Annotated in this window: 119 protein-coding genes, 1 tRNA gene, 1 pseudogene and 1 riboswitch; of the genes and pseudogenes, 43 read left to right on the top strand and 78 right to left on the bottom strand. The window is 62.8% G+C overall.

From position 1 onward, the window contains the following. Positions 1 to 96 precede the first annotated feature (96 nt). The 4 genes from DPM35_RS14200 to DPM35_RS14185 all read right to left on the bottom strand — a co-directional run bounded on the left by DPM35_RS14200 (position 97) and on the right by DPM35_RS14185 (position 7,459). Positions 97 to 1,353: an Hsp70 family protein gene (locus DPM35_RS14200; RefSeq protein ID WP_112127920.1), complete on the bottom strand. Its 1,257-nt coding sequence runs from the start codon at positions 1,351 to 1,353 to the stop codon at positions 97 to 99. A 163-nt stretch (positions 1,354 to 1,516) separates the two neighbouring features. Further along, positions 1,517 to 2,308, bottom strand: a complete 792-nt coding sequence (locus tag DPM35_RS14195) for a TIGR02186 family protein (RefSeq protein WP_112127919.1) — start codon at positions 2,306 to 2,308, stop codon at positions 1,517 to 1,519. After that, positions 2,308 to 3,231, bottom strand: a complete 924-nt coding sequence (locus DPM35_RS14190) for a sulfite exporter TauE/SafE family protein (RefSeq protein WP_112127918.1) — start codon at positions 3,229 to 3,231, stop codon at positions 2,308 to 2,310. The genes DPM35_RS14195 and DPM35_RS14190 overlap by 1 nt, the downstream gene beginning before the upstream one ends. 190 nt (positions 3,232 to 3,421) lie before the next feature. After that, positions 3,422 to 7,459 carry a peptidoglycan-binding protein gene (locus DPM35_RS14185; protein WP_112127917.1) on the bottom strand — a complete coding sequence of 1,346 codons (4,038 nt, stop codon included), beginning with the start codon at positions 7,457 to 7,459 and terminating at the stop codon, positions 3,422 to 3,424. Positions 7,460 to 7,920: 461 nt separating this feature from the next. On the opposite strand from DPM35_RS14185, the gene DPM35_RS14180 reads away from it, so the two are divergent. The 9 genes from DPM35_RS14180 (at position 7,921) to DPM35_RS14140 (ending at position 17,766) form a co-directional block, all read left to right on the top strand. After that, the gene (locus tag DPM35_RS14180) at positions 7,921 to 8,385 is read left to right on the top strand and encodes a MerR family transcriptional regulator (RefSeq protein ID WP_112128465.1); all 465 of its coding nucleotides are present in this window, start codon (positions 7,921 to 7,923) and stop codon (positions 8,383 to 8,385) included. A gap of 227 nt (positions 8,386 to 8,612) precedes the next feature. Further along, positions 8,613 to 10,409 carry an acyl-CoA dehydrogenase gene (locus DPM35_RS14175; RefSeq protein WP_112128464.1) on the top strand — a complete coding sequence of 599 codons (1,797 nt, stop codon included), beginning with the start codon at positions 8,613 to 8,615 and terminating at the stop codon, positions 10,407 to 10,409. 52 nt (positions 10,410 to 10,461) lie between these two features. Beyond that, a complete protein-coding gene (locus DPM35_RS14170; RefSeq protein ID WP_112127916.1) occupies positions 10,462 to 11,634 on the top strand; it encodes an acyl-CoA dehydrogenase family protein in 1,173 nt (390 codons plus the stop codon). 32 nt (positions 11,635 to 11,666) lie between these two features. Continuing rightward, positions 11,667 to 12,875 (top strand): acetyl-CoA C-acetyltransferase, encoded by a 1,209-nt coding sequence (locus DPM35_RS14165; protein ID WP_112127915.1) that lies wholly within the window; start codon positions 11,667 to 11,669, stop codon positions 12,873 to 12,875. A 12-nt stretch (positions 12,876 to 12,887) separates the two neighbouring features. After that, positions 12,888 to 15,107 (top strand): 3-hydroxyacyl-CoA dehydrogenase NAD-binding domain-containing protein, encoded by a 2,220-nt coding sequence (locus DPM35_RS14160; protein ID WP_112127914.1) that lies wholly within the window; start codon positions 12,888 to 12,890, stop codon positions 15,105 to 15,107. A gap of 9 nt (positions 15,108 to 15,116) precedes the next feature. Then, complete coding sequence (locus DPM35_RS14155) at positions 15,117 to 15,659, top strand: thioesterase family protein (RefSeq protein ID WP_112127913.1); 543 nt, start codon at positions 15,117 to 15,119, stop codon at positions 15,657 to 15,659. Between the two features lie 130 nt (positions 15,660 to 15,789). Then, a complete protein-coding gene (locus DPM35_RS14150) occupies positions 15,790 to 16,092 on the top strand; it encodes a hypothetical protein (protein ID WP_112127912.1) in 303 nt (100 codons plus the stop codon). Between the two features lie 126 nt (positions 16,093 to 16,218). Then, positions 16,219 to 16,860, top strand: coding sequence for a S24 family peptidase (locus DPM35_RS14145; protein ID WP_112127911.1), 642 nt, complete (start codon positions 16,219 to 16,221; stop codon positions 16,858 to 16,860). A 9-nt stretch (positions 16,861 to 16,869) separates the two neighbouring features. Continuing rightward, positions 16,870 to 17,766: a thermonuclease family protein gene (locus tag DPM35_RS14140; protein WP_245431538.1), complete on the top strand. Its 897-nt coding sequence runs from the start codon at positions 16,870 to 16,872 to the stop codon at positions 17,764 to 17,766. Here the strand turns inward: DPM35_RS14140 and DPM35_RS14135 are convergent. Continuing rightward, entirely contained in the window at positions 17,729 to 19,378 is a 1,650-nt protein-coding gene (locus tag DPM35_RS14135) for a lysine--tRNA ligase (RefSeq protein ID WP_112127910.1), read from the bottom strand. The two genes, DPM35_RS14140 and DPM35_RS14135, sit on opposite strands and share 38 nt — an antisense overlap. A gap of 207 nt (positions 19,379 to 19,585) precedes the next feature. Here DPM35_RS14135 and DPM35_RS14130 point away from each other — a divergent pair, with 207 nt between their 5' ends. Then, complete coding sequence (locus tag DPM35_RS14130) at positions 19,586 to 19,999, top strand: tellurite resistance TerB family protein (protein ID WP_112127909.1); 414 nt, start codon at positions 19,586 to 19,588, stop codon at positions 19,997 to 19,999. Between the two features lie 14 nt (positions 20,000 to 20,013). Here DPM35_RS14130 and DPM35_RS14125 read toward each other — a convergent pair whose 3' ends face one another. Then, a complete protein-coding gene (locus DPM35_RS14125) occupies positions 20,014 to 20,835 on the bottom strand; it encodes an ABC transporter substrate-binding protein (RefSeq protein ID WP_425373382.1) in 822 nt (273 codons plus the stop codon). 278 nt (positions 20,836 to 21,113) lie between these two features. Between DPM35_RS14125 and DPM35_RS14120 the strand changes: the two genes are divergently transcribed. The 3 genes from DPM35_RS14120 (at position 21,114) to DPM35_RS14110 (ending at position 23,521) form a co-directional block, all read left to right on the top strand. Continuing rightward, positions 21,114 to 21,845 (top strand): helix-turn-helix transcriptional regulator, encoded by a 732-nt coding sequence (locus DPM35_RS14120; RefSeq protein ID WP_112127908.1) that lies wholly within the window; start codon positions 21,114 to 21,116, stop codon positions 21,843 to 21,845. Between the two features lie 273 nt (positions 21,846 to 22,118). After that, on the top strand, positions 22,119 to 22,757 hold the full coding sequence (locus DPM35_RS14115) for an acyl-homoserine-lactone synthase (protein ID WP_112127907.1): 639 nt from the start codon (positions 22,119 to 22,121) through the stop codon (positions 22,755 to 22,757). 14 nt (positions 22,758 to 22,771) lie between these two features. After that, complete coding sequence (locus DPM35_RS14110; RefSeq protein ID WP_112128461.1) at positions 22,772 to 23,521, top strand: enoyl-CoA hydratase-related protein; 750 nt, start codon at positions 22,772 to 22,774, stop codon at positions 23,519 to 23,521. A gap of 121 nt (positions 23,522 to 23,642) precedes the next feature. On the opposite strand, the gene ppk2 is transcribed toward DPM35_RS14110, so the two are convergent. After that, on the bottom strand, positions 23,643 to 24,548 hold the full coding sequence (gene ppk2, locus DPM35_RS14105) for a polyphosphate kinase 2 (protein WP_112127906.1): 906 nt from the start codon (positions 24,546 to 24,548) through the stop codon (positions 23,643 to 23,645). A gap of 202 nt (positions 24,549 to 24,750) precedes the next feature. Here ppk2 and DPM35_RS14100 point away from each other — a divergent pair, with 202 nt between their 5' ends. From DPM35_RS14100 to DPM35_RS14090, 3 genes are all read left to right on the top strand, one after another. Next, positions 24,751 to 26,016: an ATP-binding protein gene (locus tag DPM35_RS14100; protein ID WP_112127905.1), complete on the top strand. Its 1,266-nt coding sequence runs from the start codon at positions 24,751 to 24,753 to the stop codon at positions 26,014 to 26,016. 108 nt (positions 26,017 to 26,124) lie between these two features. Further along, positions 26,125 to 26,847, top strand: coding sequence for a phosphate signaling complex protein PhoU (gene phoU, locus DPM35_RS14095; protein ID WP_112127904.1), 723 nt, complete (start codon positions 26,125 to 26,127; stop codon positions 26,845 to 26,847). Positions 26,848 to 26,933: 86 nt separating this feature from the next. Beyond that, positions 26,934 to 27,944: a magnesium and cobalt transport protein CorA gene (locus DPM35_RS14090; RefSeq protein ID WP_112127903.1), complete on the top strand. Its 1,011-nt coding sequence runs from the start codon at positions 26,934 to 26,936 to the stop codon at positions 27,942 to 27,944. A gap of 122 nt (positions 27,945 to 28,066) precedes the next feature. On the opposite strand, the gene DPM35_RS14085 is transcribed toward DPM35_RS14090, so the two are convergent. Then, a complete protein-coding gene (locus DPM35_RS14085; protein WP_095819596.1) occupies positions 28,067 to 28,585 on the bottom strand; it encodes a GcrA family cell cycle regulator in 519 nt (172 codons plus the stop codon). Between the two features lie 357 nt (positions 28,586 to 28,942). Here DPM35_RS14085 and DPM35_RS14080 point away from each other — a divergent pair, with 357 nt between their 5' ends. The 3 genes from DPM35_RS14080 (at position 28,943) to DPM35_RS14070 (ending at position 32,225) form a co-directional block, all read left to right on the top strand. Then, positions 28,943 to 30,142, top strand: a complete 1,200-nt coding sequence (locus tag DPM35_RS14080; RefSeq protein ID WP_112127902.1) for an aspartate aminotransferase family protein — start codon at positions 28,943 to 28,945, stop codon at positions 30,140 to 30,142. A 16-nt stretch (positions 30,143 to 30,158) separates the two neighbouring features. After that, positions 30,159 to 31,070: an ornithine carbamoyltransferase gene (gene argF, locus DPM35_RS14075; protein WP_112127901.1), complete on the top strand. Its 912-nt coding sequence runs from the start codon at positions 30,159 to 30,161 to the stop codon at positions 31,068 to 31,070. A 123-nt stretch (positions 31,071 to 31,193) separates the two neighbouring features. Further along, positions 31,194 to 32,225 carry an Hsp33 family molecular chaperone gene (locus DPM35_RS14070; RefSeq protein WP_112127900.1) on the top strand — a complete coding sequence of 344 codons (1,032 nt, stop codon included), beginning with the start codon at positions 31,194 to 31,196 and terminating at the stop codon, positions 32,223 to 32,225. A gap of 204 nt (positions 32,226 to 32,429) precedes the next feature. Here the strand turns inward: DPM35_RS14070 and apaG are convergent, their stop codons facing one another. Then, complete coding sequence (gene apaG, locus DPM35_RS14065) at positions 32,430 to 32,822, bottom strand: Co2+/Mg2+ efflux protein ApaG (protein ID WP_112127899.1); 393 nt, start codon at positions 32,820 to 32,822, stop codon at positions 32,430 to 32,432. Positions 32,823 to 33,098: 276 nt separating this feature from the next. Here apaG and DPM35_RS14060 point away from each other — a divergent pair, with 276 nt between their 5' ends. Further along, positions 33,099 to 34,241 (top strand): ceramide glucosyltransferase, encoded by a 1,143-nt coding sequence (locus tag DPM35_RS14060; RefSeq protein ID WP_112127898.1) that lies wholly within the window; start codon positions 33,099 to 33,101, stop codon positions 34,239 to 34,241. Positions 34,242 to 34,267: 26 nt separating this feature from the next. On the opposite strand, the gene DPM35_RS14055 is transcribed toward DPM35_RS14060, so the two are convergent. Beyond that, positions 34,268 to 35,458: an O-succinylhomoserine sulfhydrylase gene (locus DPM35_RS14055; RefSeq protein ID WP_112127897.1), complete on the bottom strand. Its 1,191-nt coding sequence runs from the start codon at positions 35,456 to 35,458 to the stop codon at positions 34,268 to 34,270. Between the two features lie 57 nt (positions 35,459 to 35,515). Beyond that, a riboswitch (SAM riboswitch) is annotated at positions 35,516 to 35,593 on the bottom strand. A 116-nt stretch (positions 35,594 to 35,709) separates the two neighbouring features. On the opposite strand from DPM35_RS14055, the gene DPM35_RS14050 reads away from it, so the two are divergent. Continuing rightward, positions 35,710 to 36,804 carry a 2'-deoxycytidine 5'-triphosphate deaminase gene (locus DPM35_RS14050; RefSeq protein WP_112127896.1) on the top strand — a complete coding sequence of 365 codons (1,095 nt, stop codon included), beginning with the start codon at positions 35,710 to 35,712 and terminating at the stop codon, positions 36,802 to 36,804. Positions 36,805 to 36,847: 43 nt separating this feature from the next. Here the strand turns inward: DPM35_RS14050 and araD1 are convergent, their stop codons facing one another. From araD1 to chvE, 4 genes are all read right to left on the bottom strand, one after another. Beyond that, positions 36,848 to 37,843, bottom strand: coding sequence for an AraD1 family protein (gene araD1 / locus DPM35_RS14045; protein ID WP_112127895.1), 996 nt, complete (start codon positions 37,841 to 37,843; stop codon positions 36,848 to 36,850). Positions 37,844 to 38,043: 200 nt separating this feature from the next. After that, positions 38,044 to 39,336, bottom strand: a complete 1,293-nt coding sequence (gene mmsB, locus DPM35_RS14040) for a multiple monosaccharide ABC transporter permease (protein WP_112127894.1) — start codon at positions 39,334 to 39,336, stop codon at positions 38,044 to 38,046. Beyond that, complete coding sequence (gene mmsA / locus DPM35_RS14035; protein ID WP_112127893.1) at positions 39,333 to 40,868, bottom strand: multiple monosaccharide ABC transporter ATP-binding protein; 1,536 nt, start codon at positions 40,866 to 40,868, stop codon at positions 39,333 to 39,335. Before mmsA ends, mmsB begins: the two co-directional genes overlap by 4 nt. A 172-nt stretch (positions 40,869 to 41,040) precedes the next feature. Continuing rightward, the gene (gene chvE / locus DPM35_RS14030) at positions 41,041 to 42,111 is read right to left on the bottom strand and encodes a multiple monosaccharide ABC transporter substrate-binding protein (protein WP_112127892.1); all 1,071 of its coding nucleotides are present in this window, start codon (positions 42,109 to 42,111) and stop codon (positions 41,041 to 41,043) included. Positions 42,112 to 42,404: 293 nt separating this feature from the next. Between chvE and DPM35_RS14020 the strand changes: the two genes are divergently transcribed. Together DPM35_RS14020 and DPM35_RS14015 are read left to right on the top strand one after the other, a co-directional pair. After that, the gene (locus DPM35_RS14020; RefSeq protein WP_112127890.1) at positions 42,405 to 43,394 is read left to right on the top strand and encodes a LysR family transcriptional regulator; all 990 of its coding nucleotides are present in this window, start codon (positions 42,405 to 42,407) and stop codon (positions 43,392 to 43,394) included. 105 nt (positions 43,395 to 43,499) lie between these two features. Then, a complete protein-coding gene (locus DPM35_RS14015) occupies positions 43,500 to 43,838 on the top strand; it encodes a protamine-2 (modular protein) (protein ID WP_112127889.1) in 339 nt (112 codons plus the stop codon). Between the two features lie 146 nt (positions 43,839 to 43,984). Here DPM35_RS14015 and DPM35_RS14010 read toward each other — a convergent pair whose 3' ends face one another. The 4 genes from DPM35_RS14010 to DPM35_RS13995 form a co-directional block, all read right to left on the bottom strand. Beyond that, entirely contained in the window at positions 43,985 to 45,190 is a 1,206-nt protein-coding gene (locus tag DPM35_RS14010) for a hypothetical protein (protein ID WP_146767954.1), read from the bottom strand. 42 nt (positions 45,191 to 45,232) lie between these two features. Further along, the gene (locus DPM35_RS14005; protein WP_146767953.1) at positions 45,233 to 46,099 is read right to left on the bottom strand and encodes a hypothetical protein; all 867 of its coding nucleotides are present in this window, start codon (positions 46,097 to 46,099) and stop codon (positions 45,233 to 45,235) included. Positions 46,100 to 46,494: 395 nt separating this feature from the next. Beyond that, on the bottom strand, positions 46,495 to 46,815 hold the full coding sequence (locus DPM35_RS14000) for a YMGG-like glycine zipper-containing protein (RefSeq protein WP_112127886.1): 321 nt from the start codon (positions 46,813 to 46,815) through the stop codon (positions 46,495 to 46,497). A gap of 166 nt (positions 46,816 to 46,981) precedes the next feature. After that, the gene (locus tag DPM35_RS13995) at positions 46,982 to 47,242 is read right to left on the bottom strand and encodes a type II toxin-antitoxin system HicB family antitoxin (RefSeq protein WP_112127885.1); all 261 of its coding nucleotides are present in this window, start codon (positions 47,240 to 47,242) and stop codon (positions 46,982 to 46,984) included. Between the two features lie 65 nt (positions 47,243 to 47,307). Here DPM35_RS13995 and DPM35_RS13990 point away from each other — a divergent pair, with 65 nt between their 5' ends. Continuing rightward, a complete protein-coding gene (locus DPM35_RS13990) occupies positions 47,308 to 49,656 on the top strand; it encodes a plasmid partitioning protein RepB C-terminal domain-containing protein (protein ID WP_281004603.1) in 2,349 nt (782 codons plus the stop codon). A gap of 36 nt (positions 49,657 to 49,692) precedes the next feature. Here DPM35_RS13990 and DPM35_RS32430 read toward each other — a convergent pair whose 3' ends face one another. Further along, a complete protein-coding gene (locus DPM35_RS32430) occupies positions 49,693 to 49,962 on the bottom strand; it encodes a hypothetical protein (RefSeq protein WP_181592021.1) in 270 nt (89 codons plus the stop codon). Positions 49,963 to 50,237: 275 nt separating this feature from the next. Between DPM35_RS32430 and DPM35_RS13980 the strand changes: the two genes are divergently transcribed. Continuing rightward, positions 50,238 to 50,501 carry a hypothetical protein gene (locus tag DPM35_RS13980; protein ID WP_112127882.1) on the top strand — a complete coding sequence of 88 codons (264 nt, stop codon included), beginning with the start codon at positions 50,238 to 50,240 and terminating at the stop codon, positions 50,499 to 50,501. Between the two features lie 36 nt (positions 50,502 to 50,537). Here DPM35_RS13980 and DPM35_RS13975 read toward each other — a convergent pair whose 3' ends face one another. Both DPM35_RS13975 and DPM35_RS13970 read right to left on the bottom strand, forming a co-directional pair. Next, positions 50,538 to 50,759, bottom strand: coding sequence for a hypothetical protein (locus tag DPM35_RS13975; protein WP_112127881.1), 222 nt, complete (start codon positions 50,757 to 50,759; stop codon positions 50,538 to 50,540). Further along, complete coding sequence (locus DPM35_RS13970) at positions 50,746 to 51,630, bottom strand: ATP-dependent DNA ligase (RefSeq protein WP_112127880.1); 885 nt, start codon at positions 51,628 to 51,630, stop codon at positions 50,746 to 50,748. Before DPM35_RS13970 ends, DPM35_RS13975 begins: the two co-directional genes overlap by 14 nt. Between DPM35_RS13970 and DPM35_RS13965 the strand changes: the two genes are divergently transcribed. After that, a complete protein-coding gene (locus tag DPM35_RS13965) occupies positions 51,610 to 51,966 on the top strand; it encodes a hypothetical protein (protein ID WP_146767952.1) in 357 nt (118 codons plus the stop codon). The two genes, DPM35_RS13970 and DPM35_RS13965, sit on opposite strands and share 21 nt — an antisense overlap. 28 nt (positions 51,967 to 51,994) lie before the next feature. On the opposite strand, the gene DPM35_RS13960 is transcribed toward DPM35_RS13965, so the two are convergent. The 5 genes from DPM35_RS13960 to DPM35_RS32425 are packed head-to-tail and all read right to left on the bottom strand — an operon-like array spanning position 51,995 to position 54,121. Continuing rightward, a complete protein-coding gene (locus DPM35_RS13960; RefSeq protein ID WP_112127878.1) occupies positions 51,995 to 52,336 on the bottom strand; it encodes a DUF1515 family protein in 342 nt (113 codons plus the stop codon). 19 nt (positions 52,337 to 52,355) lie between these two features. After that, positions 52,356 to 52,523: a hypothetical protein gene (locus DPM35_RS32840; protein ID WP_245431536.1), complete on the bottom strand. Its 168-nt coding sequence runs from the start codon at positions 52,521 to 52,523 to the stop codon at positions 52,356 to 52,358. Next, entirely contained in the window at positions 52,510 to 52,803 is a 294-nt protein-coding gene (locus tag DPM35_RS13950) for a hypothetical protein (protein ID WP_146767951.1), read from the bottom strand. The genes DPM35_RS32840 and DPM35_RS13950 overlap by 14 nt, the downstream gene beginning before the upstream one ends. Continuing rightward, entirely contained in the window at positions 52,800 to 52,934 is a 135-nt protein-coding gene (locus tag DPM35_RS33110) for a hypothetical protein (RefSeq protein ID WP_281004602.1), read from the bottom strand. Before DPM35_RS33110 ends, DPM35_RS13950 begins: the two co-directional genes overlap by 4 nt. Next, a complete protein-coding gene (locus DPM35_RS32425) occupies positions 52,934 to 54,121 on the bottom strand; it encodes an N-acetylmuramidase domain-containing protein (protein ID WP_181592020.1) in 1,188 nt (395 codons plus the stop codon). Before DPM35_RS32425 ends, DPM35_RS33110 begins: the two co-directional genes overlap by 1 nt. Between DPM35_RS32425 and DPM35_RS13940 the strand changes: the two genes are divergently transcribed. Further along, a complete protein-coding gene (locus DPM35_RS13940; RefSeq protein ID WP_181592019.1) occupies positions 54,120 to 55,019 on the top strand; it encodes a glycosyltransferase family 32 protein in 900 nt (299 codons plus the stop codon). The two genes, DPM35_RS32425 and DPM35_RS13940, sit on opposite strands and share 2 nt — an antisense overlap. Before the next feature lie 97 nt (positions 55,020 to 55,116). Next, on the top strand, positions 55,117 to 55,401 hold the full coding sequence (locus tag DPM35_RS13935) for a hypothetical protein (RefSeq protein WP_112127877.1): 285 nt from the start codon (positions 55,117 to 55,119) through the stop codon (positions 55,399 to 55,401). Between the two features lie 12 nt (positions 55,402 to 55,413). On the opposite strand, the gene DPM35_RS13930 is transcribed toward DPM35_RS13935, so the two are convergent. From DPM35_RS13930 to DPM35_RS13800, 29 genes and pseudogenes are all read right to left on the bottom strand, one after another. After that, a complete protein-coding gene (locus tag DPM35_RS13930; RefSeq protein WP_112127876.1) occupies positions 55,414 to 56,181 on the bottom strand; it encodes a hypothetical protein in 768 nt (255 codons plus the stop codon). Next, on the bottom strand, positions 56,178 to 56,609 hold the full coding sequence (locus tag DPM35_RS13925; protein WP_112127875.1) for a hypothetical protein: 432 nt from the start codon (positions 56,607 to 56,609) through the stop codon (positions 56,178 to 56,180). Before DPM35_RS13925 ends, DPM35_RS13930 begins: the two co-directional genes overlap by 4 nt. 15 nt (positions 56,610 to 56,624) lie before the next feature. Next, complete coding sequence (locus DPM35_RS13920; protein WP_112127874.1) at positions 56,625 to 58,994, bottom strand: hypothetical protein; 2,370 nt, start codon at positions 58,992 to 58,994, stop codon at positions 56,625 to 56,627. 77 nt (positions 58,995 to 59,071) lie between these two features. Continuing rightward, entirely contained in the window at positions 59,072 to 59,518 is a 447-nt protein-coding gene (locus DPM35_RS13915; protein WP_112127873.1) for a hypothetical protein, read from the bottom strand. Next, the gene (locus DPM35_RS13910) at positions 59,515 to 59,979 is read right to left on the bottom strand and encodes a hypothetical protein (RefSeq protein WP_112127872.1); all 465 of its coding nucleotides are present in this window, start codon (positions 59,977 to 59,979) and stop codon (positions 59,515 to 59,517) included. The genes DPM35_RS13915 and DPM35_RS13910 overlap by 4 nt, the downstream gene beginning before the upstream one ends. A 1-nt stretch (position 59,980) precedes the next feature. After that, complete coding sequence (locus DPM35_RS13905; protein WP_112127871.1) at positions 59,981 to 60,421, bottom strand: hypothetical protein; 441 nt, start codon at positions 60,419 to 60,421, stop codon at positions 59,981 to 59,983. Continuing rightward, positions 60,421 to 63,135 carry a phage tail protein gene (locus tag DPM35_RS13900; protein WP_112127870.1) on the bottom strand — a complete coding sequence of 905 codons (2,715 nt, stop codon included), beginning with the start codon at positions 63,133 to 63,135 and terminating at the stop codon, positions 60,421 to 60,423. Before DPM35_RS13900 ends, DPM35_RS13905 begins: the two co-directional genes overlap by 1 nt. A gap of 3 nt (positions 63,136 to 63,138) precedes the next feature. Then, positions 63,139 to 63,561 carry a DUF6950 family protein gene (locus tag DPM35_RS13895; RefSeq protein WP_146767950.1) on the bottom strand — a complete coding sequence of 141 codons (423 nt, stop codon included), beginning with the start codon at positions 63,559 to 63,561 and terminating at the stop codon, positions 63,139 to 63,141. Between the two features lie 8 nt (positions 63,562 to 63,569). Continuing rightward, positions 63,570 to 64,136, bottom strand: coding sequence for a DUF2163 domain-containing protein (locus DPM35_RS13890; protein ID WP_112127868.1), 567 nt, complete (start codon positions 64,134 to 64,136; stop codon positions 63,570 to 63,572). Continuing rightward, positions 64,133 to 64,741 (bottom strand): hypothetical protein, encoded by a 609-nt coding sequence (locus tag DPM35_RS13885; RefSeq protein ID WP_112127867.1) that lies wholly within the window; start codon positions 64,739 to 64,741, stop codon positions 64,133 to 64,135. Before DPM35_RS13885 ends, DPM35_RS13890 begins: the two co-directional genes overlap by 4 nt. Then, positions 64,741 to 66,729, bottom strand: coding sequence for a phage tail length tape measure family protein (locus tag DPM35_RS13880; RefSeq protein WP_112127866.1), 1,989 nt, complete (start codon positions 66,727 to 66,729; stop codon positions 64,741 to 64,743). Before DPM35_RS13880 ends, DPM35_RS13885 begins: the two co-directional genes overlap by 1 nt. An 18-nt stretch (positions 66,730 to 66,747) precedes the next feature. After that, a complete protein-coding gene (locus DPM35_RS32420) occupies positions 66,748 to 66,903 on the bottom strand; it encodes a hypothetical protein (RefSeq protein WP_181592018.1) in 156 nt (51 codons plus the stop codon). Then, on the bottom strand, positions 66,903 to 67,310 hold the full coding sequence (locus DPM35_RS13875; protein WP_181592017.1) for a gene transfer agent family protein: 408 nt from the start codon (positions 67,308 to 67,310) through the stop codon (positions 66,903 to 66,905). The genes DPM35_RS32420 and DPM35_RS13875 overlap by 1 nt, the downstream gene beginning before the upstream one ends. Continuing rightward, positions 67,310 to 67,747, bottom strand: coding sequence for a phage tail tube protein (locus tag DPM35_RS32415; protein ID WP_181592016.1), 438 nt, complete (start codon positions 67,745 to 67,747; stop codon positions 67,310 to 67,312). Before DPM35_RS32415 ends, DPM35_RS13875 begins: the two co-directional genes overlap by 1 nt. Positions 67,748 to 67,783: 36 nt before the next feature. Beyond that, complete coding sequence (locus DPM35_RS13870; RefSeq protein WP_112127864.1) at positions 67,784 to 68,173, bottom strand: DUF3168 domain-containing protein; 390 nt, start codon at positions 68,171 to 68,173, stop codon at positions 67,784 to 67,786. Beyond that, positions 68,170 to 68,688, bottom strand: a complete 519-nt coding sequence (locus DPM35_RS13865; RefSeq protein WP_112127863.1) for an HK97-gp10 family putative phage morphogenesis protein — start codon at positions 68,686 to 68,688, stop codon at positions 68,170 to 68,172. Before DPM35_RS13865 ends, DPM35_RS13870 begins: the two co-directional genes overlap by 4 nt. After that, positions 68,685 to 69,029 carry a phage head closure protein gene (locus DPM35_RS13860; protein ID WP_112127862.1) on the bottom strand — a complete coding sequence of 115 codons (345 nt, stop codon included), beginning with the start codon at positions 69,027 to 69,029 and terminating at the stop codon, positions 68,685 to 68,687. The genes DPM35_RS13865 and DPM35_RS13860 overlap by 4 nt, the downstream gene beginning before the upstream one ends. Beyond that, a complete protein-coding gene (locus tag DPM35_RS13855) occupies positions 69,007 to 69,216 on the bottom strand; it encodes a hypothetical protein (RefSeq protein WP_112127861.1) in 210 nt (69 codons plus the stop codon). Before DPM35_RS13855 ends, DPM35_RS13860 begins: the two co-directional genes overlap by 23 nt. Continuing rightward, positions 69,216 to 69,785 (bottom strand): head-tail connector protein, encoded by a 570-nt coding sequence (locus DPM35_RS13850; RefSeq protein WP_112127860.1) that lies wholly within the window; start codon positions 69,783 to 69,785, stop codon positions 69,216 to 69,218. Before DPM35_RS13850 ends, DPM35_RS13855 begins: the two co-directional genes overlap by 1 nt. A 2-nt stretch (positions 69,786 to 69,787) precedes the next feature. Next, a complete protein-coding gene (locus tag DPM35_RS13845) occupies positions 69,788 to 70,150 on the bottom strand; it encodes a hypothetical protein (protein WP_112127859.1) in 363 nt (120 codons plus the stop codon). Between the two features lie 57 nt (positions 70,151 to 70,207). Next, entirely contained in the window at positions 70,208 to 70,429 is a 222-nt protein-coding gene (locus DPM35_RS13840; RefSeq protein WP_112127858.1) for a hypothetical protein, read from the bottom strand. A gap of 70 nt (positions 70,430 to 70,499) precedes the next feature. After that, a pseudogene (locus DPM35_RS13835) lies at positions 70,500 to 71,799 on the bottom strand (phage major capsid protein). A gap of 30 nt (positions 71,800 to 71,829) precedes the next feature. Next, the gene (locus DPM35_RS13830) at positions 71,830 to 72,495 is read right to left on the bottom strand and encodes an HK97 family phage prohead protease (protein ID WP_073984744.1); all 666 of its coding nucleotides are present in this window, start codon (positions 72,493 to 72,495) and stop codon (positions 71,830 to 71,832) included. Continuing rightward, positions 72,492 to 73,718: a phage portal protein gene (locus DPM35_RS13825; protein WP_112127857.1), complete on the bottom strand. Its 1,227-nt coding sequence runs from the start codon at positions 73,716 to 73,718 to the stop codon at positions 72,492 to 72,494. Before DPM35_RS13825 ends, DPM35_RS13830 begins: the two co-directional genes overlap by 4 nt. Continuing rightward, positions 73,715 to 75,424: a terminase TerL endonuclease subunit gene (locus tag DPM35_RS13820; RefSeq protein WP_112127856.1), complete on the bottom strand. Its 1,710-nt coding sequence runs from the start codon at positions 75,422 to 75,424 to the stop codon at positions 73,715 to 73,717. The genes DPM35_RS13825 and DPM35_RS13820 overlap by 4 nt, the downstream gene beginning before the upstream one ends. After that, entirely contained in the window at positions 75,411 to 75,890 is a 480-nt protein-coding gene (locus DPM35_RS13815) for a helix-turn-helix domain-containing protein (protein WP_112127855.1), read from the bottom strand. Before DPM35_RS13815 ends, DPM35_RS13820 begins: the two co-directional genes overlap by 14 nt. Before the next feature lie 84 nt (positions 75,891 to 75,974). Beyond that, positions 75,975 to 76,268, bottom strand: a complete 294-nt coding sequence (locus DPM35_RS13810) for an HNH endonuclease (protein ID WP_112127854.1) — start codon at positions 76,266 to 76,268, stop codon at positions 75,975 to 75,977. A 111-nt stretch (positions 76,269 to 76,379) separates the two neighbouring features. Beyond that, a complete protein-coding gene (nusG, locus tag DPM35_RS13805; RefSeq protein WP_245431535.1) occupies positions 76,380 to 77,066 on the bottom strand; it encodes a transcription termination/antitermination protein NusG in 687 nt (228 codons plus the stop codon). Continuing rightward, the gene (locus DPM35_RS13800) at positions 77,035 to 78,159 is read right to left on the bottom strand and encodes a helix-turn-helix domain-containing protein (RefSeq protein WP_112127853.1); all 1,125 of its coding nucleotides are present in this window, start codon (positions 78,157 to 78,159) and stop codon (positions 77,035 to 77,037) included. Before DPM35_RS13800 ends, nusG begins: the two co-directional genes overlap by 32 nt. A gap of 89 nt (positions 78,160 to 78,248) precedes the next feature. Here DPM35_RS13800 and DPM35_RS13795 point away from each other — a divergent pair, with 89 nt between their 5' ends. Further along, positions 78,249 to 79,271 (top strand): pentapeptide repeat-containing protein, encoded by a 1,023-nt coding sequence (locus DPM35_RS13795; RefSeq protein ID WP_112127852.1) that lies wholly within the window; start codon positions 78,249 to 78,251, stop codon positions 79,269 to 79,271. A 2-nt stretch (positions 79,272 to 79,273) separates the two neighbouring features. Here the strand turns inward: DPM35_RS13795 and DPM35_RS13790 are convergent, their stop codons facing one another. Genes DPM35_RS13790 through DPM35_RS13765 form a run of 6 tightly spaced genes read right to left on the bottom strand, consistent with a single transcriptional unit; the run spans position 79,274 to position 81,889 of the window. Beyond that, a complete protein-coding gene (locus tag DPM35_RS13790) occupies positions 79,274 to 79,825 on the bottom strand; it encodes a hypothetical protein (protein ID WP_112127851.1) in 552 nt (183 codons plus the stop codon). After that, the gene (locus tag DPM35_RS13785; RefSeq protein WP_112127850.1) at positions 79,822 to 80,121 is read right to left on the bottom strand and encodes a hypothetical protein; all 300 of its coding nucleotides are present in this window, start codon (positions 80,119 to 80,121) and stop codon (positions 79,822 to 79,824) included. Before DPM35_RS13785 ends, DPM35_RS13790 begins: the two co-directional genes overlap by 4 nt. Next, a complete protein-coding gene (locus DPM35_RS13780) occupies positions 80,118 to 80,411 on the bottom strand; it encodes a hypothetical protein (RefSeq protein ID WP_112127849.1) in 294 nt (97 codons plus the stop codon). The genes DPM35_RS13785 and DPM35_RS13780 overlap by 4 nt, the downstream gene beginning before the upstream one ends. Then, positions 80,408 to 80,728: a hypothetical protein gene (locus DPM35_RS13775; protein ID WP_112127848.1), complete on the bottom strand. Its 321-nt coding sequence runs from the start codon at positions 80,726 to 80,728 to the stop codon at positions 80,408 to 80,410. The genes DPM35_RS13780 and DPM35_RS13775 overlap by 4 nt, the downstream gene beginning before the upstream one ends. Beyond that, complete coding sequence (locus tag DPM35_RS13770) at positions 80,721 to 81,002, bottom strand: hypothetical protein (RefSeq protein WP_112127847.1); 282 nt, start codon at positions 81,000 to 81,002, stop codon at positions 80,721 to 80,723. The genes DPM35_RS13775 and DPM35_RS13770 overlap by 8 nt, the downstream gene beginning before the upstream one ends. Beyond that, complete coding sequence (locus DPM35_RS13765; RefSeq protein WP_112127846.1) at positions 80,999 to 81,889, bottom strand: DNA adenine methylase; 891 nt, start codon at positions 81,887 to 81,889, stop codon at positions 80,999 to 81,001. The genes DPM35_RS13770 and DPM35_RS13765 overlap by 4 nt, the downstream gene beginning before the upstream one ends. Positions 81,890 to 81,948: 59 nt before the next feature. Between DPM35_RS13765 and DPM35_RS13760 the strand changes: the two genes are divergently transcribed. Next, complete coding sequence (locus DPM35_RS13760; protein WP_146767949.1) at positions 81,949 to 82,953, top strand: hypothetical protein; 1,005 nt, start codon at positions 81,949 to 81,951, stop codon at positions 82,951 to 82,953. Between the two features lie 2 nt (positions 82,954 to 82,955). Here DPM35_RS13760 and DPM35_RS13755 read toward each other — a convergent pair whose 3' ends face one another. The 5 genes from DPM35_RS13755 to DPM35_RS13735 form a co-directional block, all read right to left on the bottom strand. Then, on the bottom strand, positions 82,956 to 84,131 hold the full coding sequence (locus tag DPM35_RS13755; protein WP_425373381.1) for an MT-A70 family methyltransferase: 1,176 nt from the start codon (positions 84,129 to 84,131) through the stop codon (positions 82,956 to 82,958). Positions 84,132 to 84,169: 38 nt separating this feature from the next. Then, positions 84,170 to 84,538 (bottom strand): HNH endonuclease signature motif containing protein, encoded by a 369-nt coding sequence (locus tag DPM35_RS13750; RefSeq protein ID WP_112127843.1) that lies wholly within the window; start codon positions 84,536 to 84,538, stop codon positions 84,170 to 84,172. Continuing rightward, positions 84,538 to 85,020 (bottom strand): phage regulatory CII family protein, encoded by a 483-nt coding sequence (locus tag DPM35_RS13745; protein ID WP_112127842.1) that lies wholly within the window; start codon positions 85,018 to 85,020, stop codon positions 84,538 to 84,540. The genes DPM35_RS13750 and DPM35_RS13745 overlap by 1 nt, the downstream gene beginning before the upstream one ends. A gap of 127 nt (positions 85,021 to 85,147) precedes the next feature. Continuing rightward, positions 85,148 to 85,519: a hypothetical protein gene (locus DPM35_RS13740; protein ID WP_112127841.1), complete on the bottom strand. Its 372-nt coding sequence runs from the start codon at positions 85,517 to 85,519 to the stop codon at positions 85,148 to 85,150. After that, positions 85,516 to 85,740, bottom strand: coding sequence for a helix-turn-helix transcriptional regulator (locus DPM35_RS13735; RefSeq protein WP_112127840.1), 225 nt, complete (start codon positions 85,738 to 85,740; stop codon positions 85,516 to 85,518). Before DPM35_RS13735 ends, DPM35_RS13740 begins: the two co-directional genes overlap by 4 nt. A 1-nt stretch (position 85,741) precedes the next feature. Between DPM35_RS13735 and DPM35_RS13730 the strand changes: the two genes are divergently transcribed. From DPM35_RS13730 to DPM35_RS13715, 4 genes are all read left to right on the top strand, one after another. Next, the gene (locus tag DPM35_RS13730) at positions 85,742 to 86,395 is read left to right on the top strand and encodes an XRE family transcriptional regulator (RefSeq protein WP_245431534.1); all 654 of its coding nucleotides are present in this window, start codon (positions 85,742 to 85,744) and stop codon (positions 86,393 to 86,395) included. Between the two features lie 82 nt (positions 86,396 to 86,477). Then, positions 86,478 to 86,711, top strand: a complete 234-nt coding sequence (locus DPM35_RS13725; protein ID WP_112127838.1) for a hypothetical protein — start codon at positions 86,478 to 86,480, stop codon at positions 86,709 to 86,711. Positions 86,712 to 86,716: 5 nt separating this feature from the next. Next, positions 86,717 to 86,983 carry a hypothetical protein gene (locus DPM35_RS13720; RefSeq protein ID WP_146767948.1) on the top strand — a complete coding sequence of 89 codons (267 nt, stop codon included), beginning with the start codon at positions 86,717 to 86,719 and terminating at the stop codon, positions 86,981 to 86,983. After that, complete coding sequence (locus DPM35_RS13715; protein WP_112127836.1) at positions 86,980 to 87,180, top strand: hypothetical protein; 201 nt, start codon at positions 86,980 to 86,982, stop codon at positions 87,178 to 87,180. The genes DPM35_RS13720 and DPM35_RS13715 overlap by 4 nt, the downstream gene beginning before the upstream one ends. Here DPM35_RS13715 and DPM35_RS13710 read toward each other — a convergent pair. Further along, a complete protein-coding gene (locus tag DPM35_RS13710; RefSeq protein ID WP_146767947.1) occupies positions 87,177 to 88,496 on the bottom strand; it encodes a DUF6161 domain-containing protein in 1,320 nt (439 codons plus the stop codon). The genes DPM35_RS13715 and DPM35_RS13710 overlap by 4 nt on opposite strands. A 77-nt stretch (positions 88,497 to 88,573) precedes the next feature. On the opposite strand from DPM35_RS13710, the gene DPM35_RS32185 reads away from it, so the two are divergent. From DPM35_RS32185 to DPM35_RS13700, 3 genes are all read left to right on the top strand, one after another. Beyond that, a complete protein-coding gene (locus tag DPM35_RS32185; RefSeq protein ID WP_146767946.1) occupies positions 88,574 to 88,774 on the top strand; it encodes a hypothetical protein in 201 nt (66 codons plus the stop codon). Further along, a complete protein-coding gene (locus DPM35_RS13705; RefSeq protein WP_112127834.1) occupies positions 88,761 to 89,780 on the top strand; it encodes a tyrosine-type recombinase/integrase in 1,020 nt (339 codons plus the stop codon). Before DPM35_RS32185 ends, DPM35_RS13705 begins: the two co-directional genes overlap by 14 nt. Positions 89,781 to 89,902: 122 nt before the next feature. After that, the gene (locus tag DPM35_RS13700; protein WP_112127833.1) at positions 89,903 to 90,973 is read left to right on the top strand and encodes an SDH family Clp fold serine proteinase; all 1,071 of its coding nucleotides are present in this window, start codon (positions 89,903 to 89,905) and stop codon (positions 90,971 to 90,973) included. A 508-nt stretch (positions 90,974 to 91,481) separates the two neighbouring features. Here DPM35_RS13700 and DPM35_RS13695 read toward each other — a convergent pair. The 5 genes from DPM35_RS13695 to DPM35_RS13675 form a co-directional block, all read right to left on the bottom strand. After that, positions 91,482 to 91,555 (bottom strand) — tRNA-Gly (locus DPM35_RS13695). 76 nt (positions 91,556 to 91,631) lie between these two features. Beyond that, a complete protein-coding gene (locus tag DPM35_RS13690; RefSeq protein ID WP_112127832.1) occupies positions 91,632 to 93,065 on the bottom strand; it encodes a sensor histidine kinase in 1,434 nt (477 codons plus the stop codon). Beyond that, entirely contained in the window at positions 93,062 to 93,736 is a 675-nt protein-coding gene (locus DPM35_RS13685; protein WP_112127831.1) for a response regulator transcription factor, read from the bottom strand. Before DPM35_RS13685 ends, DPM35_RS13690 begins: the two co-directional genes overlap by 4 nt. A gap of 103 nt (positions 93,737 to 93,839) precedes the next feature. Next, complete coding sequence (locus DPM35_RS13680) at positions 93,840 to 94,229, bottom strand: hypothetical protein (RefSeq protein ID WP_112127830.1); 390 nt, start codon at positions 94,227 to 94,229, stop codon at positions 93,840 to 93,842. A 168-nt stretch (positions 94,230 to 94,397) separates the two neighbouring features. After that, complete coding sequence (locus DPM35_RS13675) at positions 94,398 to 95,033, bottom strand: outer membrane protein (RefSeq protein ID WP_181592046.1); 636 nt, start codon at positions 95,031 to 95,033, stop codon at positions 94,398 to 94,400. Positions 95,034 to 95,401: 368 nt separating this feature from the next. Here DPM35_RS13675 and DPM35_RS13670 point away from each other — a divergent pair, with 368 nt between their 5' ends. Continuing rightward, on the top strand, positions 95,402 to 95,671 hold the full coding sequence (locus DPM35_RS13670) for a DUF6460 domain-containing protein (protein ID WP_181166832.1): 270 nt from the start codon (positions 95,402 to 95,404) through the stop codon (positions 95,669 to 95,671). A 12-nt stretch (positions 95,672 to 95,683) separates the two neighbouring features. Here the strand turns inward: DPM35_RS13670 and DPM35_RS13665 are convergent, their stop codons facing one another. Next, on the bottom strand, positions 95,684 to 96,586 hold the full coding sequence (locus tag DPM35_RS13665) for a histone deacetylase family protein (RefSeq protein WP_112127829.1): 903 nt from the start codon (positions 96,584 to 96,586) through the stop codon (positions 95,684 to 95,686). Between the two features lie 125 nt (positions 96,587 to 96,711). Between DPM35_RS13665 and DPM35_RS13660 the strand changes: the two genes are divergently transcribed. Beyond that, positions 96,712 to 98,043 carry an MATE family efflux transporter gene (locus DPM35_RS13660; protein WP_425373357.1) on the top strand — a complete coding sequence of 444 codons (1,332 nt, stop codon included), beginning with the start codon at positions 96,712 to 96,714 and terminating at the stop codon, positions 98,041 to 98,043. 38 nt (positions 98,044 to 98,081) lie between these two features. Here DPM35_RS13660 and DPM35_RS13655 read toward each other — a convergent pair whose 3' ends face one another. The 3 genes from DPM35_RS13655 to DPM35_RS13645 are packed head-to-tail and all read right to left on the bottom strand — an operon-like array spanning position 98,082 to position 100,486. Further along, complete coding sequence (locus DPM35_RS13655) at positions 98,082 to 99,044, bottom strand: PLP-dependent cysteine synthase family protein (RefSeq protein WP_112127828.1); 963 nt, start codon at positions 99,042 to 99,044, stop codon at positions 98,082 to 98,084. A gap of 24 nt (positions 99,045 to 99,068) precedes the next feature. Beyond that, positions 99,069 to 100,142, bottom strand: coding sequence for a quinone-dependent dihydroorotate dehydrogenase (locus tag DPM35_RS13650; RefSeq protein ID WP_112127827.1), 1,074 nt, complete (start codon positions 100,140 to 100,142; stop codon positions 99,069 to 99,071). Beyond that, a complete protein-coding gene (locus tag DPM35_RS13645; RefSeq protein ID WP_181592014.1) occupies positions 100,139 to 100,486 on the bottom strand; it encodes a DUF952 domain-containing protein in 348 nt (115 codons plus the stop codon). Before DPM35_RS13645 ends, DPM35_RS13650 begins: the two co-directional genes overlap by 4 nt. A gap of 111 nt (positions 100,487 to 100,597) precedes the next feature. Here DPM35_RS13645 and DPM35_RS13640 point away from each other — a divergent pair, with 111 nt between their 5' ends. Next, positions 100,598 to 101,035: a hypothetical protein gene (locus tag DPM35_RS13640; protein ID WP_112128454.1), complete on the top strand. Its 438-nt coding sequence runs from the start codon at positions 100,598 to 100,600 to the stop codon at positions 101,033 to 101,035. Positions 101,036 to 101,223: 188 nt separating this feature from the next. Continuing rightward, the gene (locus tag DPM35_RS13635) at positions 101,224 to 101,883 is read left to right on the top strand and encodes a response regulator transcription factor (RefSeq protein ID WP_112128453.1); all 660 of its coding nucleotides are present in this window, start codon (positions 101,224 to 101,226) and stop codon (positions 101,881 to 101,883) included. A 12-nt stretch (positions 101,884 to 101,895) separates the two neighbouring features. Here the strand turns inward: DPM35_RS13635 and DPM35_RS13630 are convergent, their stop codons facing one another. Further along, the gene (locus tag DPM35_RS13630) at positions 101,896 to 105,381 is read right to left on the bottom strand and encodes a PAS domain-containing hybrid sensor histidine kinase/response regulator (RefSeq protein WP_181592013.1); all 3,486 of its coding nucleotides are present in this window, start codon (positions 105,379 to 105,381) and stop codon (positions 101,896 to 101,898) included. Between the two features lie 343 nt (positions 105,382 to 105,724). Here DPM35_RS13630 and mscL point away from each other — a divergent pair, with 343 nt between their 5' ends. Next, entirely contained in the window at positions 105,725 to 106,144 is a 420-nt protein-coding gene (gene mscL / locus DPM35_RS13625; RefSeq protein WP_112127825.1) for a large conductance mechanosensitive channel protein MscL, read from the top strand. Between the two features lie 101 nt (positions 106,145 to 106,245). Beyond that, positions 106,246 to 107,412, top strand: a complete 1,167-nt coding sequence (locus DPM35_RS13620; protein ID WP_112127824.1) for a pyridoxal phosphate-dependent aminotransferase — start codon at positions 106,246 to 106,248, stop codon at positions 107,410 to 107,412. Between the two features lie 248 nt (positions 107,413 to 107,660). Here the strand turns inward: DPM35_RS13620 and DPM35_RS13615 are convergent. Next, positions 107,661 to 107,986 (bottom strand): aminotransferase class I/II-fold pyridoxal phosphate-dependent enzyme (locus tag DPM35_RS13615; protein WP_146767945.1); only part of this gene is annotated, 326 nt, incomplete at its 5' end.

Here is a 107,986-nt window from a genome sequence, read left to right as displayed (position 1 = left end):
GTCACGGAATGGATCCTCGGGTCTGCGCGCGTCGCTTCGCTCCTTGCTCCGCCCGTGGATGACGAAGTGGCTGGCGTCGTCGCCAATCTCCAGCTGTCACGCGTACTTGCGCTGCGCGTCGAGCGCCAGCCCGAGCCCGACCGAGCCGAACATGTCGCCTTCGATGACAGCCGCCTGCGGCACCAGCGACAGGATTTCCCGCTTGGCAAGCGGGATCGCGGTCGAACCTCCGGTGAGGAACACGGCGGTGATGGCGGAGGCTGGAACGCCGGCGTCGGCGATCGTCTGCTTGACCGTCGCGGCCACGCGTTCGATGTCGCCGGCGATGGTCTCCTCGAGGCCCGCGCGCGTGATCTCGCCCGCGAAGCGGGCGCCGGGCAGCGACACCTTCACTTCGGCCGAAGGCTGGTCGGTGAGCGCGATCTTCGCCCTTTCGACCAGGCCCGCCATCGCATGGCCGTAGCGATGCTCGACGACATGGATGAAGCGGTCGACGAGGTCGGCCCGCTCGGCCTCGTAGCGGATCTGCCGCAGGTCCGTCATCGCCTTGGAGGTGTAGACGAGGTTGATGCGCTGCCAGGTCGCGAGGTCGATGAAATAGGCCGCCGGCAGGTTGCGTTTGTGGTCCTTGGTCCGCGTCAGGTAGCCGAGCTCGGGCATGACATGGGCGATGCTGAGCAGCCGGTCGAAATCGGTGCCGCCGATATGGATGCCGCGATTGGCGAGGATATCCGCCTTGCGGTCGGTCGAGCGGGCGCGTTCCGGCGAGACCCGCACGATCGAGAAGTCGGATGTGCCGCCGCCCATGTCGACGATCAGCGCCAGCTCTTCGCGGGTGACCTTCTGCTCGTAGTCGAGCGCCGCCGCGATAGGCTCGAACTGGAAGGCGATGTGCTTGAAGCCTTGTGCGCGGGCGGCCTTCTCCAACTCGCCTTGCGCCTTCGCATCGGCGGCCGCGTCGTCGTCGACGAATTGCACGGGCCGGCCCAGCACCACGTTCTCGACCGCCTCTCCGGCGTCTTCTTCGAGGCGCTTCTTCAAATGGCCGACGAACATGCCGACAATGTCGATAAAGCCGATCTGGCGCGCCTTGATGCGCGTCTTCTCGTTGGCGAGCGTGCTGCCGAGCACGCTCTTCAGCGAGCGCATCAGCCGGCCTTCGATGCTGTCGGTATAGTCGCTGATCGCGCGGCGGCCGAAATAGGTGTAGCCGTCCTCGAAGTTGAAGAAGACGGCGCTGGGCAAGGTGGGTTGCTCGCCTTCCAACGCCACCAGTCGCGCCCGGCCGTCGCGGATCACGCCCACGGTGGAATTGGACGTGCCGAAATCGATGCCGCCGAATGCCGATTGCATCGCAGCCTCCTGTCGTTGCCTTGTGGCAGGGTTGCCGAAGACGCCAAGCGCGCCGTCGTCCGGATGGCCGGACCGCTCTGCCGAACAGATTGTGCTTGTTTACCCTTGGGTTGGGAGGCGGCGGTTTATCGCATGATCGCCCGCAGGGAAACCCTTTGCGGCTCTAATCTTTGCGGAAGATGATCCGGCCCAGCCAGCCGGTCAGCATGGCGAGCGATATGGCGAACACGCCGTAGAGGAAGGAATAGTCATGCGCGACGCGAAAGACCGATTGCTCGAAACCGGACTTGCGGATTTCGAGCTGGGCCGAGCTTTCCTTGACGAACATGCCGCTCTTGAACAGGAAGGCGCGGGCCTTGTGGGTTCCGACAGGCACGTTGGGCGCGAGCCGCACCGTGGCGCGAAACAGGTTCTGCGACAGGAACTGCACGCCGCCGACATTTTCGCTGTAGAGGCCCGTCGCCGCCTTGCGCTCGCGAAGCGCGGCGGTGAATTCCTCGATGGTCGCTGGGCTGTCGGTCTCGTCGGCGGGTTTCAGGTAGAGGTTCTGCGCGCCGAGCGAGAGCTGCTTGTATTTGGCGGGCTCGGCGATGTCCTGCAGCGGCCGCGTCGTCGCGACGGAATAGGAGACCGGCACGTTCTCGAACGTCTCCGAGTCCAAGTTGATCCAGACGCCCAGCACGCGGTCCTTGCGCCGGACGACCACGGGTCGTGGCGGTCCTTCGAGCACGACGACCACGTCGTAGCGTCCCTGGCGCGCGACCAGCGGATCGGGGTTTTCCAGCGATCCGAAGATCGTCAGGTCGGCGCCGGAGAAGCCCGCCGTAATGGAAATGGCGTCGGTCGAAAGGCCGATCTGGATGCTTTCGGCGGGCGGCGTCTGCGCCGTCGCCGGGGAAAGGGCGAAGAGCATCGACAACGGGACGGCGGCTGCAAACGCTCTCAATCCCGCCATCAGTTGAGGCCCGCGGCGGACAGCGAATAGAGATTGGGCGGCGTCACGAAGAGATCGACGGCGAGGCGGATGGCAACGGCCAGCACCAGCATCGCCAGCAGCGCGCGCAACTGCTCGCCGCGCAGCCGCTGGCCGGCCTTGGCGCCGTATTGCGCGCCGGCGACGCCGCCGGCCATCAGCAGGAAGGCCAGGATCACGTCGACAGTCTGGTTGGTCGTGGCGTGCACCAGGGTGGTGTAGGCCGAAGTGAAGATGATCTGGAACAGCGAGGTGCCGATGACGACATTGGTCGGCACCTTGAGCAGGTAGATCAGCGCCGGCACCATGATGAAGCCGCCGCCGACGCCCATGATCGACGACAGGAAGCCGATCCCGGCGCCCAGCCCGAGCACCGGGATGACGCTGACGAACAGCTTCGAGGCGCGGAAGCGCATCTTGAACGGCAGCCGGTGGATCCAGTTGTGCTGGCCGGATTTCTTAAGCACCGGCGCTGCGCCGCTGCGGCTGGCGCGCAGCGCATTGACGCTTTCCACCAGCATCAGTCCGCCGACGGTGCCGAGCAACACCACGTAGAGCAGCGAGATGAAAAGGTCCAACTGGCCGAGCCGGCGCAACAGCGCAAAGACGTAGATGCCGGCCGTCGAGCCGACGATGCCGCCGGCCAGCAGCACGCCGCCCAGCTTGAAGTCGAGCGTGCCGCGCTTGAAATGCGAAAGCGCGCCGGAGAAGGAGGAGGCGATGACCTGGTTTGCGCCGGTGGCCACCGCGATCGCCGGCGGGATGTTGTAGAAGATCAAAAGCGGCGTGATCAGAAAGCCGCCGCCAACCCCGAACATGCCCGACAGGAAACCCACCGCCGCGCCCATCGCCAGCAGCACGAAGACGTTGACGGAAATTTCCGCGATCGGGAGATAGATGCCCACCCGTCTGTCTCGATCAGTTTGCTTGTCGGCGAACGCCGACGTCCCCGGCAGTTTCGCACCGAAAAGCCAATTTTTTCTTGCGCCGATGCGGCGGCAGGGGCAAACCCCGCCGCCGCGTCGAAACAAAAACCATCTCAATCAGTTAACAGGCAAATGTGTGGCAGGGCGTCGCGTATGCGACGCGCTGCCGTTATTTCTTCGCCAACAGCGCCTTGACCAGCGGCGCGTCGATCTCGCCGGTCGGCGTCATCTTGTTGTCGGTCTGGAACGCCATGATGGCGTTCTTGGTCTTGCCGCCCATCACGCCGTCGGCGCCGCCGGCATCGTAGCCGTTCTTGTTGAGGATCAGCTGGATGTTCTTCACCGCCTTCTTCATGTCGATGCCGGCGGTGGTCTGTGGCGTGCTGTCCTGCCAGGATTCCGGAATGTCGGCCGAGTTGGCTGCGGCGTTGAGCGGCTTGGCCTTCCACAGTTCCGCGGCGGCCCGCGCCCGCTCGAGCTGCTCGGGCCGCAGCGCATTGGCGATCTCGTCGCGCTTGGCGGCGGCGTCCTTGTCGCCGGTCTTGGCGACCAGCGCGAACCACTTGTAGGACTCTTCCAGGTTCTGCTTCATGCCGACGCCCTTGGCCGCCAGGATGCCGAGGTTGAACTGGCTGTCCTTGACGCCGAGGTCGGCGGCTTCCTGGAACCAGTGCGCCGCCGATTCATTGTCGGTCACCCCGTCCGCCGCCATGGCGAACAGCACCGCCAGATTGTGCATGGCGCTGGCGTTGCCCTGTTCGGCGGCGAGCTGGTAGTAGGTCTTGGCCTTCTTGATGTCGCGCGCGACGCCGATGCCCTTTTCGTAGAAATTGCCGATGCGGTATTCGGCCGGCGCGAAGCCGAGCTCGGCCGACTGCTCGTACCATTTGGCGGCGGCCTTCATGTCTTCCTTCACGCCGCGCGATTCCGCGTAGCGCGAGCCGACCTCGAACAGCGCCTTGGCGTCGCCGCCGGCGGCGGCGTCATGCAGCGCCACCGGGCCGATTTCGGAAGGAATGTCGAATTTGGCCGCTGCCGTCTGGCTTGCTGCCGGCGGCACGGCGCCTGTCGTGTCGGCGGAGGTTGCCGCCGGCGCGCTGGACGCGGCGCCGTCGGCTGCCGGAGTGACCGTCGCCTGTTCCTTGGCCATCGGCTGCGTGTGGCCATCCGTGTCCGTCGCGGTGGCAGCCGCGGCGGCGGGTTCCGACGGCGTTGCCGAAGCCATCGGCGTCGGCTCGGCAGGCGTCGCAAGCGCTGCCGGCGCGGGTCCGGCCGGCATGGCGGCGGCATTTTCGGGACTCGAGGCGATGGAAGCGGCCGGTGCCGCGTCTTGGACGGGCTCGGCCTGCCGGACGGGCCGGGCCGGAGCGCTTTCAGCATGCGCGGCGCCCGTGTCGATCTTCGAGGCGTCGGCTTTCGGCGCGGCTGCTGCATTGAGCGAAGCCGTATCGACCGTCTGCGTCGAGACGATCGGCGCGGGCTGGTTGTTGGCCACTTCGACCGGATCGGACAGGAACGCCTTGCCCAACTGCAGGCCGGCCAGCGCCATCATGATCGCCGCCGCCGCCATCAGGATCGGCTTGCGCCGCGCCTTGAGCAGGTCGCCGATCCTCAGCGCCTTCACTGGACCGGTCATCGTCGATTGCCGCTTCAGCGTATCGGCTTCCGCCGCCGCCGCCTGGGCGGCACGCCGGGCCGCCGCGATGAAATCCGACTTCGCGGCATCGCTGTCGGTGCGCCGGGCCGGCTGACCGCCGCGCTCGTCGCGCACGCGCTTCATGATGGCGTTGAGGTCCGGCGCGCCGGAGCCGGGTTCCAAGGGCCGGTTTGCGGCCTTGGGGTCGAGCGGTTCGTCGATGTCGACGCTTGGCACGTCGCCGACCGGTGCCGAGCCGGCAAGCGGCTGCGTGTCCGCATCCTTCTTGCCTTTGAAAGCGCGCGCCAGGCCGCCGAATATGGATTTCCTGCGGCCGGCCGCCTCGCTCTTGTCGCCGATCGCATCCGGTCCGAGCGCTGCCATGGCCGCCGCCGCTGCTGCCTCGGCAGGCGTGAGTGGCGCGCTCGGCTCGTCGCGCATGATCGCCGCGGCGCGGCCTTCAAGGCTGCCCATGTCTCCGGTGAGCGGCAGCGGCTGATCGATATCCATTGAAGGCGCGTCTTGCACCGCGATCTTGCCGCCGCGGCCGCCACGCTTGCCGGCCGGTTGCGGATCGATCAGCTCGCTGACCGCTTCGCTGGTCTCGGTCGCCTCCAGCGAGCCAAGCCTGTCGACGATCTTGAGCAGCGTGTCGTGGATTGCCTCGAAAGTCCGCGAATTGCGTTCGTCGGAGCGGCGGGTGAGCGCTTCGAGCGTCTTCAGGTCCTGGGCGAGGCCGGCAACGGCGGTCGCGTTGGTCTGGGCCGTGCTGGACGTCGACTCGGCGAGCGACTTGACGGCGCTCTCGGCCGCCTCGCGCGCCACGCTCAGGATCGAGTCGCGCGTGCCGGCCAGTGACTTCTCGATCTCGTTAAGGCGCGGGCTGATGTCTTCGAATTCGGGCAGCGGCGTGCCGGGCTTGGAAAGATGCGCCGACAGGCCGGCGACCTGCGCTTCCAGGCTGCGGATCAGGGCCGGATCGATGCCGGCGACCTGCTGCGCGGACGATTCCAGCCGGCTGGAAATGTCCTCGAGCCGGCTTTCCAGCCCGCGGATCGCCATGTCGTTGGCGGGATCCGGCGCACGCGTTTCGATGCGCTTGGCCAAAGCGGTGAAGCGGGCGTCGATCGCTTCCATGATGCCGGCGCTGTCGTCCTGGCGCATGCGCTGGTCTAGCCTGTTCGCAACCTCGTCCAGTCGACGCTCGAGATCGTGGAACAATGCATTGCTTTGTTCGATTGCGTCTCCCTGGCGGCGCTCGAGCAGGCTCGACAGCGCGTCGAAGCGCTGCTCAAGGCCCTGAAATATCTGGTCCGCGTCGGGCATGGCCGGCGCGCGGTCCATCTTGTCGGTGATGGAAGCGATCTGCTTGCCCAGCCGCTCCATGGCCTGTTCCGGCAGGTCGGCGCGGCCGGTCAGCTGGTCCACCCGGCTGGTGAGAAGATTGAGGCGATCGATGACCTCGGCGCCGGGCCGCGACTGCGCGACCTCTTCGATCTGCACCGCCAGCGAGGCAATGCGCTTCTCGATCCGGCCGAAGGTCTCGGGATCGAAAGCATTCGCCTGCGCGGCCACGGTCGATGCAACGATGGCGCGGGAAATCTCATCCAGCCGCTCGTCGATCATCGCCAGCGTTTCGCCCCCGCGCGCGGTCTGCTGGCCGGCAAAACGGTCGACCGCGCCGGCAAGCGTGCGCACCTTTTCTTCCAGCGAGCGCAGCGAAAGCGATTCCGGCAGGCTGTTGACGGCGCTGCTGATCTGCTCGAGCCGGTCGGTCAGCACCGAGAGGCTCGGGCCTTCGGCGCGCTTGCGCTGGTCGGCGTCGACGCGGTCCTCGAAGGCACTCCAGCGGCGGTCGAAATCGTCCCAGCGGCGGTCGACCTTCTGCACGCTTTCCTCGCGCGCCAGCGTGTCCAGCGCGCCCTTCACCTGTTCCAGTTCCAGCCGCAGCAGATTGACGCTGCGGTCGTCGCTTTTTTCGGCGAGCGACTGGATGGCTCCCGAAAGCCGCTCGAATTCGAGGCCGAGCTCGGCGCTGCTCTTGTCGGGCATCGCGTCGCGCTGGCTGTTGGCCTGCAGGGCACGGTCGATATCCTGGCGGAACGCTTCGAACTCGCGCTGCAGGCCGGCCGTCATCTGGTGGCGCAGTTCCTCCCGCAGACCGCGCAGTTCGACCGCGATCTTGCCGACCATCGCGACGCTGTCTTCCTGGCCGCGGACCCGGTCGATGTCGCGCGCGATCGCCTGATAGGCGGGCGCAGGGTTCTGCGGCGCGCGCTCCTGCGGCCGCGGGCTCTGCGGCGCCGGATTCTGCGGCGCACGGTCCAGGGGCCTTTGCGCGGAATAGGGATCCTCATACCAGCGCGGCGCCTGGCCGTAGGGCTGCGCGCTTGGGTAACGCGGCTCGGTGGTCGGTCGCCGCGGGTCGGGGCGGTCGGGCAAGTCGGCGCGCGTCCGCTCCAGCCGCTGCTCCAGCGTTTCGAGCGAGCGGTTCAGTTCTTCGAGCGAGGCGTGCGGCCGGCGCTGCCTGCCGGCGTTGAGTGTATCGAGATAGGACCGCTTGCTGTTCATCGATGCGCCCGTGTTCAGAGTGGCCGGCCAAAGACCGGTTTCCCAGTAGCTTGCCGGGTACGAAGCGAGCCGAGCGGTTTTGCTGCGGAGGAAGGCGAGCTTCCCGGGTTTTACCCGCGCTTCGAAAACCGTGAAAAATTCGCTACAGGATAACCACGGGTGACCGACATGCGCACATTTCGCCCAACGTGGTAAACAAGGCGTTAACCAAGCTTAAGAAGACGCGTATAATCGTGAGCCGCCTGACGAGCCGGCACCTGGGTGCGGCATAAAGGTCGGATCCGACAACGCCCTTGCGTCACCTTGCGGCTGTCGGTATAGGATTGACGTAAACGTAAAAGGTGCGAAGCCGTGCCTCTTGCGATTGATTTGTTGCAACCACGATTGGAAGCACGCCCCCGCTTCCACTCAGGCGACGCTTGGTCCGCGACCGCGACGCCACCAGGGGAAAGCCAGTGACCATGAAACTCGTTTCGCCCGGCGAAGCCGCGGCCAATACCAATGACATACCGGCCGAAGCCGGCGAGGAATTCGTCCGCATCGGCGAGATGGCCAAGAAATACGGCGTGACGCTGCGCACGCTGCGTTTCTATGAAGACAAGGGCCTCCTCAATCCGCATCGCGACGGCTCGACCCGACTCTATACGCGCCGCGACAAGGCTCGGCTGAAGCTGATCCTGCTCGGCCGCAAGGTTGGGTTCTCGCTGCGCGACGTCAAGCAGATGATGGATCTCTACGATCCGACCGGCACCAACACCAAGCAACTGCGGCTGGCGCTGGACAAGTCGGAGAAGCAGCTCGCCCGCCTGCAGAAGCAGCGGGCGCTGATCGACGATGCCATCGGCGAGCTGAGCAAGTCGATGTCCGTCGTGCGTCAGATGCTCGTCGAGCGCACCGCGGCGCCGCAGGCCAGCGCGGCCGGCTGATCGCCAGCTCTGAGGAAATACCCCGGACATACAAAGCCGCGTGGCTATAGCCGCGCGGCTTTTTTGTCGTCACACTGCCGGACGCTCACAAAAATTTTTGGCTGCGACGAAGTTGACGTTTACGCAAACGTCAATATTTGCTATCGGGACGTCGACAATTGGCCCGGCCTCCCTGTCCGAGACAGGCAACTTGCCGGCCGGCCAGGACTGCAAGGGTGGAGGAAGGCATGACGATCTACAGGGCGCCGATCCAGGACACGCTGTTCGTGCTCAACGACGTGCTGGGCTATCAGCGCTATTCCAATCTTCCAGGCTTCTCGGATGCGACGCCCGATGTGGTCGAGGCGATCCTCGCCGAAGGCGCCAAGCTCGCCGAGAACGTCATGCATCCGCTGAACCGGATCGGCGACATGGAAGGTTGCGTGCGCCATGACGATGGCTCAGTAACGACGCCGAAGGGCTTCAAGGACGCTTATGACCAGTATCGCGAGGGCGGCTGGATGGGGCTTGCCGCACCTGCCGAGTTCGGTGGCCAGGGTCTGCCCTATGCGGTCCACACCGCCGTCTCCGAATACATGATCTCGGCCAACATGGCGCTGATGATGTATCCCGGCCTGACGCAGGGCGCGATCGCTGCCATCGTCACCCATGGCACGGACGAGCAGAAGGCCACCTGGCTGCCGAGGCTGATCGAGGGCGGCTGGACCGGCACTATGAACCTCACCGAGCCGCATTGCGGCACCGACCTCGGCCTGCTGCGCACCAAGGCGGCTCCCAACGGCGACGGCACTTACAGGATTTCCGGCCAAAAGATATTCATCTCCGCCGGCGAGCACGACATGTCGGAAAACATCGTCCATTTGGTGCTGGCCCGCGTCGAAGGCGCGCCGGAAGGTGTGAAGGGCATCTCGCTGTTCATCGTGCCGAAGTTCAAGCTCGATGCCGCGGGCAACCCCGGCGAGCGCAACACGCTCTCCTGCGGCTCGATCGAGGAGAAGATGGGCATCCACGGCAACTCGACCTGCGTCATGAACTATGACGAGGCCGAGGGCACGCTGCTCGGCGAATTGAACGGCGGCCTGAAGGCCATGTTCACGATGATGAACGAGGCCCGCCTCGGTGTCGGCCTGCAGGGTCTTTCGGTCTCCGAGATCGCGTACCAGAACGCGGTCTCCTACGCCAAGGATCGGCTGCAGGGGCGCTCGCTGTCGGGCGCCAAGGCGCCGGACAAGAAGGCCGACCCGATCATCGTTCACCCGGACATCCGCCGCTCGCTGATGACCATGAAGGCCTATAACGAGGCCGGTCGCGCGCTGGCGCTCTGGACCGCCATCAAGTCCGACGTCGCGCATCGTTCCGGTGACGACAAGGACCGCCAGGCCGCCGACGACTACACCGGGCTGATGACGCCGGTGGTGAAGGGCGTGCTCACCGACAAGGGATTCGATCATGCCGTGATGGCGCAGCAGGTGTTCGGCGGCCACGGCTATATCGAAGAACATGGCATGAGCCAGTTCGTGCGCGATGCCCGCATCGCCATGATCTATGAAGGCGCCAACGGTATCCAGGCGCTCGACCTCGTCGGCCGCAAGCTGGCGCAGAATGGCGGCCGCGCCGTGCAGGCCTTCTTCAAGGAAGTCGGCGAGTTCTGCGAGGAGAACCGTGCCGATGAGAAGATGGCGCCCTTCACCAAGGCCCTGAAGAAGGGCCTTAACGACCTGCAGGCCGCTACCATGTGGCTGGTGCAGAACGCCATGGCCAAGCCCGACAATGCGGGTGCCGCCTCGACCGACTATATGCATCTCTTCGGCCTTGTGGCGCTGGGCTATATGTGGGCGCAGATGGCGAAATCCGCGCAGACGAAGCTCGCGGAGGGCGCCAATGGCGCCGGCGCGTTCTACGACACCAAGCTCACGACGGCGCGCTTCTTCATGGAGCGCATCATGCCGGAAACGGCGACGCGGCTTGCCCGCATTTCCAGCGGCGCAGACACGCTGATGGCGCTGCCGGCGGAAGCGTTCTAGGTTTGGCGGGCCGGCGGAGCCGGCCCACAATCGTCGGAACGCGGAGGAAATCGTGGCGACAAACCCAGCCGAAATTCTTGGTCTTCCGAAGCCCGCCTGGGCGGCGGACGAGGTTGGCATGCTCTACGACATGGCCTCCCGCTTCATGGCCGAAGAGATCGCGCCGCGCTATGACGAGTTCGAGAAGAACGAGATGTTCGACCGCGAGAGCTGGCTGAAGGCGGGCGCTGCCGGCCTGCTTTGCGCTTCCATGCCGGAGAAATATGGCGGCTCCGGCGGAACCTTCGCGCATGAGAGCGCCATCATCGAGGCGATCGGCCATGTCGGCGTCGACGGTTTCGGCATCGGCCTGCACAATTCGATCGTCGCCCCTTACATCCTCCATTACGGCTCCGAGGAGCAGAAACAGAAATGGCTGCCGAAGCTTGCGACCGGTGAGCTCATCGGCGCCATCGCCATGACCGAGCCGGGCGCCGGCTCCGACCTGCAGGGCGTCAAGACCCGCGCCGAGAAGGACGGCAACCACTACAAGATCAGCGGTTCCAAGACCTTCATCACCAATGGCCAACTCGCCAACCTGATCATCGTCGTCACCAAGACCGATCCGGACAAGGGCGCCAAGGGCACGTCGCTGATCGTCGTCGAGACCGACGAGGTCGAAGGTTTTCAGCGCGGCCGCAACCTCGACAAGATAGGGCTGAAGTCGAACGACACCTCCGAGCTGTTCTTCAACGATGTGCGCGTGCCGACCTCCAACCTGCTCGGCCACGAGGAAGGCAAGGGCTTCGTCCAGCTGATGCAGCAATTGCCGCAGGAACGGCTGCAGATCGGCACCGGCGCCATTGCCATGATCGAGCGGGCGCTGGCGCTCACCATCGACTACGTCAAGGAGCGCAAGGCCTTCGGCAAGGCGGTCATCGATTTCCAGAACACCCAGTTCAAGCTGGCCGAGCTGAAGACCGAGGCCACCATCGGCCGCGTCTTCTACAATGACTGCGTCGCCCGCCACATCGACGGCGGCCTCGACCCGGTGACCGCCTCGATGGCCAAATACTGGCTCAGCGACCTGCAGGGCAAAGTCGTCGACGAATGCCTTCAACTGCATGGCGGCTATGGCTACATGAATGAATATCCGATCGCCCGCATGTACCGCGACGCCCGCGTCCAGCGCATCTACGGCGGCACCAACGAGATCATGAAATTGCTGATCGGGCGCTCTCTCTGAGCGGGCGGCCGGCAAAGCCAAGGAGCACGAAAATGACTGAGGCTTACGTCTATGACGCCGTGCGCACGCCGCGCGGCAAGGGCAAGAAGGATGGCTCGCTGCACGAGGTGCCGGCGGTGCGGCTTGCCGCGAAAACGCTTGAGGCGCTGCGCGACCGCAACGGGCTCGACACCGGCAATGTCGACGACATCATCTTCGGCTGCGTCGATCCGGTCGGCGAGGCGGGCTCGGTCATTCCGCGCGCCGCCGCCTTCGAGGCCGGCTACGACACCAAGGCACCCGGCATGCAGATATCGCGCTTCTGCGCGTCGGGTCTCGACGCCATCAATTTCGGCGCCGCCAAGATCGCGCAAGGCGCGGACGAGATCGTCATTGCCGGCGGCGTGGAATCCATGTCGCGCGTCGGCATGGGCATGTCCGGCGGTTCCTGGTTCATGGATCCGTCCGTCGGCCTGCCCGGCTGGTTCGTGCCGCAGGGCATCTCGGCCGACTTGATCGCCACCAAATACGGTTTTTCCCGCGACGACGTCGACGCCTATGCCGTCGAGAGCCAGAAGCGTGCCGCGAAGGCCTGGGGCGAGGGCCGTTTCAAGAATTCGGTGATCCCGATCAAGGACCAGAACGGCCTCACCATCCTCGACCATGACGAGCACATGCGGCCTTCGACCGACATGCAGTCGCTGGCTTCCCTCAACCCGTCCTTCGTCATGCCCGGCGAAATGGGCGGCTTCGACGCAGTGGCCGTGCAGAAGCATCCGGAAGTCGAGGAGGTCAACCACGTCCATCACGCCGGCAATTCGTCGGGCATCGTCGACGGCGCCGCCGCCGTGCTGCTCGGGTCCAAGAAGGCCGGCAAGGCGATGGGCCTGAAGCCGCGCGCCCGCATCCGTGCTTTCGCCAATATCGGTTCCGAGCCGGTGCTGATGCTGACCGGTCCGGTCGACGTCACCGAGAAGCTGTTGAAGCGCGCCAAGATGAAGCAGTCGGACATCGACCTGTTCGAGCTCAACGAGGCCTTCGCCTCCGTCGTGCTGCGCTACATGCAGGCCTTCGACATTCCGCACGACCAGATCAACGTCAATGGCGGCGCGATCGCCATGGGCCATCCGCTCGGCGCCACCGGCGCCATGATCCTGGGCACGGTGCTGGACGAGCTGGAGCGCCGCGACCTCAACACCGCGCTGGTCACGCTGTGCATCGGCGCCGGCATGGGCACCGCCACCATCATCGAACGCGTCTGAGGGAGAGAGACCATGAGCTACACCAATTTCACCCTCGACGTCGATGCCGACGGCATTGCCTTGATCACCTGGGACATGCCGGACCGCTCGATGAACGTCTTCACCGAAGAGGCGATGCGCGAACTGAACGCCATCGTCGATAAGGTGGCCGGCGATGCCGCCGTCAAGGGCGCGGTCATCACCTCCGGCAAGGATACATTCTCCGGCGGCGCCGACATCACCATGCTGCAGAAGATGCTCGCCACCTTCGCCGCCGACAAGGAGAAGGATCTCGAGAAGGCGACCAGGACGCTGTTCGAGAATGCCGGCTATATGACCGGCCTGTTCCGCAAGATAGAGACTTGCGGCAAGCCGTTTGTGTCGGCGATCAACGGCACCTGCATGGGCGGTGCCTTCGAGATGTCGCTCGCCTGCCACGGCCGCGTCGCCGCCGATTCCGACAAGGTGAAGATGGCGCTCCCCGAAGTGAAGATCGGCATCTTCCCCGGCGCCGGCGGCACCCAGCGCGTGCCGCGGCTGACCGATCAGCAGCAGGCGCTGCAGATGCTGACCACCGGCCAGAACCTTTCGCCGCAGAAGGCGAAGCAGATGGGGCTGATCCACGAGATCGCCGAGCCTGCAAAGCTCGTCGAGACCGCCAAGGCCATGATCAAGAACGGCCTGAAGCCGGTGGCGCCTTGGGACGAGAAGGGCTTCAAGCTACCCGGCGGGCCGATCTATTCGGCGGCCGGTGCCAATCTCTGGCCACCGGCCATCGCCATCCTGCGCCGCGAAACCTATGGCAATTATCCGGCCGCGGCCGCGATCCTGAAATGCGTCTATGAAGGCCTGCTGGTGCCCTTCGATACTGCGCTCAGGATCGAGCAGCGCTATTTCACCGAGATCATGCAGACCAAGGAAGCGGCGGCGATGATCCGCTCGCTGTTCCTGTCGCTGCAGGAACTGAACAAGGGCGCGCGCCGCCCGGCAGGCGTGCCGGACACCAAGTTCAAGAAGATCGGCATTCTCGGCGCCGGCTTTATGGGCGCCGGCATCGCCTATGTCACGGCAAAAGCCGGCATTCCGGTGGTGCTGCTCGACCGCGATCTGCCGTCTGCCGAGAAGGGCAAGGCGCATTCCGACAGCCTCATGACCGATCAGGTCAAGAAGGGCCGCGCCAAGCCGGAAGACAAGGACAAGCTCCTGTCGCTGATCACGCCGACGGCGGACTATGCCGACCTTGCCGGCTGCGATCTGGTCGTCGAGGCGGTCTTCGAGGATTCGGGCGTGAAGAAGGATGCCACCGAGAAGGCCGAGGCGGTGCTGAAATCATCGGCGATCTTCGCATCCAACACGTCGACCATTCCGATCACCGCGCTGGCGAAAAACTCGGCGCGCCCGAAGAACTTCATCGGCATCCACTTCTTCTCGCCGGTCGACAAGATGATGCTGGTCGAGATCATCCTCGGCAAGAAGACGGGCGACAAGGCTTTGGCCGTCGCGTTCGACTTCGTGCGCGCCATCAAGAAGACGCCGATCGTCGTCAACGACACGCGTGGCTTCTACGTCAACCGTTGCGTGCTGCGCTACATGTCGGAAGCCTACAAGATGCTGATCGAGGGCGTTCCGGCGCCGATGATCGAGAATGCCGCCAAGGCCGCCGGCATGCCGGTCGGCCCGCTGGCCCTGACCGACGAGACCGCCGTCGACCTTGCCCAGAAGATCATGAAACAGACCATCAGGGATCTCGGCGAGAAGGCCGTCGATCCCAAGCAGATGGCGCTGATCAACACCATGGTCGACACGCATGGTCGTTTCGGCCGCAAGAACGGCAAAGGCTTTTACGACTATCCGGCGAAGCCCGCGAAGAAGAAGCTGTGGTCGGGCCTGAAGGATCTCTACCCGCAGCTGAAGCCCGAAAATGTCGACTATGAGGAGCTGAAACAGCGCCTGCTGGTCGCCATCGCTCTGGAGGCGGCACGGGTGATGGAAGAAGGCATCGTCACCGATCCGCGAGAGGCGGATGTCGGCTCGATCCTCGCCTTCGGCTTCGCGCCCTTCACCGGTGGCGCCCTGTCCTACATCGACGGCATCGGCGCCAAGCGCTTCGTCAAGATCGCCAAGGGCCTGCAGAAGAAGTATGGCGCCGAGTTCAAAGCGCCGAAGCTGCTGCTCGACATGGCGGAGAAAGGCGAGACCTTCTACCAGCGCTTCGACCCTTACCAGAAGGGTGAGGTCAGAGAAGCAGCCTGACGAACCGGGATGTATGTCTGGGGGCGAATGGCCCGCACCATGGCCACGGCATCCAGCCGTGGCCCTTATGTTGTCGGCGATGAGAGCCGGCTGGCGTTTCGCTGCCTGCCGATCGACATCGACTTCAACCTGCATCTCAACAATGCGCGTTACATGATGCTGGCCGATCTCGGCCGCATCGACATCTTCCTGCGCGTCGGCCTCATCGCGCTGGCCCGCAAGAAGGGCTGGGCGCCGATGATCGGCGGGCTGCAGGTCGCCTATGTGCGCGAGATCAAGCTGTGGCGGCGCTTCGAGGTGGTGTCGTCGATCGAGACCTGGGAAGGCACGTCCGTCATCGGCCGGCACCGTTTCGTTCTCGATGGCGGCGAGACGGCGGCGCTGATCCTGACCACTGGCGGCGTCTATGACCGCGGCAGTCGCCGCTTCCTCGACATCGACGAGGTCGTCGCGGCGCTTGGCCACGCCGCCAGTCCGCGCCCGCCGACCGACGCCGAGCGGGCTTTCATGGTCTCGCACAGGAACCTGCGCGAACAGGCCAAGGCGGCGTGATCGGGCAGGTACAGATCGCGGGATCTGGCCAAATCGGATTCGATCACGCTTTGGGGAACGAGCCGTCGTTCGCTTTTTTGCAGCAGGCGTGCGTGGTAAATTAGTTGTCGCTAACGGAGGGAGCGATCGCATGCGCACGATGCTGAAAATCTCTATTCCGACCGTAGAAGGCAACAAGGCGCTCAAGGACGGCAGCATGGGAAAATTCATCGAACACAGCCTGTCTGAGCTGAAGCCTGAGGCCGCGTATTTCACGGCCGACAAAGGCCAGCGAACCGCCTATCTGTTCGTCGACATCAAGGACAGTTCCGAGATGCCCTTCTATGCCGAGCGGTTCTTCCTGGCTTTCAACGCCGCCGTGGAGTTCGTGCCGGTCATGAATGCCGAGGAACTGAAGAACGGTCTGCCCAAAGCTCTGGCCGGGATCGCTTAGGCGCCGCGCCTGAACGGGAAGGCCATGAGGCATTCTTAACGATCCGCCGGTTGCGCCGGTGGACAATGACGCGACTGCGCGCTAGACAGGCAGAGGCATTTTTTCCTGTTTTGAAGGAGAGCGCGCGTGCTCTCACACGACCGCGTATGGGCCGCAATCGACGCTCTCGCCGAGCGCTATTCGCTGTCGGCTTCCGGCCTTGCGCGGCGCGCGGGCCTCGATTCGACGGCCTTCAACAAGTCGAAGCGCCTGTCGTCCGACGGCCGGCCGCGCTGGCCCTCGACCGAATCGCTGGCCAAGATCATCGAGGCCACCGGCGCGTCGCTCGAGGAATTCACCGGACTTGTCGAAGGTCGCAGCGCCGCGTCGGTGGCCCAACACCGCAGCGCCGTTCCCCTGCTTGGTTTCGCTCAGGCCGGCGCGGGAGGCTTCTTCGATGATGCCGGCTATCCGGCGGGGCAGGGCTGGGATCTGGTCGAGCTTCCCGCGCGGGCGACCGAGACGTCCTACGCGCTGCAGGTGCAGGGCGATTCCATGTTGCCGCTCTACCGCAATGGCGATGTGCTGATCGTCGAACCCGGCGCGCCCACGCGCAAGGGCGATCGCGTGGTCGTCAAGACCACCGCCGGCGAGGTGATGGCCAAGGTGCTCGACCGGCAAACGGTGAAATCGATCGTGCTGGTTTCGCTCAACCCCGCCCACCCGGACCGGGACATCCCGACGCGCGAAATCGAATGGATGGCGCGCATCGTCTGGGCGAGCCAGTAGGTTCGGCTGGTGCGGCTTCTTCAGATCATCCTGACGGTTCTGGCGGTTCCGGCGATGGCCGCGCTCGTCGTGGCAGGCGGCCGCGTGGTCAAGGGGCATGAGAGCGCCATCACGGTCGATCAGATCGATCCCGTCGCCGATGCGCTCCCCACCGCCGGCAACGACACGCTCTCCGCTTCCGGCGCGGGTACGCCCCCGGAAGAGCCGATGACCTCGGCCATTCCCGCGCCAGCCGCTCCGCAGGCACCGAACCCCGTTGTTCACTCGAGGGCCATCGATCCCGACGTCGTGGCGCCGCCCGAACTGTCGGACCAGGAACTCGAACGGGTGGAACCGCGTGCGCCGCTCAGCGATCTGGCGCTGGCCGGGCCGCCCAAGCCGCCCAAAACGAAGATGCCGGGCGACTGGAACGGCACCAAATTGTTCCAGCCGGTCGCCACCGCCGCCGGGCTGATCGAGGCGAAGGGCTATGCGGTCGCCGTGTCCGGCGTGGACGCCGTCAAGGCAGACGAAACCTGCAGCGACGAGGGTCACACCTGGGCCTGCGGCGCGCGCGCCAGGACTGCCTTCCGCGCCTTCCTGCGCGGCCGCGCGGTCGCTTGCGCGCTGCCGCCGGAGGGCGGCCGCGACACCATTTCCGCCGAATGCCATATCGGCAACCAGGACATCGGGCAGTGGCTGGTCGAGAACGGCTGGGCGCGCGCCGCGCAAGGCGGCCCCTATGTCGAGGCCGAGAACAAGGCCCGCACAGCCAGGAAGGGTATTTTCGGCCCGGCGCCGAAGCTTGACGGCCTGCCGGCGGTGCCGGCCGTCTCGGGCCCGGCGCTGGTGGCGCCGGATTCGATCCTGCCGGCCGATGGCGGCGCCGTTACGCCGCCAACTGACCAGCCAGCGCCCGCTCAATGAGCGCGCGCGTCTCGGCAATGCCGTAGAGCGCGGCGAAGGAACCGAAGCGCGGGCCGCGTTCCTGCCCGATCAGCACCTGGTAGATCATTTGGAAGAAGGCGACCGATACGCCTGGTCCGCCTTCCGGGCTCTGCTTGGAATGGTCCTGGTAGCGTTCGATCTTGCGCGCCACATTGAGCGCGGCATTCTGGATCGCTTCGCTGTCGGCGCCTTGCGGCAGCGCGCCGAGCGCTTCGGAAAGCTTCGCCAGTGCTTCGCGTTCCACCTCGTCGGCGGCGCGGTAAACCTTGGTCGGCTTCACGAAGTCGTCGAAATAGCGGATCGCATAGCCGGTCAGCCGGTCGAGCTCCGGATGCGTCTTCGGTGTCACCCCCGGCGCGTGGCGCGAGATGAAGCCCCACAGCACCGCCTTGTCATGCGCGTTGGAGGCGCTCACCAGGTTGAGCAGCAGCGCGAAAGGCACCGGCAGGTCGATGGCCGGCGGGTTGCCGTCATGCATATGCCAGACCGGATTGCCGAGCCGCTCCTTCCAGTCCTGGCGCGGATAGGCGCCAAGGAAGGCGTAATATTCGTCCACCGCCTTCGGGATGACGTCGAAATAGAGCTTCTTCGCCTGCCGCGGCCGCTGGTACATATAGAGGCCGAGGCTCTCCGTCGGCGCGTAGGTCAGCCATTCGTCGATGGTGAGCCCATTACCCTTCGACTTCGAGATCTTCTGGCCCTCCTCGTCGAGGAACAGCTCGTAGACGAAATGCTCGGGCGCGCGCCCGCCGAGGATGTTGCAGATGCGGTCGTAGATCACCGCATTGGTCTGGTGGTCCTTGCCGAACATCTCGAAATCGACGCCAAGCGCTGCCCAGCGCATGCCGAAATCCGGCTTCCACTGCAGCTTCACATGGCCGCCGGTGACAGGCAGCGTCGTCTCGGTGCCTTCGTCGTCGAAGGTGATGGTGCCGGCCTTGGCGTCGACATTGATCATCGGCACGTAGAGCACGCGGCCGCTCTTCGGTGAGATCGGCAGGAACGGGCTGTAGGTCGCCTGGCGCTCCGGCCCGAGCGTCGGCAGCATCACGCCCATGATCTCGTCGTAGCGCTCGGCGGCGCGCAGCAGCACCTCGTCGAAACGGCCGGCCTTGTAGTACTTCGTCGCGCTGGCGAACTCGTAATCGAAACCGAACGTGTCGAGGAAGCGGCACAGCATCGCGTTGTTGTGGTCGGCGAAGCTGGCATAGTCGCCGCCGAACGGATTGGGCACCGAGGTCAGCGGCATGTGCAGATATGGCTCGAGCGCGGCGCGGTCCGGCACGTTGTCCGGAATCTTGCGCATGCCGTCCATATCGTCTGAGAAGCACAGAAGTTTGGTTTTGACCTTGTCTTGCGTCAGCACGCGGAAGGCATGCCGCACCATGGTCGTGCGCGCCACCTCGCCGAAGGTGCCGATATGCGGCAGGCCGGACGGGCCGTAGCCGGTCTCGAACAGCACGGTCTCGGGAAAGTCCTTGCCCTTGTACCGGGCGATGATTTTCTTCGCTTCCTCGAACGGCCAGGCCTTGCTCTCGGCCGCCGCGGCAAGCATCTCGGGATTGAGATCGATGATGTTTGATCCCGTCATGTCGAAGTTCCAGTCATGGCCGTCTTGCGGCGGATAAGATTTGTCGACCGGTCTCTAGGCGCGACGGGCCGGAGCGTCAACGATTTGCGGCGGTTTTCCTTGCGGCGCCACAATCGCGCTCCTACCTTCGAGCCTCACTTTCAAACGCATGTCACTCCAAAGTGTGTCGCGGTTTTGGAATGACATGCACGCTGTCAGGAGTTTTGAATGCCTTTGTTGACGCCGCACGAAGCCTTAATCCACTTGATGGTCATTACCTCGGCTTCCGATCGCGACATGACCGATGTCGAACTGGCGCGGATCGGCGACGTCATCCGTTCCTGGCCGGTCTTCGTCGACTTCAACCAGGACAGGCTGATTCCGGTGGCGCAAGCCTGCCAGAAGGCGCTGCATGAGAAGGGCGGGCTGGAAGGCGTGCTGGCGCGCATTGCCGAAGCGCTGCCCGAGCGGTTGCGCGACACCGCTTACGCCGCCGCTTTCGAGGTCGCCGCCGTCGATCTCGAAATGCGCATGGAGGAGGTGCGCGTGCTGCAGCTCATCCGCCTCAAGCTCGATCTCGACACGCTGACGGTGGCCGCGATCGCGCGTGCCGCGAAAGCGCGCCTGCGCACGCTCACTTAGTGTTGGCGCGACCTTCAGAAGAAGCTGACAGGGAAATAGCGCAGATAGAACTCGGCAAAGGTGCCCTTGATCGAGATTTCCTGCAGCGCATAGTCGAAGGCGGCGGCCAGCGCGGGATCGCCCGCCCTGGTGGCGATCGCCATGCCTGAGCCCAGATACTCCGGTGCCAGATACGGACCGCCGGCAAAGCGGCAACAGCCGGCCGCGTCGGAGCCGCCCAACCAGAAGGCGAAGCGCATGCCGTCGCCGAAGGCGGCGTCGATCTTGCCGGCCTTGAGTTCGGCATAGAGGCCTTCCGGTGTGTCGAAGGTCACCACCTGCACGGTGGCGAAATAGTCGCGCAGCATTTTCTCATGCGCCGAGCCGGCGACGACGCCGACCCGCTTGCTGCGCAGCTTGTCGAGGATCGGCTCGGCGAAAGCTTTCGCCTTCGGCATGATGAAGCGCGCCGGGAACTGCATATAGGAGCGCGAGAAGGCATATTTCTCGCGGCTCTCCTGCGTCGCGGCGATCCCGGCAATGATCGCCTCGCCTTCGCCTTTCTGCAGGGCATCCTCCAACTCGTTCCACGGCAACGCCTGGACCTGGCATTTGTCGACGACGCCCAGTTCCGCGCAGATCGCCCGCGCCAGGTCGATGTGGAAACCGGACAGGCGGCCCGAGCCGTCGAGGAAGTTGAAGGGCGGAAAATCGGTGGTTGTGAGGAATCTCAGTCGCGGCAGCGCGGAGAGATCGGGTTTCGGCAACCGCTCCTTGGCATCCCACAGCACCGGCACCTGCGGCTCCGCGCCTTGAGTCGCGCTGGCAAAGGGCAATATGCCGGCAAGGGCGGATATCAGGACCACAGTTATCCACCGCAAGATCACGATATGGCTCCGACCTCGTTCCCGTTCGGAGGCTTTTCGTATGAAAATGATGCAGGCACAACGGTTTTTGATTTCAAGCGGCTAAATTAAGCGTATGGTTTAGCCCGTTGCAAATGACCCTGCGCGCCGGAAGGGGGAAGCTACCGGTTTTGCGGAGATCATTGCGACCCGTGGTTGATGGCGAAGGAGTGTTCGAGCGTCTACTGTCGGTAACGAAGAAGCAGAAGCAACATGGGGTAGATGTTGCGATGGGCCTGTTTGACAGAACTCTGGAATACATAGACCAGTTGCAGAATGCTGGCACCGCGGCGGCGGTTTGCGAGAGGCTGCTGGGCGTCACTTCGAATTTCGGCCTGACCGCCCTGATGGCGGGAACCGTGCCGCAACCAGGCACGCCGCGCGGCCGGCAAAAACAGCATGTGATGCTTTGCGATTGGCCCGGCGAATGGCTGGAGCGCTACGTGGCGCGCAATTATGTCGACCACGATCCGGTCGTCAGTCACATGAAGCAGCTTCAGGCGCCGTTCCAATGGCGGGACGCGTCCAAGAACGCTGTAATCGACAAGAGCAGCGACGAGGTCATGGGCGACGCGCGCCAGTTTAAGCTGCGCGATGGCCTTGCGTTTCCATTGGTGACGCTTGACGGCCAGATCGTCATGGTCTCGCTCGGCGGCGAATCCGTTGAATTGTCGGATGCCGAATTCGGAATGGTGTCGCTGGCGTCGACCTATGCGATCGGCCGCGCCATGCAACTGCACACCAAGGCCGACAACGTCGTCGATCATATTGAATTGACGGCACGTGAGCGGGAATGCCTGCAATGGGCGGCCGTTGGCAAGTCCGAATGGGAGATCTCTCAAATTTTAGGCATCTCGGAACACACTTCCGAGAAACATCTTCTCAACGCCAAGAGCAAACTCGGCGCAGCCAACCGGGTGCAGGCGGTCGCGGAGGCGATTAGGCGCGGCTATATTAGCTAGGTCGGCCGTGCCGACCGAGAAATTCAGCCTACGTGATCACGTGATATTCTCAGAAAAGCGCAGCCGAATCTCCCTCTTGGGAGAGGACTAATGATTTCTTAACGCCAAATCAAACTGGGCATCCCCAACCGTGTGCGGGCAGTCGCGGAGGCCATTAGGCATGGCTATATTAGCCAGGTCGGCCGTGCTGGCCTAGAATTCTTGCCTACGCGTTCGCGTAATATTTTCGGGAAAGCCCGGCCGTATCATCCTCTTAAGCCCAGGAGACGGCTAATGCTTTTTGCCCTTACCACTCAGGAATTGATGGAACGCCCCGACCTTTGGGAGGCCGTGCATCGCCTGCGCTACAAGATCTTCGTCGAGGAGATGGGATGGACCGATCTCGACCGTCCCGACCAGCTCGAGATAGATCAGTTCGACCATGACGAGGCCGAACACCACCTTGTGATCCGCAACGGCGAACTGGCCGGTTACCAGCGCATGCTGCCAACGACACGGCCGCATCTTCTGACGGACGTGCTCTCCGATCTCTGCGAGGGACCGTCCCCCTCGGGACCAAACGTGTGGGAACTGACCCGCTATGCGGTGGCTCCGGGTTTTCGTGACGGCAAGCGCGGCGTCTCGACGGTCGGCACCGAACTGATCGCCGGCTTCGTTGAATGGGGCCTCAAGCGCAACGTCAACCAGGTCATCATCGAGTTCGAGCCGATGTGGGTGCTCAGGGCGCTGCAACTGCACTTCCTGGCAAAGCCGCTCGGCTACCAGCGCACCTATGGCAACCAGCAGGTCGTGGCGACGCTGCTCACCTTCACCGAGCACACGCTCGAGGTCGTGCGAGCCCGCCGCAACCACCATCTGCCGGTGCTGAACCGGGGCTATCCCGGCCTGCTCGGCCTGAAGCAGGCTTCGTGAGCGAGGAGGTGGTCATGAGTTTCCATCCCGAACCGGAACTGCGCGGCCATACGCTGGTCGTCACCGTATCCTCGCATGACGGCCGGCCGGTGCTCGACAGGCATGCCTATGCGAGCCTTGCCAGGACTTTCCACGAGGCGGCCGTCAACGACGAGGTCCGTGTCGTCATGCTGCGTGGCCTTGCCGGCTGTTTCTGCCTTGGCGGCGATTTCTCGGAATTCCTCGATGCCACCAAGCACCGGGAACTGATCGCCGCCGTCACCGACATGTTCCGCATGCTGGCGACCTTCCCCAAGCCGGTGCTTGCCTGCGTCGACGGCGATGCGGTCGGCGTCGGCTGCACCATTCTGTTCCATTGTGACATGGTGATCGCTTCCAGGGGCAGCACCTTCAGGGTGCCGTTCGTCGATTTCGGCCTGGTGCCGGACGCGGCGACCAGCATCCTGGCGCCGCAGAAGCTCGGCTATGCGGGCGCCTTCCGCTTCTTCTGCCTAGGCGACACGCTCGGCGCCGAAGACGCCAAGGCCCTCGGCCTTGTCGGCGAGATCGTGACGCAAGGCAGCGCCGAGGAAGCAGCGCTGGCGAGGGCGAAACAGCTCGCCAAGAAGCCGGTGGCGGCATTGCTGCAGACACGGAGCCTTCTCAAGGGCGATACGGCGGTGTTGTGCGATCGTATCGACCACGAGATCACGCTGTTCCAGCAGGCGCTGCAGGATGACACCACGCTGAAGCGGCTGCAGCGGATAGCCCGCCTGGCCGCCTGAGCGGCCGGCATGAAAGTCTCAGCGCCGCGCGAGCCGAAAGCCGCGCGGCGCTGTAATTCATGCTCTTGATTGGTGTATCCCGTTTTTCCGGGACCGCCGCGCACCTCCGGGCGACATTGCGTCAGTCCTTCAGGAACCCAGGCCCTTCGCCGATGATCTTCTTGTCCGGCTTCCCGATGGCATCGAGGTCGCGGCCGTCATAGGGCAGCGACAGCAGGATGCGCTGGATCACGGCAAGCCGGGCCCGGCGCTTGTCGTTCGCCCGCACGATGATCCAGGGCGAGAACTCCTTGTGCGTGCGCTCGATCATCTTGTCGCGCGCCTTGGTATAGTCGTCCCATTTGCTGATGCCGGCGATGTCCATCGGGGAGAACTTCCAGTTCTTCAGCGGCGACCAGCGACGGTCGTGGAACCTCTCAAGCTGCGTTTCGCGGCCGATATTCAGCCAGAATTTGAAGAAATGGATGCCTTCGTTGCAGATCATCCGCTCGAAATGCGGCGTCTCGTCGAGGAATTTCTCGTGCTGCTCCGGCGTGCAGAAGCCCATGACCGGCTCGACGCCGGCGCGGTTGTACCAGGAGCGGTCGAAGGTGACGAATTCTCCGGAAGTCGGGAAATGGTCGACATAGCGCTGATAATACCATTGCCCGGCCTCGGTCGGCGTCGGCTTGGTCAGCGCGACATTGCGTGCCGTGCGCGGGTTCATATATTGCCGCAGCACGAAGATCGTGCCGCCCTTGCCGGCCGCGTCTCTGCCCTCGAACAGCGCCATTACCCGCTTGCCGGTCGTCTGCAGCCAGGCCTGCGCCTTGACCAGTTCGATCTGCAACCTTTCGAGCTCCTTTTCGTAGTCCTCGCTTTTCATCTTCTTGTCGTAAGGATAGCCGCCGGCAGTCAGCTTGTTGTCCTCGATCCAGTCGGGCAGCACCGGATTGTCGATGTCGAACTCGCGCTCCTTGCCGCCGATCTTGATCTTGATCGGTGCCGTGGCCGGCACCGCTTCAGCCGTTTGCTTGGCTTTTTTCATCCAGACGAACCTTTCCAGTTTGCGGACTCATGCTATGGAGCCTGTGCAGCAAAGCGCCCTTCCGGGCGCAAAGATGCTGTAGCATTTTGATTTTGCGCATGAACCTTCGCGAAAATCGATCCTGATTTCCAGGGGCCCATGCGTCAGGCCGGTCCAGCGAGCCGGCTGACCAGTCGAACGGGATGCGGGGTGGCGCGGGCCTATGGCAGAGACGGGCGCGGGGCAGGAGAGCAGGGGGCAGGCCCTGGCGGCGCGGCTTAGGCGCAACCGCTGGCTGCTTGCCGCGGGCGTTGTCGCGATCCTTGTGGCTTATTCATTCGCCGGCGCCTCCATCTTGGTTCTTCTGCCGGCTTTGGCCTTGTTGGTGGCTGCTGCGATGCTGCCTGCCGATGCCGAGCGCCAGTCGGCCGACACGGCGGCCGACATCGAGGCCGGCGGACTGCAGCGGCTCTCCGGCGAGTATCTGGCGGCGGCTGTCGCCGACCCGCTGATCATTTTCGACCATTCCGCCGCGATGGTTCACGCCAACGCCGCCGCCTTCGCCGCCTTCGGCGGCCTGGCGCCGGGCATGTCTCTGGCATTGAAGTTTCGCGCGCCGGAAATGCAGGCACTGCTGGACGGCATCCTGTCGGGGCAGCTCGCCGCCGATGTGGTCGACTACACCGAAAAGCTGCCGGTGGAGCGGACATACCGGGTCAGCGCGTCAACGGTCGGCCATGCCACAGGCCTTTATGTGCTGGTGTTCAAGGATCAGAGCGAGACGCGCCGCATCGATCGCATGCGGGCCGACTTCATCGCCAATGCCAGCCATGAATTACGTACGCCGCTCGCCTCGATCGCCGGCTTCATCGAGACGCTGCGCGGGCCGGCCCGCAACGATCCGGCGGCGCGCGACCAGTTCCTGCAGATCATGCAGAACCAGACGGGACGCATGGCCCGCCTGATCGATGATCTGCTCTCGCTCTCGCGGCTGGAGATGAAACCTTATCTGAGGCCAGGCACCGCGGTCGATCTTCGCCAGACGATCGACAGCGTCATCGATTCGCTCGGACCGCTGGCCAGCGAGAGCGGCATCGTCATCGAGCGGGACTTCATCGATGGCCCGGTTTCAGTCCCTGGCGACCGCGACGAGCTCTTCCAGGTTTTCGAGAATCTCCTGGAGAACGCCTGCAAATACGGCCAGTCAGGCGGACGCGTGACCGTCTCGATGGCACGCGTCGACGACGGTCAGGACCCAGGCATCGACGTCACCATAAGAGACAACGGCCCGGGCATCGCCGAAGAACACATCCCGCGCATAACCGAACGCTTCTACCGCGTCGATGTCGAAAACAGCCGCACCCAGAAAGGCACCGGACTTGGCCTTTCGATCGTCAAGCATATATTGACCCGTCATAACGCAAGATTGTCGATCAAGTCGGAAGTCGGCAAGGGTGCGGCGTTCACGGTTCATTTGCCGGCTCGCTGATCATGTACCGGTTGCCAACCGAGATTTTCTTCTTTCTGTCATGCGGTTCGCGTATCAGCGACAGATTGAGGGAACGCACCAGCCGGCACAAACCGGGAAAGCATATCGATGCAGTCCGTCCATACAGTCAGTGCCTATGATGAAGAGCTGAAATTCCTGTCCAAGCGCATTGCGGCGATGGGCGGCCATGCCGAGCGCATGGTCGAGCAGGCTGTCGCGGCCCTTGTCAATGTCGACCATGGCCTTGCCCAGAAGGTCATCCAGGACGACATCGTCCTCGACGAGGGGCAGCGCGAGATCGACGACAAGGCCATCATCATCATCGCCAGGCGCCAGCCGATGGCGACGGATTTGCGTGAGATCGTCGGCGCGATCCGCATCTCGGCCGATATCGAGCGTGTCGGCGATCTTGGCAAGAACGTCGCCAAGCGCGTTGCCTCGGTCGACGGCCGCCAGCCCAACAGCCTTTTCCGCGGTATCGAGGCGCTTGCCGACCTGGCGCTGACGCAGCTCAAGGAAGTGCTCGACGTCTACGCCTCGCGCTCGGTCGAGAGGATCGGCTTCGTGCGCGACAGGGACGACCAGATCGACGCCATGTACACCTCGCTGTTCCGCGAGCTTTTGACCTACATGATGGAAGATCCGCGCAACATCACGCCCTGCACGCATCTTCTGTTCTGCGCCAAGAACATCGAGCGTATCGGCGACCATGCGACCAACATCGCCGAGACCATCTACTACATCGTCACCGGCGATCAGATGCCCGCCGACCGGCCGAAGGGCGACAAGACCGACAAGGTGGTGCTGCCCGGCACGGTGCCGGCTAAGTGAACGGGCGCCTCTCGAACGGTTTTCTGATTTAGGCTAAGCTGTTCCAGGCATGGCGAATTGTCAGTCGCAGTCTCGGGAGGTTTGCGATGGAACAAGTTCGAAACCTGACCCCGGTCTCGCAGCCAACGTCGGGCATCATAGCGTCAAGCGTCTATTTGGGCGGAAAGCGCGTCGCCGACATCGCGATCGAACAGGCGGGTGAATGGGCCGCCAAACCCGGCCATGTCGTCTGGATCGGCCTGCTCGAGCCCGATCGCAATCTTCTGCTCAGGGTGCAGTCGCAGTTCCACCTGCATGATTTGGCAATCGAGGATGCCGAGCATCCGCATCAACGCCCGAAGATCGAGCAATATGGCGATGCCCTGTTCATCGTCGCGCGCACCGCGCAATTAATCGAAGGTCGCGTCACCTTCGGCGAGACGCATCTGTTCGTTGGCACCGGCTACATCGTCAGCGTCCGGCACGGTCCGTCCACCTCCTACGCCGCCGTGCGCCAGCATTGGGAAAGCTGCCCGCACTCGCTGGCCAAAGGCGAGGATTTCGTCCTCTACGCCATCCTGGATTTCATCGTCGACAACTACATGCCGGTGCTGGAGCAGATCGAGGACGAGGTCGAGGCGATCGAGGACAAGGTGCTTCTAAAGCCGATGACCGGCGCCGATATCGAACGGCTTTACATGCTGCGGCGCGACCTGCTGCGGCTTCGCAACGCGGCCTTGCCGCTGGTCGAGGTCTGCCGCCGGCTGACCAGCGCCGAGCTGCCGCAGATCCATGCCGCCATGCATCCGCTGTTTCGCGATGTGACCGACCATATCCGCACAGTGCAGGAAAAGATCGACTCCCTGCGCGAGGTTCTGGCCTTCGCCTTCGAAGCGAGCCTTCTCGTCGGCCAGAGCCAGGAGACGGCGATCTCCAAGAAACTCGCCTCCTGGGCCGCCATCCTGGCCGTGCCCACCGCCTTCGCCGGCATATACGGCATGAATTTTACCGACATGCCGGAACTGAAAATGGAATACGGCTATCCCGTCATTCTGCTGGTGATGGCCTCGATCTGCTCGTTCCTGTACTGGCGGTTCAAGAAAAACGGGTGGCTGTGAGCGGAAGCGAATAGGGAGCAGCGAATAGGGAACAACGAAAAAACGGCTTGCTCCCTGTCACAGAAGCCAAGCCGTGCTATTCGCTATTCGCTATTCGCTATTCGCTATTCGCTATTCGCTATTCAGCGAGCGCGGCGCCGTTCCGCCGCCGGCTGGAACGCCACCCGGGAATGATACTTGCAATACGGTCCCGTCTCGGCGGCGTCGTTGCCGCAGAAGCTGAAGTCTTCCGAGAGCGGGTCGCCGTTCGGCCATTTGCAGGTGCGTTCGGTCAGCTCGACGAGTTGCAGGTTGCGCGAGATCGGCACCACGACGTTCTCGACCGGGCGGATGTAATGGCGAGCGACCGGCTCGGCGTCGAACTGTACTTGCAGCGCGGTGGCGCCGATGGTCGCCGTCACATGGCGCGCCGGGCTCGCGGCGCGAGCCACCGACTTCTGCATCGAGGCGCCTTGCGTCACCTTCTTCTGGCGCGCCGGGGCAGCCGTCGCGCGGCCGCGGCCCGACAGCTTCAGGCGATGCACCTTGCCGATGACGGCATTGCGGCTCACTCCGCCAAGCTGTGCGGCAATCTGGCTTGCGCTCAGACCCTCCGACCACAATTTCCTGAGAAGTTCTACCCGCTCGTCAGTCCAGTTCATGAGACCGCGCTCCTGCTAATGCGTACGGCAGCCAGAATCCTTTCCCGAGCCGGCTCTCGCCGGGCAAACGACACCACATGTACCGGGTGATTTAGGTCCGCCGCACGAAATATAGTTATTTCTCGACTACAATTACCTTATGCGCTGACTCGGTGACAAGAGTCCCAAAGGCAACACCGATTCGGTTTTTACGGTTTTCCCCAACTTGCCTGACTACTGATGAGCCGGCGTGACGTCGGGGCTTGCCACGCGCTTCTGCGTGACGTTTTCGTTGACTTCATGGCCGAAAAACATGATAAGCCGCAAAGGCCGCCGCATTGGCGGCTTTTTTGATTTCCGGTTCCGGAGACGCATATAATGAGCGGTTCGGCGCTTTACGAGACCTTTGCCCGCGCACCCTTGGCTTTCGACCGTGGGGAGGGGACCTGGCTGGTCACCGACAAGGGCGAGCGATATCTCGACTTCGCGGGCGGCATCGCGGTGAATTCGCTGGGCCACAGCCATCCGCATCTGGTCGCGGCGCTCACCGAACAGGCCGCCAAGCTCTGGCACGTTTCCAATCTCTACGAGATCCCGGAACAGCGCCGGCTGGGCGAGCGGCTGGTCGATGCCACCTTTGCCGACAAGGTGTTCTTCACCAATTCGGGCGCCGAGGCGCTGGAATGCGCCATCAAGACGGCCAGGCGCTATCAGTTCGTCAAGGGCCATCCCGAGCGTTTTCGCATCATTACTTTCGAGGGCGCCTTCCACGGCCGCACGCTGGCGACGATCGCCGCCGGCGGCCAGTACAAATATCTCGAAGGCTTCGGGCCCAAGGTCGAAGGCTTCGACCAGGTTGCATTCGACGACATCGACGCGGCGGAGAAGGCGATCACGGCGGAGACCGCGGCCATCCTGATCGAGCCCGTGCAGGGCGAGGGGGGCATACGCCCGGTGCCGACGCAGTCCTTGAAACGGCTGCGGCAGCTCTGCGACCAGCACGGCCTGCTTCTCATCTTCGACGAGGTCCAGTGCGGTATCGGCCGCACCGGCAAGCTGTTCGCGCATGAATGGGCCGGGGTCACGCCCGACCTGATGGCGATCGCCAAGGGCATTGGCGGCGGCTTCCCGATGGGCGCTTGCCTTGCCACGGATGAGGCGGCGACCGGCATGACCGCCGGCGTGCACGGCACCACCTTCGGCGGCAATCCGCTGGCGATGGCGGTCGGCAATGCCGTGCTCGACGTGGTGCTGGCCGACGGCTTCCTCGAGGACGTGCAGCGCAAGGCGCTGCTGTTGAAACAAGGTCTGGCCTCGGTCGCGGATGAATTTCCCGAGGTCATCGAAGGCATCAGGGGAACCGGCCTGATGCTCGGCCTGAAATGCGCCATGCCCAACACCAAGGTGAACATGGCGCTGCGCGACCAGCATCTGCTTGCCGTGCCGGCGGGCGACAACGTGATCCGCCTCCTGCCGCCGCTCACCGTCACCGACGAGGAGATCGGCGAGGCGCTGAAGCGCATACGCGGCGGTGCCAAGGGCCTGACCGACGCGATAGCGGCTGAAGCCGCGAAGTAATTTCTGGAACCTGCCGATGAGCGTCCGCCACTTCACCGACCTATCCGCCGTTTCGGCGGGCGACCTGCGCGTCATGCTGGACGACGCGGTGGCGCGAAAGACCAGGCTCAAGGCGGGCGAGCGCTCCAAACCGCTCGATGGCAAGGTGCTGGCCATGATCTTCGACAAGCCGTCGACGCGCACGCGCGTGTCCTTCGATGTCGGCATGCGCCAGCTCGGCGGCGAGACGATCATGCTGACCGGCACCGAGATGCAGCTCGGGCGCTCCGAGACCATCGCCGACACGGCAAAAGTGCTGTCGCGCTATGTCGACGCCATCATGATCCGCACCACCTCGCATGACCGGCTGATCGAGCTGACCGAGAACGCCACGGTTCCCGTCATCAACGGGCTGACCGACGACACGCATCCTTGCCAGATCATGGCCGACATCATGACCTTCGAGGAGCATCGCGGTCCGGTGGCGGGCAAGACATTTGCCTGGACCGGCGACGGCAACAATGTGCTGCACTCGCTGCTCGAAGCCTCGGCGCGGTTCCGTTTCAACCTCAATGTCGCGGTGCCGGAAGGCAGCGAGCCTTTCGAGAAATATGTCGACTGGTCGAAAGCCAATGGCGGCAAGGTCCGGTTTTCCAGGTCCGCCGAGGAAGCCGTCGACCAGGCCGATTGCGTCGTCACCGACAGCTGGGTCTCGATGGGCCAGGAGCACCGCGCTCGCGGCCACAACGTCTTCCTGCCCTATCAGGTCAATGCGGCGCTTATGGCCAAGGCCAAGCCCGATGCGTTGTTCATGCACTGCCTGCCGGCGCATCGCGGCGAGGAGGTCACCGACGATGTGATCGACGGTGCGCATTCGGTGGTGTTCGACGAGGCCGAGAACCGGCTGCACGCCCAGAAGGCGGTGCTGGCCTGGTGCCTGGGCGCTTGAGAGGGGCGGACCTGACCGCTTCCGGCCCGATTGGGGTCGACTTGATCCGGGGATATGTGATGCCTATCTGCGGGCCATCACGTAAATTGAACGCGCTTCGACGCATGCGGCTCATCGGGTTGCATGGCTGCGCCCCGGAGTTTTGTCATGTTGGAAACCCAGACCTTGGCTGAGCATAAACCCCAACTCGGTGAATTCGGCTTCGCCGGCGACGATCACGTCGTGCCTTACGAGGTCGCCCCGCTCGATGTGCGCGGTCGCACCGTGCAGCTCGGGCCGATGCTCGACGCCATTCTGAGCCGCCACAATTATCCCGAGCCCGTGGCCCGCCTGTTGGCGGAAGCCTGCGTGCTCACGGTGCTGCTCGGCACCTCGCTGAAATTCGAAGGCAAGTTCATCCTGCAGACCCGCACCGACGGGCCGGTCGACATGCTGGTGGCCGATTTCACCACGCCGAATGCGCTGCGCGCCTATGCGCGCTTCGACGCCGACCGGCTGCAGGGCCTGATCGCCGCCGGCGAGACCTCGCAGCAGGCGCTGCTCGGCAACGGCGTGCTGGCTTTGACCATCGACCAGGGCGCGCACACGCAGCGCTATCAGGGCATCGTCCAACTCGACGGCACCTCGCTGGAGGATGCCGCGCGCACCTATTTCCGCCAGTCGGAGCAGATCCCGACCGATATCAAGATGTCGGTCGCCAAGCTGGTCACGCCCGGCCCGGGTGGCGCACGCGAGCAGTGGCGGGCGGGCGGCATCCTGGCGCAGTTCCTGCCGCAGGCGCCGGAGCGCATGCGCATTCCCGATATTTCGGGCGGCGACGGCGACGACCGCGAGTTGACGGACCACCCGGCCGACAATTCCTGGCAGGAATTGTTGGCGCTGCTCGGCACCATCGAGCCGACGGAACTGATCGACCCGACTGTGGGCGCCGAGCGGCTGCTCTACCGGCTGTTCCACGAGCACGGCGTGCGCGTTTTCCGTGGCGTGCCGGTCGACGACCAGTGCTCTTGCTCGCGCGAGAAGATCCACGGCATTCTCCAGGGCTTCTCGGCTGAGGAGATTAAGGACTCGACCGAGGAGGGCGGCATCCACGTCGCCTGCGAGTTCTGCTCGACGCAATACGACTTCGATCCGGCCGAGTTCGCGGTGGAGTGACGCCCGTTCCTTCTCCCCGTTCTACGGGGAGAAGGTGCCCGAAGGGCGGATGAGGGGCGGCGCCAACGTTGGCGAAGATGGCGTCCGCCGTGGCGTCGCTGTCCTTCGCCTCAAGGAAATCTCAGAAGCCCGGTGCTGCCCCTCATAGCCCTGCCGGGCATTTCTCCCCGTAGAACGGGGGAGAAAGACGCCAATCGCCGACGGCTAATTCACCGTCCGTCTTGTCCCCGGCATGTCGAGCGAAAATGCCGGTATGGCGATATCGAACGTCTCGCCGCGGCCGTTGCGCATCGTATAGTGGCCGACCATGATGCCCGACGGTGTCGAGAGTGGGCAGCCTGATGTGTATTGATAGCTGTCGCCGGGATTGAGCTCCGGCTGGTCGCCGACAACACCGGCGCCGCGCACTTCCTCGACACGGCCCTGGCCGTCGGTGATGTGCCAGTAGCGCGACAAAAGCTGCACGAATTCGTCGGAGCGATTGTCGATCGTCACCTGATAGCCCCAGACATAGCGGTTCTCCGACGGATCGGATCTATCCTCCAGATAGAAGGGCCTGACCAGCACTTCGATGTTGCGCGTCACTGCGCGATACATGGGCCACTCCGGTTGCCGCCGCGGAACATTTCGTCGCGCTTCGCTTTTTAAACGCGCAGCGCCGACCATCCTGCCAGCCTTGTAGCGCACCTGCCGAAAAACAATGTCATTTAAGTGACACATGACAATGTTGGTGTGCACAAACCGTGCCGGGCGACTCGGGCGCTCTGTGACTGATGAAACGCCGTATGCGGCCTGAAGTAATTCCAGGAAAAGTGTGAGCGGTTTTCCGTCCGGAATTGCGTGAAAGCAAAGAGATAGAGTGACCAGATCTCGATGGAACTGACTATCGCAGCCGGCCTGGCGTCGTCAGCCCTTCTCCTCTCGAACCTCGCCAGCATCCTGCTCGCCGCGTCGCGACTGAAACGGCGCCATGTTATTGCGCCGCCGGCTGGCGCGCAGCCGGTCTCGATCATCGTGCCTTCGCGCGGCGTCGAGCCGTTCACGGAAGAGACCTTGCAGCGCGCCTTCTCGCTCGACTGGCCGCGCTACGAGCTGATCTTCTGCGTAGCGCACGCCGAGGACCCGGTGGTGAGGCTTATCGAGGCGGCGATCGCGCGCCATCCGAAGGTGGCCGCGCGGCTTTTGATCGGCGACGACCGCGTCAGCGCCAATCCCAAGCTCAACAACTGCGTCAAGGGCTGGCAGGCGGCCAGGCACGATTGGGTGATCCTCGCCGATTCCAACGTGCTGATGCCGAAGGACTATGTCCAGCATCTGATGGCGGCATGGCGGCCGGACACCGGCCTCGTCTGCTCGACGCCGATCGGCTCGCGGCCGGACGGTTTTTGGGCCGAAGTCGAATGCGCCTTCCTCAACACGCTGCAGGCGCGCTGGCAATATGCCGGCGAAACGCTCGGCCTCGGCTTCGCCCAGGGCAAGAGCATGCTGTGGAACAAGCCGATGCTGGACGCCAATGGCGGCATCCAGGCCTTGGCCGCCGAGATCGCCGAGGACGCCGCCGCCACCAAGCTGGTCAACAGCGTGGGCTTGCACGTCAATCTCGTCGCCTCGCCTTTCGAGCAGCCGCTCGGACAGCGCAGCTTCGCCGAGATCTGGTCGCGGCAGACGCGATGGGCGCGGCTGCGCCGGGTCACGTTCCCGCTGTTCTTCGCGCCGGAGATCCTGACGGGCGCCGCGGTGCCGCTGCTGCTGGCGCTGATCGCCGCGGCAAGCGCCGGCGTCAGCCTTTCCACCACGGCTTTGTGCGCGCTGGCGATCGCCTACCTGCCGGAAAGCCTGCTGGCCTTGGCCAAGGGCTGGTACCTGTCGCCGCGCAGCGTCACCGCGATGATCGTGCGCGACGTCATGCTGCCCGCCATCTGGGCGCGCGCCTGGTTCGGCGGCGCTGTCGAATGGCGGGGCAACGCCATGACCATCCACACCCGCGAGCTGACGGAGCTCGAGGAGATCGCCTGAGGCGATCTCCCGCGGTGTTTACAGGCCTATCTGGCCGCCTTCAGCGCCAGCTCGATGTCTTCCAGCAGATCGTCGGTGTCCTCCAGGCCGACGGAGAGCCTGAGCGTGCCGGGCCCAATCCCGAGTTCGGCCCGCGCCTCGTCGCTGAGGTTCTTATGCGTGGTCGTCGCTGGATGGGTGATCAGGCTCTTGGCGTCGCCGAGATTGTTCGAGATCAGCACGATGTCGAGCGCGTTCTGGAAGGCGAAGGCCGCCTGCTTGCCGCCCTTGACGTCCAGGCAGATCAGCGTCGAGCCGCCCGACATCTGCTTCTTGACGACATCGGCCTGCGGGTGGTCGGCCCGGCCCGGGTAGATGACGCGGGCGATCTCCTGCCTGCCGGCCAGGAAATCGGCGATCTTGCCGGCGCTCTCCGTCTGCTGGCGCACGCGCAGCGGCAGCGTCTCCAGGCCTTTCAACAGCGTCCAGGCATTGAACGGCGACAGGCTGGGGCCGGTGTGGCGGAAATAGTCGTGCAGGTTCTCGTCGATCCATTTCTTGTCCGACAGGATGACGCCGCCGAGGCAGCGGCCCTGGCCGTCTATATGCTTGGTCGCCGAATAGACCACGACATGGGCGCCGAGCTGCAGCGGCTTCTGCTGCAGCGGCGTGGCAAAGACGTTGTCGACGACCACGCGCGCGCCGATCGAATTGGCAAGCTTGGCGACCGCGGCGATGTCGACCACTTCCAGCGTCGGATTGGTCGGGCTTTCCAGGAAGAACAGCTTGGTGTTCGGCTGAACCGCCTTTTCCCAGTTGGCGATGTCGGTGCCGTCGATCAGCGTCGACTGGATGCCGTAGCGCGGCGCCAGCGTCTCCACCACCCAACGACAGGAACCGAACAGGGCGCGCGCCGCAACGATGTGGTCTCCTGCCTTGACGCTGCAGAGCAGGGCGGCGGAAACGGCGGCCATGCCGGAGGCCGTGGCGCGGGCATCCTCGGCGCCTTCCAGCGCGCACATGCGCTTTTCGAACATGTCGACGGTCGGGTTGGCGTAGCGCGAATAGATGAAGCCCGGCTCCTCGCCCTTGAAGCGAGCTTCCGCCGCCTGCGCCGTCTCGTAGACATAGCCCTGCGTGAGATACATCGCCTCGGCCGTCTCGCCGAACTGGGAACGCAATGTTCCGCCATGCACGAGTGCCGTCTGAGGTTTCCAGTTGCGCTTCTTGGTGCTCATAGCCCTGCTTCCAGACACAAAAAAACCGGCCGCGAAAGTCGCAACCGGTCCATATAGCCTTGCGGCTCGACGGTCCTTTAGCGACTTGTTTAACGTGGCTGCAAGCCGACCGGCCAAATCACCACGGGATAACGACCCTTTAGACCCACGCCGCGCTTGCGTCAATTGCCGGCTTCATTAAGAGGTTTGTACCAGCCGGGCGGCAAGAGCCTGCTAAGGTCCTCGCCCGGCCTCGTGAACGGAGCCAGCCTTTGCGGCAGACAGGCATTCTTCCGGATCAGGACATCGCGGCGTTGTTCGAGGCGAACGCGCTTAAGTCGCCGCGCGCGCTGGACAGCAACCAGATCCAGCCGGCCAGCCTCGATCTCAGGCTCGGCGACAAGGCCTATCGCGTGCGCGCCTCCTTCCTGCCGGGTCCCGATCATCTGGTCGCCGACAAGCTCCAACGGCTGAAGCTGCACGAGATAGACCTCACCGGGGGTGCGGTGCTGGAAACAGGCTGCGTCTACATCGTGCCTTTGCTGGAGAGCCTGGCATTGCCGGCCGAGGTTTCCGCCTCGGCCAATCCGAAAAGCTCGACCGGCCGCCTCGACATCTTCACGCGGGTGATGACCGATCGCGGTCACGAGTTCGACAAGATCGCCGCCGGCTATCACGGGCCGCTCTATCTCGAAGTCAGCCCGCGCACCTTCCCGATTGTCGTGCGCGCCGGCTCACGGCTGTCGCAGATCCGTTTCCGCATCGGCAATGCCGTGCTTTCGGAAAGCGAGCTGCGTGACCTTCACCGTGCCGAGATGCTGGTCGCCACCGAGCCGCCCAATATTTCCGGCGGCGGCATAGCGCTCTCCATCGATCTCGACGGCGACAAGGACGGGCTTGTCGGCTATCGCGGCAAGCACCACACCGGCCTCGTCGACGTCGACAAGCGCGCCGCGCAGGATGTCGTCGATTTCTGGGAGCCGATCTACAAGAGCGGCGCCGGCGAGATCGTGCTTGATCCTGACGAATTCTACATCCTGGTCAGCCGCGAAGCGGTGCACGTGCCGCCGCTCTATGCCGCCGAGATGACGCCCTTCGATCCGCTGGTCGGCGAGTTCCGCGTGCACTATGCCGGCTTCTTCGATCCAGGCTTCGGCCACTCCGCCGCCGGCGGCAGCGGCAGCCGCGCCGTGCTCGAAGTGCGCAGCCACGAAGTGCCCTTCATCCTCGACCACGGCCAGATCGTCGGCCGCCTCGTCTACGAGCACATGCTGAAACGCCCGCAGGCGCTCTACGGCACCGACCTCGGCTCGAACTATCAGGCACAGGGCCTGAAGCTCTCGAAGCATTTCCGCGCCGCGCGCTGAGACCGAAACTGCCAATCTCCTCCCACAAGGGGACATCGCCCAATCACAGCGCCTTCACCGCCACCTTCACCGGCCTTTCGATCTCCAGCGGATTGCGCAGCGGCAGGCCGAAATCCGGCGCCTCGATCTCGAACGTGTCGCCGGCCTCGGTCCTGATGCCGTCGGCAAAGGAGAGCGTCGCGGTGCCGAACATGTGCACGTGCACGTCGCCCGGCTGGCGGAAAGCGGAATATTTGAAGTGGTGGTGCTCGAGATTGGCGATGGTGTGCGACATGTTGGCTTCGCCCGACAGGAACGGCTTTTCCCAGAGCAGCTTGCCGTCGCGCCAGATGCGCGATGAGCCGCGGACGTCGGCCGGCAGGTCGCCGATCAGGATCTCGGGGCCGAACGAGGCATTGCGCAGCTTGGAATGGGCGAGGAACAGATAGTTCACCCGCTCCGTCACGTGATCGGAAAACTCGTTCGACAGCGTGAAGCCGACACGGAACGGCGCGCCGTCGTCGCCGATCACATAGATGCCGGCGATCTCCGGCTCCTCGCCGCCGTCCTGCGCGAAGGCCGGCGACATCAGCGGCGCGCCGGGCGCCACCGCCATCGTGCCGTTGCCCTTGTAGAACCATTCCGGCTGCACGCCGACCTGGCCCTTGGCCGGCTTGCCGCCTTCGAGACCCATGCGGAACATCTTCATGGAATCGGTGAGTTCCTCCTCACCGCCCTCGCTGAGCTTCTTGTGCATGGAATCGCGTGTCGCCGCTGAGCCGAGATGCGTGAGGCCAGTGCCGGTGAGATGCAGATGCGCCGGGTCCGGATGATTGATCGGCGACACAAGCCGGCCTCTCTTGTAGGCGGCATCGAGATCGACCGTCTCGCCATAACCCTTACGCTCGATCAGCGCTTCGAGGCCGGTGCCGGTGCGCGCGGCCTCCATCGCCAGCGAATACACGCTGCGTGCGCCATTGATGACCCTGGTCTTGCCGCCGCCATTGCGGGCGACGACGCGGATCGTCTCGGCGTCGTCGAGGATCTGGGAGATCAGCATGTTCGAATCCTCTCTCATTTAGCGGCCGCCCGCGGGCAAGCCTTACCCGGCGCGGCGTGGAGCGATCCCCGCCACGGTTGAAACTCTTCGTCCGGATTGCGTTCGCGAGCTCGGTCCTTGTGTGGACTTCTTGGTGCCGACGGGTTGCCGGCAGCTTCGCGATCTGAAACCCGTATGCCTCCTGAACTTTGTTCCGGCCCTTAAGCCTTGTTCTTGTTGTAGACGTCGAAGATGACGGCGCCGAGCAGCACCAGGCCCTTGACCACCTGCTGCCAGTCGACATTGACGCCCATGATCGACATGCCGTTGTTCATCACGCCCATGATGAAGCCGCCGACCACGGCGCCGATCACCTGGCCGACGCCGCCCATTGCCGATGCGCCGCCGATGAACACGGCCGCGATGACGTCGAGCTCGCTGCCGAGACCGGCGGCCGGCACGGCCTGGCCGAGGCGCGCCGCGATGATCAGGCCGCCGAGCGCCGACAGCACGCCCATGTTGATGAAGACGAGCAGCGTCAGCCTTTCGGTGTTGATGCCCGAGAGCTGCGCCGCCTTGGCGTTGCCGCCCATGGCATAGATGCGGCGGCCGATGGTCATGCGCTTGGTGACGAAGACGAACAGCGAGATGAGCACGCCCATCACCAGCAGCACGACCGGCAGGCCCCTGTAGCTGGCGAACTGGAACACCAGGAACAGCGCCAGCGCGCTGCCGACTAGCGTCTTGACGACGAACAGCGGGAAGGGCTCCGCCTCATAGCCGTGACGCTCGCGCTTGCGCCGCGTCCTGAAGCCGAAATAGGCGTAGGCGAGCACGGCGATCAGGCCGAGCACGATCGTCGTCATATGCAGCGTCAAGCCGCTGCCGACGATGGTCTTGCCGGCGGCATTGACCGTCGGCGGGATCAGTGTCAGCGGGCCGATCACGTCAGGAATGAAGCCGGAGCTCAGCGCCTTGAAGCTGTCCGGCAGCGGGCCGACCGACGAGCCGCCGCCAAGCAGCGCCTGGCAGATGCCGCGAAAGATCAGCATGCCCGCAAGCGTCACGATGAAGCTCGGTATGCGGTGATAGGCGATCCAGTAGCCTTGCGCCGCCCCGATCAGCGCGCCGACGATCAGGCAGACGATCGAGACCACCAGCGGATTCGAGAATATGCCCAGCGGCCAGATCACCATCATCATCGCCGCTAGCGCGCCGATGAAGCCTGCCACCGATCCCACGCTGAGGTCGATATAGCCGGCGACGATCACCAGCAGCATGCCGAGCGCCATCACGATGATGAACGAGTTCTGCTGCACCAGGTTCGACAGGTTGACCGGTTTGAACAGCGTGCCCGACGTCGTGTACTGGAAGAACAGCATGATGACGATCAGCGCGATGATCAGGCCGTATTCGCGCAGGTTCGTCGTCAGCGCCGAGACGGCGATGCGCGGACCCTGCTTGACGTCTTCGGCGACGCCGCTCTGCGGCGCGGGAGCGCTTTCTGTGCTCATGATGCTTTTTTTCCTTCTCCCCGAACGATTGCGCGCATGATTTTTTCCTGGCTGGCGTCGCTTGCTGCCATTTCGCCGACGATACGCCCTTCGTTCATCACATAGATGCGGTCGGTGATACCGAGCAATTCGGGCATTTCCGACGAAATGACGATGATCGCTTTGCCCTCGGCGGCGAGGCGGGCGATGATCGTATAGATTTCGTACTTGGCGCCGACGTCAATGCCGCGCGTCGGCTCGTCGAGGATCAGCACTTCCGGGTCGGCGAACAGCCATTTCGAAAGTACGACCTTCTGCTGGTTGCCGCCCGACAGGTTGCCGGTCAGCTGATAGACACTGGAGGCGCGGATGTTGGTCTTCTTGCGGTAGTCGTTGGCGACGCTCATCTCGCGCATGTCGTCGATGACGCCGCGGCTGGAAACGCCCCCAAGATTGGCCAAGGTCACATTGTGCTTGATGTGGTCGATGAGGTTGAGGCCGTAGGTCTTGCGGTCCTCCGTCACATAGGCGATGCGGTTCTCCACCGCCTTGCTCACCGACGAGAGGTCGAGCGGCTTGCCGTGGAGCGACACCTCGCCGGTGATGTGCCGGCCATAGGAGCGGCCGAACAGGCTCATCGCGAATTCGGTGCGGCCGGCGCCCATCAGCCCGGCAATGCCCACCACCTCGCCCTTGCGCACATTGAGGTTGACGTTTTTGATCACCTGCCGCTCGGCATGGATTGGGTGGTAGACCGACCAGTCCTTCACCTCGAAGATGACCTCGCCGATCTGCGGCTCGCGCGGCGGGTAGCGGTCGTCGAGGGAACGGCCGACCATCGAGGTGATGATGCGGTCTTCCGAGATGTCCTTCCTCGGCAAGGTCTCGATGGTGCGTCCGTCGCGGATCACTGTCACATTGTCGGCGACGCGGTTCACCTCGTTGAGCTTGTGCGAGATCAGGATCGAGGTCATGCCCTGGCGCTTGAACTCGAGCAGGAGGTCGAGCAGCGCCTGGCTGTCCTTTTCTGAGAGCGAGGCCGTCGGCTCGTCCAGGATCAGGAGTTTCACTTCCTTGCTGAGCGCCTTGGCGATTTCGACCAGCTGCTGCTTGCCGACGCCGATATTGGTGATCAGCGTCTTGGGATCTTCCTTGAGCCCGACCTTCTTGAGCAGGGCGGCCGTGCGCGTCTCGTTGGCGTCCCAGTCGATGACGCCATAGGTGGCGTGCTCATTGCCGAGAAAGATGTTCTCCGCGATCGACAGCATCGGCACCAGGGCAAGCTCCTGGTGGATGATGACGATGCCGATATGCTCGCTGTCGTGAATGCCCTTGAAATGGCATTCCTGGCCGCGAAATACGATCTGGCCCTCATAGGTGCCGGACGGATAGACGCCTGACAGCACCTTCATCAGCGTCGACTTGCCGGCGCCGTTCTCGCCCACGATGGCGTGGATCTCACCTTCCTCGACGCTGAGATTGACGTTCGACAACGCCTTCACGCCGGGGAACGTCTTGGTGATGTCGCGCATCTCCAAAATCGTCGAGGCCATCGGGTCTGCTCCTTGGGCGCATGGCTCCGGATCGGACTCCGGAAGGGCTCATGCGCGAAATCAACATACTGCGGCGCGTGACGCCACAGAAGCCGGCAAAAACAATACCGGGGTCGTTTTTGAACGAAAAGGGGTCCTGCGGCCGCGCAGGACCCCTTCCTGTAAGGCTGGATTACTTCAGGTCTTCAGCCTTGATGTAGCCGGAGTCGACGACCAGCTTCTGATAGTTCGACTTGTCGACCTCAACCGGCGTCAGGAGGATCGAGGGAACGACCTTGACGTCGTTGTTGTAGGTCTTGGTGTCGAGGCCGTCGGGCTTGCCGCCGGAGAGCACCTTGTCGACCAGCTCCACGGTCGACTTGGCCAGATCGCGGGTGTCCTTGAACACGGTCGAGTACTGCTCGCCCGAGATGATCAGCTTGACCGAGGCGGTCTCGGCGTCCTGGCCGGTCACGATCGGCCAGGGCTGGGCATCCGTGCCGTAGCCGACGGCGCGCAGCGAGGCGGTGATGCCGCGCGACAGGCCGTCATAAGGCGACAGAACGCCATCGACGCGGCTGCCGTCCGAGTAGTTGGCCGAAAGCAGGTTGTCCATGCGCGCCTGGGCGGTGGCGGCGAGCCAGCGCAGCGTGCCGACCTTGTCCATGCCCATCTGGCCGGACTTGATCTTGATCGAGCCGTTGTCGATTAGCGGCTGCAGGACCGACATCGCGCCGTTGTAGAAGAAGAAGGCGTTGTTGTCGTCGGGCGAGCCGCCGAACAGCTCGACGTTCCACGGCTTGGTGTTCGGGAAGCGCTCCTTGAGGCCCTTGACCAGCGAGTTCGCCTGGATCACGCCAACGCCGAAATTGTCGAAGGTGGTGTAGTAGTCGACATTCGGGGTTTTCTTGATCAGGCGGTCATAGGCGACGACGACGACGCCCGCGTCGTTGGCCTTCTGCAGCGCGTCGGCCATGGTGGTGCCGTCGATCGAGGCGATGATCAGCGCCTTCGGGCCCTTGGTGATTTCGTTTTCCAGCTGGCTGAGCTGGTTCGGGATATCGTCCTGCGCATATTGCAGGTCGACCGTGTAGCCGAGCTTCTCGAGCTGGGACTTGACGGCGTCGCCGTCGTTGATCCAGCGCTGCGAGGTCTTGGTCGGCATCAGCACGCCGATGAGGCCCTTGTCGGCGGCGTGCGCCGAATAGCTCATGGCGGCAATGCCAAGGGCCGCCACGGCGGCCAGCGTCTTGATGATCTTCACGATTACTCTCCCTGGTTGATGGACGCGACACCTCGGGGCTTCGCGGGCCGCGCAGTCGAGCAGATGCGCTGGCGCGCCTCTGTCGGCTTTATCGATCTCCGGTATCCTCCCAATCGGCCCCGCGACGCGATTTCAATCGATACGATTTTGCTCGCTATCGACCTTCACGCCTCGGAACGCGCGAAGGGTGTGGCCCTTTGACATAACTGTCAAATGCGATCTTTGGTGGTTGCTATATCGAAACTGATATAGCTTAAACGGCAGGCAGAAACCCGGTGGAGAGGCTTCGATCCATGGCGGCATTGCGCGATCTTGATGCGATTTCAGTGAGTTACGAGAAATTGCCGGGAGACGGCGAGACGCTGCTGCGCAGCGGCCTGAGCCTCCGCCACATGCGCATGATCACCGCACTGGACGATCACGGACGGGTGAGCGCCGCCGCACAGGTCATGAACATCTCGCAGCCGGCCGCCTCGCGCATGATCGCCGAGATGGAGGCGGTGCTCGACGTCAAGTTGTGCGAACGGCTGCCGCGCGGCGTGACGCTGACCCCTTATGGCAAGGCGCTCGCGCGGCGCGCCCGTTCGATCCTGCTCGAGATGCGGGAGGCCGACCGCGAGATTTCCGAGCTCAAGGCCGGCAAGGGCGGCTCCGTGTTCCTCGGCGCGGTGACGGCTCCGGCAATCGAGTTGGCCGTGCCGGCGATTCGCGAAATCCGCCGCATCTATCCGCGCATCGAGATCACCATGCAGGTCGAGACCTCCAACGTGCTTGCCCGCGAGTTGATCGCCTCGCGCCACGACTTCATCATCGCGCGCATTCCCGACGACCTTAACCCGCGGCTCTTCGAATCGCGCGTCATCGGCGTCGAGAAGGCCTGCCTCATCGTGCGCCGAGGCCACCCGCTGGCGAGCGGCAAGATGGTGCGGCTGGAAGAAACGGCGGGTTATGACTGGGTGTTTCAGTCCGGCGGCTCGCCGCTGCGGCAGGCGATGGAAAGCAACTTCCTCAACCGCGACATTGCGCTGCCCGACCGCATCCTCAACACCTCGTCGCTGCTGCTCACCCTGGTGATGGTGGCGCAGTCCGACGCCATCGCGCCGGTCTCGATCCAAGTCGCCAGGTTCATCCAGGGAGCCGACGGGCTGGCCGGCGCCATCGACGTGGTTCAGACCGAGTTCGACATCGAGGTCCGGCCCTACAGCCTGATCACGGTCAAGAATCGCGTGCTCTCGCCCGCCGCGAAAATGCTGCACGACTTCATCTTGCGCGAAGTGGGGTGATGGAACGAGAACGCTACTTGCACGTTCAAACCCATCGGTCGCTCACTGGAGCCCGTTGCGGGTGAGGGAAGAGCGGCCGATGCTCAACAGCTCGGGAGGTTTTTGATGGAACGTCGGTTATTTCTGACTGGAATGCTTGGCGTTGCGGGGGCGGCGGCACTTGCAAGCCTGGCTGGACCCAGCAAGGCTGTTGCCGGTATTCCCGGCGGCAACGGGATCCTGGACGAGCTCGACAAGCCGGACAATGCGGTGTTCGAAGGCGACGATCCGGCCGAGCTGGAGCTGGTCTCCCACCGCCGTCACCATCACGGAGATTGGTACTGGCGGCACCGCAGGCGGCGCCGTCGGCGCGGCTGGAGGCATGTCTGCCGCCGCTACTGGCGTCATGGCCGCTGGCGCCGTCGCTGCTGGCGCGAGCGCTACTGGATCAATATCTGGCTGTAGTTCAGGCCTGCAGTTGCCCTTAAGGGGATGGGTCTTGCACGATCGTGCAAGAGCCATCCTCGTCGGGCGATCCAAATGCCGTCTGATCCGCCGTTCATCTTTTTCGGGTTTTTGGCTCAGCTCGGCTTCTTCATTGCTGGACTGCCTTAATTTCCGTAGTTCGAATGGCGTTGCGTGCGAGCGTAAACTTCCTTTTCGTCCACAGGGACCTGTGTTCGTCCTTCCCACGGCAGGTGGGTGGCCGTGTACCGACCTGCTACTCTCACCGCATCGTAGGGCTTGGAGGGCCGATAGAATTTCTGGTCGATAACGCAAAAAGTCGTATCGATGTGGGCCTCAAAAACCCTATCGCCTTCATCGGTGAAATGGAGTGGCTTTGACCAGAACTGTTCTTCCCATTTCTGAATTGTATTGTCACGGTTGACTAACGTCTTTCCCGTAAACAAGTGGCTTCGTGAGATATCCAGGGCGAAGCCGGCTTTTCCAACAGCATGTCGCCCGGTTAAGTTAATCAGTTCTGTAAGAAAGTTGGCCGGCAGGCGAGCGTTAAAAAGGATATCAGGGTCGGTAACGCAGAAATGCCTTGGAAGATCTTGCTTCAGCCTATTTATCGATTTGTTTGGTCCTATGTTATCGCTCAGTTTTATGATTTTGCGGCGCGCGTCCTCCCTCCGCAACCAATCATGCATTTGAGCGCTGGTTGAAGCGTTGTCCACGAAGCGGATATCTTCAAAGCCTGTACCCCACAGTTGATCCAGCATCAAGCTACAGTATGTAGGGTTATTGAAACATGGTATCAGCACTGGGACCCTTTCCTGCCTATCATAGGAAGGCGTCGGCCATAATTCTCGCGCAACGTCGGTATGGGCAAAAACTACATTGCACTGGGAGTCGCCGAACTCCTGATCTCGAAAGACAGGAATGAGGCCAGCAGATATTAGCCTTTGCAATAGGCCGAAATATATATCCTGATCCTGCGAAAGATTTGAGGCTTTGAATTTGACAAAAGCGACAGCTGTTCGCTCAAGCACCTCCATGGCGTCATCAAAGACTTTTGAAGTGATATCCCCTGCATCTATACACAAGGCAATTTTCTGCCTGGGTGGAGGTGGCGATTTCGCTTGTATTCCCGCCTCATCCCAGTCGGCGCCGATATAGTAAAAGGTGTACAGCGTCATTCTGTCGATAGCTGAACTGAATTCATCGGCCAACGCAACATTGCCGAGCTTTCCCCCTCGGAATGCAGCAACATCCAAATAGCTATGAGTTCGTGGATCGATAATGGATGGATAGTACTTCCAGCGAAATTTCCGACGCCATTTCTCGATTCTTCTACGTATCGCTACTTGCATTTTGTAACCAGATTAAGTGTTTATAAACAATAGAACAATTTATTACGGCGCAAGGTTGGTTGAGTTCGTTTCAAGTTTATCATCGAGGTCTGATTTCGCCAAAATCTCTATCGTGTGGCGGCGCTTGAGCTCGGTCAAGAAACGTCGGCGCGCGGGCTCAATAAGGGCGGACGTTGTACCGCATTCATGGATCCAACCGTCAATTCGCTCAAAATATGCTTCTTCGAATGGGATATTGTCCGAGATCGGCAGCCGATCAGAGTTGGCCTTGCAGAGTTCACCTTCGTTAAGATGATAATAGACCCGGCTCCAGTTCAAGCCGCCAGTGTCGAGGCTATCCAGCCAATCCTTGCCGAAGTTGAGCCGGGTTGTGGTGAGCCTGTCGAGGTTGAACAAGGCGAAACCCGGCCACAGATACCAACGACCATCCGGACGGGTCATTACCGCGCCTGCTACAGTGGCGCTGACTAGCAATCTGAAAGGGTCGGTTTTCTGAATCGGGAAAATGTCGTGGTCGAGAAATGCTACCATCGACGGTTTGTTCGCCAGAGCGATGTTCTCCCATGCCCAATTGAGGGCGTATCCGTGCGATCTACTGCCGTCGGGCTTTCCCTTCGCCCAGGGGTTTCCGGGCACCGCGACGTAGGCTAGGTCGGTCGACGTACAAATGTGCTGGATGGCGGTCCTTGCGGCAAGGTCATCCGAGTTGTCGGCAATGATGTGAATTGCGTGAGGGATATGTCTGGCGATCAACTTGATCTGCCACTCGATCACCTGGGGATCGTTGAAGCTGATCGTAATCAGAACTTTCTGGCTACGGATATGGGGAAGGGCCATAGGGCCGGCGTGCCTTGCCAGCGCAAGCCGTTCGCGAATCTGGTAGCGCGCATGATTCTTGCGGTCGACCAACGGCCGTAACCTCAACCATTCACGGACAGTATATTTCGATAGGGTGCGTGGCATGCTTCGCTTTTTATACGTCCGCGACTGGTGCAACAACCGCAAGCTGTAGCTCATGCGGCTCTGGGTTTTTCGCCGGCGCGCCCAAGATGGCTCCCACGTGAACGGAAGCATGCCGAAATCAGGGCTTGGAGCCTTGCACGAACTGGAGCGGGTAGCGGGAATCGAACCCGCGCGTTCAGCTTGGGAAGCTAGCGCTTTTCGCGGGATTCCAACCGCTTGCCTGTAAAACAGGGCAAAATCGGCTCTAGATAAATCAATAGGTTACAGCGCATTTGTAAAACGGTCGAAAACGGGCGGGAGACCGGCGCTCAAAGCGCCGGTCTCCCCCCGTCGGACCTCGATCAATAATCGCCGTTGTAATAGCGGTCGTCGCAGGGCGCGGTGTAGATGCGGCCGTAGCGGTCCTGGTAACGGCAGAGCTGACGGCCGCGCGGCTCCTGCGGGGTGGTGGCGCTGCCGACGACGGCGCCGAGCAGCGCACCGCTTGCGGCGCCAATCACCGTGCTCTTGGTGTTGCCGCCGATCGCCTGGCCGACGAGGGCGCCGCCAGCGCCGCCAATCAGAGCGCCTGTGGTGGCCCGCTGCTGGCCTTCGGTCTGCGTCTCGCAACCGGCAAGGGCCGCGGTCATAAGCACGGCCAGAATCGCCTTCTTGATGATCATCACTAGAACTCCTCTGAAGCCCCAGGGAAATGACAACAGGTTGAAAACAGGGGCAATTTCGCCCAAGTGCGGGCGCATTGCGGCGGAACGGCGGCGGAGGTCGCTCACGAAGTGAATCACGGTTTCCCGGCAGTTGATCGCCATGGTTGCCAAAGAGGAAAGGCGTTCACAGGGTCCTAAGTGGAATCATGATGGTCGTAAGTTCCTCACCAGCTGCGTCTGCCAGGACCTTCTTGAGGGAAGTGGGGTCAGGAACAGCCTCGCCATCGTAAATCAGCCCCTCTACATGGAAGGCGAGAGCTTGTTCGGCTAACTCGCGCGCCTCGCCGAGACTTGCGCCAGCCGTAACGACCCCGGGGAAGTCAGGAAAGGACACTCCGTAATCGCTGGCGTCCTCTTTGTGGATCAAGCCGACGTACTGGCGCATTCCGTTCCTCTTGCCGGCAGGCTGTCGCCCGCTAGTTTAAAGTGCCGGCACGACGGTGCAAGGCGATGGACAAGTCTGGAACGGCCCACGGCCCTCCAACAGCGAGGCGACGAGGCCGTGCGGCTCAATATCTTCGCATGTCCACCGATCAGCAAATCTACTCACTTGAGAACCAAAAGGATGCGATCCGCAGTTATGCGGACATCATGGGGTATGACATTGTCGCGACATATGAGGACCCGGGCCGTAGCGGGCTCAGTCTTCAAGGGCGCCCGGGCTTACAAAAGCTGCTGTTCGATGTGGAAAACGGGTTCGCAGATTTTGAGACGGTAGTGGTCTACGACGTCAGTCGCTGGGGTCGATTTCAAAACGTCGATGAAAGCGCATCCTACGAATATAGATGCCAGTCGGCTGGAGTGCGGATCGAATTTTGCGCCGAGCAGTTCGCAAATGACGGAACCATCGGCTCTGACGTGCTCAAAGCTATCAAGCGGACGATGGCCGCCGAGTACAGTCGCATGCTTTCGCAGAGGTGCTTCATCGGCCAGAGCCGGATCATTCAAATGGGATTCCGCGGAGGTGCGGCGCCGGGCTATGGCTTCCGGCGTCTGCTAGTGGACCGGTCGGGTGAACCCAAAGGCATCCTGAAGCGAACAGAGTGCAAAAGCCTTGCATCGGACCGCGTGGTCAGGGTGCTCGGTCCGCCAGAGGAGCTTGAGACGGTCCGATGGATTTTCGACCAATTTGTAAACAAGGGAAAGACGAAGAGGGAGATCGCCAACGCGCTCAACGCCCGCGGGATGGTAACGGATCACGACCGGCCCTGGTCGATCCGTTCGGTGAAGACGGTTCTGACGCATGAGAAATACATCGGCAACGTCATCTGGAACCGCTCCAGCAGCAGGCTGACAAGTCAGCGGACCCGCAATCCCGCTAGCGCCTGGATCCGCGTCGAGAATGCATCCGCGCCAATTGTCAGCCCCGAGTTGTTCGATCGTGCCCAGGTCGAGGCAAAGGCGCGTCTGTTCCGTATGACCGACAGTCAGATGCTGGCTCCTTTGGCCAAACTTCTCAAAAGGAAAGGAGCGCTGTCGGGGAGGATAATCAACGCGGCCCGCGGTTGTCCCTCGAGCTCCCGATTGAAACGGCGCTTCCGGACACTCGCCGAAGTATATCGGCGGATCGGGTATCAGCCACTGCACAACTACGATTATATCGAGGTCAATGTTGATCTTCGTGACCGGAGGCAGGAAGTCATCCATGAGCTGGCGGCAGCGATAGAGGACGCGGGCGGTTCGGCTCGATATGACCCGGACAGTAAGCTCGTCACGGTAAACGGCGAATTCACGGTTGCGATCTGGATCGCGCGCTGTCGCCTCTCACGGCACGGATACCCGCGCTGGGCGTTCAGAAGGAGGAGATTGGCGGGGGCTGACTTGTCGGTATTGATCAGGATGCAGCCTGACGATACCGCGATACGCGACTTCCTCATTTTGCCGGGGAATGAGGCGAAGCGTGTCTTCCACGTCCTTAAGGCAGAGAATGGCTGCCCGCTCGATAGCTTCTTGTTTGCCACACTGGATATTCTGGTGGCCATGGCCAGGCGTGCGCCTGACCAAATCAGCCCACCGACGATGCGTCAGCTCCATCGCGGTATCGGCAGCCCTGGTCGCCATTTCGCCGGTCTCAAGCATGCACCTGAGCCGTCGAACCCTCTGCGCGGGTACGTTTTGCTGAGAAACTTTAGCCATGAACGCATGCGAATGCGTCGCTTCGTGACATCAACGAACGAACTGCGAAAGCACTGGGACAGAACAGCCCAGGCTATGCGCCAATTGATGACCGTCAAAGCATTTCGAGAGTTGCTGAAGAGCGAGGGGATCGAGACGATGCCGAGCATGCTGATGGAAACGATCCCGCCGTCCCATCTCGCGCTGATGAGGGCGGAACGCCCGCTTGCAGCGCACCAGATTGAAGGAATTTGCGCCGACGCTCTCGGCTTGCTCGAGAACTGCGTTGTTCCTCCGATCATCTTTTCTTACTTGCGCGAGGTTAGCTCCGACAGGCAGATTGAGATGGCAAAGATCATGCTGGCTTTGGGTAGCGTGAGGGCCGACTTCGCCAAGACCCTTGTCGCACTAACGCCGCGATCCCACCTTGCCGATCCCTCGGCGCGGCGGAAGCGGTTCCACGGCATCAAGGCGGCCCAAGTCATATCGATGGAGGCTGAATTTGGTGAAGTGACCCATGAGTTTCTAAACGCCGTGGCCACCCATGGTGTTCGGGCTCTCGGCCTCGTCGCGGCTCATGGTTATTTGGGCCGGATCCTGGAAAATCCGAAGGTGGTTCGGTATTTTGCCCGCGACTTCCCACTACAGTTTGCGCAATTCCAGTGGCTGCTGCAAATACGCTAAGGCAATGCGCTTTGCCGGGCCAAAGCGAGCTATGTGTCACTCATCCCGCCAGATCACCCGCTTCTCCCATCGGATCTGGACCAGGCGCCGATATCGGATCGTGTGCGCCTGTTCTCCGGTTGGATGGAAGAGCTCGGCGTCCATCCACTCGCGGCTGCCACATTTCTGGCACCGAACCTTTTCCCGAACTTCATCGATCGTGACGTTACCGATGACCTCGCGCAGCTCGTTCGGCTTGTAGAAGCGTCTGATATTGCATTTGCCGCAACGGATGCCGGCCACCTGCCCTGCATCATGGGCATGCATCAGGGTCCACGTGGCACCTCTCGGCCACTTCTCGGGTTGTTCCGGCATATGCTGAAATGAGGAACATATTCCTGCCCGGTCAAGAGGTCTCTTGACTCTTTCGTTCTCTTTTCGTTCACTAAGGCCTGATAGTCGCAGGGAGCCAGTCATGGCCTTTGTGATGGATGCCAGGGGCGCCACCCCTAAGGCTATAGAGCCGAAGCGCCAGGCGGCGCTGGAATTGAACGTCGTGCCTTAAGCGGGATCAGTGCCGCTCAACTGAGAAAGTCCCCTAGATGTCTACCCACATCCTTCCGGAGCAGAGAAAGCCGAAGCTGATTGTTGTGGTCGCATTTGATCGCGGCGAGGATGGTGAACTGTTTCCCATGTACGGCCCGGCCGATCAGCAAAGCGAAGAGCGGGCAATCCGAATTGCGAAGACACTTGCTGGCAAGCACGCTGGCGTGATCGCGTGGAGCCGGAACGCCGATCCGGCTCTCGGTGACTACGGTCCCCCAGAGACGCTGTTTGTGAGCGGCGACGTACCTGACATGGAGTGAGCACGCACAATGTGCGGCCGCTCGGGAATCGCTGAATTAGGGCTTCGACACGGCGCTGTCGTCTAGCTCGGTCTCTAGCTGATCACTCACCGGCTTCGGCTCGCTGCCGAGCGGCACGCCGTCGAAGCCCTGCAGCCACGCTTCCGCGTACTCGGCCCAATAGTCCGGCACGACCCGTTCCTTGCCTTCCTTGCGCGCCTGCTGGCCATACATCCAGGCATAGGTGACGCGCTCCTGGTCTTTCTTAGCCACGGCCATCGTCATCCTCCCAGAAATCGCGCAGCATTGCGTGGCGAAGCGTCTCTTCGCCCTTCAAGAACCGCACTCTGCCTGAAAGGCCCGGCTTCAGCCATTCCGCCTTTTGCTTTTTGAGGCCCTTCGGCGGCGGGGCGCCGACCTTGCCCTGCACCCGATCCCATAGCGCCTGCCGCTTGTCTGCCTTGAAGGTGACGAAGGCGCCGCCCATGTAGCGGCCCTTGTCGGCCATCAACACCATCGCCGGCTTGCCGCGCTCGCGCTGCACGCCGATGATCTCCATCACCTTCTCATCGAAGCATTTGATCTTGCGCCAGATCGTCGTCGGGCCGCTGCGATAGACGCTGTCCAGCCGCTTCGAGACGATGCCTTCGTGGTTTGCCTCGCAGGCGAGATGATAGACGGCGTCGCCCGTGCCAGGCAGCGCCTCGCTGAACTGGATGCGCCCGCCGGCTGGAACAAGCGCCTGCAGCACCTCGCGCCTGTCCTTGAGCGGCATGTCACGCAAATCGTGGCCGTTAAGGTGGAGAAGATCGAAGGCGACGAGATAGAGATCTTGCGGCCGGCGCGTGATGGCCGAGCGGAGCGCATGGAAGTCCGACAGGCCCTTCTCATTGAGCACGATCGTCTCGCCCTCGATGATGAAGCTCTCCGCGTTCAGCTTCCCGGCTTCCGCGGCGAGCGGCCGGTATTTTGCCGTCCAGTCAATGCCGCCCTTGGTGTAGAGACGGATGCCGTCGGCATCCTTGATAACCTGCGTCCGGTAGCCGTCGAATTTGATTTCGTGGCTCCACTCGGCGCCCGCAGGCGGATTGTCGAACCGCTCCGGCTCCATCGGCTTGGTGAACTTCAGATGCTCGACGGCGTTACGCATAAACACATCCCAACAACCGCGACTCAAGCCGCGTGCAGCGGTCCGGTTCCGGGCATTTTAGCAAAATTGTATGTGAGAATGGTTATGGTACGGGATTTCACGGTAGGGCCGCCGATCAGAGGCAAGCGAGCCGGTGGCGACGTCGTCGACGAGCGCAGGTACTTCTACACCTGTCCGACATGCGGAAAGCCGGTCGACATGCGCGATCTTCGCCAGGTCATGCTGCACGAAACACCAGGCCATGCCATGCGCCGGACAGCAAAAAGCCCACGCGCCAGGAGACGCGTGGGCTCGCGCATTGCAAAGGACCGTCAGCCGATCGGCCTGAAATCGTGAGATCCCCGGATCCGCCGGGCGCGGATTGTTATGGCGGCGGCTTGCCGGTCAGGTAGGTGTAAACGCTGATCAGCCAGCCAGCGGCGCCCACCACGCCGATGCCGATCCGGATCAGCCAGCGGCCGAGCGTGCCGGCGCCCTGCGCCTGGCTGCGCAAGGTTACAACGTCATCGGTGACCGACTGGATAGCTTCTGTCTTCGCCTTGACCGAGGACACGTCCGCTTCGAGATGCGTGGTGCGCATTACGACTTCGTCGAGCCGCCTGTGAATGCTGGCCCGGCTCTCGTCGGCTCGCTCAAGCCGATCTTCGATCGCCTCAAGCTTCCCCAATAGAATTCCGAGCGTGCGCTCGACGCTGCTTTGCGACATGTCCCCGCCCTATGCACTGCTAGGATTTCAGTTCGGCGCGCCGATCGGCGCTGGCCTTGGTGTGGCGGTCGCATTCGGCCGGTGTATAGAGGCCGACCGCGCAGCCGGGCGCCATCGTCTTGTCAATCTTGTTCTGATCGGCGAGCGTCTTGCCCTGTGCGCCGGCCAGGCTGCTACCGATGGCCAAGCGCAGGGCCGGAACATCGCTGACGCCGGAAGTCCCACACCCCGCCAGCGGCAAGGCAATCATCAAGAGACCGGCCGGCCTCAATGCCTTTGCGAATCGCATCCTGATTTTCCTTTTCGATCCTGGCGCGCAGCTCGTCGGCGCCGCGTTGCTTGATGAGGTGATAGCCGCCGGCAATCGCGCTGCCGGCGATGAGGGCGATGACAGCCCATGCGATCGCGCCGGCCGCAAATCGGCCGACGCCGAGCCGGCCAGCGATGGGCGTGATGATGAAGCTCATAGCAGTCGTCCCGCGGCAAAGCCGATGAGCAGGCCGAGACCGAAAATCGCTGCCAGGGCGGATTTGCGGCTGCACAGGACGTCGAGCGCGAGATCGGCCCAGAAATCCGGATTGTTGCCGCCGCCGCCCATCAGCGTCGCGCCCCGGTCTGGAACGCTTCGATGCTCTTCTTTTCGCCGTGGCTCGCGACGAGGAAGAGCCCGCCGGCGACGCCGGCGATCGCCAGCATCCAGACCCAGCCGGGCACGTCGCCGGCGGCATCCTTGACCGGCTGGATGTAGCCGCTGGCAGCACCCAGATTGCCGATGACGCCGTCGAAGAAGCTGCCGACCAGGGCGAAGATGCCGGTGAAGAAGGCGCCGATCTTGGTCAGCCAGCTTGTCCTTGCTTCCGGCACCTTGTCGCGCACCACATACGGCGGCGCGTTCTCGCGCTCCGGCGCGATGACGCGCGGCTTGGCCTTCTGCAGCGCAAGCAGCAGTTCGTCGTCGATGCCGTCGCCGGACGGCAGACCGTTTTCGGCGCGGAAGGCGCGGATGGCCGTCGCCGTCATCGTGCCGATCTTGCCGTCGATGCCGCCGACCTCGGTAAAGCCGAGATCCTTGAGCTGCTGCTGCACGCGCTCGATCGTGGCCTTGTCGACGGCCGGTGAGGCCGCGACATCGGCAGCCGGCGTCTGGGCAGCGGCAGCCGCCGGCGCATCCTGCGGCCCAAAGGGCGTATCTCGGATGCCCTGCCACTTGGCAAAGGCAGCCGCCATCTTCGTATCGTAGCCGTTCTGCTTGTACCCAGGACCGTTCCACGTCCTGGCGATCACCGGCCAGCGGTGCGCCCGCAGATCGTCGTCGATCTTCCAGGCGACGAGCACGCGCACCGTCGCCTCGAGGTGATTGTCTTCCGACGCCATGAAGGCCGAAACCATGACTTGCGGCGAGGTGTAGCCGGCGTCGCGGTGATTTTCGCCGAGGATCTGGGTCAGGCCCCAAGAGGCAGACATCAGCGCGATCGTCTCGTCGATCGCCATCGCCCTGATCAGCCTCGGATAGCTGTCCTTCGGATAGGGCTTCGCTCCCCATTTCGGATAGGCGAGACCAGCGCTGACAGCGGCATCGCGCTTCGAGCCCTTGCCGAGCAGCCTGTAGAAGACATGCGGCTCGAACAGCATCTTCGGCCGGCCGACCGCGTCGAACCCGGAGCCTGCCGCCTCGACCTGCATGAAGGCGTGCAACTCATCCTCGCCAACGCCGATCTCGGCGCCGATGCGCGGAATGTCGATGTCCTTCAGGCGCACGGCTGCGCCCTTGAACGAAGTGTCCATGGGTGACCTCTTGGGTTGTTGGATTGATGAAGTTGAAGTGCTAACCCTGCCGCGAATTCAAAACCGGGCGAACAAGATGATAGAAAGCGAACGGCAGAGACCCGCGACTTCCATCGAGCCCGTCGTTAACGCTCTTTGGATTGGAAACGCCCTTGACGACATAAATGCCGCCTGTCTGCGCTCCTTTGCGCTTGCCGGCCACCGCGTGCGGCTTCACTGCTATGGTGCCCCGCGGAACGTGCCGCCGGAAGTTGAGACATTCGACGCTTCAGCGTTGATGCCGAAGGAGCGGGTCGTCTACTACAAATCGAATGGTAGCCCCGCCCTATTCTCGAATTTCTACAGGCTAAAGATATTGGAAGCCGGCTTGGGGGTTTACATCGACTGCGATGTGTTCTGCCTGAAGCCGATCCCGCAGCGCGACTACATATTTGGATACCAAAGCGATGTTGAAATAAACAACGCCGTGCTGAAATTGCCCGCGAATAGCGATGTGCTGCGTGAAGCGCTGACGATGACCAACGATCCCTTCTACATCGCCCCGTGGCTTAGTAAGAAGAAGCAGCGTCAGCACCGTTTACGCAAAGCGATTGGTCTGCCTATCCATATCTCTCACTATCAGTGGGGTAAGCTTGGCCCCGAGGCGATCACATATTTCCTTGGCAAGGCCGGTCTCAACCATCACGCCGCGACGATCGATGTCTTCTACCCAGTCCACTATGGCCAAGTCTCGTTGTTGCTTGACCCTGAACTATCCCTGTCCGATGTCGTTACGCCTCGCACACTCTGTGTTCATCTGTTCGACCGAATGCTGAGGAGAAGGCTGGATGGCGGCGCGATCCCTGAAGGCTCTCCACTTGGCGAGATGATGGGTCTTTGCGGCTACCCAATGAAATGATGCGCTACCGCTGAGCGGGCGCGCGGCGGCGACCGCATCTGGCTTAGCCTCGGTCAATCTGCTATCCCGAACGCGAATCTAGGGAGTTCTTGGGCAGATGGCTGCGCGCCGCGTTTTCGAAGATGGCGACCGTGTCAAGCAGGTCGTTGCCGAGGTTAACCCTCTGCGTTACGTGACGCAGTACGGAACCGTTCAGTGGTACGATGGCCCAAAAATCCGGGTGCTTTGGGATGATGGGGTGTTGTTCGAAGGGGATGACTCGGCAGTGGAGACGTTGGACACCCCTCTGCCCCACCCCGAGCCGATTGCGTACTTGAACCCGGACAGGTCACGATGGGGCAAACGCAACGTTAACCAATGGGCCACCAAGCCGTTCGACTAGGTCGTGCCCTGGCTATCTCAGAGAAACCGCTAGCAAAGTGCCCTGAAAGCCCGAGCCGCCAGACCACGCTATCGAAACTGCCCTGCCGGTCTGAGCCGCGAGGCCCGTCGCGTCTGCTGACGAGAATGTGAAAGTGTTGACGACGGCGCCGTTCTCTTTGTTTGCGCCGCTCCACGTCTGCGTCGGCAAGTTGCCTCTGTTGACCGATCCGGCAAAGATCGCGCCGCCGTTCTTGACGTTGATGGTACAGCTGAGATTGGTGGTGCTGCTGCTTTCAACGTATTGGGTGTCCACAGCGGTAAGCGACGAAAGCCCCGTCAATCTCCAAACCGAAAGCTGCGCACACTGCATGCTGCCGTCAAACGTCACCACGGTAGTTGCCGTGGTGCCAGTCGGGATTGAGATTATGTAGAACCCTTGGCACCCACGCTGAGTGGTTCCGCTGGTGGTGGCCAATGTCGTTGGCGTGCTCCCCCCAACGGTAATGCTCGTGATGTTCCTAGAAACGGCTGATACGGTGCCGCTCACCTGGACCAGTATATATCGATTGGTCGCAGCCGCGCCGATTGCGTGGTTTGAAAAAGTATATGTCGTGGCGGCACTGGAATCGGTTGCATTCGTCACGTAGCTGGCCGCCAAGGGCGCGTTAGACGCCAGTTTCGGCGCAATGCCTGGCAAGATGCCATGTTTTAGGTCCGGAACTTTGATGTCCGGAGCATGACGGATAATCGCCGGCTTTGGCGGAAGCCAAAACTCTGCCGGAGGCGGCAACGTGATCATGCCAGAAGGCCCCGCAGATCTTCCTTGGTCAGACCGTATTCGCCGAGGAGCCGATCGAGCTTCTGCTCTGGTGATGGTTCTGGCGGAGCCGGCGGAACCGCTTCGATTGCGAACATCTGCCGTACAATGCCATCAACGTCAGCATAGGTTGGGTCGCCGACAATCTGCATGCCCTCCGGCACCTCGAACGGCAGGGCTATCTTGGCGCCGACAGCCTCAACCTCTTCGAGCGACCAGATGCCTTGGTCGTAAATCTCCTGAAGACGATCGCCATCGATCTGCACCTCTATCGGGTAAGGATCGCATTGCGTCTCGACTTGGCGACCATCGCCATAGACGGCGGTATAGGTCGAGACCATCTTCTGCACGGTGCGGTAGCCGTGCCACTCCTGCCAAACGTCGTCGATCTTGCAAACGATGATAGACATGTGCGGGGTGCTCCCTTAGGTGCGGATGACGCCGGTGATGACGATCCGGCTTGACGTGTCGACAAAGCCGATGATGAAGACCGTTTCAGTCGTGGCGATGCTGATCGGGAAGCTCTCTACGCCCGCGGCAAGAACGTAGTTTGTCCCTTTGTCCAGAGTCCTGGTCGAGGTCGTGGCGGTGATCTTCCAGACGAAGCCGAAAAGCGGATTGGCATTCGTCGGATTGCCCATGGTGCGGTTGCCGGCGAGCGCGACAGAACCGTTGTTGCCAAGTGACATATCCCACGTGATCGTCGCCGCATCGGTCAATGCCTGGTACGCAACGGTGCTCTTGAGCGCGGCGGCGCTTAGGAGCTTTGACGCGGTGCCAAGCTGGAACTCGCTGTTGCTGGCGATGGCCCCTGACGCGAGCATGGCATAGGTCAGGATGCCAGCCGGAACCATGCCCGCCGTTAACTGCCCGAAGCCGAGCGCTGACGACACGCGCCGCAGCAGGGTATCGTCCGCGCCGGCCGCGATGTCCGCGCGCGGGCCCGACGAGTTGGCCGAGCGGCCGAGCACTGACAGCGCGGCGCTATCGACGAGTCGAGACAGCGCAAGCGCATTGGCCGGGATATCAAACGTGCCGGTAAACGTGGCATTGGCTTTCGGTGCCAAATCCGACACAAGAGCGCCGCCATCTTTGATCAATTTACCGGTGGTGCCGTTGAACACCGCAATACGATCGGCAACCGAAACGCCTGGGCCACTGACATCGCCCGTTCCGGTCCCATCGGCGCCTTTGTCGCCCGTGCGCCAGAATGTGACAACGATGCCCAAACCGTTCGCTAGGGCGCCGGCCGACGCCACGGGCGTTACCGGCACCTTCCGATAGCCAGTACCGTCAACAACCACTCCAGTGACGATGTATTCCTGATAGATCGTGGGATCAGCAGCAGACGAGAGGCGAAGCCGGCCGCGGTTAGCCGTCGTCGTCGAGTCGTCAAAGCTGTCGAGAAACGCGGTGATGGTCGCCCCAGTTGCATCCAGGTTGTCGACAAACAGCTGTGTCACCGACGCGAATGTCGTGTTGTTGGCTTGCACTATGCCATTGCCGGGGTCGGCATCGGTCGTTGTGGTCGAGAACGCCATCCGATAGCCGACCGGATCACCCTTGTCGCCGGTCCGGGTGAACATCCAAGAGAACGTCTGCCCGTTCGCCCAGACCCCCCAGGTCGCGATCGGCGTCAAAGACAGCTTGCGGTAGCCGGTGCCGTTGCCCACGGTCCCGGTGACATAGAAGGCGCCGCCAACACCAACGGTCGTCGTGCACTGCAGGATCAGAACACCCTTCACAACCGATGTTGCGTCGTCGAACGAATCCAGCCAGGCACTGCTGTCGCTGCCACCGGCATTCAGGTTGTCGACATACGCCTTCGTGGCAGAGGCCAGAGTTGCATTGTCGAACCGGAAGACGCCGCTGCCAGGATCGGCATCAGCCGTGGTCGTGGAATAGGTGAAAATCGGCGCGGCCGCTGGCCCAGTGTTGCCGACATCACCGGTGCGCACGAACTCGATGCGAACCAAGTCGTTGTCGACGAGCGCGCCGGAGCTTGCGAGATGGACCACGGTAACCGTATCCCACGTCCCATTGTCCGTCAGCGATCCGGTGATGTTGAAGATGGCGAAGACCGAAGGGTCGAGCTCCTTGATCAGGCGCAACGTGCCCTTGATGGTTGAGCCCGAACCGAACCAGGCGGCGATGTAGGCAGCGACGCCCTGCGACTGGTCCGTCGTCTCGCTCAGGTACAGCGCGGTCGCCGAGCTGAGCGTCGGGTTGTTGAAGCGCAGTTTGCCCGAGCCGGGATCCGCGGCGGTTGTCGTCGTGCTGTATCGGAAGCGATAGCCGGACGCGCCGGGCGCAGACTGCCCCGGCGGACCGTCGGCGCCCTTGAGCGCAAATGGACCCTGCCAAGCGGTGCCGGTCCAACGATAGAAAGCGAGATCGAAACCGATCTCCAGGTAGAGAAAGATGAAATCCTTGTCGCTCACACCGAGGGTGAGCGCGTTACGCTCGGCAATCGTGCCAACAGCGCTTGGATGGATGCCGGCCAGCGCCAGCTGCCGCAGAACTTGGCTCAGCTTGTCATAGACGTCGACGATATTCGCTGCGACGCTGTTCTCGCGCTGGATCGCATAGATTTGTGCTGCGCCACTGGCGCCCGGCCACACATAGGCAAGAACCAATGTGGAGTCGTCCGTGACCGACGCGATAGGGACCGACAGGCCGTTGCAAGAGAACAAGCCGCCGGCAATGCCAGAAACGGCCCAGGCGGTGCCGGTGCCGGAAACATTGGCATCGCCGTTGGTCACGGAGACCGTGCCGTCCGAATAGATCAAAGTCATGGAAGTCCCCTAGAAGCTCTGAAGGGAGGCAAAAGGCTCGGATTGTGAGGCGGGGCGCGCAGGCGCGCTGAGGACGGTCAGTCTTCGATGGTATTGCGGAAAACCCAGTAGCGCCAGTTCAGGGTCCGAGATGGGTTGTTGCCCCAGGTACTCTTGTCCAGGTAGAACTCGAACTGAGTGGTCGAGGTTACGATCTGATATACAGGTTCGTGCCAAGCTCTATTGCTCTGGTCAGAAGCGGCTGTGCCGAGCAATACGGTTTGATCAGTTGACCCATCGCTTCTCTGTCCTGCCACCATTACGATTGGAGGCTTCGGGAATGCTGTCGGGAACACTACGATAGCGCGGCGATAGATATCGCTCATGTAGCCGGAATAGTCGGCAACTGTGACCATGCCCTTCATGGCCAGACGCATTGCGCCGAACAACGGCGAGAACTGCATCTTGCTCAAAGGAGCGGTGTCGACATCGTAGCCCTCCTTGGCAATAGCGATGCCGTTCTTGTCAATCCGAACCCTGGTCATGTCAGGTCTGGCTTCCGCATCAAGATCAAATATGCACCCTGCGGAGAACGTCTGCTGGTGTCAGGCTTCACGAATTTCACCCTGACTAATACGGAGCTTATGACTCTGGTTCTCGCGTAGAATGAGTTGATGGCGAAGCCGCCTCCGCTGTTCCCCGGCCCGGTAGCCTTCTGGCACGGGAATGAGATGAGACCGTCGGAGTCAACGATCCAGTGCATCACAATAGGATCGGCCGTCACGTCTGGCACGGTAACGTCGACACTCTGCTCCAGATACCCGGTGCTCGTGTTGCCGGCGAAGGGACAGGCCACGAACCCAGCGAAGTACGGCTGGGAATAAAGCGCCGCCTCGTGCAGTAGGAACTGTGTCGTACCGGCCGCGTCCACGTCGACACCCGGCACGGAGATACGCACTTTCTCAACGCCCGGCTTGAACTGAATGATTCCGCGCCTGGTCGTCATGTCAGCTACCGTCTCTTGCGTCTATGCCGAAGGCGGTCCAGAACAGGTCGAAGCGCGGGTAGACTGTGAAGTAACTGAAGATGGCGCTCACATAAATACCATCCATGGCCACCTTGATAAGCTGATCTGCCCCGGCTTCCTCGCAAAACTGAATATTGGTGCGCCAGGTGTAGCTATCGTCTGCTGTTGACCACTGAAACAGGCAGAGCGGACAGAAGCCATAGTTCCAGGTGCGAACCTTCACCATGCCGCCCGTATCCTTGACGTTGAGCCAAGTGTACGAGCCCACTTCGAGAACGGACAGTGTTCCGATGTCCTGGCTGTCGAAGATGACCTTGTTCGGAGGGACCGTTTCATCGGTCGCATCGTATCCATCCATCACAAACCGCAGCCGTTTCGAACTGCCGGATGTCTTGAGGTAGCCCTTGTTTGCGCCAACCATTACGGGTCAAACCACTCGATTTTTCCGTCCGCGAGGGTGATCTGGAAAAGGTTGTCGGGGGACTTCAGGAGACCAGCGATCACCGTTCCGATGTTGGCGACCAGCAGCTTTAACTGACCGCTCTCAAACGTCAGCGGCGTTCCGCTGTTGGTGCCGTCGGTCACCACGAACTTGTTTGCCTTGACGACGAAATTGGAGAACGGCGCCGCGGGATTTCCGCCGGTGAAGCCGGCTTCCATGACCCAGCCCGCATCGACCCAGGCGGAACCTGTCGTAGCTCGCACCTGAGCTACCATGCGCGAGACAACGTCACCGCTCCCGGCCTGAGCGACGATCTGGAACAGGCCGTCCGCCGAGATCAGCCCAACCGACGCTTGAACGGCCGTGATCGCGCTCGCCTGCGCGGTCAACACGCCGTTGATTTCCGTGATGCTGGTGTCCAGTTCGGTCAAGGCCGACGCGGTCGCGTTCTGGAAGCGCACGGCAACGGATTGATCCAAGACCTGGCGGCCGGCCGCTTCGGCATTGGCAGCTGCGAGCTGCGCCAGTTTGGCCCGGAACTCCTGTAGCCCGGCCGACAAGCTGGCCAGATAGTTGATCATGTCCTGCTGCTGCTGAGCGAGACCGACCGAGACGTCGGAAGTCTCCGCAAGCGTGTTGATCGCGTTCCAGTTGGTGAAGAATGTCGTGCGCGGCGGCGAGGTGATGATGCGGTGGCGATAGAGGAACTGCTTGTTCGGCAGGATACCCTCATTCACTGTCAGCACCTGGACAGGCACCTCAGCGCGCTTCACGATGCTGTCGACATAACCGTTGTGAACGCCGTCCTGGGTGCCGGTCGTGGCGATCACATCCCCGCCGGGCGTCAGTGATGCAGTGAACTGCGCTGGCGAAAGAACATCCTTCACATAGAGCGGGCTGTTGGCCGTAAGCCCGGTCGGCAGGTTCCCGCTAGTATCGAGGTAGAAGATGTCGCCGGCGGAGAGGCTGTGGCTCGGCCAGGTGATCACGCATGGATCGGCGATCGACACGGTCACAGCCACCGCGTGCGGCCGATACTCGACATCCACGGCCGTGACAGTCACATCGTCGAACGCGTCCCATGAGAAGCGGAGCGCCGACTTTTGCGTCGTCGAGTTGGCGACCTGCAACAGTACGGCGACAGCACGAAAGTTGGCCGCGGTCACCGCATAATCTGGAGGCCCTGGCAACACGGGGTCGCCCGGAATCGTGACATAGGCGGTGCTGTCGAAGATGCCTTCGCCGACTTCCTGCAGTGTGAGGTAGATGTTGCGCGCCGCCTTGTCACCGAACGGCCCGAGCCGCTTCTCGACGATCTGGAAGGTGCGGTCGCCAAATTCCGAGGAATCCCATTCGACCCACCGTCCGGGTTTCGCCTCGGCCAGGAATTTCGGGTGGATGCATATCTCGCCGTTGCCCTGGTAGCGGCTGGCCTTGAAGGCAATATCGGCGAGGCGATCGGCGACCACCGACCGATTCACGGCGCCGTAAGGAACCGACACCGCAAGCCGCTCGCCCTCCTCCGCAAGCGCGACGGCGTCGATGCGCACCGCGAACGGCGTTTGCTCATAGAACTTCGACGGATCGAGATAGGTGCCGGCAAGCGTGTTGATGAGTTCTGACTTGGTGCGCTTGACCGAGAAACGGAACGGCTCGTCGACCATGATGTCGTCGTCGGTGAAGGTCATCACCGTCGACTGCGCAGCCCCGACGATCGGATACTCACCGGTCGCATCGTCGACCCAGGTCGCCGCGCAAGCTTCCAGCAGCGGCTGGATGTTCTGGTCGTGGGTGACACCGGATCCGGCCGCCGCGATGACGCCGGCTGTATAACGCGGCGCCAGCGGATCGCCGAGCGTCTCGTCGCAGATGTTGGCGGCCATCGTCCATTCGGCGATGGGCAAGCGGGACGCGGGGGCGCCCTTGCCGACCATCATCTCAGCGCCGTTGAAAAAACCGCGCTCAAGCCCATAGGCCATAAGCATCGGGTTTTCGCTGAATTCCCACGTGGTGTGATCATTCCAACGATGCGAGCCGCTGCCGCCGATCGAGCTATCCTTGCGCCAGTCATAGAGCGGCGCGCCCTTGACCTCGAAGAAGGCATTCCAGGGTGATGTCAGATGCTCGCGGTTGAGGTAGTTCGTGACAACCGCATAGGCAATGCCAGCGCCGCGATGGTTGATAGTCCAGCGTCCCATCGGATTGGCCTTGTCAATCAGGCCGGGATCGGCCGCCTGGTCCATAGTGCCCTTGTAGATCTTCACCCAGACGTCGGAGTCGATGTCGAGGATCTTGCGGCCCTTGGTGGCGTCCGCGACCGGGTCGAGATTGTGCCAAGCGCCCTTGTAGCGGACCCGCGTAACGTCGGTGATCTGGAAGTGCGACAGGATGTAGACGTCCTGCACCTTGCGATTGCCGGAGCCATAGGCGTTCCGGTACACGAGATGCCCGGCTGTCCCAACCATCCCCAGGGCGACGCTCCGCGCCAGATCCTCGCCATAGGTCGTGTCGAGCTGAGAGGCCTGCGCCTGCGCCTTCTGCTGGTTGCCGAGAACCGCGCCGAGCGCGTATTTGGCGGCAAGCCCGAGACCGAAACGCGCAAGGCCGGACAGGATCGCCGAGCCGCCAAACCAGCTTGCGACACCGCTGATGGCCGAAGTCACCGCCGCGAAGATCGGGACAAGGAACGACATCGGTTAGCCGACCTTGAACGCAGTCTTGATTGCGGTTTGCGGTAACAGGATCCGGCCCGACTCGGTGCGGACCAGGAAGCCGCGGTCGCAGAGAAAGCCGCAGCAAAGCTGCCCGCCACTCTCGACCACGCCGACATCGCCGCGCATCGCTAGCAGCCGGCCCACTTCCGGCAGGCCGAAGAAGGTGCCGAGCACATCCTCGACGGTTTCGCAGCCTTCCTTACGCATCAGGCGGGCGGCGCCGGCTTCGCTCCTGTAGCGACCTCGCCAGGGCTTCATGATATCGATGCCCGTGACGGCCTCGATGCCGGCGGCGGCCGTCATCAGACAGTCGGACTGACCCCATATGCCGGCCTCGACGCCGATCGACGACACGAGGCGCGCAAGACGGCGGTCCCAATCGGGAACCCGGACGAGTTGAAGCATGATGCGGCTCAATCGAACTTGATGTCGAAAACTTCGTGCTTCACGGTGCTGGCGTATTGGAAGAAGTCGTCGCCCGGTGAGACGAGCTGCTGGTCTTCGTGGCTGGCGGTACGATAGCCGTCACGGTGATTGGCGATGGCGCCGGAGCGCACATTGGCGATCAGCTTCTTCTCGCCGTTCTCGCGCGAATGGTCGATCGTGTCGATGAAGCCGTAAGGCCCCGGCTCGGCATGCAGGAATGAGCGATCGTCGGGATCGAAGTAGAAATCGAAACCGGTGATCGGGGCGTCCTTGTAGCCTTCCTGCTCGATCAGCAACAGCTTGTCCGGCGCGAGGCCGGAGTCGCGCTTGGCGACGAGTTCGACTGTGAAGGTGGAAGCCGCCGTGCCGAGGCCATAGACCGGCTCGGAAACGGTGATCAGCGTGTTCGGCCAATAGACCAGGCCGTCGACAATGATATCGCCCTTGCCGTTCCAGAAGCCATATGTGCCGGTCGTGCAGGCGATCTTGATGCCCGAGCGGATCACCGCCCGGCCTTCGCTCAACACTTCCTGCAGGCGCGTCGGAAAGCTCATTTCGGGATTTCCACCAGCGTGAAGGTCGCGACCGGCTTCGGCTCGTCCGGAATGGAAAACGAGCCGGGCAGCAATCGCATGTTGGCGATAGGGTTCTTGAAGGTGATGACGGCGCCGGCCGCAATATAGCTCGGCACGGCAGGCTCGACCGTGATCGTGATGGCGTTGCCGGCGGCGACGCCGCCCGACTGGATGCGGAACAACGAGTTGTAATCGCCGACTGTCGCAGAAATCAGATCGCCGGCACCAAGCGTCAGACCGTTGTCGACGCTGTTGATGGCAAGCTGGTTGCCGGTGATCGAAACCAGGTTGCCGGCATTGGCGAGCGCGGCGTTGCCGGCATCGCCCCAATAGGCGCGCGGCAAACACATGTGCTTCGGCGTGTAGAGCACGGTCTTCAGTCCGCCGCGGCAGGCATCCTTGAAGGCCTCGACAAGCAGGCGTTCGGAAGCCTTCAGCGGCTTGGTGCGCATCTGGATCGACCAATAGGCGTCGGCATATTCGACGAACGCCATGGCCTTGGTGCCCGAGCGCGACACGGACACGGATTCCACCAACTGCGGATAGGCAGGCTGGAAGCCGACGGCGGGAAGAGCGATCGCCATCAGGACACGCTCATTCCAAGCGTCTTGGCCTGGCGCAGAGCCTTCAGCGTGCGCGGCAGGAATTCCTTGTCGAGGAACTTGCGGAGCTGGTTGATGGTCGCGTCCGGATCCGCGCCCGAGCCACCATTGACCTGCGGCGCAAACACAAGACTGACGGGCGAAGCGCCAGCGCTGACGCCGGCGTTCTGGACAGAGGGAACTGACGGCAGGATGGTGCCAGACCTGTTCGGCACGAAGAGTTCCGGTCGCTTCTCGCCGACGATGTAGGGCCTGCCGGCCTGCACTGGACCGCCCGAAGCCCGGAAAAGATCGTCCAACCAGGACAGGCCCCCGCCGCCGCTGCTGCCACCGCTCAAAAGACCGAACAGGCTTCCGAGGATGCCATTGCCGCCGGCAGCGCTATTGGCCTGCAGGATGGCGTCGATCAGATCGTTCTCGATCTTGTCGATGATCTTGTCGAGCGCGTTGATGGCGATATCGCCGACATCTTTCCAGTCCAGCTTGCCGTCCTCGAGGGCGCTGCGCAGGTCGCTGAAGGCGCCCTGAAGCAGGTCACGCTGCAGCGCTTGCTGTTCGCGCGCCTGCCGCAACTGCTCTGCCTGCTTGGCGTAAGCGTCCGCCACCTCGTTGATGGCGGCCACCTGCTGCGGAGACAGGTGGATCGAATCGAGATCGGTCTGTCCCTTGCGGATCGCCTCCTCGCGGAGCTGCTTCAGGGCTTGCTGTTCGAGGTCGAGCGCGACCTTGCGGCGCTGCTGTTCCTCGAAGGAGAGGCCGAGCATCGACCCTTCCTGCTCGAGCGCGGCGGTGCGGTCCTTTATCGACTGGATATCCTCGTTGATCCGGTCGTCGGCCGTCAGCTTCTGCTGCCGGCTGGCGCGCCGGGCAGCAGCCGCCGCCGCCTTGTCCTGCGCGGCGAGGACATCTTCGCGGTTCGGAGCGCTGTCCGGGGTCGGGGCAGTGTCAGGCAAGTTGAAGCGAGGATCGTAACCGCCGGTCTTGCCCGTCGGCGATCGGCCATTCGGAGAACCGGCGCCGCCGAACACCTTGTCTACCTCGCCCGCGAGCGAAGCCATGGTTGGAATTAACGCCGCCGCTCGCCCGGCCAGGCTTTCCAGCATAACGATGAAGCTGTCACCGTTGATCTTGGCGTCGGCAAACGTCGCCTTCGACGCGTCGATGACATCGTTGAAGTCCTGCTGTGTGACAGAGCCGTTCTCGACCTGTTTTCTCAGTTCTTCGAACTTGTCGCGCAGCTCCTGCGCGGCGGCGTTCTGGCCGAGCGTGTTGAGCTTGTCCTGAAGGTCGGCGATCTCCGCAGTAGCATCGGCGAAACCCTGCACAAGCGGCTGACCTGACGTTTCTCGGGCCGCGATGAGAGCGTTCAGCTTGTCCTGCTGATCTGCAAGCCTGGCCTGCTCATCGGCATAGGCCTTGAGCGCCGGCAGTGCCGCGCCCCATTGCGATGCAACCTTCTGGATGAGATCGGCTTCACGCTTCAGCGTCTCTTCCGATTTCTCGCCACCGGTTGCCAGCGAAGCAAAATACTGGATGGCGGCGCCACCAAGCGTGATAAGCGCGATGGTGGCGAGCCCGACGGGATTGACCAAGGAGGCGAAGGCTCCCCCGATAGCGGAGACAGCGCCCTTGGCGCCGGCTTCGCCAAGGGCCTGCTGGATTTGGGTTCCCTGCTGGATGGCTACCAGGAATGGCGACTGCCCGCCGGCGAGCTGAACGCCGATGTCGTTGAGCTGCGCCGCCAGGTTGCCGGTTTGGACTTTCGTGTTCTGGATCGACTTCGACAGCTTGTCGAAGCCGGGAGTGCCACGAGAGCCGACGCGTGCGAGCGCGTTCTCCGCTCGCGTGCCCGAGGCCTCGATGTCGGCGAAGTTCTGGTTTGCCGCTGCGCGAGACTTGGCAATAGCCTTGTCGAGCGCGTCGAACTTCGCTTCGAAGATGGCAAGCAGCCGTTCGGCTTCGATCGCCATTAGAACCTCACATCCAGGCTAGTGCAATCCTCTCGCCCTGGCATAGGCGAGCTCGAATTCATCCACGGTCGGCGGTGCCGGCGGCGTGTCTTCCGACGCGTGCGCCGCGTTCCATGCCTTGACGATTGCGGTCCACTGGCCGAGCGACAGCGCGCCGGCGTCCGGAATACCCATCAGGGCGGCGTTGCCGTAGATGGCGCCGAAGTCGAGCCGTTTGACTTCGGCGCCTTCTGTTCCCCCGGCGCATCATCCTCCAGCGACGGCGCGTGAACGCGCTCCATCGCGGCCCGCAGGATGACCTCGCCAAGCGCCACGCTTTCGACAAGCGGACGCTCGTCGACATAGCGCTTGACCAGCAGCCGCGCCTCGACCGGCTTCATGCCGCCGCCCATGAGGCCAAGCCGGATCGTCTCGGAATAATGCTTCAGCCGGGCGAAAGGCACCTGCGCGTTCATGGCCGCGTAGAGCAGGAACACCGACATATCGACGGTCGCTTCCAACTCCTCGATCTCGGCAAGCCCCAGGCGGAAGGTGTGCGAACCTCCCGCCCATTCCAGATCGATTGCACCGTGCCGGGTCATCAGGGGTTCGGCGTCCAGGTGACCGGGCCGTCCGACACCAACGTCTGGGTCGTGGTGGCGGTGTCCTTGTTGCCGTCGGCGGTCACTTCGAAATCGGTCAGCTTGAATGCGCCCTGCCAGTAGCCGGCCGGCGTGACGTTGAAGCGGATATTCTTGGCGTCGTCGCTGTTGTACCAGGCCCACCATTTGCCGAGCGATGCGGCATAGAGCATGCCGGCACCGGAGATCGTCGCTTGCAAGCCGTCCTTGGTGACCGACTTCCACGCCGGATCCTCCGGATTGTTGCAATCAGGCATGACCGTTTCGTTGGTTTCCGACGTGAACTTGACGCCGCGCTTGGTGTTGATCAGGCAGTCATGGTCGAAGTTTTCGGGCGTAGCGCCGTCGCCGATCTGGACGAGCAGCTTCGACCCCGTAACGCGAGGCACAGGTGCCATGGTGGTCTCTCCTTGGTTGCGCCCATCCGGGCCGGGTTAGGCCGGGTCTATCAAGGCCCGGAAGGAAACGACGGCATGCTCAGTCAGGCCGTCCGGATCGCGGAAAAACCGCGTCGTCTGATGCGCGATCGACACAAGCGTGAAGCCGGCGACCTCTGTGATGCCGAGCACGGCCGTCACGACTTGCGCGGCGATCGTCTTGACCTCGATCTTTGATCCGCTCTCCGGACGCGACCAGCAGTGGACGTCCGAAAAGACCTCCCAGGCGGCCTGGCAGGTGTTGGTGTCGTCGATCACCTGCTCGTCACCGATGGTGATGCGCGGAAACGGATTTTCTTCCGGCACCTGGTCAAAGACGTTGGCGCCCGCATCTGTCGCTCCATTCAAAGCGGCGAACTGTGCTTTCTGGAACTCGGCGCCGATCATTTGCTGAAGGCCTTCTTTGCGCCATTGCGGATCGAACGCGACAGGCGCGACTTGGCCCGCTGCCGGGACAGGCGATAGGCGGGGAAGAAGAAAGGACGCGCCGATGCGCCGGGATGGTGCACCTCCTCGACGGCGGTCCCATTGAAGCCGAGCACGCCGCCTGGCTGCTTCGGCTTGATGGTGTGAGCCGCGGTGCCGAACTCGACGAGTGAGGCATACCAGGCTTTCGCGTCGCCGGCATGCACGGTCACGGCCAGGCCGGCTTCGCCCTTGGCGGCACGCGCATTGCCGCCCGAGGTTTCGACGCCGCGAACATTCGCGTTTTCCGGCGTGAAGGCGCCAAAGCTGTAGCTGATGCTGTTCTTCAGGGCGCCGCTGTCGACGGGCGCAAAGCGCTTTGCGAGATCGACCATCTCTTCGGCCGACGTTTCGAGCGCCGCGCGCACTTCGTTGCGCAAGGCTTGCGGCAGCGCGGCGATTTGCGCCAGAAACTTATCCTTGCCCTTGATCTTCACGGCGCAACGCCCTTTTGGCACAGGAAATCGATGAACTGCCGGTCGAGGCCCGGCGTGATGTCGCGGATGTTGAAGACATCGCCGGTGCGCTTGTCGCGGATCCGCCAGTCGGTCGTCACGCCGCGTGTGTGAGACGATGACCGCACGCGGATCACCTGCGGGTGCTGACCTTGGAGGCGAGCCGCCTGAACGCTCTCTCCGCCGCGCAGATGCACATAGGCGGCGCGGCAGGAGAACTGTTCGGTAAAGGCCGTCGTGGTGCCGCCGGCGCCGTCGGATGCCGCGCCCTTCTTGTCGAAGGCGACGTTATAGAGGAGTTCACCGGCCGTCGGCTTGCGCATCGCTCACTTCCTCGAAGGGTGCGTCCTTGCGCGGCTTGCGGCCGGCGACTGCCTTGCCGGCGTCGATCGCCTTGTCGGCGCATTCACGGGTGACGTTCAGCACCATGCCGGCCTTGTAGGCCGTGGTGCTCCGGCAGCCGTGCGCAGCCGGAGAGAAGTCGAAGTCGGCGATGAAGCGGACCCACATCAGAGACCAACCTTCTTGAAGGGCCAGATCAGGGCCTCGTAGCCGAGCGGCAGGAAATTCGAGACCGCGTCGACGGTGACTGCCTCGCGGTTCTGATAGAGGTGAGCAACGTGCAGCAGGATCGCCGCCTTCAGCGCCGCCGGCACGCCTTCCGGGGAGCTGCCGGCGACATAGGACACGGACACCGCATCCGGCCGGCAATAGACCTGCGGCCAGGTCGATCCGGGCGCGATCGCAACATACGGCCCAACGCTATCGACAAGCATACGATATGTCGGGCCGGGAAGTGTCTGCTCGGCGTTGGCGCTGTCCCAATATTCGACGACCAGGCCTTCACTCTGCGCGCGCCCCTTGACCAGTCGCAGGCATTTGAAGCTGTCGAAGTCCTGCCGCCAGGTCTGGGTGACAAGCGCTATGTCAAGCATCTTTTCCATGTGTGCCGTGGCCGCATCGAGGAACGCTTCCAGAAGCACGTCGTCATCGTCGAAATCGACGCGGCAATGCAGCTTCACGTCGTCGAGCGAGACGGGCGTGTCTTCCGGATCCTCGATGCGGACAGGTGCGAGCATGATCAGTCGACCAGAACGTGCACGGTGCCGGATTTGGCATTGCCGCCGGCTGCAACGACAATCTTCACTCGATCGTTGCCGAGACCGATCTTGTCCTGCACGGCAGTGCCGCCGGCAGCGAAGAGCGCGGCGGCGCCAGCCTGCGTATGCGTCGGCGCGCGCGGGTAGCGCACAGCCGACGCGTTGACGGCGGCCTCTGCCCAGATGCTCTCGCCGGTCGCTTCGGACGTGACTGTGAAGCCGACGCCGTTCGCAAAATCGGTCTTCACATACTGGATGCTGTGAATTTTGCCGGACAGCCGCGGCGTGTAGGCCGTGGCGCTGCCGTCGGCAGCGGTGGTGATGGCTACCTTGTAGCGACGCATGTTTTTCCTCTCGGGAGTTATGGCGCCCTGGGAGATGAGCGCCGGGTGCCGACGGAGCTATTTCCGCCGTTTCGCGGCCTTGTTCGCGGGCGCGGCGCCCTCGGCCTTGTTCTTCGACGCCGGCTCCGCCTTCTCAGCCTTAACCGGGCCAATCAATTCCAGCGTCTTGCCTTCAAGGTGGCCAAGCTCGGCCCGGGTGCCCTCGCGGGTATCGCCTTCCTTGTAGATGCGGTCGCCTTCATGGCCCCGCAGGACTTTCCATTGCAGCTTTTCAGCCATTGCGACCTCCTTCGGTTGATAGAGCGGGCGGCTTTGATGCCGCCCGCCTTGATCAGCCGAACTCCCTCGATCAGGCCGCGAGCGCGGTGTCGAAATCGCCATAGATGAAGGATTCCGGGCGATAGACGGCGAGCGCGACGCGCTCTTCGCCAAGGATCGTGATGAGGTTCTTGGTGAAGTCGTCGTTCTCGAAGCCAGCCTCGACACGCGCATCCCAACGGTCGAAAATCTGCGCACCGAGCTTGAACGCACCGGTCAGGAACTTGCGGACGGTCATCGACTGCGTCTGCACCACGGGCAGGCCCCACAGCGTGGGCGTGATCGAGCCCTGCGGGTTGCCGATGATGTAACGGCCGATATCGTCCTTCTGGGTCTCGATATAGGTCCAGTCGATCGGGTTGAGGACATGGCCGGTGGCCGGGTACTCAGCCAACGCCGCCTGCAGCATTGCGAGGCGAAGCACATCGATCATCGTCATGTCCGCCAGGGAGATCGGCGCCGAATATGCGGTTGCCTGCGGAATGATGCCGTTGAGATTCTGGCCGGTGCCGTCACCGTTCAAAATCTGGGACTCTTCCTTGTAGGCAAGACCATAGATCAGGCGCTGGTCGATCATGGAGCGAAGCTGCGAAATGTCTTCGAGCACCTGGCGCGAGGCCTTCATCCAGTGCGCGATGACCTTTGCCGAAGTCGTCATCAGGTCGAGCTTGATGTCCGAAGACGGCTTCGAGGTGCCTTCCGCCACCATGCCGGCATTGTTGGTGAAGCCGGTTTCCCTTGACGTATTCCAGCGTGCTGCCGTCCATGCGGCCGGTCGAGATCAGGTCGCGGACGGTCAGGCGGCGCTGCGGCAGCGGCAGGATGCCAGGCAAACGGGTCGGCGCGATGGCGTCGCCGACGGCGCCGGCCGTATCGGTCGTCGCCGACGTAAGCGTTGCCTTGATCCGCAGATCGGTCTTGCCCTTGCTCGGCGAGCTGGCCAGCCACGACTTGACGCTCTCGGCCTCGACGAACTGCTCGCCGAACGACTTGGCCTTCTGATCGTCCTTTGGGCCTTCGCGGGCGATCTTCTGCTCGAGCGTGGTGAGCTGCTCGTTCAGACCGTTCATCTTGGTCAGCGCCTGGTCGGCTTTTTCCTTGGTGGACTTGGTCAGATCCTCGCCGGCCTTGGCCTTGCCAAGGGCCTCCTCGGCGATCGCCTTGACGTCGTCGAGCGCCTTCTGAAACTTCTCCTTGACCTCTTTGGCCAGGGTTTCGACGTCGACGCCTTCGCGGCCTTCGTTCGGCTTTTCAAACGCGATGCGGGGGCCGATGGCGGAGCAGGCGAGCAAAGCAATGCCGCCCGCGACAATGCGGTGGTTCTTGATCATAACGATGTCCTTCGAACAGTTGGTGAGTGATCAGCCGCGCAGGAGCGCCTGCAGGAATGCGGCCGGTTCTTTCGCCTTGCTGCCCTCGGACTCGCTCCGAATGGCCTTCGCATAGCCGACAGAGGCGATCTGTACGGCCATGGCTTTGGGGACGCCTGCCTCGCGCAGGATGTCCTCGAAATCTTTGACGGGCATGGGGTCGCCATCGCGTAGCCGGCGGGCGAATTCATCCATGCGCTCGGATTTGACTGCCTCGATCCGCGCCCGGCGGTTCGCCGGAAAGGTGACCGGGCTGATCTCGTAGAGGCTGAGCTTCTTGAGCAGGCGCACAGCCTGTTCCTGGTCGGCTTCCTCCTCCTTGTAGCCGATCGACAGGCCGCCGATGGCCTTGTTCTTGGCGAGCGTGTGCACCTCGCGGGCGCGCTGTATGTCGAGCAGGAACCGGCCCTTGCCCCACAGGCCTTTCGCGTCTTCCGCAAGGTCTTCCCAGACGCCGATCGGCTGGTAGATATCGTGGTTCCACAGCATGAGCACATTGCTGCCCTCGCGCTTGTGGCGGGCGAGGCTTTCGACGAAGGCGCCAGGCATCACCTTTTCGCCGTAGGAATCGACGTTCCCGAAGATCGAGCCGTAGCCCTCGAATGTGCCGTCATCCGACAGGTCCTTGACCTGCAGGGCGAAATCCTTCGTCTTCATTTCGGACCTCCGATCAGGTTCTGTTGGTCGGCCGGATCAGCCGTGATGGGGATGTTCTGCATCTGCATGCGCGGCACGTCCCCGCCCTCGACCTTCGGCATGTTCTCGCGCATGCGGACCTCGTTGATGGTCATGGCGCCGATCGAGGTCATGTCCTTGTAGAAGGCGGAGCGGCCGGCGCTGTCGGCGCGCAGCAGGCCTTCGAGGTTGAACTCGATCGAGATGCCGTCAGCCCTGTCCTGCGGCGTCAGCAACTGCTTTTCGAGCGCTTGTTCGATGCGCTTCAGACGACGGCGCAGCGTGAACTTCTGCAGGATCAGGCCCTGCTGTTCGACGCCGGTCGGCCAGCTTGTGGTTTTCGATGTGTGGCCGATCATGACCGGTGGCACGCCGAAGAAGCGGCAAATCTCCTCGACCGAAAACGCGCGCGATTCGAGCATCTGCGCGTCTTCCGGTTTCAGGGTGAACTGCACCCAGTCCGTGCCGCCTTCGAGCACCAGAGGCTTGCCGGCGTTGTCGGCGCCGATCTTGTCGGCGATCTTCTTTTCCGCGATGTCGCGCTGATCCTGCGTCAGCCACTTATCGAACTTCAGGCCGCCGGATGGGCGCAGGCCGTTGGCGAAAGTCTTCCCGGCCGCCTTGTCCGTCGCGCGAGCAAGCGAGAAGGCGTGGCGACCGAAATGCAGTGTCGACATGCCGCCGAGCGGGTCGCCGCCCGGGCCGCGAATGTGCAGCATCGTCTGATCGGTCTCGACATACGCCCGGCCTTCATATGACCACCGATATTCGAGCGTGCCGTTGACCAGGCGGCGGACCGACACCAGGTCGGGACGCACCGGCACCAGCGCGGCGATAGCGGTCGATCCGCGGAGTTGCCGCGCATAGGCGTTGCCCCATAACTCGATCGACGAGGCCATGAAGTCCCAGAAGTCGACCGCGGTCTGATCGAAGTTAGGGCTGTCATGCAGCAGCCGATAGAGGGGATGATCCCTGGCGACTTCCCGCGTGCCGTCTGCCAAGGTCCGATAGAGCATCAGAGGCAGCGACGAGATCGTGCCGGCCAGCAGATTGACGCATCCCCAGACCGCGGAGAGTGCGAGCGCGTTGCTACCTGTCACGGGCTCGCCGGCATCGCCGATCTGCCCGGCCGGATACCAGCCGTCCGGCTCCCGCACCGTGAGCGCGCGAACCACCATGTCGGCCATCTTGCGAAAGAGCTTCAAGCGGCACCTGCCAGGGATTTGAAGTAATCGCCCATGTTGCCTTCAGGCGACGCTTCGGGGTTCCAGCTCATCAGGATCGCCGCGCACAGCATGGCGATCACTGGGTCTATCTTGGTGCGGCCGGCGGCTTGCTTCGTGGCCATGTTGCCGTTGCCCTTGACCTCGATCTTCACGTTGCCGACTGACCAGCGCATCATGTCGGACCCGTCGTGGCTGATCGTGTCGTCGCTCAGCTTGTGCTCAAGACCCCACAGCGCCGGCGAAAGCGCCGGGCCCTGGCGCAGCCGGTGCAGCATCAGGCCCTCGATCTTCTTGAGCGCCAGCGCGTCGACGAAAGCGGCGATGTTGTTCGGATCGAAGCCGACGGCGTTTTTCTCAGGCAGCAGGCCGGCATCGCGCACCTGTGCAGCGATCGCCGCGATCCGCTCGATGTACTGCGAGACCTCGCAGAAGGCGAGAGAACCTTCCGCCTCGAAATCCAGCAGCCGCGGCGCGATCTCCTTGCGCACCTCGAGCACTTTTGGATGCGCGAAAGCATGAGTCCAGACTAGCCAGCGTCGCGTCACTTTCTCACGGCCAATGACGCAAACGCCAAAGAGATCGTCCAGGCCGCCGCCGTCGGCGCCGACGACTGCCACCTCCGATCGCTCGACCAGCGATTCCAGCGTCAGCGTCTCGTCGGCGCGAAGGTCCCAATACTCGGCGCCGCGCCATCCATCGCCGGCGAGGCCGACGCCGATCTCGATGTTGAGATGCTGGCTGGCCCAGATCTGCTCGGCTTCCTTGGTTGCCGAGCCGTTGTTTTCGTAGTCATCGATCAGGCGCTGCGGGCTGATCGAGCGCCCGATGTTCGGCAGCAGGTACTTCCAGTGACGTCGATCGCGCCAGTAGCCCTGGTCGCGTTGCAGGTCGGCCGGGAACTCGTAGAGCACCGGCAACAGGATTGGCGAGCGCCCGCCCTTGCCGTCACGTATCCGTCGAGCCTTGTCGAGTTCCGTCTTCCATATTCCGGCCGGCTGTTCGTCCGACTGGGTCGTGATCATCAGGACCTGGCCGCCCTGCATGGTGATGCCGCCGCCGCGTATCTGTTGCATGACGGCGGCGGCCTTCGGCTTCTTGCCGAGTTCGTGCAGCTCGTCGATGATCGTCAAGATCGGGATTTCGCCCGTGACGATCGAGGTGTCGAAGGTCTTCACGTCGAGTTTTGTGCCGGTCTTGTGCCGGGTGATGCACTTCAGGTGATCCTGCACCTTGAAGATGGCATCGAGCCGGGTATCGAGCCGGATCATGCCCTGCGCCTGGTCGAAGCACCGTTCCGAGATGTTCTGGCTCGGCGCCACGATCAGCATCTGCCGGTTCGGCGCTTCCTCCATGAATAGTGCCGTCAGGCCGAGCGCGGCGACGTAAGTCGTTTTCGAGTTCTTCTTGGGAACCATGCAGAGCAGTTCCCAGACCAGGCGCTGTTTCGTCGCCGGATCCTCGCTGGCGAGGAAGGCGACCAGGATTTCGCGGAACCACTCGCCGCAGGCCTGTGCCAGCGGCGGGTTGCCGGGCACGTCCGGCAGCTTCAGTCGATTGAAGAAGGCCAGCGCCTTCGCCGCCTTGTCCTGGTTGACCGGAACATCCGCCATCGGCGTCTGTCCGGCCTGAATGCGCTCCCACCAATCCGGGCAGGCGAAGCGCGGTGGCGCCTCAATGGCGAGCATTCTGCGTTGCCGCTTCGCTTTCCAGCTCGGCCATCAGGTCGGCGTCGGCCGCGTGTGCACGCTGTTCGTCGACGACCTTCTTGCCGACCTTCTCTGGCCTGTCCTCGTCGCGTCCCTTGCCCATCGAGGCCTCGATCGACATGCGGTCGTTGCGGTCGATCATGACGCCCAGTTCGCGCAAGGCGGTGACGTTGCCGGCATTCGCCTGCTCGAAGGCGATCTCGAAGCGGCGAGCATCGAGCCGATCGCGCATGGCGTCGCGGTCCTTCATGTCGGCTCTAAAATACCGCTTCAACGTCGCCGGCGAGACGCCGAGCGCATTGGCAATCCGCTGGTTTGCCCAGCCCAAAGCGAGCAAGAGCTTGACTTTGTTGCGATCTTTTTCGGTCGGCTCATACGGCGGACGGCCGCGGTTACCGAAGCCCTCACGAACCGGATGACCGAAGAGGTCAAAATTCGGCTCCATCGAAAAAAAATCTCCGAATGTGGGGGACGCGGGTCCAGCGGCGAGGGGGCTCCAGACTTTCGGCCCACCCCCTCTGGTCGACCGTCAATACCAAACGCCGCGCTGCTGCAGGGTTGCCTGCTCTGCCTTCTGCGCTTCGCTGTCGTGCCATTCCTTGGAGACAGCCATCAGGTTGGTCTCATCCCAGAACAGAGCTTCGTTGCCGCGATGCTCTTTGTCGTGGTGGATGACCGGACTGTTCGGTGCAGGGTGCTTGCCTATCAGCAGCACGCCAGTCTTGCGGCAGGTGTACATGTCGCGAAGCAGGATGCGCTCGCGCAGCCGCTGCCATCGCACGGTCTTGTACCAGCGCCGCCATGGCGCTGCGTCGCTGCTCATTGTGTCTGGAATCTTTTCCATTGCGGTGAAGCTGGGGTGCTTCACCTGGGGCTGATGGCGCGGTCCACCTCTCGGCGTGCGACTCTTTCAGCTCGTCCTGGGGGAGACTCGCTAATCCAGTTTCGTGACTTCTGCAAGGTCGAAGCCGATGGCCGTCTTGCGACCGAAGATGTCCACTTCGACCGATACCTTGCGCTTGTCGCCGAGCATCAGGACCACAGCCTCGAAGCCGGCGAACGGACCGCTGTCGATCGCCACCTTGTCGCCTGCCTTTAGCGCGTTGGTGAGCAGCCGGATCGCTTCCGGATCCTGCGCGATACGGGCTTGAAACTTCACGATTTCCTGCTCGCTGACAGGGCTTGGATTGTCGCATCCTCCTATTGGACCGAGCACGCTTTTGATGGTGCGAAGCCCTGCCCATGTCACTGGGCAGGACACCACTTTCACGAAGATGTAGCCGGGAAAGGATGGCAGGCGGACCGGCTCGAGCGACTGGTGTTTGCGACCGCCACGGCGCTTCGGTTCGACTTCCGTGTGCAGCATGACGCGCTCGACATTGGCATCTTCAAGCGACTTATCCACAGCAATGTCGGCCCGATCCTCGACCCGGAGCACATACCAATGCGCTTCCGGGCCATCCATTCCTGCCGCGGCAAGCAGCGCCTGCTCTCGCCGGCGCAATGCGATTCGCCTGTCGCTTTTCTGCCATGCGCGGTCGACGTTGATGATCTCGCCTGTCGAGGGATCGACCCAGGCACGCTCACCGTCACTCAGCCGCTTGCTGCCGATCGCCATCATCAGATGTTCCTCGTACCGCCTTTTCGAATGCTGCCAGTCCGTCCGGTCCGCCAACCGGGAAGTAGGCCACGCGGCCAGGGTCAGGCAGCCATGGCCAGCCGCGTTGTTGGAAACAGGCCTTCCAGTCGTTCCACAGCGGTATGTCCACAGGCACGGCGACCATCTGGCCCTTCAGTGCATGCCAGCGCTCGCCGAAGCGATAGCCGCGCCCTTGGCGCGCCATGCCGAACAGCTTGAACAGATGCGGCCACCGCTCAGCGAAAGCGGTCGCCGCCGGATTAGTCGGACCGTCCAGCATGTGGCCCAGCACCCACGCCATCCACACCGGTCCGAAAGGCGGCGCATAATCCTCAGCCTCGGCAGCCGGCGCGGCCTTCGGCGGCAGCTTCTCCCAGCGCTTCTCAGCGAGATACACAGCGAAGGTGCAAATCACCGTCCGGCCGCCGACCTTGGCGCTGGCCACGTAATCGCCCATGCGATCGGCGGCCATGTCGCGCTCCGCCTCGGTCAGCTTGCGCGCCTCGGCCAGCGCCTTCGGCCCGCTGTCGCTGATGTAGCTCGGCCAGTTCGGATGCGCCTTCTTCAGCCAGCGCTCGATTGCCTTTTCTTCCTCGCGCGTGCGCTCTCTCTCGGATTCGTTCTGAATCGACGTTCTAAGAGGGTCGTTCTTAGGTGCCGGTTCTGGACCGGCAGGGGGTGCCGGTTCTGGACCGGCAGGGGGTGCCGATATACCGGCAGGGGTGCCGGCCTGCCGGGAGGGGTAATCCGCACTGGAATCGACCTCGCGCACGCTGCCAGGATCGAGGTGTTTCGGATCGAGGATGACGCGATAGACATGCGGGCTGTCGCGACCGTTCTGCTCTTCCTGCACATAGCGCTCAAGGTAGCCGGCCTTGACCAGCCGCTCGATCGCCTCGAATACGGTCGCGCGCGCGCAGCCCATCTCATCGGCCATCTTGACCTGGCTCTTGCGGCACCAGCCGAGATCGTCAGTATGGCGCCCAAGCACGCACAGCACCTGCAGGTCGCGCGGCTTCAGCGCCCTGTCGGTCGCCGCGCGGGCCGGAATGATCGAAAGGCGAGGACCGGTCATATGCCACCGCCCTGGTCGTGACAGATCTCAGATGCTCGACCACGAAACAGTTCTCTGGTTATTCTGAGCGAGGAAGAGGGGCGGGTGAAATGGGCTACGTCTTTAAAGCGTTGGGGCGCTTCGACGCATTTGTCGAAAGTCTGGCAGGCCCCACCGTCAAGTTCATTGAGACCAGGGCTATCTTCAAGATTTTGGCCAATTTGGCGGCGGTAGCCGGCTTTATCGTCCTTTTGCTCACGGCCTTGCAAATTCGAGCCGATTTTGCAGACCGGGCGGCCGATCGATTGGTGAAGGCCGAGGATGCCAAGGCACGTGCGTGGGAAGTTTTGCTCCGTCCTGCCGGCGGCAACACCGGAAAGGGAGCGGCGCTGACCTATTTGGTCAACCAGGACAAGGACCTTACCGGGGTGGACCTGTCGTGCAAGACCCTCGGAGGTTGGGATGATGAAAAAGGAAGATGTACACGGGCGGTTATCTTCTCCGACGTTGAATTCGCTGGACCAAGTTCGCAAGAGTTCTATTGGAACGTTGACATGTCCAAAATCGACTTCAGCGATGCGGCCTTCTATGGTGCGAAATTCACAGACTTTTCGCTTCGGGAAGTCGATTTCAGTCGTACTGAATTCAACAATCTCGAAGCCCGAGATTCTTATATCACCGGCAGGTTCGATGACGCCAAAATCGTCGGATGCAGCTTGATAGAGACCACGCTGATCCCCTCTGGCAAACCGCCCACCATAGATCTTTGCGACGTTTCTGGCGCGACTCTCAACTGGCCGGGCGATACCATCAAGGGACGGCTCTTTGCGTGGGCAGACAAACCTCCGCTTAGATCTGGAACGAAGAAGTTGCCCGGTCCTTTTGGACCCTACGAAGCGGCAACGCCCCTCGCTCAGCCGGCGCTGGACAAGATAACACTTTGCGATCCGCCCAAAGATAAAGCTGGAAAACCACTTCCATTGGGTCAGCGACCAAGCCTTGAGGGGATACTTCCGACAGTGAGAGTCGATCTCTGTCGCCGATTGACCACGGACCAGGCCAAGGCCAAATTTCCCGAGGCTTTTCGACCAACGAGCTTCCCTAATTGGCTGAAAACGTGGTCCCATAACTAACTTCATCGTCCCGCCTTCAGCCATGCGGCGAAGTCTGCCCGCAGCGCTTTCCACGCGTCGGCCGGTTCCCCGCCATCGTTGAGTTGTTTTCGTGAGGTGACGCCGAGGAGCGAGCGCACGCGCTGCGCCACCCGGTCATCCGTCAGCGGCCGTTCCAGCCCGTGCCGCTCTTCGAGGTAGACCTTGAAGCGCGCGTCCTGGCATTTCATCCAGCATTCGGCCGCGAAGTTCTTGTCCGTGGCAGGCTCGCCGGCCGGCTTGTTCCGGCGCACCGGTTCGCCGCGCAGTTCATGAATCTCGGAAAACGCACGCGTCAGAAGGCGTAGAAGGAAACGCACCGTATCGGGCGCCGCGCAGACAAAGGCGACCTCGTCGACGCTGGCGTGATCGCCGAAGCGGGCAAGCACATAGCGCTCGCCATAGTCGCCGCATGCCTCGATGAGCGCGCCCTTCTCATCATGCGCGCGCGTCCAGTCGCACGGCCCAAGCGCGTCGATCGCTACCTTGATGGCCTTCAGCTTGGCGGCGTCAGGTGAGAGCGTATGCGCGTTCATGGCGGCATCCGCCCGAATTTGCGCATGGCGCGCCCGAGATCGAGCGCGGCCTTTTCCAGCTCGCGTCGCGCAGCAATCTCGCGCTTGGTGTATTTTGCATCCTCCAGCCGGTCGACCGTTCGAGCAACCAGCCGGCAGGCCTCCATGATGATCTCGTCGGCCGTGCTGGCCTTCGGCTTCGCGGCGATTTTCGCTGCCGCCAGCCGCTCCACTTCGGCAAGCAGCATCTCGCGCACGACCGGCGCCAGCTTCCGCGCAAGCTTGCCCTCGATCTGGTTTTCGACGGGCGCGGTCATCTGCTCGACCTTTCCAGAATTCCGAGCAGCGTTGCCGTTGCACCCGACATCGGCATGGTGCCGCCGAGATTGCCGCGATGGCGCGGCTTCGACAGCGTCTCGGCCAGCATGTCGAGGTAGTGCTCGCCCTCGCGGAAGGCGGCGCGGCGGCAATAGGTGACGAAGGTCGTGCGCCAGCGCATCAGCGTGAACACGGGCGCGGAAAGCAGCACATTGGCGCGCGCGGCATCGTCCTCGGCGTCGCGCATCGCCTTTACGTGCGGGTCGAGGCTTTCGGTGGAATGCGTCATCTGGAATTGACCCTCATGCGCGCGATCTCGTCACGCGTTTCACGTTTGTCAGATGGTGTAACCATATGATCTAAAATGGTTTTTACCGTCGTGCGGCGGCGCGGGTTGCGCCCGAGATAGAGGTATGGGTCGAGGCCGGCATACTCGCAAAGCAAGAGGTAGTTGCCGGCCGACAGCGTCTTGCCGTTTATGGCGCGCGACAGCATCGCCCGGTCCGTTTCCGGCCAGACGTCCTCGGCCTTGCGCAGCGAATAGCCGAGATGATCGAGGCGCTGCTGAAATGCGTCGGCGAAGCGGTGGAAGGCGATTTCAGCCATGCTCCTGCCCTCCATGGGTGAGCACTACGCCGAAGTCGGACGGGAAATGACCGAGCACCGCCCAAAGCCGCGCGCGCGGTTCGGGCGTTGGCAGCCGGCCCATCCAGGCCGAATGCATCTGGTTGACAGTCACACACGCCAGCTTGCGCAGCCGGGTCTTCTCGCGCTCGGCGGCAGTCTGGAATTTCAGGCGGGGTGTGCGCGCATGCGCGGCGACGCACCGGGCATATAGGAAGAGCTGCAGCATCGCGGGCGAGAAGGACGGAGCGCTCATGCTGTCATCCTTGCGAAAAGCGGTGCGCCGGCACCGGAAGCGCGAGCGTCAAGTGCGGCTGCACATGCGGGGTTGAGCCACAGAACTTCAACGCGCTCGCGAGCGCCGTCGGCAAACGCCTTTGTCTCAATCCGGCGCCAGTTGGTCAGCGCATCGTCATAGAGCGGATCCGGATAGCCGGAGAGAATGACCATGCCTTTGAGATCAGCCAGGAAGGCGAGCAGCGCGGCATGATCGTTCCGGCTAAGTTCGTGCCGGTACATGCGCCATGCGAGATCGTAGCGGTTTCCCCGAGCTCGAGTTTCGGGCAGATACGGCGGGTCGACGTAATGCAGCGTCTCGCCGCTGTCGTGCTGCGCCATCACCACCTTGGCATCGCGGTTCTCAATCACAACGCCGGCGAGGCGCGCCACCATCGCCGCAAGCACGTCGGGATAGTTCGCCCAATCCTGCGCCGGCGTCGTGCCGGAGCGGTTCGAGTTCGATCGAAAGCCGGTTGAGCGATGGCCTTTGTGCTGACTGGCATGCGCGTTGCTGCCGAAGCCCATATACGAGCGCACCAACAGCCGGCGCGAACGCTCGATCGGATCCTCGGACGGCTGGTATGCGCCCTTGAATTCGCCGCGCGCGAAGGGCGTCAATCGAAGAAGGCGCTCAAGCTCAGCAGCCGAGGCGCGGTCGCGCAGAACGCGGAATAGGGTGACGACCTCGTCGTCGAGATCATTGTAGATCTCACCGTAGGAACGGGGCTTTCGCATCAGCACGCTGCCGCCGCCGCCGAAAGGCTCGACATAGATCTTGTGCGCGGGGAAGAAACCGATGATCCACGGCGCGAGCTTCCACTTGCCGCCATGCCAGCGAAGAACGGGACGAGTGGGGGCGTTCATGACGCCCTCGCCAAGCCGCCACCAGGCATGTTATGCCCTTTGCGGCGGGGGCATCCAGTATGACTGAACAAAACGACGAGAATTTCTGGGAGACTGCTCAGACCTGGCAAGCATTGGCGATTGCTCTCGCAATTATCACTCCGATCGCTTGCTCTTTTTTCCTCCCATGGATACTTGCCGCGCCCGATGACGAGGCCATGCTTCGCCGAGTTCAGATGGCTGGTAGCGCCGGAGCGCTCGGGGTCACTTTGGTGACATTCTGCACCGTGGTGTGGCGCGGGCTGATCTCCACTCAACAGGCTAAGTTGCAACGCATCCAGATTGACAAACTTTCCGCTCAGATCGCCGCAACGGACGAGAATAACTTGGCACTGCGGCTCCAAAAGGGAGCAGAATTGCTGGCCGAGCCCGGCAAGCGATCCCACGTTAGCGCTGGACTGGTGACGCTCCAGGCAGTTGCCACCACACCGAACTCGCCTTTTGCTATTGAGGCGATGAACTTGATCGCGGATTTTGTTGAGGAACGCGGCAAGACAAGTCACACAAACACTGGGGTGCAGCTTGCTATCGCCGCTTTGGAAAAGTCCTGGCTCAAGACCGGCTTGCGGGCAGAACGCAAACTTGAGTTTGAAACCGAATTCACTGACACGGGCCGGCAGAAGCCCACGAATTGGCGCATCGTAAGGGGCGTAGCGGGGGCTATCTACGACGATGGGACTTTTCGGAGAGCCGAGGTGGAAGTCGGGCCGAGCGACGAAATTTGGTTTCTCGACTGCCTTTTTATTAGAAGCGCAGTGGCGGTGAACGGTTGGTTCGTTCGTTGCAAATTCAGGACCTGCACAATTCGTAGCGTGGACAATTTTTCGGGCCACGACTTTGGTAGTTGTGATTTTTCTGGAGCAACTATCGGTGACGTTGCCGTCCCAGATTTGCGTAAGGCTCAAAACTGGTTCGATCCAGAAAGACCACCCACGATCATCGGGGATCGACCTATCGAGTGGTCGGACCATTTCTTGGTCGGGAAGCCGCCGCCCTCTCAGAGGAAATCTGGTCAAAAGCAGTAAGTTCATGCCGCCTCAGCCTTTCTGGCGCACTGCTCCTTTGCCGTCTCCGGCGGTGACGCTTCAAAGCCCCAATGGTCCCAGCCCGGACGCGCGCGTCGCGCGAAAAGCTCCAGCCGTGCCACACCGGGAAACAGCTTCTCGATTTGCTCGGCGAAAAAATCTGGCTTGGCCGAATGCTTGCCCTTACGCTCGCGATGGACGGTTTCAGGCTGGGTGCCAGGCAAGGGCGCGGCGATGTCGCCGCGGCGGCCGATCAGCAGCAGCTCGTGGCGGTCGCGGCCCCAATAGCCGGTGCCGGCGACTTCCTTGTCCCAGATCCAGTGATGCACATAGGTGAAGCCGCACGCTTCGAGCACGCGAAGCGCGTCGAGCAGCATCGGGTTTGTGGCCCACAGGAAGCAGACGGCCGGATGATCGCCGCCGATGAGACCTGCCAGCAGCGCGCAAATCTCGTCGGTCGTCAGCGTCGGATAATGGTTCTCCGCGCTCTTCTCGCGCCCGGTCACTTCCGAGCGCACACCGAAGCGCCAGGGTGGATCGGCATAGTAGACCGGATAGAGGCGCGCGAGCTTGGCCGGTGCCGAGGCGCGGCCTTTCTCGGCGACGAAATCCATGTGCGCCAAGCGCACAGTGTGGCGCATCTTCTGCCGCGCCTCACGGATCGCCTTCGCCTTGGCGATGATCTCTTTCTCTTCGCGTGCCAGCACTTCGCGCTGCGCTTCCAACGCAAGGTCGGAGATCGCCTCGCCGGCATGCACGGAAACGCGGCCCTCGCGGATCGCCTCGACGAGCTCGCCGGCGCCATGGTCGCGGATGCGCTTGGCGGCTGCTACGGCGCGCTCGGAAATTGACAGCCGGCGCGCAGCTTCGCGGGTCTGCAAATTTGCAGACCCTCCCGTATGCTGGTTGATGCCGCGTTCCCAGTCGACGATCTGCGCCGCCACCATGGCGCGTTGGCTTTCGGTCAGGTGCCGGCGATGCAGGTTGAGCGAAAGCACGAAGCCGAGTGGATCATCGCCTTCGTAATCGACGAAGCGCGGCTCGACATCGGCGAAGCGGCAGGCGGCCAGCCGGTTGCGCCCGTCCAGCACCTTGCCGTCGAGCAGCACGATTGGCTCGCGCTGGCCATAAGTCACGATATCGTCGGCCAGCTCGCCGATCTCCGTTTCGGAAAGCATCGGGAACAGCTCGGCCAGCGGATGCGCCTGCAGGTCGCTCATGCCGCCACCGCCTTCCGGCGCTTGCGCTTGCGGCGCACCACGCCGTTCGCGGCGTCGCGCCGCTTCTGGTTCTCGATATGGCTGACCATCTCCAGATGGTCGGGATTGACGCACAGCCGCTGCCGGCATTTGTGGTCGATCTGCTTGTTGCGCGGCACGTAGCCGAACTCGTTGGTGAAGCTCACGATATGCGCCGCGCATGTGCGGTCGTTCAGCTTCATGCGCGGATAGCCGCCGCCGCGTCCGTCGCCGGAATCCGAGCCGGTCCAGATGTGGCACGGCGTCTCGTAGCCGGTGTCGGTCACCTCGACACAGGCCATGATCCTTTCGCGAATGAGGTCGCGGCGGGCGAGCGGCGAATTCATCAGTCGCCCACGACCTTCAGCCCGCCGGCGGCCTTGGCGCCGGCAAGCACCTTGCGGTATTCGCCGATGGCGTTGTTGAGCTTGGCGAGCGAGCGGTCGATCTGCGCGCTTTCAGACGGCGTCAGTTCGCCATCGGCGAAGGCGAGCGCGCCTTCCGTCATCAGCTCGCCCATGCGCACGACCGTCTCGGCATGGGCCGTCATGATGTTGCCATTGGCGGCTGTCGTCTCGACTTCGGCCAGGCGGCGCCCCCGCGCGGTGATGATGGCTTCGCTCATGTCGAAGCGGCCGGTTTCCTCCTCGAGCGCGAACATCGCGTCGAGCGGCATCAGCTCCGTGCTGTCGGCATTGGCCCAGCGGCCGACTGTCGACTTTCCATAGGAGCAGACCAAGGCGGCGCGCTCGATACCGCCGGCGGCGGCGATCAGGTCGCGCTGCTTGGCCTTGAGCAGGAAGTGGCGGGCATTCGCGTTCGGTACCATCGTGGGCCTCCTCAGGCACAAAAGGTTCCCGCGCCGGGAAATCCCGGCGTCGTTTCCCGTGGCGGGAAAGGTTTTTCGGAGTCAGGTTGCGGGCCAGTCCCTCACGGAGGTCCGCAGTTCGATGTCTTCATGGTCCGCCGCTCCTGAATCGGTTCGCCGCCCAGCGGGCGTAGCCCGGCACGTCGGCAAGATCCTCGATGTCGTCGGCGCCGCGCGCGAGCAGGGCGGGCACGCCGATCGCGTTGCCGCCTTCGGCAATAGCCCATGCCAGCGCCTCGACCTCGCCACGCCCGCGATAGGCGGCGATCAGCGACAGGATGAATCGCGAGGCTTCAGAAAGGGCGACCGCGCCGTCGCATGGCTCCGTTGCAAGCGGCGCGGTCTGGTCCTGCCCCGCGGTGAACGGGCAGGAGGTCGCGCGGTCAGGCTCTTGGGAGAGGGCCGGCGCGGAACGTGGAACCAGACGATCGTTGAAATCGGCGGAGGCGAGCAGGCTCATGCGGCCACCTCTCGCGTTACGAAGCGCTCGGGGATGCTGAAGAAGTCGTTTGGCATCACCTGGCCGTCGGTGATTTCAACGATGCGCTCAATCTGATCCTTGCGCGGAATGCGCTCTTCGTTGGCCCATTTACGAACACCAGACGCAGAGACGTCGCCCAAGAGCGCCGCCAGCGCGTCAGGAGACAGGTCATTCATGCGCATGAATTCAGAGAGCTTCATAATGGCGCGGATACTTCCCCAATCCGGGGAACATTGTCAACCCCAATATGGGGAACGACAGCAACTTCACTCTCATGCCACTTTCCCCGCTATGGGAAACAGGCTCAAAGAACTGCGCGAAGAAGCGGGCTGGACACACGACCAGGCCGCCCAGGCGATGGGAGTGTCCCGCGGCCAGTTCATCAAGCTGGAGCGAGGAGAGCGTCGGCTAACGGCGGATTATATGGCTCGGGCCGCCAAAGCGTTTGGCGTGCAGCCCTCCGCCATTATGGAAGAGTTGACGGTTCCGGTGCTTGGATACGTCGGCGCCGGCGCAGCTGCTCACTTCTACGTCGACGCCCAAGGTCCATTGGATGAGGTTCCAATGCCGCCCGAAGGCAACGAGAAGACAGTGGCGTTGGAAGTACGCGGCGATTCGCTTGGTTCATTCTTCAACCAATGGCTTGTGTACTATGACGAGGTCCGCAATCCCGTAACGCCTGATCTCGTCGGCAAGGTTGTGATCTGCGAGACGGTCGATGGACGAGTCTTGGTCAAGAAGCTGATGCGCGGTCCGCGTCCTGGCTATTATAACCTCCACTCACAGACTGAGAGTCCGATCGAGGACGTTGAGCTCGTTTGGGCGGCGAAAGTCACGCACATGTCGCCACGCTGATATTCCCCATTTTGGGGTTGACACATTCCCCATAATGGGAAAGATTTGCCTCCACTCGCATTCCGCGAGCGGAGATAGACACATGATCGCTTACGCGCTGCACGAAACCATGCCGAAGCCGCCCAAGACGGCCTTGGTCGAGAAAACCCTTGTCGAGCGCATGGCCGACCGCGTTCTCGAACTTGGCATGAACGGCATCGCCGTCACCAAGGACGTGCTTTTCGAGCACACCAGCTTCACGTTAGAAGAGATCGAGCAGCACGGACGCGAGGCGTGCAACCTTGCCCGCTCGCGCGCCGTCCGCCGCGTGGCCTGACGGCCATGCGGACAACCGCGCAGTTGCCTCCATGGGCCGTCGCCGAGAGGCTGATCGCCGAAGCAGCCAAATCGCCTGAGCACGAGGCGTGGATTGCGCGCCAGCTCATGGCGCGGCGTCGCCCGTCCGAGATCCTGACCGACCTCAGCCGCGCGACCGATCCCGCCAAGGTCATCGCCGCGATCGGCGGCGACGGCCCGGCAGGTCTCGTCTTCGCATGTCTGATCACCTTCGCCACGCCATTCCTCGCGCTCGGATGGCTGCTGCCATGATAAAGCATCAGACAACGTTCAAGAGGCACGAAGGTAAGGTGCTCTTCATCTGCCGCCGCTGGCCGGATTGCCTCTGCGGCGACGATTGCATCGACGACAGGCCGGCGGAATCGAAAACCGCCCGCCGCATCCTGATCTGCCTGATGATCGCCACCGCCTTGATCGGCGTTGGCCTGCTCTATGTGGGGCTGCGCTAATGTCTGCCCATTGCCTTGTCGATAACCTCGGTGAAGTTGGGAGGGTCGACGCTGTCGCCACCATGGCCCGGGGCCGGCCGGCAAAGCGCTTGCAGGATCAGGGCACGGTCTTCGACTGTAGCTCCACCTTGTTCGATCATTTTGTAGTACGTCTCGATAATAGTGGCGCGCTGCCTAGCATCATCCATAAGCAACATCGACCGAATGTTGAACCTCACCACAAGCTTGATGAGCCAGAAGTAGAGTGCGAGTGGAATGGTGACGATCACCAGCCGGCTAACGGTTGCTATGGTCAACACAACCGGGTTCTGTTGGTTTGCTACGTCAACGCCGGCCGCTTCGGTCAGGTGTTTGAGCAACGCAATTACCGCATCGTTTTCCCATATAGCGAATGCCGGAATAGCGACGAGGAGGAGAAACAGTACCGCCCCAGAGAGCGCGAGAGCCCACCATGCTGCGTTGGCCCGGTCCGTCCAGTAGATTCTGATGCCCTGGTAGGTCGAGCGAGTTTTCGCCGCATCCAGAAAACTGTTGAGCTTCGATTCAGCATCAACGGTCCTCGCGTCGATATCGACGGAGAAGTCGTCGATTTTCTGACGCAGATCCTTGGCTTGGCTGTCAAATTCACCTGCCTGTTTGGCAGCCGTTTCGGCCGCTTCAAGTGCGTGGTTCGCCCGAGATGTCAACGTCTCGATGGTCTGTTCCAACCTAGCCGCCGAGGCAGCCATTTGGCTCCTCAGGTCGCTCTGGAGCCCGGTCGATACGGCGGCAAGGTTGCTCATTTGCTTGGCGATGGACCCCGAGCGGTCAAGCGGAGCCTCTTCCAACGCTCGCCATGCCGCATAGCTGGCGAGTTCTGTTGGAACAGGGAAGGGTATTTGACTTTGCGGCCGCACGAAGTCGCGCATCTCAAACAGAACTCCCGCCGTGAATGCGCTCATCAAATCATCGAACCGCCCGTCGGGCCCGGCCGTTCTGCCCTTCAAGCTTTCTGCAACTCTTTCCAAGTCCGCGTTTGTCACTACTGGAATGGCAGCGCTGAGAACACTTTGGCCTTCAACGACACGGACCTCGGCAGGTGCGTTCGCAGTCGCTTGAGCGACAAGCTGGTCGGTGAATGTGCGGACTGCCGAGGTGGTCCCGGTCTCAGTCGTCACAGCTTGCATATGGCTGGCGAATGCAGCCGCAATCTTGCGATAAATTTGGGCCTGCTCTTTTTGATAAAGATTTGTCGCTTCGCGAGAGTTGGCGCCGCCAGGATCGTAAGTCTTAGATCCAAGTATCGATCGGATCAGATTGTAAGTTTCTGCGTTCATCGGCGCTCTCCCCACTACAGCAACGACTTCGCAAATGACTTCGGGCGACGCAAGCATTTGTTGTGGGGGAAATGGTAATGAGCAAGCGCATATCTCTTCGCCCAAACGACTTAGTCAAGGCCTTGTGCGCCCTCCGGCAGGCCGGGGTCGAGCCGTGCACGCTCGACGTGCTGCCGGACGGCACACACCGCTGGCACTTTACGAAACCCGCCAATGCTGATGAAGATGACCTTGATCGCGAGCTGGCGGAGTTCGACGCGAAGCATGGTCATGGTTGAACTGAAGGGCCTTCACACCGTCAAGGCCAAGGGCAAAGTCTACTACTACGCCTGGCGCGGCGGCCCGGCCATCAAGGGCGAGCCGGGTACACCGGCGTTTCAGGACTCCTATAACGAGGCAATCGCCAGTCGCGCGGCGCCGGACAGCAACAAGTTCAGCGCCTCGATCATCCGCTATCGCGCCAGCGCCGATTACAAGAAGCTCGCCGAATCGACGCGGCGCAATTGGGGTCCGTGGCTCGACCGCATCGCCGACCATTTCGGCGCGCTGTCTGTGCGCCAGTTTGACCGGCCTGAGAAGATCAGGCCGAGGATCCGGGCGTGGCGCGCGAAATACGCCGATACGCCGCGCGCCGCCGACTATGGCATGCAGGTGCTGTCGCGCGTGCTCTCCTTCGAGGTCGACCGCGGCGCGATCGCCTCTAACCCGTGCGAAGGCATCAAGCAGCTCTATTCCGGCTCGCGCTCGGAGATTATCTGGACCGACGCCGATATCGCGCGGCTGAAGGCCGTCTGCTCGAAGGAGGTCGCTTTCGCGGTTGACCTCGCCGCTCACACAGGCCTGCGCGTCGGAGACTTGATCCGCCTGTCCTGGTCACATGTCGGCGAGGACGCGATCACAATCACGACCGGCAAGAGCAAGCACCGGCGGGAGGCGGTGATCCCGCTTTACGACGCGCTGCGCAACGTGCTGGCCAGGATCCCGCGCCGCTCGCCAGTGATCCTCACATCGAGCAAAGGCCGGCCGTGGGTCAAGGACGGCCTCGGCAGCTCATTCGTGAAGGCGAAGAAGGACGCTTGGCCTGAAGGCGAAAACCTCAACTTTCACGACCTGCGCGGCACCGCCTGCACGAAGTTCTACACCGCGGGCCTTACCGAGCGCGAGATCGCCGAGATCATGGCTTGGGAGGAAGAAACCGTCTCCCGCATCATACGCCGCTACGTCAGCCGCGGCGCCGCGATCAAGGAGCGGATAAGACGGCTCAACCAGACAATGTCGACCTGATAGATCGATTATTTTCCTCGCTACCCTGATGCAGTGCAGCATGGATGCTGCTTTACATTCAGCACTTAAAAGTGTCTTTCTGCAGTTGGGCATGAGTCGACTTGAAACATCTGGGGCAGTCCATGGCGTTTGCAGAGCGTAAGGTTATCATTGAGGAAATTGAAAAGCTTCGAGGTTCAAAAGTCATATGCTATCTGACAAGCGTGCGCCCTAATCTTCAGGCGTCAATGGCGCAAGACGCCGTAAGAGTATTTTTTGACCATCTCAGACTCCTCCCCGAGCGGCCGGCGAAAAAGATTGACGTATTTTTGTGCAGCAATGGGGGAAACGGAACCGTTCCGTGGCGTCTCATTTCGCTCCTTAGAGAGTTTTCCGACGTTATAGGCGTCATACTGCCATATCGAGCGTATAGCGCGGCCACGATGCTGGCGCTCGGCGCCGATGAGATTGTTATGCATCCGTTTGCGGAGATGGGTCCGATCGATCCTACGGTCACGAATGACTTCAACCCACTTGATCCTCAGACTAATCAGCGACTTGGCATCAGTGTTGAAGACGTCAAGGCTTACGTCTCGTTTGTGAGGGACACAGTTGGTATTAGACATGAGGACGAACTCGTAAAGGCGGTCGAGATTCTATCTCAGAAGGTACACCCCCTGGCGATCGGAAATGTCGAGCGGTTCATTTCGCAGAGCAGGATGATCGCTAGAAAAATTCTTTTGACGCACATGAGCGAAGAGACGAGCAAGCACAAGATAGACGAAATAATCGAAACGCTGGCGTCGAAGCTCTATTTTCACGGCCATCCAATCAACCGAAAAGAGGCCAGAGACCTCGGGCTTCAGGTCGCGGAAAATCCGCAACCGCAATTGGAGGAACTAATTTGGCAGCTTTATCTCGATTTCGAGGTTGAGTTCAAAAACTCCGAGGCGTTCGATCCCGTGAGTGAGCTGTTTGCAAGCACCCCGGCGCCTGTGCCGATCAATCCTGCTGCGCCACCTCAGAACGCTGGAATACCCTTGGGAACAAGCGTTGTACATGACCTAAAATTCGCAGCAGTGGAAACAGCACGACTGTCAAGCTCATACGATGTCAAGAAGCGTCTAGTTGTATACGGGCATCAAAGCGTTTTCGAGCCGATGATACGCGAAGAGAGTCTGAAACAGGGATGGACTCACACGCCAGCAGCGTGAGCCACTTTACCCAAGGTTGTGCCCGAATCGACCGGCAACTCCTTGCCAGCACAATCCCTGTAGCGGCGGTTTGGTGCAGCGGTGTCCACACCTTGGGGGGTGGACCGGAGTTCGCCGACCTGTGCTGGCGTCACAAGAATGATTGTCGAGATTTTCTGCTTGGCAATCGTTATGGGCCCCGCGACACCGTACTTCAAAGTTTCGTGCGTAGTGTCCATAGTAGTGCTCAGCCCCGGTTCCCTCAGTCTGGCATATTGCCAACTAGCGCTAAGACATCAAGAGTCGACGTAAATAAATCGTTAACTTTTGATAAACAGATATCAAAAATTTCCCATTTGCGACATTTTTTGTCGCAAATTGAACGCTGCCAAATGTTCATATTTTATTAATCGACCTTTGGTTGTCGTGGGTCGCAGGCTCAAACGGAGAACGATGGCTGTAAAACTGGCGGTAAAACGGCCTTAGTTTGCCAACGCCGGGATAGTGATCAAGGCGTTGCGCTGCAAGGTGGAGCGGGTAGCGGGAATCGAACCCGCGCGTTCAGCTTGGGAAGCTGACAGGCTACCATTACATCATACCCGCGCGCGCCCTCGTTACCATGAGGCCCGGGCTGCAAGCAATCGGCAAAGCAGACCTGATGTTCCGCGCAAGCGGGCCATCAACAGCTCGATACCGGCAGCTCGATGCGCACGCGGGCGCCCCGCTCCGAACCGCCCAGGATACTGACCGTGCCGCCATGCAGCTCGGCGATCTGCCGGGCAAGGTTGAGGCCCAGGCCGGCGCCGCGCGACTGCGGCTGCAGGCGGTAGAAGGGCTGGAAGACATTTTCCCGCTCGTCCGGCGGAATGCCCGGGCCCTCATCGCGCACCTCGATGCCTCCGCCTCCGTCGATGCCGACCGTGATCGTGCCGGAGCCGCCGCCATGGTCGATGGCATTGCGCACCAGGTTTGCCAGGGCGCGTTCGATCTGCATGCCGTTTGCCTTGACATGAACCGCTCCGGCTGGTGGCTCGAAGGCGAGGTCATAGCCGGCCTCGATCGCCAGCGGCGCGAGGTCGGCGGTTACCCGGCGCCCGAGCTCGGTCAGGTCGACGCTTCGGCGCTCGTCGCCCGGCCGCTCCAGCATCTGATGATCGAGCAATTGCTGGGCAAGGTGCGACAGGCGCTCGATGTCCTGCAGCAGACGTTCGCTCTGCGGTTCCTTGGTCAGAAGCTCGGCCCGCGTGCGCAGGATGGCGATCGGCGTGCGCAATTCATGCGCGGCGTCGGTCAGAAAGCGGTTGTGCTGGTCGTAGCCCTGCGCCAGGCGCGCCAGCGTTTGGTTGAAGGCGTGGACCAGCGGCGCGATCTCCTGCGGCACGCGTTGCACCGGCAGCTGCATGCCGCGTGTGTTGATGTCGATGCGAGCGGCCTGGTCGGCGGTGTCGACCAGGCCCGCGAAAGACCTGCGCACAACGGCGGGTGTCGTCACCAGCGTGGCCAGCCCCATGACCAGGACGATGGGCAGCACCAGGGTCAGAACGATCAGCGACAGCGCCGGCAAAGCGCGCTGCCAGTTGCGGCTGCCGTCGGGATTGCGCGCGACATCCACGGTCGCCGAGATGTTGACTTCCAGCCCGTCCGTCTGTTCGCGCGACGAGCGCGTCGAGGTGATGATCTGCACCGGCCCCGCCTTGGTCGTGGTGTTCTCGACATAGGCTTCGGGGCGCAGATCATCGCGGTTGAGGTCGAGGGTCGCATGTTCGACGGAATCGAGCAGAAGGCCGGGCGTGCCGGCATAGACTTCCGGCACGGCGCCGGAGCGGACGCTCTGCCCGGTCCTGTCGCGGATGATGTACCAGACATGCGGAAAGCTCTCGCGGAATTGCTTGAGTTCTTCGGTCTCGCGCACCACCAGCCGGCCGTTCACGTCGCGCTCGACGGCGCCTTTCAGCGCCGCCACGGCGGCCTCATTGTCGACCAGCAGCGTCGGATTGGCGATCCAGAACGCCGCGGCGCAAAGCCCGACGAAGATCGCAAGCATCGCCGCCTGCAGCAGGATCAGCCGCCGCACCAGCACCCATTGCAGCGAGCGTGTACGGCGCTGCCTCACGGCAAGGCCCTCAGCAGGTAGCCGATGTTGCGGATGGCGCGGATTTCGATGCCCGCGGCAGCGTCTTCCAGCTTTCGGCGCAGCCTGGAGATATGCGCGTCGAGCGCGTTCGAGCCGATCTCGTCATCCAGCGCGTAGACCGCCTCCTCCAGGGCCCGGCGCATCACGGCACGGCCCGGTCGGCGGATCAGTGTTTCCAGCACCAGGCGCTCGCGCCGGGGCAGGTCGAGAGCCTTGTCGGCCACCAGCGCTTCACGATCGCGGAAGTCATAGACGAGCCGACCGACCTCGATACGCTCGGCGCGCAAGGTGAACTGCCGCCGGTGCAGCGCGCGCAGCCGCGCCACCAGCTCCTCGGTGGCGAAGGGTTTCACCATATAGTCGTCGGCGCCGGCATTGAGCCCGCCGACGCGGTCGTCGATGCCGGCCATCGCGGTCAGCGCAATCACCGGCGTATCGATATTCATCGCGCGCAGTCGCGGGATGAGGTCGAGGCCCTCGCCATCGGGCAGGCGGCGGTCGAGCACGATCGCGTCGTGGCTCCCGACCTTTGCCATGATTTCGGCATCGGCCAGCGTCGAGGTCCCGTCAACGACGAAATCCTGCCGCTCCAGCGCCGTCTTGAGCACCGACGCCATTTCCGGCTCGTCCTCGATCAGAAGGATACGCATTCTTCGATCCCGTTGGCGCAGCAGCGGTTTGCGGATGTCCTTGCCGGCCCGGTAGAGCTTCGACTGTCACGCGGCAAGAGCCAGTTCGCCGCTTGCGCTGACCTCATTCGCATTCCAGCTTCGGCTTGCGGAAATTGGTGATGAACCAGCGACCGCCGGACGATCGGGCGTAGAAGGTGTAAAAACACTCCTGGCGCTCGACATAGCCGGGCGTCTCGGTCTCCTCGTATTCGGTGCCGTGCTTTGTATGACGGACCTCGCCGCTCGACGAGCCGGAGACCACGTTGGTGGAGATCTTGCGCCACTGATAGGCGCGTTCGCCTGGGCCGAGCTCGACCACCGTGGTCGGCGGGCCATAGTCGAGGACAACGGATTCGACCGGCTGTCCGATATAGTTCTTCATAATGTCGGAGGCGCAGCCGGATATGCCGATGAGCGCCGTGGCGAGGAAAGCCTTCAGGGCCAGGCTCCGTCCCCTGCTTGTCTTGAACATGATCTGATTCCTGGGATGGTTACGCGCAGCGGGCAGCTAGGCCGCGAAAATTACATCGACATTACGCCTGGGCCGCCCGTATCCGCGCGGGTCGGAGAAAGGCAGTTTCCCGTGGTGGAGATCGGCGGGGCAGCCGCCACGGAAAACTGCTCTCCGGCGCGCCACAAGTTAGAAGCGGTAATTGATACCGGCCTTCAGCTCCTGGCTGCCTATATCGGTCTTCGCATTGCCGAAGGCCGATCTCGTTTCCACATTGGGCGTGCGGATATAGTCATACTCGATCTTGGCGGAGAGGCCGCCGGCGAACGCCTGTTCGACGCCGGCGCCGACCAGGTAGCCGAGCTTGCGGCTGTCGGTGTCGCGCACGCCGCCTGCCTTGTCGAATGTGGTCATGGCGATGCCGGCGGTGCCGAAGACCAGCGTCTGGTCGAAGGCGAGGCCGGCTTTGGCCTTGGCGGCGGCGCGCCATTTCTCCTTGATCTTGCCGCCCTCGACATTGTGTTCGGCCCCACCGAGATAGGAGCCTTCGAGCTCGGCGCCGAACACGGCCGGGCCGGTCTGGATGTTGTAGCCTGCCTGCACGCCGCCGCTCCAGCCGTTCCGACCGGCGAACGGATTGGGCATCCTGGTGAAGGCGGTTCCGCCATGGACGCCGACATAAGCGCCACTCCATTGGAAAGCGGGCGGATCGTTATAGGCGGGCGAGAGGTCGGCGGCCATCGCCGGCCCGCCGAGACAGGCGGCAAAAGCCGCCGCAAGGGTAAGCTTGGTTCGACAAAACACGTTCCACACTCCAACAAACATGCGCAAGGGCGGCGCCGATGCGCGGATTGACCGATGGAGCCGGCTTCTGGGATTGCCGCTCCGGTTCGTTTGTCTCTCGCGGGCAACAGAATCCCTCTGCCGCAAGGCGCTGCCTTGCGGTCCGAGCTTCCGTTGCGACACGCTGCTCGAAAGACCGGCCCTATCTGTCAGGCGAAAATTGCACGCACATTGCGCAGAACGCAGAAATGAAGATTTTTCTGTTTATTTTCAGCAATTTGTGGCATCTGAATTTACGCAAAATTAAGCTCTGCCGGCGGCACGCGCCCGCAACCGGGCCGCTTGATGGCGCACGGCCGAGTGCGTATCTCTGATACCGCGCCGCCGAATCGGGCGGCTCGAACCGGAGAATGGCCTTGTCCGCACTGACGCGCTTTCTTGGCGACACGCCGCTCAGGGTGTTCCTGAAGCTGCTCGTGGTCTCCTTCCTCGTCGGCCTCGTCATGCATGCCTTCGGCTGGTCGCCGATGGACGTCTTCTACGGCATCCGCCAGTTTTTCGTCGATCTGTGGAATCTCGGCTTCCACGCCATCGACCGCTTCCTCGGCTATATCCTGCTCGGCGCCGCGATCGTCGTTCCTGTGTTCATCTTGCTTCGGATCGCCAGCTACAGGAAATAGCCCAGCGTGGCATTACGCGTATCGCGAGGCAGCCTCGAACAACATGGCGTGGCGCGCGGCGAGTGCCGGCACATCGGTCGAGTAGCCGCCGCCGATGACGCCGCACAGCGGCACGCCGTGGCTACGAAAATGGCCGATGACCATGTCTTCGCGGGCGCTGAGGCCATCGTCGCTCAGCGCCAGCCGGCCCAGCCTGTCCTCGGCATGCACATCCACGCCGGCATTGTAGAAGACGATGTCCCAACGCCTTTGCCCGGACAGCTCCGGCAGGATGGCGCCGAGCTGCTCGAGATAGGCGGCGTCGCCGGTGCCGTCCGGCAAGGCGACATCGAGATCGGAAGCGATCTTGCGCACCGGATAGTTGCGCTCGCCATGCATGGAAAAGGTGAAGGCGCGCGGTTCGTCCTTCAGGATGTCGGCCGTGCCGTCGCCCTGATGCACGTCGAGATCGACGATCAGCACATTTTCCACGGCGCCCTCAGCCAGCAGCGCCAACGAGGCGACGGCGACATCGTTGAAGGTGCAGAAGCCGGCGCCTTGCGCCCGCCTGGCGTGATGACTGCCGCCGGCGGCGTTGCAGGCGATGCCGTGTTTCAGCGCCAGCCTGGCCGCCAGCACGGTGCCCGCCGTGGCGAGCTGGGCCCGCAGCGACACGCGCGGGCCGACCGGGAAGCCGATCTCTCGTTCTATCCTCTCCGGCACCTGGCAGGCGATCACCTGGTCGACATAGTCGGCTGCGTGCGCAAGCTTGAGCCGTGACGCCGGCGCCGGTTCCGGCATCGAAAGCGCGCCCGGCGCGGCCAGCCCGCGCCTACGCAGGGCCTCCATCAAAAGCGGATATTTGCTCATCGGAAAGCGATGGTTGACGGCGAAGCCGGCGTCATAGTCGGGGTGATGGACGATCTGTAGCGGCATGTATCGGGGGGCTGCGCCAGGCTTGGAATTCGGTTGGCAGTCCGGCGGATGTGGTTGCGTCACGCCGGCAAACTGGGGCACATCGGGTCCTCGATCAAGCCGCAATCAAACAGGCAGCAATCCCCTTGGACGCGACTCAAGCCAACGCCAGGTCTTTCGCCGTCACCAACCGCTCGGTGCTGGCGATCGCCGTGCCGATGACGCTTGCCTATCTGACGACGCCGCTGCTTGGCATCGTCGACACGACGGTGGTCGGCCAGTTCGGCGACGCGGCCCTTCTCGGTGGCCTGGCGGCGGGATCGCTGGTCTTCGACGTCGTCTTCACCACCTTCAACTTCCTGCGCTCGGGCACCACTGGTCTCGTCGCCCAGGCCTTCGGGCGCGGCGATGCGCTGGAAGAGCAGGCGGTGCTGTGGCGCGCCGTGCTGATCGCCGTCGTCGCGGGCATCATACTTGCCGCTCTTTCGCCGCTCTTTGCCGTGGCCGGCCAGTGGTTCATGGGCGCCGAGCCGCGCGTCAGCTCGGCGATGTCCATCTATATCCGCATCAGGCTGCTCGCCGCCCCCTTCTCGCTGATCAACTACGCCATATTGGGCTATGTGCTGGGACGCGGCGAAGGCGGGCTCGGCCTGATGCTGCAGGCGGTGCTCAACGGCATCAACATCGTGCTCTGCTTCCTGCTCGGCCTCGAGCTCGGCTGGGGCGTTGCCGGCGTCGCCTGGGCGACGGTCACCGGCGAGTTCCTGGCCATGCTGCTCGGCCTTGCCATCGTGCTCAACCGCTTCCGTAAGCTGGAGCGGCCGTCGCGCCGCCGCATCCTCGATTTGCCGGCCTACCGGCGCATGCTGTCGCTCAACCGCGACATCATGATCCGCTCCTTCTCGCTGCTCGCCGCCTTCGCGCTGTTCACCAGGCAGGGCGCGCAGTTCGGCACGGTGACGCTTGCCGCCAATGCGGTGCTGATGAACTTCTTCCTCTTCGCCGGCTATTTCCTCGACGGTTTTGCTACCGCCGCCGAGCAGTTGGCCGGCCGCGCCATCGGCGCGCAGGCGCCTGCTCCCTTCCGGCAGGCCGTGCGGCTCACGCTGATCTGGGGCTTTGGCCTCGCGGCCGCTGCCAGCCTTATCCTGCTGACCGCCGGCGCGAGCCTGGTGGCGCTGGTCACGACCTCGCCGGAGGTCCGCGAAGTCGCCGACATTTATCTGCCCTGGGCAGCCTTCACGGCGCTGAGCGGCGTGCTGGCCTTTCAGATGGATGGCGTCTTCATCGGCGCCACCTGGTCGCGCGACATGCGCAACATGATGCTTTTGTCATTCCTCGCCTTCACCGCCGCGCTCGTCACCTTGGCGCCCGCCTTTGGCAACAACGGGCTCTGGGCATCGCTGCACGTCTTCCTGCTGGTGCGCGGAGTGAGCTTGCTTGCGATGCTGAGGCTCAGGGTGCGCACGGCATTTTAGGCGCCGATTGCTCGGCTCCGGCCGGACGCCGGCGTGTCTCAACTCCAGAGGTCGGTTGAGAGGTACTTCAGCCCGGAGTCGCAAATCACGACGGCGATCGTCTTGCCCGCTTGATCGCCCTTTAGGAGGCTCAGCGCGGCGGCCACATTCGCTCCGGAGGAGAAGCCGGCGAAGATACCTTCGCTGCGCGCCAGCAGGCGCGCGGTCTCGCGTGCTTCGTCGCCGGAAACTTGAAGATAGCCATCGATGGGGGGGTTGGTCAGGAACGCCAGGTCCGGCATGGCGTAGCCGCCGCCTTGAATAGGGTGTTCGGGTTGGGTGACAGTCTCGCCGGCCGCGGCCGCGGCGCCTTCGGGCTCGACGATGAAGCACTTGATCAGGGGATTGCGTTCCTTGAGCGCCCTCGTCACCCCGGCATAGGTGCCGCCCGAGCCGATGAAGTCGACGAATGCGTCGAGTGCGCCATGGCTGGCGTCCCAGATTTCCGGTCCGGTTCCGTGATAATGGGCAAGCCAGTTCCCGGCGCGATGGAACTGGTCGGCGCGGTAGGCGCCTCGTTCGGCCGTCACCGCTCTTGCGGCCTGCTCGACAAGCGCCAGATCGCCGCCCGAGACCTGCCCCGGCACCGACCCCGGCAACTGGTCCACGAGGATCACTTCCGCGCCGAGCGCCGTCATCATGCGGGCGCGCTCTTCGGAGTTGCCCTTCGACATCACCGCGACGAAGGGGTAACCTCTGACGGCGCAGATGATCGCGAGTCCCGTTCCCATATTTCCGGAAGTAAGCTCGACCACCGTTTGTCCCGGCTTGATGGCGCCCGATCTTTCGGCCTCCTCGATTATTCCAAGCGCCGCACGATCCTTCTTGGAAAAGCCCGGATTGAGATATTCCAGCTTGGCTAGGATTGCGCCGTCGACGCCTGCCTGCGCCGTCAGCCTGTCGAGCCGGACCAGTGGTGTTCCACCGATCGCGTCTACGACGGAACTCAGGATCTCGGCCATCTTCCGTCCTCCCGATGCTGTGCGTCAGAGTCGTTCGGACCAGCTTGCGCAGCCGCTGTCGCGCAGCTCTGCGATGGATTTGAGCCGCTCCCTCTCCACGAACCGCGCCATGCCGGCAACGATGCGCCCCGGCAGCGCCGGCCCGGCATAGATCATGCCGGTGTAGAGTTGGACGAGATCCGCGCCGGCGCGGATTTTCTCAAGCGCCGTCTCGGTGGAGTGGACGCCGCCGACACCGACAATGGCCATGTCGGGTCCGAGCAGCTTGCGCATGCGGGCCAGAACCGCGGTCGAACGTTCGAACAATGGTTTTCCCGAGAGGCCGCCGGTTTCATTCGCCACGCCGCCGCTCCGCAATCCGGTCCGCGACAGTGTCGTGTTGGAGACGATGACGCCGTCGATCTTCTTCTCGGCGGTCTCGGCGGCGATGTCTTCCAGTTCCGCTTCGACGAGATCCGGCGCGATCTTGAGGAAGACGGGCGGCTGCGCAGGGGCCGCGGCACGCGCGGCCATCACCCGCGACAACAGTTCGCCAAGCTGCTCGCGCGCCTGCATGTTGCGCAGGCCCGGCGTGTTGGGCGAGGAGATGTTGATGGTGAGGTAACTCGCATGGGGCGCGAAGCGGGCGACGCCGCGCTCGTAGTCGGCGATGCGGTCGGCGCTGTCCTTGTTGGCGCCGATGTTGACGCCGACAATGCCCGGCCGCCCCTTGCGCGCGGCAAGCCGCTTTTCCGCCGCCGCATGGCCTTCATTGTTGAAGCCCAGCCGGTTGATCACCGCTTCATCCGCCGTCAGCCGGAAAATGCGCGGCTTCGGATTGCCGGGTTGCGGCAGCGGCGTGATGGTGCCGATTTCGGCGAAGCCGAAGCCAAGCCCAAGCAGCGCGTCCGGCACTTCGGCGTTCTTGTCGTAGCCTGCGGCCATGCCGAGCGGGTTCGGGAAGTTGAGGCCGCAGAGCCTGATCTTGAGCCGCGCGTCGCGTGGCGCCGTTGCGCCGACCGGAAGCCCGCAGCGCAACGCCGCGATCGACAGGCCATGCGCGGTTTCCGGATCGAAGGAGAAAAGCAGTTTCTGGCCGATCCGGTCGAGCACGCTCATTCGCCCTCCAGCGCCGGGAATTCGTGGCCGCCGGCGCCGAGCGGCAAAGGCTTGGCCCAAAGGACGGCGTCGAGAGCGAGGGGGGTGTAGAGATGCGGGAACAGCGCGCCGCCGCGCGACACCTCGTATTTCAGCGCGTCACCCAGCTTCTCCCCGTCGATGGCGATCAGCAGCAGACCTGTCTGGCCGGCGAAATGTTTCGCCGCCGTCTCGCGCACCTGCGCGGCGGTGGAGAAATGGATGAAGCCGTCGGCGATGTCGATCGGCGCGCCGGTGAAGCGCCCGTTCTTTTCGGCTTCGCGCCAAAGCGCCTCGGGGGCGATCTTGTAGATAATCTGAGACATTCTCGCGCTATAGTCTGAACCGAAGGAGCGGGGAAGGCTTGAAGCTCGACTCTTCCCCATTTCCGGCGCAAACCTGTGATAGCCCGTCTTCATTGGCTCATGGAGGACGATATGCGTCTGCAGCACATCCTGATCCCCGCGGCGCTTTGCTCGTTAGTTGCCGCTTCCGCCTATTCCGAGGAAACCGACCACTACCGTCTGGAGAAGTCGGCCAACGGCTATGTCCGCATGGATACGAGGACCGGCGCCATGTCGATCTGCGAGGAGCGCGCCGGTCAGCTCGTCTGCAAGATGGCGGCGGACGAGCGCGCCGCCTACCAGGACGAGATCGACCGGCTGGACAATTCGGTCAAGGCCCTCGATGCGCGGGTCGCCAAGCTCGAGAATTCGCTCTCCGCCCGGCTGGAGTCGCAACTGCCGAGCGAAGAGGACTTCAACAGGACGATGAGCTACATGGAGCGCTTCTTCCGGACCTTCAAGGACATCGTCAAGGACATGGACAAGGAAGACGGCGACGGCGGCGCCAAGCTGAACCAGCAGAAGACCTGAGCCGGGGCGCAATTCCAGGAAAAGTGCACAGCGGTTTTCCGTCCGGAATTGCGCAAACGACAGCCGGCCGCTCCTGGGGAAAACCCCATGCGCGGCCTTTGCCGCTTGAAAAAGCGCCGCGCGGCCGCATAATCATTCCGGTCCCCGCAAGAAGCACGAAAATGATGATGGGATCGGGGGAGGAATATTTGCCGTCGGGCCACACTTTCGTCATTGCCGACGACCATCCGCTTTTTCGCGGCGCGCTGAAGGAGGCGCTGGCCGGCATCGGTGACGTCGCCGCCATCCATGAGGCCGGCGATTTCGAAAGCGCCAAGGCGCTGGTGCTGGCCAATGAGGATATCGACATGGTGCTGCTCGACTTGTCGATGCCGGGCGCCAGCGGCCTCTCCGGCCTGATTGCGCTGCGCGGCATCCATCCGGCGGTGCCGCTGGTCGTGGTGTCGGCCCATGACGATCCCGTCACCATCCGCCGCGCCCTCGATCTCGGCGCCTCCGGCTTCATCTCCAAATCGGCCAGCATGGAAGAAATCCGCGCCGCGGTGCAAGCCGTGCTCGCCGGCGATATCGCGGCACCCGCCGGCATCGAGCTCGGCGTCGAGCGCGACCCGGAAATCTCCGACCTGATCAAGCGCCTGCAGGCCCTGACGCCGCAGCAGACACGCGTGCTCGGCATGCTGGCGGAAGGCCTGCTCAACAAGCAGATCGCCTATGAGCTCGGCGTTTCCGAGGCCACCATCAAGGCGCACGTCTCGGCCATCCTGCAGAAGCTTGGCGTCGACAGCCGCACCCAGGCGGTCATCCAGCTCTCCAAGATCGGCAATGACCCGCTGCAGCCGGTAAGTTAGCTACTTCTGCCTCTACTCCGCCGCCGGCGCCAGCGGCCTGACCCTTGCCATCATCGAGCGGAGCACGGCGGGCTTCACCGGCTTGTTGACGACCGGAATGTCGAGCTGGCTTGCGGCGGCGCGCACCTCGCTGGAGCGGTCGGCGGTGACCAGCACGCAGGGCAGGTCCTGGCCGTAGACGGCGCGCAGCCTGGCGATCGCGTCGAGGCCGGTGCCGCCGTCGAGATGATAGTCGGCAAGCACGACGTCCGGCCTCGCCGCGCCGGGCCGCACAAGCTCTCCCGCTCCCGAAGCCGTCTCGACATGGCAGCCCCAGCCTTCGAGCAGCAGCCGCATGCCGTCGAGGATGCGCGCGTCATTGTCGATGCAGAGCACTTCGAGCCCGGCAAGCGTCGAGGCGGAGCGGGCCGGCGCCTTGCCGATCTCACGCGGCGGCGCCGCGACCGCCGCGATCGGCAACAGGACGGAAAAGCGCGTGCCTTTGCCCGGGTTGGAGAAAATGCGGATTTCGAGCCTCAGCACCCTGGCGATGCGGTCGACGATCGAAAGGCCAAGGCCGAGCCCCTCGGCCTCGCGCACGCCCTCGTCGAGGCGCGTGAACTCGTGGAAGACGGTGTTGAGCTTGTCGCCGGCGATGCCGATGCCGGTGTCGATCACCTGGATCTCGGCCAGTTCGCCGCGCCGCCGCACACCCACAAGGATGCGGCCCTTGCGCGTGTATTTGATGGCGTTCGAGACCAGGTTCTGGACCAGCCGGCGCAAGAGATTGCGATCAGTCATGACGCCGAGCGAGGACGGCATGATCTTGAGTTCGAGCTTCTTTTCGGCGGCCAAAGGGCGAAAATCATTGCCGATCTGGCCGAGCAGCCCGCCGAGGCTGAAGGCTATGTCTTCCGGCTTCATGGCGCCGGCGTCGAGCCGCGAGATGTCGAGCACCGCGCCGAGGATGGTTTCGACGGATTCCAGCGAGGACTCGATGTTGATGGCCGCCTTGCCGGCCGGCCCCTTGCCGGCCTTCTCGATCAGCGACGAGCAATAGAGCCGCGCGGCGTTCAGCGGCTGCAGGATGTCGTGGCCGGCGGCGGCGAGGAAGCGCGTCTTGCCGAGATTGGCCTCCTCGGCCAGCATCTGCGCCTGCGCCAGTTCCTCGTTGACCCGGGTGAGTTCGATGGTGCGGGTCTTGACCCGCTGTTCCAGCGATTCATTGGCCCGCTTCAGCGCCAGGTCCTGCTCGACGCGGCCGGAGATGTCGGCATAGGTGGCGACGATGCCGCCGTCGGGCATCGGGTTGGAGCGCAGCTCCAGGATGCGCCCGCTGGTCTTCAGCTCCATCTGCCATGGTCCGGCGAAGCTGGTCAGCCGGTTGAGCATCGTCACGCGCTGGTCGGCCGGAATATCGCCGCGTTCGGCGAGATGGCGCAGGATCCGGTCGAGCGACACGCCGACCTGGCCCATTTCGTCCGGCAGGTCGAACAGCAGCCGGTATTGCCGGTTCCAGCAGATCAGCCGGAAATCGCGATCGAAGACGGTGATGCCCTGCTCCATCTGGTCGAGCGCGATCTGTAAGAGGTCGCGATTGTGTTGCAGCGCCTCGGTGGCGTCGTCGAGCAGCTTGAAGGCATCCTTGGAATCGCGGTCGTTGCGGCGGAAGAGCAGCGACAGGATGAGCCGCGCCGAGGACGAGCCGACGGCGCTTGCCAGCAGTTGCTCCGAGAAGCGGATGACATCCATGCTCGCTTGCTCTTTGCCGTGGAGCGAAACGCTTGCGCTCTTCTCAAACGACTGAAAGGAGCGCTCCGTGCGCTCGACGCCGAGATAGCGCGAGATCGTGTCCTTGAGATCGTTGACGGTGACGGCGGTGCGGAAGCGCCTGAGACTCGGCATCGGGCCCGCCTCGCGCGGTACGAAGATCGCCGCCTGGATGCGCTCAAGCGGCACGGATGCGCGGGAGAGGGAGCCGAGGACAAAAAACAGGGCGTTGACCGAGAGGCTCCACAGCACGCCATGGTTCAGCGGCTCGCCGACGGTGCCGAACAGCGCCTGTGGCCTCAGCGCCTCGAAGCCGAACAGTCCATGGACGACCATGTCGGAACCGGGGCCGGCGAGCGAGGGCAGAAGAAGCGTATAACCCCAGACAGCGATGCCCGCGACCATGCCGAGCGCTGCGCCCCGGCCATTAGCGCGACGCCAGATCAGGCCGCCGATCAGCGCCGGCGCAAATTGCGCGATCGCCGCGAACGACATCAGCCCGATCGAGGACAGCCGCGCGCTGTTGGTGCTCTCGCGGTAATAGAGGAACGCGATGAACAGCAGGATGAAGATGGACGCGCGGCGTACGTTGAGGATCAGCGTCGACCAGTCCTCGTTCTCCGAAGCGCTGGTCTTGATCACGCGGCGCACGAACAGCGGGATGATGAGATCGTTGGAGATCATGATCGACAGCGCGACACTTTCGACGATCACCATGGCGGTCGCCGCCGAGAGGCCGCCGACGAAGGCGGCCATGGCGAGCACGTCATGGCCGCCGAGCAGCGGCAGCGACAGGACATAGAGGTCACTGCTGGTCTTGGCGCCGACCAGCGACAGGCCGGCAAAGGCGATCGGCAGCACGAAGAGGTTGATCGCCACGAGATAGAGCGGGAACAGCCAGGTCGCCGTGCGCAGTTCGGCCTCGCTGCGGTTCTCGACGATGGTGACATAGAATTGCCGCGGCAGCATCAGGATGGCAAAGCCGCTCAAGGTGGTCAGCACCAGCCAGGTGGCTAAAGAGGTATTGTAGCTCATCGCCTGGCGTACCTGGCCGTTCGCGGCCAACTTGGCGAACATATCGCCGGGGCCGCCGAAGATCAGGAACGTGACCATCAGGCCGATGGCTATGAAGGCGGCAAGCTTCACCACGGTCTCGACCGCAACCGCCAGAACCAGCCCGTCCTGATGTTCCGTGGCGTCGGCGTGGCGGGTGCCGAACAGCACCGCGAACAGCGCCAAAAGCATCGCCACCACCAGCGAGATATCACTGACGAACGGATCGAAAGAGGGTGGCGAGCCGGTATAGTGTTCGATCATCAGGCTGACCGAGCCCGAGATCGCCTTGAGCTGCAGCGCGATATAGGGCACCGCGCCGATCGTGGCGATCAGCGTCGCGATCGCCGCGACGGTGAAGCTCTTGCCGTAGCGGGCGCCGAGAAAGTCGGCGATCGAGGTGATCTTCTCGCTCTTCGCCAGCCGGACCAGGCGGTTGAGCAGTGGGAAGCCGAACACGAAGACCAGCACCGGGCCGGTATAGATGCCGAGGAATTCGAGGCCGCGCTCGGAGGAAAGGCCAACCGAGCCGAAGAAGGTCCAGGAGGTGCAGTAGATGGCCAGGCTGAGCGCATAGATGAACGGCCGCGCCCGGCCGAGCCCGGAGGCGGCGGCACGCCGGTCGCCGACGCTGGCAATGGCGAAAAGCAGCGTCACATAGGCGATCGCGATGATGACGACGAACCAGCCTTGCACGGCCTGAGCTTCCTCCCTGGCCGGTCTCCCATCCGGCCTGCCCAACCAATTCCGAAAAAAATACCAGGCGATCTGCCGTCAGGAATTGCGTCAGAACAAATACCCAAAGCGGTCGCGCATTTCGATGGAAACGCTCGACCGCCCTGACGCAACCACAGCTCGGGGCCCAAGTCCATCGCGGCTTTCGGCGCATATGCGGCTGATGACGATGCGTGACACAAACCGGTGCCTTCGCTGTTTTTCCGGTTTTGCAACCGGGGGTTTTTGTTATTGTGGGCTCGGGTCGGCGCCGAAGGACAACTGGTGAGGCGGTAGCGCGTCCCGTCATGGCAAGGAGGGTCGAATGCTGAAAGAATTCCAGGAATTCATTTCCAAGGGCAATGTGATGGACCTGGCCGTCGGCGTCATCATCGGCGCCGCCTTCGGCAAGATTGTCGATTCCTTGGTCAACGACATCATCATGCCCTTCATCGGTGCGCTCGGAGGGGTCGACTTTTCCAATTACTTCATTGGCCTGTCGCACAATGTGACTGCCACAAATCTGGCCGATGCGCGTAAGCAAGGTGCAGTCTTTGCCTATGGCAACTTCATCACCGTGGCGCTGAACTTCCTGATCCTCGCATTCATCATTTTCCTGATGGTCAAGGCGGTGAACAATCTGCGCAAGCGGCTGGAACGTGAAAAGCTCGCTGCCCCCGCGGCTCCGCCGCCGGCCGACGTGCAGCTGCTGACCGAAATCCGCGACCTGCTCGCCAAGAGATAACGTGGCGCCAGCCTTCTGGACCAAAGCCCCGGCCGCTGGCGGCCGGGGTTTTCTGTTTTTCTATCTGCTATGAGCGCTGCCGGGATAAGAACGGATTTGTCATGACTTTGATCGAGACCTTGCGCGCCGAAGCCCGCGCCGCACCCGAAAGCGGCATCGTCGCCGTCATCAACCACGGCCGCTTGCGCGAAGGGCTGATCCCGCTCTGGGCCGGCGAGGGCGATCTGCCTACACCTTCCTTCATCAGCGATGCCGCCGCCCGCGGGCTCGCCAGTGGCGAGACCTTCTACACCTGGCAGAAAGGCATTCCCGAGCTCAGGCAGGCGCTCGCGCGCTACTACGCCAGGCATTTCGGCAAGGCCTTCGCCGAGGAGGAGTTCATCGTCACCGGATCCGGCATGCACGCCATCCAGCTGGCCATCGACGCGATCGCCGGCAGCGGCGACGAGGTGATCTACCTCTCCCCCGCCTGGCCGAATTTCGCCGCCGCCGCGGGCGTGGCGGGCGCTGTGCCGGTGCCGGTCACGCTCGACCAGTCCGGCAATGGCTGGTCCTGCGACGTCGACAAGATCGGCTCCGCGATCACGCCGCGCACGAAGCTGTTGTTCATCAACACGCCGTCCAACCCCACCGGTTGGACTGCCGACAAGGAGACGCTCCAGGCGATCCTCGATCTTGCCCGCGCAAGGGGTCTATGGATCATCGCCGACGAGATCTACTCGTTGTTCCACTACGGCCATGGCCGCGCGCCGTCCTTCCTCGACATCGCCACGGCCGAGGACCGCATCCTGTTCGTCAACAGTTTTTCCAAGAACTGGGCGATGACCGGATGGCGTATAGGCTGGATCAAAACCCATCCAGCCTTGCAGCAGGTGTTCGAAAACCTGATCCAATACTCGACCTCGGGCGTTGCCCAGTTCATGCAGCGCGGCGCTGTCGCCGCCCTCGACGAGGGCGACGGCTTCATCACCGAACAGGTGGAACGCGCGCGGGCCGCGCGCGATCTGGTCTGCGGTATCCTGGGCGCCACCGGCAAGGCGCGTTTCACCGTGCCGCAGGGCGCTTTCTACCTGTTCTTCAGGGTCGACGGTCTCACCGATTCCCGAAAAGCCGCCTTCGACATCGTCGACAATGCCAATGTCGGCCTGGCGCCAGGCACCGCCTTCGGTCCCGGCGGCGAAGCCTTCCTCAGACTATGCTTCCACCGCCGCCTCGATCAGCTCGAGGAAGCGGCGCATCGCCTGGCGAAATGGATGAAGACGGTGTAGCCGAGCCGTCGACGAAGCCCGGATCGAACTCGCTCCGGTGAGTCAGCCGGTGTGATTTTCGAGAACCGGCCTACGCCGGCCGTAGCCTTCAAAGGGCGAATGTGCTTATGGACGCTTCGGCCGGCGAAGGCCGGAGCGCAGCGGACATTCAGGTCCGTGAGCACGCGCATGGCCCCGAAGAACCGATTCGATCTTCGGAAAGGATCATGCGCCAAATTGAGGTTGCCACAGCGTCCTTTGCGCGTACTTCAGCCGCCTGATTTCGGCACCAGCAGCGGAATGATGCGGTCGGTCTTGGCGACGGCGGGACGGCCGGAGCCGGCATAGGGGATGCCGAGCGCATCCCAGGTCTCGACCAGCGCGTCCTGCAGTTCGGCGATCAGTGCGTCCGAATGGAACGGTGTCGGCGTGATGCGCAGCCGCTCGGTGCCGCGCGGCACCGTCGGATAGTTGATCGGCTGGATATAGATGCCGTGCACGCCAAGCAGCCGGTCGCTCGCCATCTTGCAGAGCTCGGGGTCGCCGACCAGCACCGGCACGATATGGGTGGCCGATGCCATCACCGGCAGGCCCG

Origin of the sequence: Mesorhizobium atlanticum, assembly GCF_003289965.1 — a bacterium.
GTDB lineage: Bacteria > Pseudomonadota > Alphaproteobacteria > Rhizobiales > Rhizobiaceae > Mesorhizobium > Mesorhizobium atlanticum.
This window is presented reverse-complemented; position numbering and strand designations above follow the sequence as displayed.

What these genes read in the sequence shown, in the direction of transcription:
- apaG (WP_112127899.1), bottom strand. Translation starts at nt 32,822, where the DNA reads ATGTATCGCGCAGTGACGCGCAACATCGAAGTGCTGGTCAGGCCCTTC.
- DPM35_RS13885 (WP_112127867.1), bottom strand. Translation starts at nt 64,741, where the DNA reads ATGGCGATCGCTCTTCCCGCCGTCGGCTTCCAGCCTGCCTATCCGCAG.
- DPM35_RS13940 (WP_181592019.1), top strand. Translation starts at nt 54,120, where the DNA reads ATGGGTGACCTCTTGGGTTGTTGGATTGATGAAGTTGAAGTGCTAACC.
- DPM35_RS13880 (WP_112127866.1), bottom strand. Translation starts at nt 66,729, where the DNA reads ATGGCGATCGAAGCCGAACGGCTGCTTGCCATCTTCGAAGCGAAGTTC.
- DPM35_RS13650 (WP_112127827.1), bottom strand. Translation starts at nt 100,142, where the DNA reads ATGAGCGTGCTCGACCGGATCGGCCAGAAACTGCTTTTCTCCTTCGAT.
- DPM35_RS32185 (WP_146767946.1), top strand. Translation starts at nt 88,574, where the DNA reads ATGAGCAAGCGCATATCTCTTCGCCCAAACGACTTAGTCAAGGCCTTG.
- ppk2 (WP_112127906.1), bottom strand. Translation starts at nt 24,548, where the DNA reads ATGAAAAAAGCCAAGCAAACGGCTGAAGCGGTGCCGGCCACGGCACCG.
- DPM35_RS14085 (WP_095819596.1), bottom strand. Translation starts at nt 28,585, where the DNA reads ATGAACTGGACTGACGAGCGGGTAGAACTTCTCAGGAAATTGTGGTCG.
- DPM35_RS14130 (WP_112127909.1), top strand. Translation starts at nt 19,586, where the DNA reads ATGCCTTTGTTGACGCCGCACGAAGCCTTAATCCACTTGATGGTCATT.
- DPM35_RS14055 (WP_112127897.1), bottom strand. Translation starts at nt 35,458, where the DNA reads ATGAGCACCAAGAAGCGCAACTGGAAACCTCAGACGGCACTCGTGCAT.
- DPM35_RS13760 (WP_146767949.1), top strand. Translation starts at nt 81,949, where the DNA reads ATGACTGAACAAAACGACGAGAATTTCTGGGAGACTGCTCAGACCTGG.
- DPM35_RS14060 (WP_112127898.1), top strand. Translation starts at nt 33,099, where the DNA reads ATGGAACTGACTATCGCAGCCGGCCTGGCGTCGTCAGCCCTTCTCCTC.
- DPM35_RS14090 (WP_112127903.1), top strand. Translation starts at nt 26,934, where the DNA reads ATGGAACAAGTTCGAAACCTGACCCCGGTCTCGCAGCCAACGTCGGGC.
- DPM35_RS13930 (WP_112127876.1), bottom strand. Translation starts at nt 56,181, where the DNA reads ATGATCACGTTGCCGCCTCCGGCAGAGTTTTGGCTTCCGCCAAAGCCG.
- DPM35_RS13620 (WP_112127824.1), top strand. Translation starts at nt 106,246, where the DNA reads ATGACTTTGATCGAGACCTTGCGCGCCGAAGCCCGCGCCGCACCCGAA.
- DPM35_RS14010 (WP_146767954.1), bottom strand. Translation starts at nt 45,190, where the DNA reads ATGCAAGTAGCGATACGTAGAAGAATCGAGAAATGGCGTCGGAAATTT.
- DPM35_RS32430 (WP_181592021.1), bottom strand. Translation starts at nt 49,962, where the DNA reads ATGCATGCCCATGATGCAGGGCAGGTGGCCGGCATCCGTTGCGGCAAA.
- DPM35_RS14080 (WP_112127902.1), top strand. Translation starts at nt 28,943, where the DNA reads ATGAGCGGTTCGGCGCTTTACGAGACCTTTGCCCGCGCACCCTTGGCT.
- DPM35_RS14165 (WP_112127915.1), top strand. Translation starts at nt 11,667, where the DNA reads ATGACTGAGGCTTACGTCTATGACGCCGTGCGCACGCCGCGCGGCAAG.
- DPM35_RS14100 (WP_112127905.1), top strand. Translation starts at nt 24,751, where the DNA reads ATGGCAGAGACGGGCGCGGGGCAGGAGAGCAGGGGGCAGGCCCTGGCG.
- DPM35_RS14135 (WP_112127910.1), bottom strand. Translation starts at nt 19,378, where the DNA reads ATGACGGGATCAAACATCATCGATCTCAATCCCGAGATGCTTGCCGCG.
- DPM35_RS13895 (WP_146767950.1), bottom strand. Translation starts at nt 63,561, where the DNA reads ATGCTTCAACTCGTCCGGGTTCCCGATTGGGACCGCCGTCTTGCGCGC.
- DPM35_RS13950 (WP_146767951.1), bottom strand. Translation starts at nt 52,803, where the DNA reads ATGAGCTTCATCATCACGCCCATCGCTGGCCGGCTCGGCGTCGGCCGA.
- DPM35_RS14175 (WP_112128464.1), top strand. Translation starts at nt 8,613, where the DNA reads ATGACGATCTACAGGGCGCCGATCCAGGACACGCTGTTCGTGCTCAAC.
- mscL (WP_112127825.1), top strand. Translation starts at nt 105,725, where the DNA reads ATGCTGAAAGAATTCCAGGAATTCATTTCCAAGGGCAATGTGATGGAC.
- DPM35_RS33110 (WP_281004602.1), bottom strand. Translation starts at nt 52,934, where the DNA reads ATGGGCGGCGGCGGCAACAATCCGGATTTCTGGGCCGATCTCGCGCTC.
- DPM35_RS13910 (WP_112127872.1), bottom strand. Translation starts at nt 59,979, where the DNA reads ATGACGACCAGGCGCGGAATCATTCAGTTCAAGCCGGGCGTTGAGAAA.
- DPM35_RS13745 (WP_112127842.1), bottom strand. Translation starts at nt 85,020, where the DNA reads ATGGTACCGAACGCGAATGCCCGCCACTTCCTGCTCAAGGCCAAGCAG.
- DPM35_RS13960 (WP_112127878.1), bottom strand. Translation starts at nt 52,336, where the DNA reads ATGTCGCAAAGCAGCGTCGAGCGCACGCTCGGAATTCTATTGGGGAAG.
- DPM35_RS14185 (WP_112127917.1), bottom strand. Translation starts at nt 7,459, where the DNA reads ATGAACAGCAAGCGGTCCTATCTCGATACACTCAACGCCGGCAGGCAG.
- DPM35_RS13750 (WP_112127843.1), bottom strand. Translation starts at nt 84,538, where the DNA reads ATGAATTCGCCGCTCGCCCGCCGCGACCTCATTCGCGAAAGGATCATG.
- DPM35_RS13795 (WP_112127852.1), top strand. Translation starts at nt 78,249, where the DNA reads ATGGGCTACGTCTTTAAAGCGTTGGGGCGCTTCGACGCATTTGTCGAA.
- DPM35_RS13860 (WP_112127862.1), bottom strand. Translation starts at nt 69,029, where the DNA reads ATGCGCAAGCCGACGGCCGGTGAACTCCTCTATAACGTCGCCTTCGAC.
- DPM35_RS13800 (WP_112127853.1), bottom strand. Translation starts at nt 78,159, where the DNA reads ATGACCGGTCCTCGCCTTTCGATCATTCCGGCCCGCGCGGCGACCGAC.
- DPM35_RS13975 (WP_112127881.1), bottom strand. Translation starts at nt 50,759, where the DNA reads ATGGCCGTGGCTAAGAAAGACCAGGAGCGCGTCACCTATGCCTGGATG.
- DPM35_RS14000 (WP_112127886.1), bottom strand. Translation starts at nt 46,815, where the DNA reads ATGATCATCAAGAAGGCGATTCTGGCCGTGCTTATGACCGCGGCCCTT.
- DPM35_RS13830 (WP_073984744.1), bottom strand. Translation starts at nt 72,495, where the DNA reads ATGAAGACGAAGGATTTCGCCCTGCAGGTCAAGGACCTGTCGGATGAC.
- mmsB (WP_112127894.1), bottom strand. Translation starts at nt 39,336, where the DNA reads ATGAGCACAGAAAGCGCTCCCGCGCCGCAGAGCGGCGTCGCCGAAGAC.
- DPM35_RS13775 (WP_112127848.1), bottom strand. Translation starts at nt 80,728, where the DNA reads ATGGCTGAAATCGCCTTCCACCGCTTCGCCGACGCATTTCAGCAGCGC.
- DPM35_RS13875 (WP_181592017.1), bottom strand. Translation starts at nt 67,310, where the DNA reads ATGACCCGGCACGGTGCAATCGATCTGGAATGGGCGGGAGGTTCGCAC.
- DPM35_RS13905 (WP_112127871.1), bottom strand. Translation starts at nt 60,421, where the DNA reads ATGGTTGGCGCAAACAAGGGCTACCTCAAGACATCCGGCAGTTCGAAA.
- DPM35_RS14110 (WP_112128461.1), top strand. Translation starts at nt 22,772, where the DNA reads ATGAGTTTCCATCCCGAACCGGAACTGCGCGGCCATACGCTGGTCGTC.
- mmsA (WP_112127893.1), bottom strand. Translation starts at nt 40,868, where the DNA reads ATGGCCTCGACGATTTTGGAGATGCGCGACATCACCAAGACGTTCCCC.
- DPM35_RS13980 (WP_112127882.1), top strand. Translation starts at nt 50,238, where the DNA reads ATGTCTACCCACATCCTTCCGGAGCAGAGAAAGCCGAAGCTGATTGTT.
- DPM35_RS13995 (WP_112127885.1), bottom strand. Translation starts at nt 47,242, where the DNA reads ATGCGCCAGTACGTCGGCTTGATCCACAAAGAGGACGCCAGCGATTAC.
- DPM35_RS14120 (WP_112127908.1), top strand. Translation starts at nt 21,114, where the DNA reads ATGGGCCTGTTTGACAGAACTCTGGAATACATAGACCAGTTGCAGAAT.
- DPM35_RS13735 (WP_112127840.1), bottom strand. Translation starts at nt 85,740, where the DNA reads ATGAAGCTCTCTGAATTCATGCGCATGAATGACCTGTCTCCTGACGCG.
- DPM35_RS13755 (WP_425373381.1), bottom strand. Translation starts at nt 84,131, where the DNA reads ATGCTTTCCGAAACGGAGATCGGCGAGCTGGCCGACGATATCGTGACT.
- DPM35_RS13935 (WP_112127877.1), top strand. Translation starts at nt 55,117, where the DNA reads ATGGCTGCGCGCCGCGTTTTCGAAGATGGCGACCGTGTCAAGCAGGTC.
- DPM35_RS13850 (WP_112127860.1), bottom strand. Translation starts at nt 69,785, where the DNA reads ATGCTCGCACCTGTCCGCATCGAGGATCCGGAAGACACGCCCGTCTCG.
- phoU (WP_112127904.1), top strand. Translation starts at nt 26,125, where the DNA reads ATGCAGTCCGTCCATACAGTCAGTGCCTATGATGAAGAGCTGAAATTC.
- DPM35_RS14155 (WP_112127913.1), top strand. Translation starts at nt 15,117, where the DNA reads ATGTATGTCTGGGGGCGAATGGCCCGCACCATGGCCACGGCATCCAGC.
- DPM35_RS13855 (WP_112127861.1), bottom strand. Translation starts at nt 69,216, where the DNA reads ATGTGGGTCCGCTTCATCGCCGACTTCGACTTCTCTCCGGCTGCGCAC.
- DPM35_RS13670 (WP_181166832.1), top strand. Translation starts at nt 95,402, where the DNA reads ATGGCCTTGTCCGCACTGACGCGCTTTCTTGGCGACACGCCGCTCAGG.
- DPM35_RS13720 (WP_146767948.1), top strand. Translation starts at nt 86,717, where the DNA reads ATGCGGACAACCGCGCAGTTGCCTCCATGGGCCGTCGCCGAGAGGCTG.
- nusG (WP_245431535.1), bottom strand. Translation starts at nt 77,066, where the DNA reads ATGATGGCGATCGGCAGCAAGCGGCTGAGTGACGGTGAGCGTGCCTGG.
- DPM35_RS13870 (WP_112127864.1), bottom strand. Translation starts at nt 68,173, where the DNA reads ATGATCGGCGCCGAGTTCCAGAAAGCACAGTTCGCCGCTTTGAATGGA.
- DPM35_RS13665 (WP_112127829.1), bottom strand. Translation starts at nt 96,586, where the DNA reads ATGCCGCTACAGATCGTCCATCACCCCGACTATGACGCCGGCTTCGCC.
- DPM35_RS13715 (WP_112127836.1), top strand. Translation starts at nt 86,980, where the DNA reads ATGATAAAGCATCAGACAACGTTCAAGAGGCACGAAGGTAAGGTGCTC.
- DPM35_RS13710 (WP_146767947.1), bottom strand. Translation starts at nt 88,496, where the DNA reads ATGAACGCAGAAACTTACAATCTGATCCGATCGATACTTGGATCTAAG.
- DPM35_RS13765 (WP_112127846.1), bottom strand. Translation starts at nt 81,889, where the DNA reads ATGAACGCCCCCACTCGTCCCGTTCTTCGCTGGCATGGCGGCAAGTGG.
- araD1 (WP_112127895.1), bottom strand. Translation starts at nt 37,843, where the DNA reads ATGCTGATCTCCCAGATCCTCGACGACGCCGAGACGATCCGCGTCGTC.
- DPM35_RS13645 (WP_181592014.1), bottom strand. Translation starts at nt 100,486, where the DNA reads ATGTCTCAGATTATCTACAAGATCGCCCCCGAGGCGCTTTGGCGCGAA.
- DPM35_RS32420 (WP_181592018.1), bottom strand. Translation starts at nt 66,903, where the DNA reads ATGGGTATTCCGGACGCCGGCGCGCTGTCGCTCGGCCAGTGGACCGCA.
- DPM35_RS13700 (WP_112127833.1), top strand. Translation starts at nt 89,903, where the DNA reads ATGGCGTTTGCAGAGCGTAAGGTTATCATTGAGGAAATTGAAAAGCTT.
- DPM35_RS32415 (WP_181592016.1), bottom strand. Translation starts at nt 67,747, where the DNA reads ATGGCACCTGTGCCTCGCGTTACGGGGTCGAAGCTGCTCGTCCAGATC.
- DPM35_RS13915 (WP_112127873.1), bottom strand. Translation starts at nt 59,518, where the DNA reads ATGACCAGGGTTCGGATTGACAAGAACGGCATCGCTATTGCCAAGGAG.
- DPM35_RS13655 (WP_112127828.1), bottom strand. Translation starts at nt 99,044, where the DNA reads ATGGCCGAGATCCTGAGTTCCGTCGTAGACGCGATCGGTGGAACACCA.
- DPM35_RS13820 (WP_112127856.1), bottom strand. Translation starts at nt 75,424, where the DNA reads ATGCTCGCCATTGAGGCGCCACCGCGCTTCGCCTGCCCGGATTGGTGG.
- DPM35_RS14180 (WP_112128465.1), top strand. Translation starts at nt 7,921, where the DNA reads ATGAAACTCGTTTCGCCCGGCGAAGCCGCGGCCAATACCAATGACATA.
- DPM35_RS13640 (WP_112128454.1), top strand. Translation starts at nt 100,598, where the DNA reads ATGCGTCTGCAGCACATCCTGATCCCCGCGGCGCTTTGCTCGTTAGTT.
- DPM35_RS13900 (WP_112127870.1), bottom strand. Translation starts at nt 63,135, where the DNA reads ATGTCGTTCCTTGTCCCGATCTTCGCGGCGGTGACTTCGGCCATCAGC.
- DPM35_RS13840 (WP_112127858.1), bottom strand. Translation starts at nt 70,429, where the DNA reads ATGGCTGAAAAGCTGCAATGGAAAGTCCTGCGGGGCCATGAAGGCGAC.
- DPM35_RS13810 (WP_112127854.1), bottom strand. Translation starts at nt 76,268, where the DNA reads ATGAGCAGCGACGCAGCGCCATGGCGGCGCTGGTACAAGACCGTGCGA.
- DPM35_RS13740 (WP_112127841.1), bottom strand. Translation starts at nt 85,519, where the DNA reads ATGAGCCTGCTCGCCTCCGCCGATTTCAACGATCGTCTGGTTCCACGT.
- DPM35_RS13675 (WP_181592046.1), bottom strand. Translation starts at nt 95,033, where the DNA reads ATGTTTGTTGGAGTGTGGAACGTGTTTTGTCGAACCAAGCTTACCCTT.
- DPM35_RS13725 (WP_112127838.1), top strand. Translation starts at nt 86,478, where the DNA reads ATGATCGCTTACGCGCTGCACGAAACCATGCCGAAGCCGCCCAAGACG.
- DPM35_RS13845 (WP_112127859.1), bottom strand. Translation starts at nt 70,150, where the DNA reads ATGCGTCGCTACAAGGTAGCCATCACCACCGCTGCCGACGGCAGCGCC.
- DPM35_RS14200 (WP_112127920.1), bottom strand. Translation starts at nt 1,353, where the DNA reads ATGCAATCGGCATTCGGCGGCATCGATTTCGGCACGTCCAATTCCACC.
- DPM35_RS13920 (WP_112127874.1), bottom strand. Translation starts at nt 58,994, where the DNA reads ATGACTTTGATCTATTCGGACGGCACGGTCTCCGTGACCAACGGCGAT.
- DPM35_RS13970 (WP_112127880.1), bottom strand. Translation starts at nt 51,630, where the DNA reads ATGCGTAACGCCGTCGAGCATCTGAAGTTCACCAAGCCGATGGAGCCG.
- DPM35_RS13680 (WP_112127830.1), bottom strand. Translation starts at nt 94,229, where the DNA reads ATGTTCAAGACAAGCAGGGGACGGAGCCTGGCCCTGAAGGCTTTCCTC.
- DPM35_RS14115 (WP_112127907.1), top strand. Translation starts at nt 22,119, where the DNA reads ATGCTTTTTGCCCTTACCACTCAGGAATTGATGGAACGCCCCGACCTT.
- DPM35_RS13965 (WP_146767952.1), top strand. Translation starts at nt 51,610, where the DNA reads ATGCTCGACGGCGTTACGCATAAACACATCCCAACAACCGCGACTCAA.
- DPM35_RS14070 (WP_112127900.1), top strand. Translation starts at nt 31,194, where the DNA reads ATGGCTGCGCCCCGGAGTTTTGTCATGTTGGAAACCCAGACCTTGGCT.
- DPM35_RS14160 (WP_112127914.1), top strand. Translation starts at nt 12,888, where the DNA reads ATGAGCTACACCAATTTCACCCTCGACGTCGATGCCGACGGCATTGCC.
- DPM35_RS13785 (WP_112127850.1), bottom strand. Translation starts at nt 80,121, where the DNA reads ATGACCGCGCCCGTCGAAAACCAGATCGAGGGCAAGCTTGCGCGGAAG.
- DPM35_RS14015 (WP_112127889.1), top strand. Translation starts at nt 43,500, where the DNA reads ATGGAACGTCGGTTATTTCTGACTGGAATGCTTGGCGTTGCGGGGGCG.
- DPM35_RS13925 (WP_112127875.1), bottom strand. Translation starts at nt 56,609, where the DNA reads ATGTCTATCATCGTTTGCAAGATCGACGACGTTTGGCAGGAGTGGCAC.
- DPM35_RS14150 (WP_112127912.1), top strand. Translation starts at nt 15,790, where the DNA reads ATGCGCACGATGCTGAAAATCTCTATTCCGACCGTAGAAGGCAACAAG.
- DPM35_RS14195 (WP_112127919.1), bottom strand. Translation starts at nt 2,308, where the DNA reads ATGGCGGGATTGAGAGCGTTTGCAGCCGCCGTCCCGTTGTCGATGCTC.
- DPM35_RS13730 (WP_245431534.1), top strand. Translation starts at nt 85,742, where the DNA reads ATGGCGCGGATACTTCCCCAATCCGGGGAACATTGTCAACCCCAATAT.
- DPM35_RS13815 (WP_112127855.1), bottom strand. Translation starts at nt 75,890, where the DNA reads ATGGAGCCGAATTTTGACCTCTTCGGTCATCCGGTTCGTGAGGGCTTC.
- DPM35_RS14020 (WP_112127890.1), top strand. Translation starts at nt 42,405, where the DNA reads ATGGCGGCATTGCGCGATCTTGATGCGATTTCAGTGAGTTACGAGAAA.
- argF (WP_112127901.1), top strand. Translation starts at nt 30,159, where the DNA reads ATGAGCGTCCGCCACTTCACCGACCTATCCGCCGTTTCGGCGGGCGAC.
- DPM35_RS13890 (WP_112127868.1), bottom strand. Translation starts at nt 64,136, where the DNA reads ATGAGCTTTCCGACGCGCCTGCAGGAAGTGTTGAGCGAAGGCCGGGCG.
- DPM35_RS13790 (WP_112127851.1), bottom strand. Translation starts at nt 79,825, where the DNA reads ATGAACGCGCATACGCTCTCACCTGACGCCGCCAAGCTGAAGGCCATC.
- DPM35_RS13770 (WP_112127847.1), bottom strand. Translation starts at nt 81,002, where the DNA reads ATGAGCGCTCCGTCCTTCTCGCCCGCGATGCTGCAGCTCTTCCTATAT.
- DPM35_RS32425 (WP_181592020.1), bottom strand. Translation starts at nt 54,121, where the DNA reads ATGGACACTTCGTTCAAGGGCGCAGCCGTGCGCCTGAAGGACATCGAC.
- DPM35_RS13990 (WP_281004603.1), top strand. Translation starts at nt 47,308, where the DNA reads ATGGACAAGTCTGGAACGGCCCACGGCCCTCCAACAGCGAGGCGACGA.
- DPM35_RS13780 (WP_112127849.1), bottom strand. Translation starts at nt 80,411, where the DNA reads ATGACGCATTCCACCGAAAGCCTCGACCCGCACGTAAAGGCGATGCGC.
- DPM35_RS13705 (WP_112127834.1), top strand. Translation starts at nt 88,761, where the DNA reads ATGGTCATGGTTGAACTGAAGGGCCTTCACACCGTCAAGGCCAAGGGC.
- DPM35_RS13685 (WP_112127831.1), bottom strand. Translation starts at nt 93,736, where the DNA reads ATGCGTATCCTTCTGATCGAGGACGAGCCGGAAATGGCGTCGGTGCTC.